The organism is Micromonospora trifolii, from assembly GCF_022229005.1.
Lineage (GTDB): Bacteria > Actinomycetota > Actinomycetes > Mycobacteriales > Micromonosporaceae > Micromonospora > Micromonospora trifolii.
On record NZ_JAKKFD010000005.1, the window covers coordinates 55,776 to 149,149 of the forward strand.

74 protein-coding genes and 2 riboswitches (1 of these 76 only partly in view) are annotated in these 93,374 nt (G+C 72.1%); of the genes, 37 read left to right on the top strand and 37 right to left on the bottom strand.

Going from position 1 to position 93,374, the window contains the following annotated elements; genetic code table 11:
- On the top strand, positions 1 to 137 hold the end of the coding sequence (locus tag NIE79_RS04740) for a flavodoxin family protein (RefSeq protein ID WP_238677380.1). 508 nt of this gene lie to the left of the window's left edge; the window shows 137 of its 645 coding nt (coding positions 509-645); the start codon falls outside the window, past its left edge; its stop codon occupies positions 135 to 137.
- A 62-nt stretch (positions 138 to 199) separates the two neighbouring features.
- Here the strand turns inward: NIE79_RS04740 and NIE79_RS04745 are convergent, their stop codons facing one another.
- Positions 200 to 691, bottom strand: coding sequence for a type II toxin-antitoxin system PemK/MazF family toxin (locus NIE79_RS04745; RefSeq protein WP_030336385.1), 492 nt, complete (start codon positions 689 to 691; stop codon positions 200 to 202).
- A gap of 50 nt (positions 692 to 741) precedes the next feature.
- Here NIE79_RS04745 and NIE79_RS04750 point away from each other — a divergent pair, with 50 nt between their 5' ends.
- From NIE79_RS04750 to NIE79_RS04770, 5 genes are read left to right on the top strand one after another with little or no spacing between them, the layout of a single operon-like run.
- The gene (locus NIE79_RS04750; RefSeq protein ID WP_238677381.1) at positions 742 to 1,257 is read left to right on the top strand and encodes an NUDIX hydrolase; all 516 of its coding nucleotides are present in this window, start codon (positions 742 to 744) and stop codon (positions 1,255 to 1,257) included.
- Positions 1,258 to 1,283: 26 nt separating this feature from the next.
- A complete protein-coding gene (locus NIE79_RS04755; RefSeq protein WP_238677382.1) occupies positions 1,284 to 2,528 on the top strand; it encodes a hypothetical protein in 1,245 nt (414 codons plus the stop codon).
- A gap of 57 nt (positions 2,529 to 2,585) precedes the next feature.
- A complete protein-coding gene (locus NIE79_RS04760) occupies positions 2,586 to 4,265 on the top strand; it encodes a hypothetical protein (protein WP_238677383.1) in 1,680 nt (559 codons plus the stop codon).
- On the top strand, positions 4,265 to 5,833 hold the full coding sequence (locus tag NIE79_RS04765; RefSeq protein WP_238677384.1) for a hypothetical protein: 1,569 nt from the start codon (positions 4,265 to 4,267) through the stop codon (positions 5,831 to 5,833). Before NIE79_RS04760 ends, NIE79_RS04765 begins: the two co-directional genes overlap by 1 nt.
- 47 nt (positions 5,834 to 5,880) lie before the next feature.
- Positions 5,881 to 8,628 carry a hypothetical protein gene (locus NIE79_RS04770; protein WP_238677385.1) on the top strand — a complete coding sequence of 916 codons (2,748 nt, stop codon included), beginning with the start codon at positions 5,881 to 5,883 and terminating at the stop codon, positions 8,626 to 8,628.
- Positions 8,629 to 8,657: 29 nt separating this feature from the next.
- Here NIE79_RS04770 and NIE79_RS04775 read toward each other — a convergent pair whose 3' ends face one another.
- The 14 genes from NIE79_RS04775 to NIE79_RS04840 form a co-directional block, all read right to left on the bottom strand.
- A complete protein-coding gene (locus NIE79_RS04775) occupies positions 8,658 to 14,168 on the bottom strand; it encodes a non-ribosomal peptide synthetase/MFS transporter (protein WP_238677386.1) in 5,511 nt (1,836 codons plus the stop codon).
- Entirely contained in the window at positions 14,165 to 17,281 is a 3,117-nt protein-coding gene (locus NIE79_RS04780) for a non-ribosomal peptide synthetase (RefSeq protein ID WP_238677387.1), read from the bottom strand. The genes NIE79_RS04775 and NIE79_RS04780 overlap by 4 nt, the downstream gene beginning before the upstream one ends.
- Positions 17,278 to 17,466, bottom strand: coding sequence for an MbtH family protein (locus tag NIE79_RS04785; protein ID WP_238677388.1), 189 nt, complete (start codon positions 17,464 to 17,466; stop codon positions 17,278 to 17,280). The genes NIE79_RS04780 and NIE79_RS04785 overlap by 4 nt, the downstream gene beginning before the upstream one ends.
- Positions 17,466 to 18,419 (bottom strand): TauD/TfdA family dioxygenase, encoded by a 954-nt coding sequence (locus tag NIE79_RS04790; RefSeq protein WP_238677389.1) that lies wholly within the window; start codon positions 18,417 to 18,419, stop codon positions 17,466 to 17,468. The genes NIE79_RS04785 and NIE79_RS04790 overlap by 1 nt, the downstream gene beginning before the upstream one ends.
- Before the next feature lie 25 nt (positions 18,420 to 18,444).
- Positions 18,445 to 23,943 (bottom strand): type I polyketide synthase, encoded by a 5,499-nt coding sequence (locus NIE79_RS04795; protein WP_238677390.1) that lies wholly within the window; start codon positions 23,941 to 23,943, stop codon positions 18,445 to 18,447.
- Positions 23,944 to 23,957: 14 nt separating this feature from the next.
- Positions 23,958 to 27,506, bottom strand: a complete 3,549-nt coding sequence (locus NIE79_RS04800; protein ID WP_238677391.1) for a non-ribosomal peptide synthetase — start codon at positions 27,504 to 27,506, stop codon at positions 23,958 to 23,960.
- Entirely contained in the window at positions 27,503 to 29,812 is a 2,310-nt protein-coding gene (locus tag NIE79_RS04805; protein ID WP_238677392.1) for a lantibiotic dehydratase, read from the bottom strand. The genes NIE79_RS04800 and NIE79_RS04805 overlap by 4 nt, the downstream gene beginning before the upstream one ends.
- Positions 29,809 to 32,907: a thioesterase domain-containing protein gene (locus tag NIE79_RS04810; protein ID WP_238677393.1), complete on the bottom strand. Its 3,099-nt coding sequence runs from the start codon at positions 32,905 to 32,907 to the stop codon at positions 29,809 to 29,811. The genes NIE79_RS04805 and NIE79_RS04810 overlap by 4 nt, the downstream gene beginning before the upstream one ends.
- Positions 32,904 to 36,446: a beta-ketoacyl synthase N-terminal-like domain-containing protein gene (locus tag NIE79_RS04815; protein WP_238677394.1), complete on the bottom strand. Its 3,543-nt coding sequence runs from the start codon at positions 36,444 to 36,446 to the stop codon at positions 32,904 to 32,906. Before NIE79_RS04815 ends, NIE79_RS04810 begins: the two co-directional genes overlap by 4 nt.
- 431 nt (positions 36,447 to 36,877) lie before the next feature.
- Positions 36,878 to 37,453: a DUF2267 domain-containing protein gene (locus NIE79_RS04820; RefSeq protein ID WP_238677395.1), complete on the bottom strand. Its 576-nt coding sequence runs from the start codon at positions 37,451 to 37,453 to the stop codon at positions 36,878 to 36,880.
- A gap of 40 nt (positions 37,454 to 37,493) precedes the next feature.
- Positions 37,494 to 37,892 (bottom strand): NUDIX hydrolase, encoded by a 399-nt coding sequence (locus NIE79_RS04825; RefSeq protein WP_238677396.1) that lies wholly within the window; start codon positions 37,890 to 37,892, stop codon positions 37,494 to 37,496.
- A gap of 51 nt (positions 37,893 to 37,943) precedes the next feature.
- Positions 37,944 to 39,365, bottom strand: a complete 1,422-nt coding sequence (locus NIE79_RS04830; protein ID WP_238677397.1) for an MGH1-like glycoside hydrolase domain-containing protein — start codon at positions 39,363 to 39,365, stop codon at positions 37,944 to 37,946.
- Entirely contained in the window at positions 39,362 to 40,183 is an 822-nt protein-coding gene (locus NIE79_RS04835) for a sugar phosphate isomerase/epimerase family protein (RefSeq protein ID WP_238677398.1), read from the bottom strand. Before NIE79_RS04835 ends, NIE79_RS04830 begins: the two co-directional genes overlap by 4 nt.
- Positions 40,180 to 41,220, bottom strand: a complete 1,041-nt coding sequence (locus NIE79_RS04840; RefSeq protein WP_238677399.1) for a zinc-dependent alcohol dehydrogenase — start codon at positions 41,218 to 41,220, stop codon at positions 40,180 to 40,182. Before NIE79_RS04840 ends, NIE79_RS04835 begins: the two co-directional genes overlap by 4 nt.
- A gap of 115 nt (positions 41,221 to 41,335) precedes the next feature.
- On the opposite strand from NIE79_RS04840, the gene NIE79_RS04845 reads away from it, so the two are divergent.
- Genes NIE79_RS04845 through NIE79_RS04860 form a run of 4 tightly spaced genes read left to right on the top strand, consistent with a single transcriptional unit; the run spans position 41,336 to position 45,209 of the window.
- Complete coding sequence (locus NIE79_RS04845) at positions 41,336 to 42,730, top strand: ABC transporter substrate-binding protein (protein WP_238677400.1); 1,395 nt, start codon at positions 41,336 to 41,338, stop codon at positions 42,728 to 42,730.
- On the top strand, positions 42,727 to 43,683 hold the full coding sequence (locus NIE79_RS04850) for a carbohydrate ABC transporter permease (RefSeq protein WP_112589715.1): 957 nt from the start codon (positions 42,727 to 42,729) through the stop codon (positions 43,681 to 43,683). The genes NIE79_RS04845 and NIE79_RS04850 overlap by 4 nt, the downstream gene beginning before the upstream one ends.
- A complete protein-coding gene (locus NIE79_RS04855) occupies positions 43,683 to 44,549 on the top strand; it encodes a carbohydrate ABC transporter permease (RefSeq protein ID WP_091406739.1) in 867 nt (288 codons plus the stop codon). Before NIE79_RS04850 ends, NIE79_RS04855 begins: the two co-directional genes overlap by 1 nt.
- Positions 44,550 to 44,603: 54 nt before the next feature.
- Positions 44,604 to 45,209: a class I SAM-dependent methyltransferase gene (locus tag NIE79_RS04860; RefSeq protein ID WP_238677401.1), complete on the top strand. Its 606-nt coding sequence runs from the start codon at positions 44,604 to 44,606 to the stop codon at positions 45,207 to 45,209.
- Positions 45,210 to 45,322: 113 nt separating this feature from the next.
- Here NIE79_RS04860 and eccB read toward each other — a convergent pair whose 3' ends face one another.
- Positions 45,323 to 46,708, bottom strand: a complete 1,386-nt coding sequence (eccB, locus tag NIE79_RS04865) for a type VII secretion protein EccB (RefSeq protein WP_238677402.1) — start codon at positions 46,706 to 46,708, stop codon at positions 45,323 to 45,325.
- A gap of 129 nt (positions 46,709 to 46,837) precedes the next feature.
- Between eccB and NIE79_RS04870 the strand changes: the two genes are divergently transcribed.
- The gene (locus tag NIE79_RS04870) at positions 46,838 to 47,557 is read left to right on the top strand and encodes a polyamine aminopropyltransferase (RefSeq protein WP_238677403.1); all 720 of its coding nucleotides are present in this window, start codon (positions 46,838 to 46,840) and stop codon (positions 47,555 to 47,557) included.
- A 97-nt stretch (positions 47,558 to 47,654) separates the two neighbouring features.
- Positions 47,655 to 47,831, top strand: coding sequence for a hypothetical protein (locus NIE79_RS04875; RefSeq protein ID WP_238677404.1), 177 nt, complete (start codon positions 47,655 to 47,657; stop codon positions 47,829 to 47,831).
- A gap of 16 nt (positions 47,832 to 47,847) precedes the next feature.
- Here the strand turns inward: NIE79_RS04875 and NIE79_RS04880 are convergent, their stop codons facing one another.
- Positions 47,848 to 49,650, bottom strand: coding sequence for an acyl-CoA dehydrogenase (locus NIE79_RS04880; protein ID WP_238677405.1), 1,803 nt, complete (start codon positions 49,648 to 49,650; stop codon positions 47,848 to 47,850).
- Between the two features lie 152 nt (positions 49,651 to 49,802).
- Here NIE79_RS04880 and NIE79_RS04885 point away from each other — a divergent pair, with 152 nt between their 5' ends.
- The 5 genes from NIE79_RS04885 to NIE79_RS04905 all read left to right on the top strand — a co-directional run bounded on the left by NIE79_RS04885 (position 49,803) and on the right by NIE79_RS04905 (position 53,283).
- Complete coding sequence (locus tag NIE79_RS04885; protein ID WP_238677406.1) at positions 49,803 to 50,225, top strand: MmcQ/YjbR family DNA-binding protein; 423 nt, start codon at positions 49,803 to 49,805, stop codon at positions 50,223 to 50,225.
- Positions 50,226 to 50,367: 142 nt separating this feature from the next.
- The gene (locus tag NIE79_RS04890) at positions 50,368 to 51,405 is read left to right on the top strand and encodes an SMP-30/gluconolactonase/LRE family protein (protein WP_238677407.1); all 1,038 of its coding nucleotides are present in this window, start codon (positions 50,368 to 50,370) and stop codon (positions 51,403 to 51,405) included.
- A 95-nt stretch (positions 51,406 to 51,500) separates the two neighbouring features.
- Positions 51,501 to 52,100 (top strand): DUF4291 domain-containing protein, encoded by a 600-nt coding sequence (locus NIE79_RS04895; protein WP_238677408.1) that lies wholly within the window; start codon positions 51,501 to 51,503, stop codon positions 52,098 to 52,100.
- Positions 52,101 to 52,167: 67 nt separating this feature from the next.
- Complete coding sequence (locus tag NIE79_RS04900) at positions 52,168 to 52,548, top strand: VOC family protein (protein WP_238677409.1); 381 nt, start codon at positions 52,168 to 52,170, stop codon at positions 52,546 to 52,548.
- A gap of 39 nt (positions 52,549 to 52,587) precedes the next feature.
- Positions 52,588 to 53,283 carry an alpha/beta fold hydrolase gene (locus NIE79_RS04905; RefSeq protein WP_238677410.1) on the top strand — a complete coding sequence of 232 codons (696 nt, stop codon included), beginning with the start codon at positions 52,588 to 52,590 and terminating at the stop codon, positions 53,281 to 53,283.
- Between the two features lie 50 nt (positions 53,284 to 53,333).
- On the opposite strand, the gene NIE79_RS04910 is transcribed toward NIE79_RS04905, so the two are convergent.
- The 3 genes from NIE79_RS04910 to NIE79_RS04920 all read right to left on the bottom strand — a co-directional run bounded on the left by NIE79_RS04910 (position 53,334) and on the right by NIE79_RS04920 (position 56,830).
- Entirely contained in the window at positions 53,334 to 54,602 is a 1,269-nt protein-coding gene (locus NIE79_RS04910; RefSeq protein WP_238677411.1) for an MFS transporter, read from the bottom strand.
- Positions 54,599 to 55,195, bottom strand: coding sequence for an ArsR/SmtB family transcription factor (locus tag NIE79_RS04915; protein ID WP_238677412.1), 597 nt, complete (start codon positions 55,193 to 55,195; stop codon positions 54,599 to 54,601). The genes NIE79_RS04910 and NIE79_RS04915 overlap by 4 nt, the downstream gene beginning before the upstream one ends.
- 63 nt (positions 55,196 to 55,258) lie before the next feature.
- Positions 55,259 to 56,830, bottom strand: a complete 1,572-nt coding sequence (locus tag NIE79_RS04920; protein WP_238677413.1) for an LLM class flavin-dependent oxidoreductase — start codon at positions 56,828 to 56,830, stop codon at positions 55,259 to 55,261.
- A 114-nt stretch (positions 56,831 to 56,944) separates the two neighbouring features.
- Between NIE79_RS04920 and NIE79_RS04925 the strand changes: the two genes are divergently transcribed.
- Entirely contained in the window at positions 56,945 to 57,538 is a 594-nt protein-coding gene (locus NIE79_RS04925; RefSeq protein ID WP_238677414.1) for a MarR family winged helix-turn-helix transcriptional regulator, read from the top strand.
- A gap of 94 nt (positions 57,539 to 57,632) precedes the next feature.
- On the opposite strand, the gene NIE79_RS04930 is transcribed toward NIE79_RS04925, so the two are convergent.
- On the bottom strand, positions 57,633 to 59,144 hold the full coding sequence (locus tag NIE79_RS04930) for a CehA/McbA family metallohydrolase domain-containing protein (RefSeq protein ID WP_238677415.1): 1,512 nt from the start codon (positions 59,142 to 59,144) through the stop codon (positions 57,633 to 57,635).
- A 233-nt stretch (positions 59,145 to 59,377) separates the two neighbouring features.
- The gene (locus tag NIE79_RS04935; RefSeq protein ID WP_238677416.1) at positions 59,378 to 60,040 is read right to left on the bottom strand and encodes a hypothetical protein; all 663 of its coding nucleotides are present in this window, start codon (positions 60,038 to 60,040) and stop codon (positions 59,378 to 59,380) included.
- A 420-nt stretch (positions 60,041 to 60,460) separates the two neighbouring features.
- On the opposite strand from NIE79_RS04935, the gene NIE79_RS04940 reads away from it, so the two are divergent.
- Entirely contained in the window at positions 60,461 to 61,423 is a 963-nt protein-coding gene (locus tag NIE79_RS04940; RefSeq protein ID WP_238677417.1) for a helix-turn-helix transcriptional regulator, read from the top strand.
- 56 nt (positions 61,424 to 61,479) lie between these two features.
- Entirely contained in the window at positions 61,480 to 62,106 is a 627-nt protein-coding gene (locus NIE79_RS04945; protein ID WP_238677418.1) for a DUF6624 domain-containing protein, read from the top strand.
- A 39-nt stretch (positions 62,107 to 62,145) separates the two neighbouring features.
- On the opposite strand, the gene NIE79_RS04950 is transcribed toward NIE79_RS04945, so the two are convergent.
- Positions 62,146 to 62,541 carry a winged helix-turn-helix transcriptional regulator gene (locus tag NIE79_RS04950; protein WP_196924914.1) on the bottom strand — a complete coding sequence of 132 codons (396 nt, stop codon included), beginning with the start codon at positions 62,539 to 62,541 and terminating at the stop codon, positions 62,146 to 62,148.
- A gap of 96 nt (positions 62,542 to 62,637) precedes the next feature.
- Here NIE79_RS04950 and NIE79_RS04955 point away from each other — a divergent pair, with 96 nt between their 5' ends.
- Positions 62,638 to 63,495 (top strand): SDR family oxidoreductase, encoded by an 858-nt coding sequence (locus NIE79_RS04955; protein WP_238677419.1) that lies wholly within the window; start codon positions 62,638 to 62,640, stop codon positions 63,493 to 63,495.
- Between the two features lie 157 nt (positions 63,496 to 63,652).
- Positions 63,653 to 64,117 (top strand): GNAT family N-acetyltransferase, encoded by a 465-nt coding sequence (locus NIE79_RS04960; protein ID WP_238677420.1) that lies wholly within the window; start codon positions 63,653 to 63,655, stop codon positions 64,115 to 64,117.
- Between the two features lie 47 nt (positions 64,118 to 64,164).
- Here NIE79_RS04960 and NIE79_RS04965 read toward each other — a convergent pair whose 3' ends face one another.
- Positions 64,165 to 64,854: a TetR/AcrR family transcriptional regulator gene (locus NIE79_RS04965; protein WP_238677421.1), complete on the bottom strand. Its 690-nt coding sequence runs from the start codon at positions 64,852 to 64,854 to the stop codon at positions 64,165 to 64,167.
- A 220-nt stretch (positions 64,855 to 65,074) separates the two neighbouring features.
- On the opposite strand from NIE79_RS04965, the gene NIE79_RS04970 reads away from it, so the two are divergent.
- From NIE79_RS04970 to NIE79_RS04985, 4 genes are all read left to right on the top strand, one after another.
- Positions 65,075 to 66,022 carry an ion transporter gene (locus NIE79_RS04970; protein ID WP_238677422.1) on the top strand — a complete coding sequence of 316 codons (948 nt, stop codon included), beginning with the start codon at positions 65,075 to 65,077 and terminating at the stop codon, positions 66,020 to 66,022.
- Between the two features lie 78 nt (positions 66,023 to 66,100).
- Complete coding sequence (locus NIE79_RS04975) at positions 66,101 to 67,270, top strand: acyl-CoA dehydrogenase family protein (protein WP_238677423.1); 1,170 nt, start codon at positions 66,101 to 66,103, stop codon at positions 67,268 to 67,270.
- Positions 67,270 to 68,115 carry a phosphate/phosphite/phosphonate ABC transporter substrate-binding protein gene (locus NIE79_RS04980; RefSeq protein WP_238677424.1) on the top strand — a complete coding sequence of 282 codons (846 nt, stop codon included), beginning with the start codon at positions 67,270 to 67,272 and terminating at the stop codon, positions 68,113 to 68,115. Before NIE79_RS04975 ends, NIE79_RS04980 begins: the two co-directional genes overlap by 1 nt.
- On the top strand, positions 68,112 to 69,323 hold the full coding sequence (locus NIE79_RS04985; RefSeq protein ID WP_238677425.1) for a ferritin-like domain-containing protein: 1,212 nt from the start codon (positions 68,112 to 68,114) through the stop codon (positions 69,321 to 69,323). The genes NIE79_RS04980 and NIE79_RS04985 overlap by 4 nt, the downstream gene beginning before the upstream one ends.
- 63 nt (positions 69,324 to 69,386) lie before the next feature.
- Here NIE79_RS04985 and NIE79_RS04990 read toward each other — a convergent pair whose 3' ends face one another.
- Both NIE79_RS04990 and NIE79_RS04995 read right to left on the bottom strand, forming a co-directional pair.
- Entirely contained in the window at positions 69,387 to 69,737 is a 351-nt protein-coding gene (locus tag NIE79_RS04990) for a DUF1330 domain-containing protein (RefSeq protein ID WP_238677426.1), read from the bottom strand.
- A 122-nt stretch (positions 69,738 to 69,859) separates the two neighbouring features.
- Positions 69,860 to 70,450, bottom strand: a complete 591-nt coding sequence (locus tag NIE79_RS04995; protein ID WP_238677427.1) for a TetR/AcrR family transcriptional regulator — start codon at positions 70,448 to 70,450, stop codon at positions 69,860 to 69,862.
- A gap of 116 nt (positions 70,451 to 70,566) precedes the next feature.
- Here NIE79_RS04995 and NIE79_RS05000 point away from each other — a divergent pair, with 116 nt between their 5' ends.
- Positions 70,567 to 70,920: a TraR/DksA family transcriptional regulator gene (locus NIE79_RS05000; protein ID WP_238677428.1), complete on the top strand. Its 354-nt coding sequence runs from the start codon at positions 70,567 to 70,569 to the stop codon at positions 70,918 to 70,920.
- Positions 70,921 to 70,966: 46 nt separating this feature from the next.
- Here the strand turns inward: NIE79_RS05000 and NIE79_RS05005 are convergent, their stop codons facing one another.
- Both NIE79_RS05005 and NIE79_RS05010 read right to left on the bottom strand, forming a co-directional pair.
- Positions 70,967 to 72,361 (bottom strand): FAD-dependent oxidoreductase, encoded by a 1,395-nt coding sequence (locus tag NIE79_RS05005; protein WP_238677429.1) that lies wholly within the window; start codon positions 72,359 to 72,361, stop codon positions 70,967 to 70,969.
- Positions 72,362 to 72,408: 47 nt separating this feature from the next.
- A complete protein-coding gene (locus NIE79_RS05010) occupies positions 72,409 to 72,906 on the bottom strand; it encodes a GNAT family N-acetyltransferase (protein ID WP_238677430.1) in 498 nt (165 codons plus the stop codon).
- A 95-nt stretch (positions 72,907 to 73,001) separates the two neighbouring features.
- Between NIE79_RS05010 and NIE79_RS05015 the strand changes: the two genes are divergently transcribed.
- Genes NIE79_RS05015 through NIE79_RS05025 form a run of 3 tightly spaced genes read left to right on the top strand, consistent with a single transcriptional unit; the run spans position 73,002 to position 74,902 of the window.
- Complete coding sequence (locus NIE79_RS05015; protein WP_238677431.1) at positions 73,002 to 73,355, top strand: ArsR/SmtB family transcription factor; 354 nt, start codon at positions 73,002 to 73,004, stop codon at positions 73,353 to 73,355.
- Positions 73,352 to 74,443 (top strand): ACR3 family arsenite efflux transporter, encoded by a 1,092-nt coding sequence (gene arsB / locus NIE79_RS05020; RefSeq protein WP_238677432.1) that lies wholly within the window; start codon positions 73,352 to 73,354, stop codon positions 74,441 to 74,443. The genes NIE79_RS05015 and arsB overlap by 4 nt, the downstream gene beginning before the upstream one ends.
- Positions 74,444 to 74,461: 18 nt before the next feature.
- Entirely contained in the window at positions 74,462 to 74,902 is a 441-nt protein-coding gene (locus NIE79_RS05025) for an arsenate reductase ArsC (RefSeq protein WP_238677433.1), read from the top strand.
- Here the strand turns inward: NIE79_RS05025 and eno are convergent.
- Positions 74,884 to 76,149 carry a phosphopyruvate hydratase gene (gene eno, locus NIE79_RS05030; protein ID WP_238677434.1) on the bottom strand — a complete coding sequence of 422 codons (1,266 nt, stop codon included), beginning with the start codon at positions 76,147 to 76,149 and terminating at the stop codon, positions 74,884 to 74,886. The genes NIE79_RS05025 and eno overlap by 19 nt on opposite strands.
- Positions 76,150 to 76,267: 118 nt before the next feature.
- On the opposite strand from eno, the gene NIE79_RS05035 reads away from it, so the two are divergent.
- Entirely contained in the window at positions 76,268 to 77,182 is a 915-nt protein-coding gene (locus NIE79_RS05035; RefSeq protein WP_238677435.1) for a MerR family transcriptional regulator, read from the top strand.
- A 163-nt stretch (positions 77,183 to 77,345) separates the two neighbouring features.
- Here the strand turns inward: NIE79_RS05035 and NIE79_RS05040 are convergent, their stop codons facing one another.
- On the bottom strand, positions 77,346 to 78,341 hold the full coding sequence (locus tag NIE79_RS05040) for a ribonucleotide-diphosphate reductase subunit beta (protein ID WP_238677449.1): 996 nt from the start codon (positions 78,339 to 78,341) through the stop codon (positions 77,346 to 77,348).
- 53 nt (positions 78,342 to 78,394) lie between these two features.
- Positions 78,395 to 80,713 carry a ribonucleoside-diphosphate reductase subunit alpha gene (locus NIE79_RS05045; protein WP_238677450.1) on the bottom strand — a complete coding sequence of 773 codons (2,319 nt, stop codon included), beginning with the start codon at positions 80,711 to 80,713 and terminating at the stop codon, positions 78,395 to 78,397.
- Between the two features lie 192 nt (positions 80,714 to 80,905).
- A riboswitch (cobalamin riboswitch) is annotated at positions 80,906 to 81,122 on the bottom strand.
- A 289-nt stretch (positions 81,123 to 81,411) separates the two neighbouring features.
- Here NIE79_RS05045 and NIE79_RS05050 point away from each other — a divergent pair.
- The gene (locus NIE79_RS05050) at positions 81,412 to 82,809 is read left to right on the top strand and encodes an enolase C-terminal domain-like protein (RefSeq protein WP_238677436.1); all 1,398 of its coding nucleotides are present in this window, start codon (positions 81,412 to 81,414) and stop codon (positions 82,807 to 82,809) included.
- 7 nt (positions 82,810 to 82,816) lie between these two features.
- Positions 82,817 to 83,539, top strand: coding sequence for a FadR/GntR family transcriptional regulator (locus NIE79_RS05055; protein WP_238677437.1), 723 nt, complete (start codon positions 82,817 to 82,819; stop codon positions 83,537 to 83,539).
- A 10-nt stretch (positions 83,540 to 83,549) separates the two neighbouring features.
- Here the strand turns inward: NIE79_RS05055 and NIE79_RS05060 are convergent, their stop codons facing one another.
- The 5 genes from NIE79_RS05060 to NIE79_RS05080 form a co-directional block, all read right to left on the bottom strand.
- Positions 83,550 to 84,569 carry an aldo/keto reductase gene (locus NIE79_RS05060; RefSeq protein WP_238677438.1) on the bottom strand — a complete coding sequence of 340 codons (1,020 nt, stop codon included), beginning with the start codon at positions 84,567 to 84,569 and terminating at the stop codon, positions 83,550 to 83,552.
- Positions 84,566 to 85,384, bottom strand: a complete 819-nt coding sequence (locus tag NIE79_RS05065) for an ATP-binding cassette domain-containing protein (RefSeq protein WP_238677439.1) — start codon at positions 85,382 to 85,384, stop codon at positions 84,566 to 84,568. Before NIE79_RS05065 ends, NIE79_RS05060 begins: the two co-directional genes overlap by 4 nt.
- Positions 85,384 to 86,436: an ABC transporter substrate-binding protein gene (locus NIE79_RS05070; RefSeq protein WP_238677440.1), complete on the bottom strand. Its 1,053-nt coding sequence runs from the start codon at positions 86,434 to 86,436 to the stop codon at positions 85,384 to 85,386. The genes NIE79_RS05065 and NIE79_RS05070 overlap by 1 nt, the downstream gene beginning before the upstream one ends.
- A gap of 40 nt (positions 86,437 to 86,476) precedes the next feature.
- On the bottom strand, positions 86,477 to 87,484 hold the full coding sequence (locus tag NIE79_RS05075) for an ABC transporter permease (protein WP_091406814.1): 1,008 nt from the start codon (positions 87,482 to 87,484) through the stop codon (positions 86,477 to 86,479).
- Between the two features lie 317 nt (positions 87,485 to 87,801).
- Entirely contained in the window at positions 87,802 to 88,680 is an 879-nt protein-coding gene (locus NIE79_RS05080; RefSeq protein ID WP_238677441.1) for an amidohydrolase family protein, read from the bottom strand.
- 317 nt (positions 88,681 to 88,997) lie between these two features.
- Positions 88,998 to 89,075: riboswitch (cobalamin riboswitch) on the top strand.
- Positions 89,076 to 89,133: 58 nt separating this feature from the next.
- On the opposite strand from NIE79_RS05080, the gene NIE79_RS05085 reads away from it, so the two are divergent.
- Genes NIE79_RS05085 through NIE79_RS05095 form a run of 3 tightly spaced genes read left to right on the top strand, consistent with a single transcriptional unit; the run spans position 89,134 to position 90,694 of the window.
- The gene (locus NIE79_RS05085; protein ID WP_238677442.1) at positions 89,134 to 89,337 is read left to right on the top strand and encodes a CbtB domain-containing protein; all 204 of its coding nucleotides are present in this window, start codon (positions 89,134 to 89,136) and stop codon (positions 89,335 to 89,337) included.
- Positions 89,328 to 90,101 (top strand): CbtA family protein, encoded by a 774-nt coding sequence (locus tag NIE79_RS05090; protein ID WP_238677443.1) that lies wholly within the window; start codon positions 89,328 to 89,330, stop codon positions 90,099 to 90,101. The genes NIE79_RS05085 and NIE79_RS05090 overlap by 10 nt, the downstream gene beginning before the upstream one ends.
- Positions 90,098 to 90,694 carry a histidine phosphatase family protein gene (locus tag NIE79_RS05095; protein ID WP_238677444.1) on the top strand — a complete coding sequence of 199 codons (597 nt, stop codon included), beginning with the start codon at positions 90,098 to 90,100 and terminating at the stop codon, positions 90,692 to 90,694. Before NIE79_RS05090 ends, NIE79_RS05095 begins: the two co-directional genes overlap by 4 nt.
- A 79-nt stretch (positions 90,695 to 90,773) precedes the next feature.
- On the opposite strand, the gene NIE79_RS05100 is transcribed toward NIE79_RS05095, so the two are convergent.
- The gene (locus NIE79_RS05100; protein ID WP_238677445.1) at positions 90,774 to 92,276 is read right to left on the bottom strand and encodes an MFS transporter; all 1,503 of its coding nucleotides are present in this window, start codon (positions 92,274 to 92,276) and stop codon (positions 90,774 to 90,776) included.
- A 179-nt stretch (positions 92,277 to 92,455) separates the two neighbouring features.
- Between NIE79_RS05100 and NIE79_RS05105 the strand changes: the two genes are divergently transcribed.
- Positions 92,456 to 93,088, top strand: a complete 633-nt coding sequence (locus NIE79_RS05105) for a TetR family transcriptional regulator (RefSeq protein WP_238677446.1) — start codon at positions 92,456 to 92,458, stop codon at positions 93,086 to 93,088.
- Positions 93,089 to 93,374 lie beyond the last annotated feature (286 nt).

Sequence of the window (93,374 nt, forward strand, 5' to 3'; positions counted from 1 at the left end):
GCCCCAAGCCCGACACCACCGGCCGCACCACGAAGGCCTTGGCGCTCAACTCCGCGCACCTCGCCCGACTCCTCGCCGACCAGCCGTACCCGCCGCCGGACGCGAAGGGCGCGGCGGTCGGCCCAAGCCGCGAATAGACCTCACCGCCGGGTGCGTCACTGCGCGGGCTGCCCCACTGCTGGGGCAACTCGCCGCGCGGTCAGCGCCAGCCGTAGCCGGCGCGCAACGCCTGCCCGACGCGGTCGAACCGGGGCCGATCCAACACGGCGCCCTCCCGGCGGATGCTGTCCTCGCGCATGGTGAGCACCCGGTCCAGCCGGACCCAGCTCGGCCGGTTGTCGCGGTCCCACTCACCCGGCCCGAGAGCGAACCAGTGCCGCTGCCCGTCCCGCTCGCTCTGGCTCGACAGCATCAGCCCGAACAGGGTCCGGCTGTGCCGCCCGACGACCAGCACCGGCCGGTCCTTGCCCTGGCGCGGGTCGTCCTCGTACGGCACCCACGTCCAGACGATCTCGCCCGGGTCGGCCTGACCGTCGCGCTCCGGAGCGTAGGTCAGCTCCCGACGCTGCAACGCGCTCACCTGACGGCGGCGGGCCACCTGCGCGGGCGCCGGCCCGGTACGCCGGGGCGACGGGATCACCGCACCGACCCGGGAGATACGTGCCGCGACATTCCTCAACAGACCAGCCACGGCGGGCAGCCTACCCGCCGCCGGAGCGGGCGGTACGACAGACTGGCCCGATGAACGAGCTGCCCCGTGACCTGCCGATCCTGGAGCGACGCGCGGTGCGGGTGGTGGTCACCGACGGCACCGACCGGGTGTTGCTGTTCCACACCCGCGACCCGGACCACGCCCGGCTGGGCACCTGGTGGGAGCTGCCGGGCGGTGGCATGGATCCCGGCGAGACCTATCGCGACACGGCGGTGCGGGAGCTGCGGGAGGAGACCGGCATCGTGATCACGGCCGACCAGGTCGGTGCGCCGAACTGGCGGCGGCGGGCGAGCTTCCTGCACCGCCAGTTACGGCACGTCCAGGACGAGGTCGTCGTCGCCGTACGGCTGGCCGGCCCCGGCCCGGACGTGGACGAGGCACACCGGCTCGACTACGAGCGGGAGGACTATTTCAGCTTCCGCTGGTGGCCGTTGCCGGCGGTGGTCGCCAGTCGGGAACGGTTCTACCCCGGGCAGCTCCCCCGGCTGATCACCCCGTTCCTCGCCGGCACCGAGATCGACGAGCCGTTCGAGCTGTGGTCGTGAGCCGGGAAGGCGGGCAGAGTGGGGGCATGAGGACCGATCTGCACGGGCCGCTCTCCGCGTACGCCGCGCGGCTGCACGCGACGGTCGGCGACGGACACCACGTCGCCTCCCCGCTCGGCGCCTGGCTGCTGCTCGCGGTCGCTGCCACGACCGCCGACAGCGATCCGGCCGCAGCGGACAGTGAAGCCGCGAAGCTTGCGCAGGCGCTGGGCACCGACCTGCCGAGCGCGGCCGAGATGGCCCGCACGCTGTTGAACGCGCCGCACCCGCTGGTCGGGTCCGCCACCGCGCTCTGGCACCGAACGGGGCAGGGCGACGACGGGCCGGCGGCGTGGCAGGCCGCGCTGCCCGGCACGACCGAGGTCGGCGCACTGCCCGACCAGGCCGGGTTGGACGCCTGGGCGCGCGAGCACACCCTCGGCCTGATCGAGACGTTTCCCCTGACGGACGAATTGAACGTGGAGTTCATCCTGGCCAGCGCGTTGGCCACCCGGGTGTCCTGGGCGACCCCGTTCGACGTCGCCGACGCACGCGCGCTCGGCGCCGACAGCCCGTGGGCCGGCCAACTGAGACGGGCACTGCGCAGCCCGAGCGAGGGCCACCGCTGCGCCATCGTGTCCACCGCGCGGGCCGGTGACGTGATCGTGCACGCCGCGCCCGCCCAGACGACCGACGGCGCGGGGCTGGTGGTCCTCTCGGTCGCCGCCGCACCGCAGGTGCCACCGGCTGAGGTGCTGGCCATTGCGTACGACCTGAGCGCCGGCGCGGCCGATAACGCGCCACCGGCGGGCAGTCGCTCGCTGTTCGACCTGCCGCTCGGTGAGACTCCGCTGTGGACGCTCACCGAGGAACGGGTACACACCTGGGCCCGCGCTGGCCGCGACGAGCGGCACACCGCCGTCCTCCCCTGCTGGTCCGCGCGGAACGACCATGACCTGACCGCCCCGGGGCTTGGCTTCGGGGCCGCGGTGGACGTGCTGGCGACGGCGATGATGCTGCGGGCGGACGAATTCGACGCACGGCAGACGGCGGTGGCCCGGTTCGACAGGTACGGCTTCGAGGCGGCCGCGGTGACCGGCATGGCCGGGATAACCAGCCTGCCGCCGGAGGGCGTCGCCCGCACCGCCGAGCTGCGCTTCGGCAACCCGTACGCAGTGGTGGCGGTCGCCACCGACACCCGGGCCGCGGGTGCCACCGGCCCCTGGCACGGGGTGCCGGTCTTCTCCGCCTGGGTCGCCGAGCCCGAGGACGTGCCCGACGCCGACGGATAGCCGACGGTGGGCTCATGGCCGACAGTGTTGAGCGTCGATCCCCGCTAGCCTCCGGCCATGGGAGAAGCCGCCAGCCTTGCGGCTGCCGATGCGGCGGTGCGGCATCTGAGCGGCCTGCTGTCGGACGTCTGGCTGACGGTCGACGCCCCGGATTTCGTCGGCGGGCGTTGGCGGGAACTGTGCCGCGGGTCGTCGGTCAGCCCGGTGTTCGTCTGCGTCGACGCCATGAGCAACGTGCTGCACGTGCAATACCTCGGTCCGGAGAACCTCTCCATCGTGTACCTGCCCGGCTGGTACTACGAGGTGGCGACGGCCGCCGCGCTGGGGCGGCCTCTCGACCCGTCCGCCGTGACCGTGCTGGACTTCGCGACCGCCCGTCCGCTCGCCTTCGACCTGGCCGTCGAGCACCGCGTCCGGGGCGGCGCGGAGACCGTCGCGCTGCCGTCGGGCCGCGGCACAGTCGAGTACGCGCCCCTCGCCTTCGGTTACGCGTTCGCACCCGCGCGCGGCTTCGGCATCACCCACGCCGCGCCGGGCACCGACCCGGCCACGGACCCGACGGCGATCTTCCACTGGAGTGCGATGGCGCTGCGGGTCGCCGCCGCACCCGGCGTCACGTTCGCACAGCGGCCGCTGCTGGGCGAGACCGCCCTGAACCTGGTCCGGGCGGCCTACCGACCGAACCAGGGCACCATCACCTGCGATCAGACGCTCGCCTTCGAGTTCGAACGGCATCGTTCGCCGAGGACGCTGCCGCCGCTCGGCGCACCGCTGCGGCCCGTACCGATGGCCGAGCCGGACCTCGTCGCGAACGCCGTGGCCCTGGTCGGCGCTCGCGACCAGCCGCGGCCCGTGGCGGTGCAGGAGACCTGCTCGGACGGCGTCGACCTGGTGCTGCTGAAGCCGGACCTGCGGCGACTGCCCCAGGGCACCCCGTGGGGATGGCAGCCGAACTGGCTGGTCGAGGCGGCGAAGGCCGTCGACGAGGCAGTATTCGCGATGCTGATGAGCCTGCTCGACACGTACGTGCAGTGGCTCGGCGGGTTGCCGGAGACCGCGCCCGTATCGATCCGAATCCGCGTCGACCCGGCGAGCGGTGAGGACCGCTTCGCCTATCGACTCGACTTCCTGGATCCCGACGGCGAGGTGTCGGCCGAGCCGCCGGACGAGACGACGACGTTCGCGCCGTGCTTCCGGCTGACCGTGGTACGCACCAAGAACGTGCACGTCATCCTGGACGTGCCCCTCGGTGCCGCCGGCGAATCCGACCTCGACGGCATCGTGCAGTATCGCGAGAAGGTCGTCGCGCACGTCGACGACGTGCCGCTGTTGATCGCGGACGGTGAGGTCGAGACCGACGGCCAACTGGAGGCACGGTCCGCGACGATCGAGGAGATCGTCCACATCGCCCTCGTGGTCGGCGAGTTCGTTCCGTTCCCCCCTCTTCAGGCGATGTACGACCTGCGCGACCTGGGCAGTGTGGCGTCGTACGTGCTGACCGGGAAGGGCCTCTACGGCGAGCCGATGAGCGGCGTCGAGGCCGCCATCACCCTCGGCGGCGTGCTCGTTCCCGAGGTCGCCGAACGCGCGTTCGGCTCACTGCTCGCCTCGGGTCGGCGGGTCACCACCCTCGGCGACGACCCGACGCGGCGACTGCGGGAGGCGGCGGAGGCCGCGGTGCCCGACGACGCAGCTCTGGCCACGTCACTGATCGAACGCGTCGAAGGGAGCCCCTGATGGCGCGTCCGCCGACCAACGCCGGCCTGTCCGCACCGGAGCGCTTCGCGCGGCTGGGCCAGCTCCAGCGGATGACCCCGCAGGCCCGCGCGCTCCTGCTGGGCGACGGCGTCCCAACCGTCTTCCTGCGTGACCCCGAGCAGCTCGTCGACCGCTCCGGCGTCTGCCTCCGGTCCGGCTTCCTCCAGCACGCCTTCGAGACGGCACGCCGGGACAACCCCGGCCTGACCGTGGGGGGTTTCCTGGCCAGCGGACAATACGGGTCGCAGGTGACCGCTGTCGTCGACGCGCTGCTCGGCGAGGCGTCCGCGACGCTGCTGCGGACGTCGGATCCCGCACGCTACGTCGATGCGCTCCGACGGATCTACGCCGACTTCCGGACGGTCTCGACGCCGTTCGACGGCGGCGTGTCCTACGGCTCCCACCGATACCACGACGGCTCGCACCTCGTGCTTCCCGACGGCCTGAACGTCACCCCGATGAACGCTCCGGTCGGCCCGGACCTGCACTACCCGGCCTACGGCGGCGTGGTGACCAGCCGCGGCCACCGGTCGATCGCCATGGTGCTGGCGTCGCGGGTCTGGGACCGGGAGATCCCGTTGACCGCCCGGGGCCCGGACCTGTTCCGGGAGCTGCAGGTCCGCAGCGTCAACGAGCTGCACGCCTGGGACTACGACCCCGACCTGCTGATGTCCGAGGTGCAGATCGCCCACATGATCTCCACCGGGGATGCTCCGATCTACCGCTTCTCGTTCGACAAAGGGCCCCCCAGCGCCCGGACCATGACGCAGGCCCGGTGGGAACTGGCGGCCCAGCTGGAGGACGAGCGGATCCTGACCGCCGACAACGCTGAACTCCAACGGTTGTGGGACCGGCACGGCCGCAGCGACGCCGCCCCGCGCGGGGACCCGACGGACCTCAACAGCCGTTACGGCCGCGATCCGTACTACCGGTTGTCCCGCAACAGGCTGTTCGAGACGGCGATGGGGCTCCCCTCGGCGCGAAACGTGGCGATCCGCCCCTACGAGTGGGAACACGCGCGACCCCAGCGGTTCATCCGGGAGATGCAGGCCTGGACACGCAGGTTGCGGAGGAATCTCAACGAAGACCTCTGGAGCAGCCGGCTGTCCATGCTGACCGGGGCGTCCGAACCTGGCAACCTGCAACTGCTCACCCCACCGGGGCACGCACTGGACGACATCTACGCCGCGCGGATGATGGGCGGTGTCACCCGGGTCGACCGCTGGGGCAACCGACTGGTTCCGACCGTCGCCGAGGAAGCCGCGTACGACTCCGCGGCGCGGGCGCAGGACCTCACATTGGGGGAGGCGGGCGCCACCCTGCAACCGTTTGCCCGCACCGACATCGAGCGGGCCAGCGAGTCGGTGATGGCGTTCGACCAGCGGACCCTGGCCGACCTCACGGCCGCGCTGCACGAGGCCGAATGGCAGCGGGCGCTGGCCTCGACCCCCGACGCGATCTACGCCTGGAATCGGCTCGTCGAACGGCTCAACCGGCAGGTCGACGCCTACGGCATGCCGACTGCCCTGCGCCTGCCATCACTCTGACCGGAGGCTCGACCATGCCAACGACGGCCCAAGGCACACTCCGTTTCGTGCAACTGTGTCGCGCGGGCGACCCCGCCGACGCCGAGGACGGCACCTGCACCCTCGGACCGACGATCATCACCGCGGTCCTGGACTTCCGCGGCGACTGCTCGCCACCGGTCCGCGACGCGCTGACCAGCCGCGACGTGGAGCAGGCCCAGGCGTTGTACGCCGCCCGACGCAAGGAGCAGGACGACCGCCTCGAAGATCTCGGGCGGCTGGCCCTGGACCTGCTCCGGCGTGCCGCCGTCGACTCGCACCTCACCGTCGGGAAGCTGCGTCTGATCATCGGCGTGTGGACGACCGAGCGACGGGTCAACCCGGAACAGCTCCCCGCCGCGATGGCCGCCCTCACCCGCTGGACCGTGGACATGGCAGCCCTCGGCCGGTTCCTGGGCCGACCGCGCGGTACCGCGTCGACCGTCCTTCCGCGCCTGCTGCGCGGCATCACGCTGATCCGTCTCGCCCTCACCAACGCCGAGGACACCTGCCTCGTACGCACGCTGATCGGGGGCCGCGAGCTGGAACTGCCGCCCGCGCCGAAGCCGGCCCCGCAGCTCGACACCGACGTCGCGGTGGCCCAGCACTTCAGCGACCTGGCCATCCACACAGCGCGTCTGCTCACTCGGGCACGCGCCACCGGGCGCCCCGATCCGACGCTCGCCGACGTCCAGGCGGCAGGCTTCCCCGACCTCGGCCCGGCCATCGAGGCGACGGCCCGCGCCGCTGGCGAACTCGGCGTGCCAGTCACCGCCAGGCTGCGTACCCTCGGCACGCTCTTCGACGGCGAACGTGAGGCCGCCCGCCGCCGCGTGGACCGGCGAGCCAACCCGCTGGAGTCGGGGCGGCTGGTCGAGAACAACCCCATCGACATCGGCGACGACATCGAACACATCCCGTCCCGCGTACCGGTGCTGAGCGCGCAGGCCCGGGTCGCCGGCCGCGGCGACCTCATGATCATTCGGACCACGCACCTGCGCTACGATCTCGGCGAGATCTCGCACGTCGAGAACGTGCTGGCCAGCGAGGTACGCGGCCGCACTCACGTGGTCGACACCAGCACCCAAAAATCGGTCACCACCTCGACCCAGTCGATCGCCGAGACCACCCAGGAGTTGGAGACCACCGAGCAGAACAGCCTCGACCGCGCGCTCACCACCGCGGCGACCCAGACCAGCTCGACGTCGCTGGGAGTCAGCGTCTCGGGCGGCTTCGGCCCGGTGCAGGCCGGCGTCGACATCAACGCCGACCGGTCCACGACCACCGCCAGCAGCATGAGCTCGGCCGTGTCGTACTCCAAGACCCTCACCGAGCGGGCCTCCGAACTGTTGCGCAGCGAGGTCTCCGAACGCCGCGCCATCACCAGCACGACCCGGGTGACCGAGACCAACGAGCACCGGTTCGACAACGCCGGCGGATCGGCGAACATCGCCGGCATCTACCGCTGGCTCACCAAGATCGACCAGGCGCAGGTCTACAACTACGGCGAGCGGCTGCTGCTCCAGTTCGTCGTGCCCGAGCCGGCTGCCGTGCTTGTCTACCTGGCGCAGCAGACCACCGACGAGGGCGCGGTCGCCAAGCCGGCCGGCTGGTTCCTCGACGTCGCCGACCTCAACGAGGAGAACTACGCCGACAAGGCCGCACGCTGGGACGTCGTCGGTGTCGAGCCCCCGCCCGAGGAGGTGGTGTCCGCCACGGTGACCTTTGCCGACCCACCGGCCCGGCCGTTCGACTACGCCCAGAACTCCACCGACAAGTCCCAGCCCGAGTGGGGTTACAGCTCGTACGTCGGCGACGTGCCGGTGCCGAGCGGCTACGCGGCGACCGAGGCGTACGTGACCACCACCTGGGGGCTGGAGGAGGGTGAGTACCCCGACGACGTGGGAAGCCCGCCCCAGGCCGTGCAGATCGCAATCGGGGAGTGCCGCGTCACCGCCAACGACACCACCAACGGCGAGCAGACCGTCGAGCTGGCGCACGTACTCCCCGGGCCGTTGCCCGTCGGGATCAGCGCCGACCAGCGCGGCGGCCTCACGGTCGTGGTGCGGGTGCGCTGCGAACGTACCGATGCCGCCTACGAGGCGTGGCGGCTGCGCGCGTACGAGATGATCCGCGCGAGCTACCTGGCGCAACTGTCGGCGTACGACAACGACCAGCGCCTCCGGCTGGCCCGAGCGGTCTACCGGTCCGAGCAGGCCCCCGAGACGAACCGGCGCGTCGAACAGCTCGAACTGAAACGAGCCTGCCAGTCCGTGCTCTTCGGCCACGAGTTCGACCAGTTCGGTGGCCTGACGTTCCCGGCCGACGACGCCCCCCGCATCAACCGCCTGGAGACCACCGCGGAGGCCGACCAGATCCAGTTCGGCGAGGACCTCTTCGAGTGGGAGAACATGGTGTACCTGTTCTACCCGTATCAGTGGGCTGGCCGGGAACGGTGGGCGACGTTACGGACCCAGACCAGCTCGGACCCCGTGCACGAGGCGTTCCTCCAGGCCGGGGCCGCCCGGGTGACGGTGCCGGTCCGCGCCGGCTACGAGCACGTCGTCGGTACGTATCTGGAAACCTCGCAGATCCCGACGCTCACCCCACGGCCCTGGCGGGAAGGCACGAACCCGTACCCGCCGATCGAGGACCTGATCGGCGACGCCCTGGACCGCCCGGGCGAGGAGATCGCCGTCGACGAACCGTGGGAGGTCGCGACGCCGACGGCGCTCATCTACCTACAGACGGGGGCCGAGCTGAACCCGGAGCTGTGACATCTCGCCGCCCCCGTGAGAAGTTCCACTCAGACCCCCGCCGGCACCTGCTCCTCCTCGCGCTGCGCGGCGCGGGCCGCGAGCCGGCGTTCCCGCTCCTGGGCACCGATCAGGTCGTCGGGCAGCGAGTCCGGCACCTCCAGGTCGAAGCGGCGCAGCAGCCGGATCGAGAAGCCGCCCAGAGTGATCAGGATCAGCGCCGCACCGAAGCAGACGTACGCGAAGCCGATGCCCCGACCCGTGCCGGTGCCGATCACCGCGCCCACCGACCCGGCGAGCACCCCGTCTGGGGCGAGCATCGGCTCGAACAGGCCGGTGGCCGCCGGAGCGAGCAACGCAAAACCGATCGGCAGTGTCGACCAGGAGATGGTCTGGTTGAGGCTGAACACGCGGCCGTGGAAGCGCTGCGGCACCTTGACCTGGACGATGGTGGCGTAGATGGACTGCGCGGTGGTCATCGACATGGCCAACCAGAAGGCCCCGACGCTGATCATCACGACCGACGCGTCCAGGCCGACGAGGACGCAGCCGAGCGCGGTGCCGAGGTTACCGATCAGCACGCCGACCATGCGCCGGTGGCGGGGGCCGCCCCACAGCGCCATGAGGACGCCACCGGCAACCGCGCCGAGCGCCTCGGCGAGGGCCACCTGGGCCACCTGCGTGGCGCTGCCGAAGGAGAGCACCAGCGGGGTGACGAGCACCAGGGCCGGGGCCAGGAAGATGTTGCCCAACGCGAAGTATCCCAGCATCAGACGGAAGCCGCGGTGTCGCCACGAGTAGCGCAGGCCGTTGGCGATCGCCACGAGCAGCCGCTCCTTGGGCCGCCAGCCGAGCAGGTCGGGAAAGCGGACCACGGCCAGGGTGACCACCGCGACCAGGTAGCTGGCCACGTCCACAAGCAGGATGCCCTTGAGGCCGATGGTGGCGAGCAGGCCCGCGGCGAAGACCGGCATCAGCAGCAGGGCGAAGCCGTTGGAGAGTTGGCTGATGCCCATCGCGTGCCCCAGGTAGCGTTTGGGCACCAGTTGCGGCACCGCCGACTGGAACGCGATGCGCTGGAACGACGCGGCCACCTGACTCAGCGCCACCAGAGCGTAGATGTGCCAGAGCGCGAGGTTGCCGGTCCAGAGCAGCGCGGCGAGCACCAGCTGGATCGTGCCGGCGCTGCAACTGGCGATCATCATGATCTTTCGCCGGCTGACCCGGTCGGTGATCGCCCCGGCGACCGGCAGCATCAGCACCCCGCAGATCAGCGCCAGCGCCCAGAGCAGACCCAGGTTGGCTACCGAGCCGGTACGGCTGAACAGCCAGATCGGCAGGGCGAACGCGGTCAGGGCCGAGCCCGTGGTGGAGACCAACTGCCCGACGGTCACCGCCACGAACCGGGCCATGCTCGGTCGGACCATCGGCTGCGCCGGGGTGGTGACGGCGTCGACGCCCCGGACGTCGGCCACCACCCACGCGGCGTCCTCACCGCGGGCCCGCGTCGTCAACGCGGACACGTCACCGTCGACCAGCGCCGGATGCACCTGGGTGACGATCTCGGCCAACTCCTGCGCCCGATACTTGAGGAAGAAGTGCCCCGCTTGATCCAGCACCACCAGCCCCAGCCGGTCGCTGAGGAACTGCCACTCGGCGTAGCGCTCGGTGTGGTAGTCCGTGACCGGGTCCTCCGAGCCGACCACCGAGATGATCGGGGCGCGCAGCTTCACCGCATGCCGGTCCAGCAGGTCGGTGAAGTACTCCTCCGAGGCCCGGGAGTCGGCCCGCATGTTGCTGATGATCCGATCGGCCTGCTCCGGGTCCAGTTCGTTGGTGTCGACCCCCATCGACTTGAGCCAGCTCGCGTAGTGCCGGTTGCTGCGCAACTTCTCGAGCCGGGTACGCACCGCCGCGAACAGGCCCTTCGGCCGGGCGAACGGGAACATCGCACCGATGTAGAGGGCCGTCAGTTCCCTGCCTGCGGCCTCGACCTTGCGGGCCACCTCGGCGACGATCGCACTGCCTACCCCGCAGTGCCCGTACAGCGCGAGGGGGCCCTCGACGCGTTCCAGGATCTCCTCGGCGACCCGGGTGGTCAGCTCGTCGAACGGCAGCGCGGCCTCGGTGAGCCCCACATCGTGCCCGGGGATGGCCAGGGACCAGAGCGCGTGCCCGGCCGGCAACGCGTCCGCGAGCGGCTGGTAGACGATCGCGCTGCCGCCGCCGTACGGCACGCAGACATACGTGATCACCCGCTGCGCCGCCGGGATCGGTTTCGTCAGCTCGTAGAGCAGCCGACGAGGGCCGTCGCCGGCGCCGTCACCGGACATGAAGGCGGCCAGGTCGCGGATGGTCCGCTGCTGGAACAGGTCCATCACGCCGACCGGTCGGCCGCCGTGCTCGGCCTTGCGGATGCGGGCCACCACCTGCGTGGCGAGCATCGAGTGCCCGCCCAGGTCGAAGAAGTCGTCGTCGATGCCGAGGGTGTCCACGCCGAGGATGTCGGACCAGATCCCGGCGAGCATCCGCTCGGTGTCGTCGCGCGGCTCGACGAGCGCCACCGACTCGGCGCGGGTGACCACCGGCGCGGGCAACGCCCGACGGTCCAGCTTGCCGTTCGGGGTCAGCGGGAACACGTCCAGGGTGACGAACGCCGCCGGCACCATGTACTCGGGGAGGGTCTCCTTCAGCGCCACCTTCAACGCGTCGTGCTCGGCCGCGCCGACCACGTACCCGGTGAGGCGCTTGTCGCCGGGGGTGTCCTCACGGACCAGCACGACGGCCTCGGTCACGCCGGGCTGGGCGCGCAACGCGCTCTCGATCTCGCCCAGCTCGATACGCAGGCCGCGAAGCTTGACCTGGTGGTCGATCCGCCCGAGGAACTCGAGCACCCCGCCGGGCTGGCCGCCGGGCGCGACCCGCCAGCGGGCCAGGTCACCGGAGCGGTACAGCCGGGCGCCCGGCTCGGCGGCGAACGGGTCCGGCACGAACCGCTCGGCGGTCAGCGCCGCTCGGCGGTGGTACCCACGGGCCAGCCCGACCCCGCCGATGTGCAGCTCACCGGCGACGCCGACCGGGCACGGGTTGCCCCGGGCGTCCAGCACGTGCAGGCGCAGGTTGCTGATCGGCGCGCCGATCGGCACGCTGGTCAGCCCGGCCAGCAGCGCCGGGTCGCACGCCCACGCGGTGACGTCGATCGCCGCCTCCGTCGGGCCGTACAGGTTGTGCAGGCCGCAGCCGGGCAGTCGGGCGGTGAAGTCCCGGGCCGCGGCGAGCGGCAACTCCTCGCCGCTGCAGATCACCCGGCGCAGCGCGGTGGCCGCCTCGACGCCGTCCTCGGCGAGGAAGACCGTCAACATCGACGGTACGAAGTGGGCGGTGGTGACCCGCTCGGCGACCAGCAGGTCACGCAGGTAACCGGCGTCCTTGTGACCGCCCGGCTCGGCCAGCACCAGCCGGGCGCCCTCACGCAGCGGCCAGAAGAACTCCCACACCGACACGTCGAAGCTGGCCGGGGTCTTCTGCAACACCGCGTCGTCGGCACCGAGCCGGTAGGTGCGCTGCATCCAGTCGAGGCGGTTGACAATGCCCCGATGGGTGTTCGGCACGCCCTTGGGCCGGCCCGTGGAGCCGGATGTGTAGATGACGTACGCCAGGTTGGCCGGGCCGCTCATGGGAGTCGGGTCACTCGCCGGCTGGTCGGCCCAGGCCGACTCGTCGTCCAGGACGAACACGCTGGCGTCGGTCGGGGGCAACACGTCACGCAGATGCCCCTGCACCAGCACCACCGGCGCGGCGGCGTCGCTGACCATGAACGCCAGCCGGTCCGGCGGGTACTCCGGGTCGAGCGGCAGGTAGGCGCCGCCGGCCTTGAGCACTCCAAGCAGGCCCACCACCAGCTCCACCGAGCGTTCCGCGCACACCCCGACCAGGGTCTCCGGGCCCACCCCGGCGGCGCGCAGCCGGTGCGCCACCCGATTCGCCGCCGTATTCAGCTCGGCGTACGTCGTCGATCGGCCGGCGAACCGCAACGCGACCGCATCCGGTGTACGAGCGGCGCGCTCCTCGATCGGGGCGTGCAGGGTCTGCTGCCGGGGGAAGTCGCCGGCGGTGTCGTTCCACAGGGCCAGCAGCTCCCGCTCGGCCGGCGCGAGCAGATCCAGTGCGGAGACCGGCAGGTCCGGCGCGGCGACCACCGCGCGCAGCAGGGTGGTCAGCCGGTGCGCCATCCGCTCGACGGTGTCCCTGGTGAACAGATCGGTGTTGAAGACCAGCTTGCCCCAGAGGCCGTCACCGGTCTCGACCGCGTGCAGCTCGAAGTCGAAGCGGGTGGCGCGCAACTCCATCGGTTGCCACTCGAAGCTGACCCCGGCGTCGTCGGCGACCCCGGCGAACCGGCCCATCTCGTAGTTCTGCAACACGAACATCGCCTGGAACACCGGTGAGCGGCTGACGTCACGCGGCAGACCCAGCTCGTGCACGACCCGGGCGAACGGCACCTCGCCGTGCTCCAGCCCGTCCAGCACCGCCCTGCGGGTCCGCTGGAGCAGCTCGGCGAAGCTCGGGTCGCCGGCCAACTCGGCACGCATCGGCAGCATGTTGATGAACATGCCGACCAGGTTCTCCAGCTCCGGAGCGGACCGGCCGGCCACCGAAGCGCCCACCGCGAAGTCGTCCTGCCCGGTGTGCCGGGCCAGGAACACCTGGTATGCGGCGAGCAGCGTCATGAACAGGGTCCCGCCGTAGGAGCGCGTCAGCGCGGCCAGCCCTTCGGTGGTGACCCGATCAACTGTGAACTCGACGAAGTCCCCCCGGTAGGTCTGGGTGGGCGGACGGGGCAGGTCCAACGGCAGTTCCAGCGGGGTGATGCCGGCGAGCCTGTCCTTCCACCAGTCCAGGTGCCGGCGGGTGCCCGGGGCGGCCAGCTCCCGTGCCTCCCAGACGGCGAAGTCGCCGTACTGCACCGGCAGGCTCGGCAGCTCCCGGTCACGGTAGCTGCTGATCAGGTCACGCAGCAGCACGTCCACCGACCAGCCGTCACCGACGATGTGGTGCTGGCCGAGCAGCAGCACGTGCTCCCTCGCCGTCAACCGGATCAGCAGGGCGCGCAACAGTGGCCCGTTGGCCAGGTCGAACGGCTCGGCGGCGGTCCGGTCGATCACCTCCTGCGCGGCGGCTTCGTCAGCGGCGTCGACCACTGTCAGCGACACCTCGACCACGTCGTCGAGCACCACAGTGGGCCGACCATCGGGGTCGGCCGGGAACCGCGTGCGCAGCGATTCGTGCCGGCGGGTCAGGTCGGCCAGCGCACGGCGCAGCGCCGCGACATCGAGCGGTCCGCGCACCCGCAGCGGCACCGCGATGTGGTACGCCGCCTCGCCGGGCGCGAGCTGGTCCATGAACCAGACCCGCTCCTGGGCGTACGACAGCGGCACCTCGGCGTCCGGCGGGCGGGGGGTGATCCGCGCGGTGGGCGCGCCGCCCGACCGGCGGCGCAGCCGTTGGGCGATCAGCGCCTGCCGGGCGGGATCGCGGGCTGTGTCCTTCACGTCCGTCATGAGGGGGTGTCCTTCTCCGCCACGAGCAGCGCCGCGACCTCGGTTTCGGAGAGCTCGTCGAGCTCGGCGGCGATCTGCTGTTCGATCTGGGCCGCCAGGTCGGCCACCACCGGGCTGCTGAACAGCGCCCGCATCGGCAATTCCACGTCCACCTCGGCGCGGATGCGGGCCATCGCCCGCATGCCGCGTAGCGAGTTGCCGCCGAGAGCGAAGAAGTCGTCGAGGACGCCGACCTTCTCCACCTGGAGGACGTCGGCGTAGACCTCGGCGACCAGGGCCTCGGCGTCGGTACGCGGAGCGAGGAACCCATCGGTGGCAGCGACCGCCGGGGCCGGCAGCGCGGCGCTGTCCAGCTTGCCGTTCGGCGTCAGCGGCAGCGCGTCCAGCACGACGAATGCAGTCGGCACCATGTGCGCGGGCAGCTCGAGGGCCAGGTCGGCGGCGAGCGCCGCCGTGTCGACCGGGCCGACCAGGTAGCCGACCAGCGTCGACTCACCACCGTCGGCGCGGACCACGACCGTTGCCGCGTCCACGTCCGGGCGGGCGCGCAGCACCGACTCGATCTCGCCCAGCTCGATCCGCATCCCCCGGACCTTGACCTGGTTGTCGCGGCGGCCCAGGTACTCCAGCGTCCCGTCGGCTCGCCAGCGGGCCAGGTCACCGGTGCGGTACATCCGCTCCCCCGGCGGCCCGTACGGACAGGGCAGGAACCGCTCGGCGGTGAGGGCCGGTCGGCGCAGGTAGCCCCGGGCCAGTTGCGCCCCGGCGACATACAGCTCGCCGACCACACCGGGCGGCACCGGATTCAACGCCGCGTCGAGCAGGTGGACCCGGGTGGTCCAGGTGGCCTGACCGATCGGCACCGGCCCGGCGGGCACCGACTGGCCGGGCGCGATCCGGGCGGCGACGCAGCCGACGGTCGCCTCGGTCGGGCCGTATTCGTTGATGACGGCGACCTGCGGGTGCGCCGCCCGCCAGCCGGCCAACTGGTCACCGGTCAGCGCCTCCCCGCCGATCACCAGGTCGGTGGTGGGCGACAGCGCGTCGTCGAGCAGCGGCAGGTGGCTGGGGGTGACCTTGAGGAACGTGGGCGGCCCGCCGGCCCGAGCGGCGGGCGTGTCGATGCCCGCCAGCCGGACCGTGCCGCCGACGGTGAGCGGGCCGAGCAGCCCGGTCACTGTCAGGTCGAACGTGACGGGCGAGTGCAGCAGGGCCGTGCCGGCCAGCCCCGGGTAGGTGTCCCGGGCCCAGGCCAGGTACGCGGCAACCGCGCGGTGCTCCACCAGCACGCCCTTGGGCCGGCCGGTGGAGCCGGAGGTGTAGAGGACGTACGCCGGGTGCTCCGGGCGCAGCGGCGACCGGCGGTCGTCATCGAGCAGGTCGGTGTCGTCGAGGTCGGCGGCGGTCGTGGAGTCGAGCACCAGCGCGTCGGCCGGGGCCAGCGCGGCCGTCTGCGGGGTGGCCAGCACCAGCGTCGGCTCCGCGTCGGTGAGCAGATAGCCGATCCGGTTCGCCGGGTGGTCGGTGTCCACGGGCAGGTACGCCGCACCGGCCTTGAGCACCGCGAGGATCGCCACCAGCAGCTCCACCGATCGGGGCAGCAGCAACGCGACCCGGGTCTCCGGGCCGGCACCCCGCTCGACCAGCAACCGGGCCAAACGGTTGGCTCGGGCGGACATCTCGGCGTAGCTCAACTCCACCCCGTCGCAGAGCAGCGCGGCCGCCGCCGGGGTGGCGGCGGCCTGCCGCTGCACCTCGGCGACCACAGTGGTCGGCACCACCTCGCCACCGGTGCCGGCCCACGTGCGCAGCAGGTCGCGCTCGGCGTCGTCGAGCAACGGCAGCGCGGACAGCCTGGTGGCCGGGTCGGCGACGACGGCGGTGAGCAACCGCAGGTAGCGGGCGACGACCGTCTCGGCGGTGGCCCGGTCGAACAGGTCGGTGCGGTAGACCAGGCGGCTGGTGCCGCGCGTGATGTCGAACGCCAGGTCGTCCTTGGTGGTGCCCAGCGCCACCACGTCCAGGCCGGAGTCCGGGATGAAGTTCAGGGCGGTCTGGAACACCGGCTGCACCGACGGGTCGCGGTGCGCGGCGACCGCTTCGACGATCCGCTGGAACGGCGTCTGCCCATGTTCCATCGCGTCCACCAGACCGGCCCGGACCCGGCCGACCAGCTCGGTGCCGCTCGGGTCGCCGCTCAGGTCGCAGGACACCGCGACCGGGTTGACGAACATCCCGATCAACGGGGCCAGCTCGGCGGCGTCCCGGCCGGCGGTGGAGACACCGACCACCACCTGCGGGTCGCCCGAGATTCGGGACAGCAGAGCGGCGAAGGTGGCCAACAGCACCATGTACGGAGTCGCAGACGTGCCAGCGGCGAGCTGCCCGACGCGGTCCAGCAGCCCGTCGGGAAGGTCGAAGCGCACCTCGTCGCCGGCGAAGCCGAGCTGGGCGGGGCGCGGCCGGTCCAGCGGCAGGCCGGTCACCGTCGGCGCACCGGCCAGGCTGCCGCGCCAGAAGGCGAGCTGCCGGTCCAGCTCGTCGTCGGTGAGCTGGTCGCGCTGCCAGACGGCGAAGTCGGCGTACTGGATGGGCAGCTCGGGTACGTCGGCCGGCGCGCCGGTCAGCGCGGCCCGCGTGAACGCGGCCAGTTCGGCGTCGAAGAGCACCGCGGAGTGACTGTCGAAGACCGCGTGGTGCACCACGAACTGCAACCCGAGCCGGTCGGCGGCGAAGCGGACCAGCCGGGCCCGCCACAGTGGCGGGGCGTCCAGCGGGATCGGCGTCCGCGCCAGCTCGGCCAGCGTGTCGGTGGCGCGGGCCTGCTGCTCGTCGGCGGGCAGGTCGGTCAGGTCCAGCTCCGGCAGCTCCACCGGCTCGACGGCCCGGACGACCTGCGTCAGCACCCCGTCGGCCATCCGCAGGTGGGTGCGCAGTGCCTCGTGTCGGGCGACCACCTGCGTGAGCGCCTCGGCGACCTGGGTCGCGGTGACGCCCGCCGGAAACCCGAACGGCGCGGAGATGTTGAAGACCGGCGAACCGGGGTCGAGCTGGTTGGCCGTCCACACCCGCTCCTGGGCGAAGGAGGCCGGGAAGGTCCACTCCTGGGTCATGACGCCGACTCCCGCACCGAACGGGGGCGCATGTCGGTCCACACGGTGTCGATGTGCGCCAGGCACTCCTCGCGGGTGCCGGCGAACCCCATGTCGTACCAGCCCGCCGGTAGGTCCCGTCCGGCCGGCCAGATGGAGTACTGCTCCTCGTCGTTGCGCACGACCAGGAATCGGGGCTCGGCCATCACAGTGCTCCATCGGTGTCGGGGGTGTGCGGTTCGGCCATCGCGACGGCGATCTTGCGGGGGCCGGTGAACGGCTCCCGGCCGTGCGCGGCGGTCATGTTGTCGACCACCAGCACGTCGTCGCGCTGGTAGTCGAAGCGGACGCTGGCGGCCCGGTAGGCGGCGCGCAGGTGGTCCATGACATCGCCGGGGATCTCGCCGCCGTCGCCGTAGTAGGTGTTCGACGGCAGCCCGTCCGCGCCGAACATGGCCAGCAGCCCCTCCTGGAGGTCCTTGGCCAGGCTGCTCACGTGGAAGAAGGTGGCATGGTTGAACCAGCGGGGGATGTCTGAGCCGGGCCGCTGGTGCACGACGTCGCGGACCGCACGGGTACGCAGCCCGTCGCGGCCCACCCACTCCAGCGTGATCCGGTTCGCCGCCGCGTACGCCTCGACCTCGGCGCGGTCGTCGGTGCCGAACACGTGCTGCCAGCTCGCGCCGAAATCTCCGTGGAAGTTGCGCACCAGCATCCAGCGGCGGCGGATGAACTCCTCGCGTACCGCAGGGTCGATTTCCCGGTAGACCCGGCGGATGTCGGCCAGCGGAGTGGCGCCCAGTGTCTGCGGCGCGGTGATGCAGTAGAAGAACAGCGTCAACGGCCAGCGCGCCTGGTACGAGTTCTCGTTGTGCAGGAAGATCTCCTCGTCCGGCGGGTAGTCGGTCGAGGTGTACACCCGGCCCTTGATGGCGTGTCGTGGTGAGGACCGCTCGGTGTAGGTCAGCGGCTCACCGGCCAGCGCCCGGACCGCCCGGTCGAAACCGTCCACCCCGCCCACGTCGAAGCCGCGGAACAACAACCCGCCCTGCTCGGCCACTGTGGCCCGCAGCTCGGCGCGGCGCTCGGTGATCAGCTCGGTCAGTGTCCGGCCGTCGGATTCGACGACCACGGGCAGCGTGGCGATCGTGTCGCTCATTGTTCTCTCCACTCCTGGTTTCTCGTCACGCGCGGGGCAGTCGCGGAATGGCGGGGATCGGTGCCGGGGTGGCCGGCTCGTCGGTGTCGGCCGCGGCGACGCGCAGTTCCTCGATCCGGGCTGCCAGCCCGGCCACGGTGGGGGTCTCGAAGAGGCTGCGCATCGGCAGACGCACCCCGGTCGCCTTGCGCATCGCCGCGATCAGCTGGACCGCGACCAGGGAGTTGCCGCCCAGGGCGAAGAAGTCGTCGTCGACGCCCACCTCGGGCACCCCGAGCCGGTCCTGCCAGACCCGGGCGATGGCCAGCTCCAACTCGGTGCCCGGCGCGGCGGCGCCGGCCGACGCCCCGGTCGCGGCCGGCCCGGTGGCCGCCTCGTCGCCGGCCAGGTTGCCGGAGGTGACCCGGCCGGCACGGTGCCGAATGTCCTCGACCGTCCGGGTGGCGATCACCACCTGGGCGCCGAGACCGGCGGTGAGGCTACGGCGGAACGCCTCCGCGCCGTCCACCGGCCGGATGTCCTCGGTGGACGGGGCCGGCACCGCCCCGGCGTCGTCGCCGGCAGGTCCGCTCAGGCCACCGGTGACGGCGCCCTGGTCCACCCTGCGCAGCACGAAGTCGCTGATCTCGACCAGCTCCCGGCCGTCCGGGTCGCGCAGCGACAGGTCCGCGGCGACGACCTCGTCGGTGCCGCCGGTGCGGTGCCGCAACCGGCTGGTGAACCGGGCCGGCAGCGGACCGCGCACCACGATCCGGCCGTAGGACAGCGGCAGGTAGGTGCCACTGCCCTGGCCCCGGCCGAACGCGGTCGCCACGTCCAGCAGTGCCGGGTGCAGGCCCCAGACGGGCAGGTCGTCGGCCGCCGAGGCGGGCGCCTCGACGACGGCCAACTCCTCGCCGTCGGCCAGGTGGTGCTCCCGCAGCGCGGCCCAGCGCGGCCCGAACGTCAGCATGCTGGTCCGGCCCCGCCCGAACGACGCGTCGTCGTCCACCCGGCGACCCACGACCGTGGCCGGCTGCGGTGCCGGTGCCGGCTCGTCGGTCCAGCCCGCGCCGCCCCGCACGTGGGTCCGCAGCCGGCCGCCTGCGAGGCTTTGCACCGCGAACTCGGTGCCGCCGTCGTCGGTGCCGGTCAGCTCCACCCGGTACTGGGCAACGGTGCCGTCGGGCACCGCGAACGGCTCGAGGAAGACCACGTCGCGCAGTTCCACCGCCGCGGCCGGACCGGGCGCGGGCAGCGCGGCGGCCACCGCGGCCCGGACCGACTCCAGGTGGGCGGTGCCCGGCACCACCGGCACACCTCCGATCCGGTGCTCGTCGAGCAGCCAGTGGGTGGCCGCGGAGACCAGCCCGTGCAGCACGGTGCCGTCCGGCCCGGTGACCTTCGTGGTGAGCACCGGGTGGTCGACCGCCGCGGTGACGGTGTCCCGGCCCGCCGCCCGGAAGCCGGCCGGCACGGCGGTCTCCACGGCCATGCCGACCTCGGCCCAGCCGCCCCAGTTCTGCGACAGCACCGGTGCCCGCCAGCCTGCGCCCGAGCGCGCGTGCGCGTCGAGGAACGCGTTCGCGGCGCAGTAGTCGACCTGTCCGAAGCCGCCGACCACGGCGGTGATCGACGAGCACAGCACCACGAAGTCCAGTGGCAGGTCACCGAAGACCTGGGCGAGGGCGAGCGTGCCGGCGAGCTTCGGGGCGAGCACCCGCTCGGCCTCGGCCCGCTCCTTCACCTCGGCCATTCCGCCGCCGGGCAGGCCGGCCGCGTGCACGATGCCGTCGATGCCGCCGTACGCGGCCTGCGCGGCGTCGCGGACCCGGCGCAGGTCGGCCGGGTCGGTGACGTCGGCGGCGAGCACCAGCACCTCGGCGCCCGCGGCCTCCATCCGACGGATCGCCGCGATGGCCCGCCCGGCCCGGTCGTCGCCGTGCACCGCGAGGTGGTCGTCCCACCGCTCACGCTCCGGCAGCCCGGAGCGGGCCAGCAGCACCAGCCTGGCCCGGGCCCGGGTGGCGAAGTCCTCGGCCAGGGTGATGCCGATGCCGCCGAGGCCGCCGGTGATCACGTACCGGCCACCGTCACGCAGGGCTCCCGCCTCCGCCTCGGAGTCCACAGTCACCTGCTCGAAGCCGGGCAGCCAGCGACGCCGCCCCCGCAGCGCCACCTCGGCCCGCTCCGGGTCCCGGAGGCGGCGCAGCTCGGCGACCACGGCGGCGACGTCGTCCTCGGCCGGGTCCCCGTCGACCAGCCGCACGGCCAGCCCGGGCAGCTCGGCCGGCAGCACCCGGACCAGCCCGGCCAGTGTGGCGTGCTCCGGGCGACGCAGGTCGTCGCCGCGGACGTCGCCGACCCCGGCGGTCACCAGATCCAGGGCGAGGCCGTCGTTCTCGCTGGTCAGGCCGGCGCCAGCGAGTGCCTGCACCAGGTGCAGGGCGCTGAAGAAGCCCCGCTCCTGCGCGGCCCAGACCGCCGCGATGTCGGTGCCGGCCGGCGGGCCGTCCAGCGTGAACGCGTGCACCAACCGGGCCGGCATCGCGTCGGCGGTGAGCGCCGCGACCAGGTCGTCGTAGTCGGCGCGCACCCCAGGGCGCAGGTGGTAGCCGGTGTCGGTCCCGGCGAAGGAGTCGCCGGGGCGTACCACGATCGGGTCGGCGCCGGCGGCCCGCAGGCCGGCGACCAGCGCGTCACCGCGCGGGCCGGCGGTCAGCACCAGGCAGCGGCCCAGCGGCTCGGCCGCCGGCAGCGGCGCGGCCTGCTGCCAGACCGGCACCGCGAACCACTGCGGCAGCGGTCGCGGCCCCACCTCGACCGGGGCGGACACGACCGGCTGCTCCGGATCCGGGTCGATCCAGAAGCGGCGGCGCTCGAAGGGGTACGTGGGCAGCGGCACCCGCCGGGCCGCCGGGTCGTCGTCGAAGCGCACGGGCACGGCGGCGGACCAGAGCGCGCCAGCGGCGCCGAGCAGGGTGGCCAGGTCGCCGGTGCCGTCGCCCGGCCCGGGCAGGCTGCTCAGCGGGGCGAGCGGGCGCAGCTCCGGTGCGGCCCTGGCCACCTGCATCCGGGCCAGGCTGGCCAACTGCCGGCCGGGGCCGCACTCGAGCAGCTGCCAGGTGCCCGCCGCGAGCAGGGTGGCGACGCAGTCACCGAACCGGACCGGCTGCCGCAGGTGCGCCGTCCAGTACGCCGGGTCGGTGGCCTGCTCGGCGGTGATCCAGGTGCCGGTGACGTTGGACAGGAACGGCAGCGTCGGCGGGCGCAGCGTGACCGTGCCCATCAGCGCCGTGAACTCGGCCAGGATCGGGTCCATCATCGGCGAGTGGAAGGCGTGCGAGGTGCGCAGCATCTTGCTCTTGCCGTCCAGCGTCGCGGCGAACGCCTCGACCGCCGCTGTCGGGCCGGCCACCACGCAGGTGCCCGGGCCGTTGACGGTGGCGACCGCCAGCCCCGCGGGCAGTTGCGCCGCGACCACCGACTCGTCCAGCGCCACCGCCAGCATCGACCCGGTCGGCACCGACTGCATGAGCCGGCCCCGGCCGGCGACCACCCGCAGCGCGTCGGGCAGGCTCAGCACGCCGGCGATGGTGGCGGCGACGTACTCGCCGATGGAGTGGCCGATCATCGCGGCCGGCCGCACCCCGGCGGCCTGCCAGAGGACGGCCAGGGCGTACTCGACGGTGAACAGGGCCGGCTGGGTGTAGCGGGTCTCGACGAGGCGCTCCCCCGCCGCCGGGTCGCGGCCGAGGATCAGGTCACGCAGGTCCAGGCCGAGTTCGGGGCGAAGCAGCTCGGCGCACTCGTCGACGGCGGCCGCGAAGCTGGGCTGCTCGGCGTAGAGCTGCGCGCCCATGCCGGCGTACTGGGCTCCCTGACCGCTGAACAGGAAAGCTACCTGTGCCGGGGCTGGACTGTCGGTCAATGGTTGCGGTGCGCGGGGGCCGCGCTTGGGAGAGCGCAGGGCAGCGACCGCGGCGGCCAGGTCGGTGGCGACCACGGCGCGGCGGTGCGCGTACTGCCTGCGGCCGACGCGCAGGGTGTGCGCGATGTCGCCGAGGTACTCCGGCCCGGCGTCGGCCGCGCCGTCCAGGTGATCGGCGAGGCGCCGCACCGCCGCGTCCAGGGCGGTGGGGGTGGCCGCGGAGACCTGGAGCAGGTGCGCCGGGCGCACCCGCCGGTCGTCCCGGTACGCCGCCGGCGCCTCCTCCAGCACCACGTGCGCGTTGGTGCCGCCGATGCCGAACGAGCTGACCCCCGCCCGGCGCGGCCCGCCGTCGGCGTCCCACTTGGTCAGCGTGTTCGTCACGAAGAACGGGGTGTCGGCGAACTCGACCGCCGGGTTCGGCGTCTCGAAGTTGATCGTCGGTGGAAGCAGACCGTGCTCCATGGCCAGCACCGTCTTGATCACGCCGACGATGCCCGACGGCTGGCTGAGGTGCCCGATGTTCGACTTCACCGAGCCGATGCCGCACCAGCCCCGCTCGTCGGTGTCCTTCGTGTAGACCGCGGAGAGCGCGGCCACCTCGATCGGGTCGCCCATCGCCGTGCCGGTGCCGTGTGCCTCGACGTAGGTGATGGTGCGCGGGTCGACGTCGGCCATCGCCACGGCCTGGGCGACCACCGCCATCTGCCCGTCGACGCTCGGCGCGGTGAAGCCGACCTTGCCGGCGCCATCGTTGTTGATCGCGTTGCCGAGCACCACGGCGCGTACGGTGTCGCCGTCGGCGATGGCGTCGGAGAGCCGCTTGAGCAGGGTCACCCCGACTCCGCTGCCCCACACCGTGCCGTTCGCGTCGGCGTCGAACGGGCGGCACCGGCCGTCAGGCGAGGTGAAGCCCTCCATCCCCAGGTAGCCGACGTGCGGCAGCTCGATGTTCGCCGCGCCGGCCAGGGCCATGTCGCACTCGCCGTTGCGCAGCGCCTCGCAGGCCAGGTGGAAGGCGACCAACGAGGTCGAGCAGGCGGTGTGCACGGTCATGCTGGGCCCACGCAGGTCCAGCCGGTACGACACGTTGGTGGCCACGTAGTTCGGCGAGTTGCCGGTGGCGATGGACACCGCGGTGTGCGGGTTGCCGCCGGCCCGCTCGTTACGCAGCACGTTGCGCTGCAGGTACGTGTTGCCGCCGGTGCCCGCGTACACGCCGATCGCGCCGTCGTAGCGCGACGGGTCGTAGCCGGCGTCCTCCAGCGCGGTGTGGCAGGTCTCCAGGAACAGCCGGTGCTGTGGGTCGGTCAGCTCGGCCTCCCGGCGGGTCATCCCGAACAACCCGGCGTCGAACTCGTCGTACCCGGCGACCAGCGGGACGCGATTGACCCAGCCCGGATCGTCGACCTCGTTGACTGTCGCGCCCCGGGCCAACTGCTCCTCGCGGGTGAGCTCGGTGGCCGACTCGACCCCGTCGACCAGGTTGCGCCAGAACTCGCGCACGTCGGCGGCGCCGGGTAGGCGCGCGGCGAGGCCGACGATCGCGATCGGTTCGATGCCCTCGTCCGCCAGGTCGGTGGCGTCGTCGGGCCGTGTGGTCGGGTTGTTCATCAGGCTGTCCTTCGTCACGCGGTGCCGCCAGGGCGGCGGGGAGGGATACGGCGGGTACGGCCACGGCGGGCGGCGGCCCGCATCGCGGCCCGGGCCAGCTCCGGCCGGTCGGCGGCGCCGTCCAGGCTGGCGGCGAGGGCCCGGACGGTGGGGTGGCGGAACAGGTCGAGCATCCGGATCGAGCGGCCGGTGGCGGCGGTCAGCCGGGCGTGCACGGCGGCGAGCGCCAGCGAGTGGCCGCCGATGTCGAAGAAGTTGTCGGTGACGCCGACCCGGTCCCGCTCGAGGACCTCCCGCCAGATGCCGGCGATCAGCTCCTCGGTCTCGGTGAGCCCGTCCGGTCCGGCGGGCAGCAGACCGGGCGGCGGGCCGGCGGCCTCCGCACCGGCGACCGTCATGGCGCCGAGCTGCGGCACCCGCACTGTGGGCCGGGGCAGGTCGACGGCCACCGCCCGGGCCGGCGCGTGCGGCGTGGCGGCCAGCGCGTCCACCAGGCCCGCCAGGTCGGCGAGCAGGTCCTCGATCCGGGTGGCGTCGAACAGGTCGGGGTTGTAGACCACCTCGACCCCGGCACGGCCGTCGCGCTCCACCACGTACACGGTGATGTCGAACGGCGAGCCGGGCTTCGGCACGGCCACCGGCTCGGTGCTCAGCCCGCTCAGGTCGAGCCGGGGCGGGGCGAAGTTGAGCACGTTGAAGAGCACCTGCACCAGCGGCGCCCGGGCGGTGTCCCGGCCGACGCCCAGTGCCTCGACGATGCGTTCCAGTGGCGCGCCGGGGTGCGCCGTGGCGTCGTGCAGCTCGCCGGCGCACCGGTCGACCAGCTCGGCGAAGCTCGCGCCGGCGGTCCGTACCCGGACCGGCACTGTGTCGATGAACAAGCCGACCACGTCGTCGAAGGCGGCCAGCCGCCGGTCGGCGACGATCGCCCCGAGCACGTGGTCGTCGCCGCCGGTGAGCCGGGCGATCAGCTCACCGAAGGCGGCGAGCAGCACCGCGGCGACCGTGGTGCCGCGCCGCTCGGCCAGCTCCCGCACAGCGTGGTCGGCCGTCGCCGACAACCGGATGGACGCCTCCGCGCCCGCGTAGGTCTGCACCGCCGGCCGGGGCCGGTCGCGGGGCAGCTCCAGGACGGTCGGCGCGCCACTCAGGTGCCCGGCCCACCAGGCCAGATCGGCCTCGCCCCGACGCCGGTCCCGCGCGTCCCGCCACACCGCGTAGTCGGCGTAGCGGGCGCGCAGCTCCGGCAGCGCGGGCGGCTGGCCGGCCACCGCCCGGCCGTACCCGGTGGCCACGTCGTCGTAGCAGACCCGCTCGGACCAGCCGTCGAAGACCGCGTGGTGCCACGTGACCGCCAGCACGTGCTCGTCCGGCCCGAGCCGGTAGACGGTCACCTGCCAGGGCGGCCCGGTGGCCAGGTCGAACGGGTGCGCGGCGCCGGCGGCGAGCATCCGGGCCAGCTCCGCCTCCCGGTCCGCGCTGTCGGTCAGGTCGACCACCGGCACCGCCACGTCGGTGGGCTCCGCGCAGACCGCGTACGGCACGCCGCCGGTCTGCGGGATGCGCCACCGCAGCACGTCGTGCCGGACGGCCACGGCCCGCAGCGCGGCGCCGAGCGCGGCCGTGTCCAGCGGCCCGCGTAACCGGTGCGCCACCGCGATGTTGTACGGCGCGCTGGACGGCGCGAGCTGGTCGACGAACCAGAGCCGGCGCTGCGGCGGGGAGAGCGTCGGCGGGTTGCCGGTGCTCAACTCGTCGCCGGCGCTCGGCGCGACGGCGACCTGCTCGACCAACCGGCCGAAGCCGCGCAGCGCGAACACCTCCCGCGTGTCCACCTGCCGGCCCAGCTCGTCGCGCAGGGCCGCCACCAGCCGCATCGCCGCGATGGAGTTGCCACCGGCGGCGAGGAAGTCGGTGTCCGGGCCCGGCGGCGTGCCCAGCAGCCGGGTCCAGATCCCGGCCACCGCCGCCGCGACCGGGTCGTCGGTCAGGGCGGCGGGCACCACCGCGTCGGCGGGCGTGCCGCCCGGCTCGGCCGGTGGGGTGGTGAGGGCGGTGGCGGCCAGCGCCCGCAACGCCGGCCGGTCCAGTTTGCCGCTGGTCGGGCTCACCGGCAGCGCGGCGCGGCGCAGCACCCGGGCCGGCAGCATCGCGGCGGTCAGCCGACTGCCGGCGTACGCGCGCAGCCGCGCGTCGTCGGGCGCGTCCGTCGGGGTGAGGAACGCGACCAGCTCGGTGCCGGCCGGCCCGGCCACCGCCTCAACGGCCACCGAAGCGACGCCGGGCAGGTCGGCCAGCACCGCCTCGACCTCACCCAGCTCGATCCGCTGCCCCCGGATCTTGACCTGCCGGTCGGCCCGGCCGAGGTAGATGATCCGCCCGTCCAGGTCGTGGCGGACCAGGTCACCGGTGCGGTACAGGCGCTCACCGGGCAGACCGGAGAACGGGTCCGGGACGAAACGCTCGGCGGTCAGCGCGGGCCGGCCCAGGTATCCGTCGGCCAGCCCGGGCCCGCCGATCAGCAGCTCACCGGTCTCCCCCACCGGCACCGGGTCCAGCGCGGCGTCCACCACGTAGGCGCGGTGGTTGGGCAGCGGCCGGCCGATCGGCACCGGGTCGGCCTCGGTGGCGCTCAACGGGCCGCTGACCGCCAGCACCGTGGTCTCCGTCGGCCCGTACCCGTTGAGGAAGCGCCGGCCGGGCGCCCAGCGCGCGGCCAGCGCGGCCGGGACGGCCTCGCCACCGCACAGCACCGTGCGCCAGTCGGGCACCTCCTCCGGGTCGAGCATGGCCAGCACGGTGGGCGTGATGAAGCCCCAGTTCACCTCGTGCGCAACGATGAACCGGGCCAGGCGCACCGGGTCGGCGCGGTCCTCGGCGCCGAGCAGCTGCACCGTGCCGCCGAGCAGCAGCGGAACGAACAGGTCCATGGTCGCCGCGTCGAAGCCCAGTGAGGCGATGCCCAGGCTGCGCACGCCCGCGTCCGCGCCGCTGAGCGCGACCACGCCGCTGACGAACTCGACCACGTTGCGGTGGGTGGTGAGCACACCCTTGGGTCGGCCGGTAGAGCCGGAGGTGAACAGCACGTACGCCGGATCGCCGGGGCGGGCCGGGCACGGCGTGAGGGGAGCCGGACCGGGCAGGCCGATCGCCTCGACGCCGGGCGCGGCGCCGAACTCGGCCTCCGCGGCGTCGCCCACCACCAGCGACAGGCCCGCGTCGGCGGCGATCCCGCGCAACCGCCGACGCGGGCCGCCCGGCTCCAGCGGCACGTAACAACCACCGGCCAGCAGCACACCGAGCACGGTGGCCACCAAGTCGGGTCGACGGGTGCCGCACACACCCACCCGGGTCTGCCGACCGACCCCCCGGGCACGCAGCGTGGCGGCCACCCCGGCGGCCCGGGACAGCAGCTCGGCATAGCTGAGCCGGGTGTCCCACTGGCGCACGGCCACCGCGTCCGGGGTGCGGGCGGCCTGCGCCACGACCAGCTCGGCGAGCGTCGCGTCCGGCCAGGGCAGCGACTCGCCCCGCACGGCGCTGACGGACAGGATGTCGGTCACCCGTTCCCCCCGGGGTAGCTGCTCGGATCGGTGACCTGCAGGCGGAGCTCGTTGACGTACCTGCGGCCCTGGGCGTCGGTCACCCAGCTGTCGTCGGGCGTCGGCAGCAACTCGGTGACCACGATCGCGACGTCCGGCCCGGTACGGGCGGCGGCGTCGACCATCGCGCACAGCGACTGGGCGTAGAGCGGACCGGTCAGGTCCACATAGCAGGGCTTGACCTCGGTGCCGAGCTTCACGAACACCCGCTCCGGCAGGCCGAGCCGGGCCCGCCACCGGCGCACCGCGAGGAAGCGGCCGGCCTCCCCCTTCACCCCGGCCAGATCGCTGTCTGCCACAGTGGTCCGCCACGTCCGCCGGGCAACCACCAGGCGGTCGATGGTGATCCGGGGCGTGTGCGGCGCCGGGTCGAGCAACTTGAAGCTGTCCAACAGCAACGACCCGAGCAGGTTGGCGAAGACCTCCACCAGCGGCCAGCGGCTGCCGTCGGGCAGCACCGCCTCCAGCCGGTCACCCGCCGGCACCACCCGCACCTCGGTGGCGGGGACCAACCGGTCGATCTCGCCGCCGCGGGCGGTGTCGATGCCGAGCTGCCGGTCGGCCGCGCTGTTCAGCCCGTACGTGGTGCGAGTGGTCACTCTCGGGAAGCCCTCGGGGTAGAGCACCCGGACCCGGGCCGGGCCGAGGTCTTCGTCCAGCCCGGCGCGCAGCGCCACCGGGTCCGGGTGGAACGGCACGAAGACCGCGCTGTCGAAGGGCACGTGAGCCGGGTGCAGCTCGCCCAGCACCAGCAGGAACTCACCCCGGTTCAACGCGTCCAGGTCGACGGCGCTGATCTGCACGTCCGGGCTGTGGATCCGGCCGGACGGCCAACCCGGCGCGGTCGCCGGGAACACCCGGTGGGCCCGCTCGGTCAGCTCCGCGGCGCTGAGCCGCAGCTCCGACTGCCCCGGCGGCAGCGCGGCCAGGTCGAACAACTCCGCCCATCGGGCGGTGAAGCCTGCTCCGGCGGCAGCCAGTGGCCCCTCCGGGGCGAGCAGCAGCCCCTGGGCCAGGGACCAGACGTCGGCCAGCCGCACCGGGCCGTCGGCGCGCAACTCCTCGTACAGCTCGCCGAGGAGCCGTTCGCAGGCGGCGCCGATCTCCGCGGTCAGCCACCGCGCGGCCTGGAGCAGCACGGCCAGCGGCGCGGCGAGGGCATCGAGCACCCCCGCACCGACGGTCACGCTGAGATCCCGGGCGGTCTCCTCGTACACCACCGTCCGGCCGACGTACATCTGACCGGCCTGCCGGGTGGCGGGCCGACCGGTGACCTCGGTGAACTCCGCGTTCAGCGCCTCCAGCGCGGCGCCCAACCGGTCCGGGTCGCCAGCCGCCGCGGCGACGTCGTCGCGGCGCGCACAGAGCCGGTCGAAGCCGTCGATCACCTCGGCGCGCAGGTCGGCCGCGCCGATCGCATCCAGCCGCTCCCGCAGCACCTGCTCGGCCCGGGGGCTGATCGGCAGACCGGCGTCCCAGGTCAGCAGGCCACGCTCGACCAGTCGGTCGAGCAGCAGGTACGCGTCGGCGGCGGAGCGCATGCCGGAGTCGCCGTCGGCAAGGATCCCCTCGACCAGCCGCAGTGCCGGCGTACGCCCGTCGCACCCGGCCAGCAGCCGGGCCTCCAGCGTGGACACCTCCACCGGGGGGTGCAGCGGCCGGTGCAGCCGCCGGCCCTCCACCGTCAGGTGCGGCGCCAGCGCTGGCGCCCACCAGCGACGCACGTCCAGGTCGTCGGCGAGCCGATCGGCGTACGCGATCAACGCCCACGCCTCGAAGCGCACCAGCCGGCCCGAGAGCAGCCCCGGCCCCGGGCGCAGCCGGGTCGACTCCTCAGCGGGGTCGAGGATGCCCCAGCAGACCGGGCCGAAGAAGCCGATCGTCTCGGCCTTGCCGCAGTAGCGCTGCCAGTAGCGCAGCAGGCTCAACTCGCGCCGGCGCCGCCAGTGGTTGCGCACCGACGGGTCGGTACGCAGCAACCCGTCCAGGGCTGTCAACATGGCCGGGTTCTGCCAGGTGACCGCCTCGCGCAGCAGCGGATCGGCGGCGATCTCGCCGGCGGTCACCGAGGCCCCGGCCAGGGCCTCGGCGAACGCCTTGTCGAACAGGTCGGCGGTGAGATCGCCGGCCAGCAGCGCGTCCGCGGCGGCGGCGGCCTCCGGGGCGGCGAAGGCGGCCAGGCCGTCGGCCGGGAAGCCGGCGGTACGCAGCACCACGTCGCGCCAGACCGACCAGCCCGTCGTGCCGAGGGGCAACAAGTGCTTCATCGAATCAGCTCCGGCTCGTCGGTGTCCACGATGTGCAGTCGTAGTTCGCTGAAGTAGCGCCGGCCCGCCGCGTCGGGCACCCAGGCGTCCTGCGGGGTGGGCAGCATCTCGCTGACCACCAGCGTCGTGGCGTCGCCGCCGTCCAGGCCGGCCGCCCGCACCATTGCGCAGAACATCGCGGCGAAGGCGGGACTGCTCAGATCGACGAAGCAGGGCTTGGTCTCGGTGCCGAGCTTGACGTACACCTGCTCCGGCAGGCCCAACCGGCGCCGCCAGTCCCGCACGGCCAGGAAGCGGGCCCGCTCCGCGGTCACCGCGCCCAGGCCGCACGCGCCGACAGTGGTCCGCCAGGTCTGCCGGGCCACGACCAGCCGGTCGAGGGTGATCCGCGGGGTGTACGGCGCGGCGGCGACCAGTTTGAAGCCGTCGACCGCGTGTGTGCTGAGCAGCCCGGCGCAGACCTCGGTCAGCGACCAACGCTGTCCGTCGGCGGCGGCGACCACCAGCCGACCCGCCTCGTCGTGCACGGTCAGCGCCACTGTGGGCAGCACCCGGTCCGGGTCGGCGTCGGGCGCCGGCGCGAAGGCCAACTGCCGGTCGGTCGGGCCGATCAGCGCCTCCGCGACCCGGCTCGTGCGCCGCGGCCAGTCGGTGGGGAAGAGCAGCCGGATCCGGTGCGGACCGAGGTCGGCGGCCAGCGCGTCGCGCAGCCGCTCCACGTCCGGGTGCGACGGGGTGAACGCCTGACAGTCGAACGACGGCCAGGCGGCGTGCAGCTCGCCGAGCACCACTGTGTAGTCGCCCCGGGCCAGCGCGGCCGCGTCGGCCGCGCAGATCTGCAGGTCCGGGCTGTGCAGCCGGGCGTTGGACCAGTCCGTCCGCACGGCCGGGAATGCCTCGTCGACCCGGGCGGCCAGGTTCGCCACGTCGAGACGCACCTCGGTGGTGCCGGGAGGCTGCTGATCCAGCTCGAACAGCTCCGCCCAGCGGGCGGCGAACTGGGCGGCGACCGCGTCCACCGGGCGCTCCCCGGTGCCCCAGAACAGCCCCTGGACCAGGAACCACAGGTCGGACAGGGCGACCGGGGCGTCGCCGGCCTCGGTGCGCAGCTCCTCGTACAGCTCCCGGAACACCGCCCCGTACGCGTCCTCGAGCACGACGGCCAGCCAGCGGGCGGCCCGCAGCAGCACGGCCAGCGGCGCGGCGACGGAGTCCAGCAGCGGCGCTCCGAAGACCACGTCCAGGTCCCGGCTGGTGTCCTCGTAGCAGAGGGTCCGGCCGGCGTACATCTGTCCGGCCCGGCGTTGTGCGGCCTGCCCGGTCAGGTCGGTGAACGTCGCGTCGAGCGCGTCGAGCGCCACCCGCAGTCGGTCCGGGTCTCCGGCCACCGCGACCACCGCGTCCCGGGCGGCGCAGAGCCGGTCGAAGCCAGCCTGGGCGGCGGCCCGGGCCGGGGCGTCGCCGACGGCGGCGATCCGCTGCCGCAGCACCTCCTCGGCGGCCGGACTGACGGGCAGTGCGGCGTCCCAGGTGACCAGCTCGCGCTGCACCAGCCGGTCCAGCAGCGCGTACCCGTCCTCCGGTCGGCGCAGCCCGATGCTCGGGTCGGTCACCAGGTCGCGTGCGGTGCGGTGGCCGTCGGCGGCGGTGAGCAGGGCCGCCTCCACCGGGGACAGCGGGACGGGGGGCCGGCCCGGCCGACGCACCTCCCGGCCGACGAGGCACAGGTGCGGGGCGAGTCGGGGCGGCCACCAACGGCGCACCCCCGGGTCCTGACCGATCCGCTCGGCGTACGCGGTCAGCGCCCAGGACTCGAACCACACCCAGCGGCTGCGGGTCAGCGCGGCGCCGGGGCGCACCCGCGCCGCCACCGGCAGCTCGGGGTCGATGGTGACCCAGCAGCTCGGGCCGAAGAAGCCGACAGTCTCGTTCTTGCCGCAGTACCGCTGCCAGTACTTGAGCAGGGCGCGTTCCCGTTCCCGGCGTCGCACGTTGCGGGCGGCATCGGGGCCGCCCCGGGCCAGGCCGTCGAGGGCGACCAGCGCACTCCGATTCTGCCAGGTGACCGCCTCGCGCAGCAGCGGGTCGGCGGCCAGCTCGCTCAGCCCCCGGCCGGTGGCGGTGATCGCCGCGGCGAACTCCTTGTCGAACAGGTCGGCACCGGTGCCGCTGGCGAGCAGTTCGTCGGCCGCGGCGGCGGCCTGCGGGGCGGCGAGCATGGTCAGGCCCTCGGCGGGGAAGCCGGTGCTGCGCAGGAGGGCGTCGCGCCACACCGACCAGCCGGTCTCGCCCAGCGGCACCCGGTGCCCGTCCGCCGCGGCGCGCGCCGGCCCGCCCGTCGTCGGGGAGCGAGCGGTCTCCCGGTCGAGCGCGGCGCGCAGGTCGGCGCGGATCGCCGCGGCCAGCCCGGGCAGCGCGTCGTGCAGGAAGAAGTGCCCGCCGTCGAGCTCGTGCAGGGTGAAGCCGGCGCAGGTGTGCTCCCGCCAGGCGTCGCTCTGCTCCCGGCTGACCGCCCCGTCGTGACGCCCGCTGAACACCACGATCGGCACCGGCAGCGGCTCCTCGGGTCCGTACCGGTAGCCGTCCACCCGCTCGAAGTCGGCGCGCAGCAGCGGGAGCAGCAGCTCGACCAGCTCGGGGTGCCCCAGCACCTCGCCGGGCAACCCGCCGCCGACCCGCAGCCGGCGCAGCAGCTCCTCGTCGTCCACCTGCGACAGCCCGTCGAAGACGCTGGGCGCGTCGATGTGCGGGGCGCGGGCGCCACCCACGTAGAGCCGCAGCGGCAGCGGACACCCGCGTCGGCGCAGCTCGCGGATCACCTCGAAGCCGAGCCGGCCGCCCATCGAGTGGCCGTAGATCGCGTACGGACCGTCGGCCCGCTCGGCGATGGCGGTGGCCACGTCGGCCACCCGAAAGCGGGGGGCCTCACTGATCCGGTTCTCCCGGCCGGGTAGCTGCACGGGCAGCACCTCGACGTCCGGGGCGAAACGGCCCGGGAAGTGGCGGAACGCGCTGGCGCCGGCGCCGGCGTAGGGCAGGCAGAACAGTTGCACCGGCGCCGGATCGCGGCTGCCAGCGGAGAGGAACCAGGTCACCGCTCGCCTTTCTGAGGGGGGTCGATCCAGTACCGCCGCCGCTGGAAGGGGTAGGTGGGCAGCGAGGTGCGTCGGATGGCGTCGGCCGGATGCAGGGCCGTCCAGTCCAGGTGTTGGCCGGCCACCCAACTGGCGGCCAGCTCGCGGAGCGCGCCGGCCGGGCCGGCGACCCGGGCGTCGGTGCTCAGCAGCTCGTCCAGCGCGGTGACCGCGCCGGCCGCGTCGGTGGCGACCACGGCGGCCCGGCAGCCGAACTCGCGCCGGCCCAGCGCCAGCGTCGCGGCGACCTCGGCGAGGGCAGGCGCGGAGCCGGCCAGGTGCCGCCGCAGCCGGGTCAACGCCGCCCGAAGGGCCACCGGGGTACGCGCCGAGACCGGCAGCACCTGCGCCCCGGTCGGCCCCGCGTCGCGCGGTTCCGCCGGGGGCGGCTGTTCCACCACGACGTGCGCGTTGGTGCCGCCCAGCCCGAACGAGCTGACCCCGGCGACCCGACGCGGCGCGTTCGGCCACTCCCGTACCTTCGTCGGCACGTAGAACGGGCCGTTGGCCAGGTCGATCTCCGGGTGCGGCCGGGTGAAGTGCAGGTTCGGCGGGATGACGCCGTGCTGCACGGCGAGCACCGCCTTGATCAGACCGGCGATGCCGGCCGCGGCGTCGAGGTGGCCGATGTTGGTCTTCACCGAGCCGAGCGCGCAGGTCTCGGCGGGCGCGGTGCCCTCGTACACCTCGTGCAGCGCGGCCACCTCGATCGCGTCGCCGAGCGGGGTGCCGCTGCCGTGCGCCTCGATGAAGCGGACCTCGCCCGGGGTGACCTCGGCGGCGGCGAGCGCGCCGGCCACCGCGGCGGCCTGCCCGGCCGGGCCGGGGACGGCGAAGCCGGCCCGGTCGGCGCCGTCGTTGGTGACCGCCCAGCCGGGCAGGATCGCGAGGACCCGGTCACCGTCGGCCTGCGCGTCGGCGAGGCGGCGCAGCGCCACCACTCCGGCTCCGGAGCCGAAGCCCGCGCCCTGGGCGGCCTCGTCGAAGGCCCTGCAGCGGCCGTCCGGTGAGGCCAGACCACCAGGGATGTGCCGGTGTCGGGGCCACATCACGCTCACTCCGCCGGCCAGGGCGATGTCGCACTGGTAGTCGGCGAGGCTCTGCGCGGCGAGACATACGGCGACCAGCGAGCTGGAGCAGGCGCTCTGCACCGCTACCGCCGGCCCGGTCAGCCCCAGCCGGTAAGCGACCTGCCCGGGAAGGTGGTCGGCGAGCTGCCGACCGACCAGCCGGGCCTCCCAGTCGTCCGGGTCGACGTCGCCGACCACTGCCGGGTTGTCCATGAGGTGGAACAGGAAGTAGCGGTTGACGGAGGTGGCGGCGTACACGCCGACCGGGCCGGGGAACCGGGCCGGGTCGTGACCGGCATCTTCCAGCGCCTCCCACGCGGTCTCCAGGAACAGTCGGTGCTGAGGGTCGGTGCGGGCGGCTTCCTGGTCGCCGAAGGCGAAGAACTCGGCGTCGAAGTCGGCGATCCCGTCGAGCCGGCCGGTGGCCTTGACGTGCCGGGGGTCGGCGCGAAGTCCGGGGCCGACCCCCAGCGCCGCCAACTCCTCGTCACTGTGGTCGTGGATGGCGTCCACGCCGGCGCACAGGTTCCACCAGAACGTGGCAGCGTCCGCCGCGCCGGGGAATCGGCCGGCGAGACCGATCACGGCGATCTCGTCGCCGGTGTACTCGCGTACGCCGACGGTTGCGGCGGACGGGCCAGCGGGCATGGGGGGCACGGCGGCCAAGGCCACGACGGCCGGTGCGGGTCCGACGGCCGGTGCCGGCGCGACGGCCGGTGCGGGTCCGACGGCCGGTGCCGGTGGGTCGACCAGCCGAGCCTGGGCGGCGACCGTCGGATGCTCGAAGAGCCGGAGCAGCGGCGGCCGGACGCCGAACCGCTCGGCCAGCCGCTGCTGCACCTGACCGAGCAGCAGGGACTGACCGCCGATGTCGAAGAAGCTGTCGGATCGGCCGACGGCCTCCCGCCCGAGCACGGCGCACCAGATGTCGTGCACGATCCGCTCGGTCGGGGTAGCCGGCTGGTCCCCCACCGACCCGGCTCGGGCGGGGTCGGGAAGGGCCCGCTCGTCGACCTTCCCGCTGACGGTCAGCGGGAACTCGGCGACCGGCACGACGGCGCGGGGCAACGCGTACTCGGGCAGGTGCCGGGCCAGGGTGGCCCGGAGCGCGGCCGGGTCCACCGGCGGCCCGGCCGACCGGACGTAGGCCAGCACATCACCGTCGCGGGCGATGGCGCGCACCTCCGCGACGTCCGGCGCGGCGGCGAGCACCGCCTCGATCTCGGTCAGCTCGACCCGGAACCCCCGCACCTTGACCTGCCGGTCGAGCCGGCCGAGGCAGCGCAGATCGCCGGTGGGCAGCAGCTCACCCAGGTCACCGGTGCGGTACGTCCGCACGCCGTCGGGATCGCGGCCGAAGGTGTCGCTGGCCTGACCGAGGTAGCCCGGCGCGAGGTGTTGGCTGCGGACCACGATCTCGCCGTCCGGTGCCAGTCGCAGCGCGTACCCGGGTAGGGCCGTCCCGATCGGCAGCGGGCCCGTGGCCGCCGGGTCGACGTCGGCAAGCGGCAGCGCGTATCGGGCCGCGAAGGTCATCTCGGTGGCCCCGTAGCCGTTGACCAGGACGCAGCCCCTGGCGAAGCGACCTCGGGACCGGGCGGCGTCGGCGTAGGTGGCCTGCTCGCCGCCGAGCAGCACCACCCGGACCCGGTCGAGCCGTTCGACGCCCGGGGTGTCCAGCAGGTACCGGTAGACGGTCGGGGTGGAGTGGTAGACGGTGACATCGTGGCGGGCCAGGTGCTCGACGGCGTACGCCAGGCCGTGCCGTCGCAGGTCGACCGGGACGACGGCGGCACCGGTGAGCAGCGCCGGGTACAGGTCGGGGATGGACGCGTCGAAGCTGAACGAGGCGAGCAGGCTGAGCCGGTCGCCCGGCCGCAGGTCGAGGGTGGCGATCTGGTTGTTCACCACGTGCGTCAGGTTGCGGTGGCTCTGCCCGACGGCCTTGGGGCGCCCGGTGGACCCGGAGGTGAACAGCACGTACGCGAGCGCGTCCGGGTCCACCTGCACCGGTCGCAGCGGCGCGGGTCGCACGTCGATGGCCGGGACGATCCGCAGGCCCGGCCGGTCGGCGGCGAGCCGTCGGGCCAACTCGGTGTGCTCGCCCCCGCAGAGCAGGGCGGTGACGTCTGCGCCGTCGAGCAGTTGGCGCAGCCGTTGCTCGGGCAAACCGGGGTCGAGCGGCACGTAGCTGGCGCCGGTGGCGAGCGTGCCGAGGATGGCGGCGATGGTGGCGGCCCCGTGTGCGGTCAGCAGGCCCATCCGGTCGCCGGGCTGGACGCCCGCTGCGGTCAGCAGGTCGACGTGCCCGCCGGCCAGGCCGGCGAGGGTGGTGTAGTCGAGCGGGCCGGTGTCGCCGAGCACGGCAGGCTGGTCGGAACGGGTGGCGGCGACGTCGACGAAGCGGTGGACCAGTGTCGAGGTCTTCATCTCAGAACGCGTGCGGGTGTCTACAACGGACAGACGCGCGGCGATAGATGACAGTGATCATGATCCCCCCCCAGGACTTCACAATGGAAGGAGCATAGAGTTCGATGGCCGCCGAGAAAGATCATTGATTAGAGTCGAACCAAAGGGTCGACTCGAGGCTCGGACGAGGGACGTCGAACATCGTCCGATCGTCCCCCTGGCCCGGCGGCGGATTTTCCCCTAAAGCAACTTAATCCGACGAATTTTTCGGCATGACGATCCTTGCGCGGTGGAATTTCGCGACAGCCACAGCGAGGTCGGGTAATCGACAGCCGGCTGGTCTTGCCGACGGACACACGATCTGGCGGTATCCAGCTTTCCGGTTGCCGCGATGTCGGCGTTCTTGAGTGGCTCTGGCCGCAGCGGCCGGGTACGACGGAGTACCTGCCGGCTCAGGGCAGGTACGGGTCCGGCGAAACGGGAGGATCGGACGCGGCACCGTCGCGCGGCAGTCGCGCCACCATGTCGCGGAACTCCCGTACTGTCATCGCCTCCCGCAACGTGGCGAAGACGGCGCCGGTTCCGGCCCGGGCGGTGGCCGCATCCACCCCGGCGCGCTGTCCCACCCGGCGGAGGAACTCCGCCGGGCCGGCGTCCGCCGGCGGTGGAACCGCACCACCCACCTCCAGGCCCACGCCGGTGTTCAGCCCGCCCACGCCAGGCTCCGGTCCACCGCTCAGAAGCGGATCCGCGCCGAGATCCGGACCACCAGCCCCGCCCGGATCCGGGGGTGAGCCTCCGGCCGGATCCGGACCAACGGCACCGGCCGGATCCGGGGCCGGGCCGGTGAGGTAGCCCCCGATCGAGTTCGGAAGGTGCCCGGCGAGGTCGTCGGGCGGGCCGCCGGTCACCCGCTCGGCCATCGTCTGGAGCACGGCGCGGGCGAGGGCGGCGGCCTCCTCGGCCGGCAGGCCGGACCGCCGGGACACCGCGTCGATGAAGTACGGGAACCCGTCGCCGTCGGTCACGCTCGGGCGGTTACCCCTGGCCGGCCGCGACAAACTGAAGCTAGGCCAGCAGACCCTCGGCCAGCAGGTGGTCGAAGATGATCTGGTCGACCGGCGAGGTGCGGTGCCGGTCGGTGTACCCGAGCCAGGCCATCTCGGCGATCTCGCTGGCCGGCCGGAGCTGTCCCCGATAGCCGGCCCGGTAGCAGGTCATCCGCACGGTGATGCCGGCCGTGTGGCCGTGCGCCTGAGCGGAGAAGGTGCCCAGGCGCACGGCGCCGGGCACGTCGACCTCGACGCTCAACTCCTCGTCGATCTCCCGACGCAGGGTCTCCAGGTCGGTCTCGCCCGGCTCGCGCTTTCCGCCCGGCAGGTACCAGACGTCCTTGCCCACCGACCGGGTGCTCAGCACCCGACCATCCTCGACGAGGATCCAGGCCACCTTGTCGATCTCGCGCACGATGCTCCCTCCAGCCGCCGGGATCGGGGACGCTACCACCCCGCGCCGCGCTCAGTCGGCGAGCAGGTCGAGCAGCAGCGCGGCGGTCCAGCTGAACGCCGGTGAGCCCAGCCCGGCGCCGGTGTCCGGGTGGAAGTACTCGTGGCAGCCGGCCCCGGCGACCAGACCGATCATCGAGCGGCGCAGCCCGGCGGCCAGCTCCGGGTGCCCGTGCCCGAGCAGCCCACGCCCAACCAGCCAGCCGATGTTGAGCCAGCTCGGCCCCCGCCAGTAACGCAGCGCCTCGAAGTCGGGTGCGGTGCGGTCGTAGGTCGGTAGCGGCCGGTCCATCCGCCGGGCCACCCCGAAGCGCGCCGAGCGGGCCTCGACGACAAGTGCGTCGGCCTGCCGGGTCGGCAGGTCGGGCAGGATCAGCGGGGTCAGCCCGAGCACCGTACGGGCGCTCACCAGACGGTCGGTGCGCAGGTCACGAGGCTGGAACGTGCCGGTCTCCGGGTCGTACAGCCGACGGAGGAGGGCTTCGGTGACGCGGGCCGCACGGGCCCGGTGCGGCCCGGGGTCGCCGCCGACCAGCGCGGCGATCTCGGCGAGGGCGTGTTCGGCGGCCCCGAACGCCGCGTTGAACAGCGGGCACTCCACCAGGAACGGGTGACCGGCGGCCAGGTCGCGGTCGGCGTAGCCGTGCTCGCGGTACGCGGCGACGATCGCCAGGTAGCGCGCGTAGTCCAGGTCCGTGGGGCGGTGTGCGGCGTCGGCGTGCGTGGTGTCGTGCCGACGGTACGCGCGCATGACGGCCGCCTCGGCCGGCACCGCGGCCATCGGCTCGTCCCACGCCGGGCTGTTGTCCAACCCGGACTCCCACGGGTGCACGATGCAGACCAGCCCGTCACCGGCCACGTCCCGTCGGTCGGCCAGGTAACGCTGTTGGGCGACAAGCGCGGGATAGAGCCGACGCAGCGCGGCCAGGCCGGTGGGGTCGGGCGCCCGCCGGTACGCCAGCAACGCGGCGAGCGCGTGCACCGGCGGCTGGACCAGACCGGAGGTGGCCACCCCCGGTGCTCCCGGTACGTCGGCGGAGCCCCACATCTCCGGTCCCGGGAAGTACGCGCCGACCCGCAGCGCCCTGTTGAACACGATGTGCGGCACCCGTCCGTCGGCCCACTGCGCCCGGAACAGGCTGGTCAGCTCCCGCCAGGCACGGTCGGGGCGAGCGTGGGCCAACCCGATCGCGATGAACGCCGAGTCCCAGCTCCACTGGTGCGGGTAGAGCGTGCGCGAGGGGACCGTGTGGTCGTGCTCCCAGTTGGCGTCGAGCGTGTCGACCGCCAGTCGACGCAGCCGGGTCGCGTCGGCCGGGCCACCCGTGCCGGCGGCGTCGGCGCGCGTCGCTCCGACGTCGGCGGGTACGCCGACGCTTGTCGGCTCGGCATCGGCGGGCACGCCGACGCTGGTCAGCCTCCCGTCGGCGGTCACGCGGCGGCCCGCCGGGGCAGCGCGTGTCGCAGCACAGTGGCCGCCTGTTGAAGGGCCCGGACCGGGTCGCCGCGGAGCCGGCACTCCAGGGCCAGCCAACCCCGGTAGTCCAGCTCCAGCAGGGTACGGACCAGCGCCGGCCAGTCCAGGTGCCCGGCGCCGGGCTGGTACCGGTTGGAGTCGCTGACCTGCACGTGCCCGAGGTACGGCGCGGCGGCGCGCAGCGCGCGGTGCACGTCGTCCTCCTCGATGTTCATGTGGAAGGTGTCGGCAACCACCCGGACCGACGGCAGCCCGAGCGTGGCGCAGAGCGCGACCGCCTCGTCGAGGCGGTTGACCATGTGGTCCTCGTACCTGTTGAGGGGTTCCAGGAAGAGGGTGACCCCCTCGGCCTGGGCGTGGTGGCCCAACTCGCCGAGGGCGTCGAGGAGCACCTGCCGGTCGCCGTCCGGCGGGCGGGGCGGCTCGAACGGCGGCAGTCGCCGGGAGAACATCCCCCAGGCGGCCGGGGTCATCACGCCGACGCCGCCCAGCTCGGCGATCACCGAGAGCTGGGAGCGCAGGTTGCGGACGGCGTCGGCGGACCGGGCGGGGTCGAAGTCGCCGATGAAGTGGTCCATCTCGACGCAGACGGTGGGCATCACCACCCCGGCGGCGCGGGCCCGGCGCAACTCGGGCAGCCGGCGGACGAACGCCAGGTCGCCGCCGCCGCGTAGCTCGATGCCCTGGTAGCCGAGGGCGGCCGCGAGGGCGTACTTCTGGATCAGGTTGGTGCCCGGCAGGAGCTGTTCCTGACAGGCCAGCGCGATGGTGGTCATGAGAACCTCAGCACGACTTGGAGGACGTCACCGGCGCCGCGGTCGAGCAGCGCGAGGGCGTCGGCGACCGCGCTGGCGTCGACGATGTGGCTGACCAGCGGCAGCGGGTCGACGCTGCGGTCGGCCACCAGGTCCATGAAGGTCTGCGCGACCCGGTCTCCGGTCCACCGGCCGGCCATGCTCGGCGCGGGGGTGGGCCCGGAGACCTGGGCGGCCACCAACTGGATGCGGTTGTGGTGGAACTCCTCGCCGAGGCCGAGCGCGTCGGCCTGGCCCTGGTAGAAGCCTGCGGCCACGACCCGGCCGGCGTGGGCGGTGGAGCGGATCGCCTCGTGCAGCGCCGGGTACGCGCCGGACAACTCCAGGCAGACGTCGGCCCCCCGACCGCCGGTGGCCTGGCGCAGCACGGCGGCGGCGGAGGTGTCAGTGGCGTCCACTGTGCATCGCGCGCCGTATCGGGCGGCGTGCGCCAGCCGGCCGGGCACCGTGTCGACGGCCACCACCCGAGCCCCGGAGAGCACCGCGAGCCGGGTGGCGAGCAGCCCGATGACGCCCTGGCCGAAGACACCGACCCAGTCGCCGAGGTGCAGGTCACCGGCGAGCACGGCGGTCAGCGCGATGGCCCCGGGGCGGGCGAAGACCGCGGCGAGCGGATCCAACCCGGTGGGGAGCGCACGGACCGCGTCGGCGGCGAGCACGGCCTCGGCGCGGTGCCCCCAGATGCCCCAGACGAGCTGCCCCGGATGCCGGTCGGTGACCTCCGGCGCGACCTCGATGACCTCCCCGACCTCTTCGTAGCCGAAGCCGATCAACGGGTAGGGCACCGGCGTCTGTCGGGGGACGAACATCCGGGCGGCGTCGTCCCAGTCCTTGCTGAGCCGGGGATTGCTGCCCCGGTAGAGGGTCAGCTCGGTGCCGGCGGAGATGCCCGAGTAGCAGGTGCGGACTCGGACCTGGCCGGGGCCGAGCGGATCCGGCGGGCAGGGCTCGAGGCTGATGCGTCGAGGCCCGGCGAGAGAGACCACCCAGTTGCCCATGTGTCACATCCCGGTAGCACTGGGCTCCAGGATAGCAAAAAATCGCGATATGTCTTGCCATTGATCAATCGAAGGTGTTGGATCCTTCTTGTACCCTTCGAGAGGAGTGCCATCGATGTCTGCACCTCCGAGGCGGATACTCGCCACCACCCTGATCCTGGCACTGACCACGTCCACCCTGCTGGCCTGCGGCGACGACGAACCCGACAGCAACAGCAAGAAGATCACCGTCTGGAGCCTGGAGGACGTGGCCGACCGGGTCACCGCCACCAAGGCGATCATCGCCGACTTCACCGCCAAGACGGGGATCCAGGTCGATCTCGTTACCGTCAACGAGGACCAGTTCCCCTCCCTGATCGCCGCCAACGCCGCCGCCGGTGACCTCCCCGACGTGGTCGGGTCCGTCTCCCTCGCCGGCATCCGCACGCTCGCCGGCAACGAGCTGCTACACGCTTCGGCGAACGCGGAGGTCGTCGACAAGCTGGGCAGGCAGACGTTCTCCCCCCGAGCGCTGGAGCTCACCTCCGACGACGGCAAACAGCTCTCCGTGCCCAGCGACGGGTGGGGGCAGCTGCTCGTCTACCGCAAGGACCTGTTCGCCGCGGCCGGCCTACCCGCCCCCGACACGTACGAGCGGATCACCGCCGCCGCGGCCCGACTGAACACCGGCGGCGTCGCCGGTATCACCGCGGCGACAGCCCCCAGCGACGTGTTCACCCAGCAGACCTTCGAGCACCTGGCGCTGGCCAACGGCTGTCAGCTCACCGACGACTCGGGCAAGGTGACACTGGATTCGCCCCAGTGCGTCGAGGCGTTCCGCTTCTACGGCGACCTGATCCGCAGCAGCTCGGTGAAGGGCGCGCAGGACGTGGACACCACCCGGGCCACCTACTTCGCGGGCAAGGCGGCCATGGTGATCTGGTCACCGTTCATCCTCGACGAGTTGGCCGGGTTGCGTAACGACGCGAAGCCGACCTGCCCCCAGTGCCAGGCCGACCCGGCGTTCCTCGCGAAGAACAGCGGGTTCGTGACCGCGATCAAGGGTCCGAACGGCACCGAGCCGGCCCAGTACGGCGAGATCAGCTCGTGGGCGGTGCTCGACGGCGCGGCGGCCGACCCGGCCAAGTCCTTCGTGGAGTACATGCTCGGTGACGGCTACCCGCGCTGGTTCGGCATGTCCCCCGAGGGCCGCTTCCCGGTGCGCAAGGGCACCACGGCCGAGCCCGACGCGTACCTGACGGCCTGGAACACCAGCCAGGCGGGCGTGGACGCGAAGAAGCCCCTCACCGACGTGTACGGCGAAGAGGTGCTGGCCACGCTGCGCCGCAGCCCGGACACCTTCGGGCGCTGGGGCCTCACCCAGGGGCAGGGCAAACTCGTCGGCGCCATGCTCGGCGAGTTGCCGGTGCCCAAGGTGCTGGGCGACCTCGTCTCCGGCAAGTCCGACGCGGCGGCCACCGCCGGCCGCGCCACGAAGGACGTGGACGCCATCAAGGCGGGCGTCAATTGACCACGACCGCGCCCGGCCCCGGCCGCTCCCCCACCAGGGAGCGGCCGGCGCCGCCCCGGCGCCGACCGTTGACCCTGCGCCGCCGCGAATCCCGGGCCGGGCTCGCGCTGGTCGCACCGACCCTGCTCGTCACCATCGCGGTCATCGGCATCCCGATCGTGTGGACGGTGGTGCTCGCCTTCCAGCGGGTCCGGCTGGCCACGCTGCGCAAGACCGGCCTGTTCGGCGAGTTCACGATGGACAACATCGACCGCGTGCTGCACACCCCCGGCTTCGCCGAGACGCTCTGGGTCACGCTGATCTACAGCATCGGTGGCACCGTCGGGTCGATAGTGCTCGGCCTGGTGGCCGCCCTGGTCGTCCGCCGGCCGTTCCGGGGTCGCACCCTGGTCCGGGCGTCCATGCTGCTGCCGTACGTGGCGCCGGTGGTCGCTGTGACGTTCGTCTGGCAGGTGATGCTCGACCCACAGCTCGGCATCGTCAACGCGTGGGGTCAACGCCTACTGGGCTGGGACGCCCCGGTGCCGTTCCTCACCCAGGAGTCGACAGCGCTGGCCACGGTGATCGTCTTCGAGGCGTGGCGGTACTTCCCGTTCGCGTTCCTGTTCCTACTGGCCCGGCTCCAGGCGGTGCCCGGTGAGTTGGAGGAGGCCGCCCGGGTCGACGGCGCCACCCCCACCCAGCGGTTCCGGCACATCCTGCTGCCGCAACTGCTGCCGGTGATCGCCCTGCTGGGTGTGCTGCGCTTCATCATGACGTTCAACAAGTTCGACGACGTCTACCTGCTCACCGGCGGTGCGGCCGGCACCGAGGTGGTGAGCGTGCGGGTCTACGAGTTCCTCACCGCCCGTACCGACATCGGGGCCGCCGCCGCGCAGGCGGTCGTGCTTGCCGTGGTGCTCATCGTTTTCGTGCTGATCTATCTGCGCTTCTTCGGACGGAGGGTGAGCTGATGGACCGGGACGTCGTCGAGACGGTGAGCCTGCGGTGGCTGCGCCGCCTGGTGATCGCCGTCTTCCTGGTGATCACGGTGTTCCCCTTCTACTACATGCTGGTGCTCTCGGTGCGCCCCATCGAGCGGCTGCTGCTCGACCCCGGCGCGCTGGTGGTCGGCTTCGGTGAGCTGACAGTGGCCACGTACGCCGAGGTGCTCAAGGCGACCGACGACGGCGGCCAGGGCTTCCTCACCTTCATCCGCAACAGTGGGCTGGTCGCCGTCGCGGCGACGGTGCTCACCCTCCTGGTCGCGATCCCCGGCGCGTACGCGGTGGCCCGGCTGCGGTTCTTCGGCCGGCGGCAGGTCGACTTCCTGTTCCTGGCGGTCTACCTGTTTCCGTCGATCGTCATCGCGATCCCGCTGTTCGTGGTCTTCACCCGGGCCGGGTTGCGCGGCTCGCTGTTCGGTCTGGTGCTGGTCTACATCTCGCAGACGTTGCCGGTGTCGGTCTACATGCTGAAGAACTACTTCGAGACCATCCCGGTCAGTCTGGAGGAGTCCGCCGCCATCGACGGCGCCGGTCGGCTCGGCATCATCCGCCGTGTGAGCCTGCCCCTGGCGATGCCGTCGATCATGGCGGTCGCGCTCTACGACTTCATGATCGCCTGGAACGAGTTCCTCTTCGCCCTGCTGTTCCTGGTCGACAAACCCAACCGGTGGACGGTGTCACTCGGGTTGTCCCTGCTCGCCGACGGGGTGGAGGTCCCCAAGACGGTGCTGATGGCCGGGTCGGTAGTGCTCACCCTGCCCATCGTGATCCTCTTCTTCGCCAGCGAACGGCTGCTCACCGAGGGGCTGACCAGCGGCGCGGAGAAGGGATGATCGTCTCGTCCGGGTCGCCCGCCCGGCCGCCACCGGCCCGGATACGGTGGCCTCATGGCCAACCCGACCCGCTGGGCGACCGACACCGACCCCGAGCACTCACAGTGGTATATCGACCGGTTCCGCAAGCTCGTGGCCGAGGGCGCGGACCTGGCCGGCGAGGCCCGTCTGGTGGACGCCCTCGTCGCGCCCGGCTCCCGCATTCTCGACGCCGGTAGCGGCACCGGCCGCGTCGGTGCCGCACTGGCCGAGCGGGGGCACACGGTGGTCGGCGTGGACGCCGATCCCGCGCTGGTGGAGGCGGCCCGCGCCGACTATCCCGGCCCGACGTGGCTGGTCGCCGACCTCGCCGAGCTGGATCTACCGGCGCTGGGTGAGGCGGAGCCGTTCGACGCGGCGGTGCTGGCCGGCAACGTGCTCGCCTTCGTCGCCGTCGGCACCGAACCGGCTGTGCTGCGCCGGGTGGCCGCGCACCTGCGACCCGATGGCGTGCTGACTGTGGGCTTCGGCACCGAGCGCGGCTACCCGCTGACCGCGTTCGACGCCGACGCGGTGGCCGCCGGGCTGCGCGTGGAGCAGCGCTTCGCCACCTGGGACCTGCGCCCGTGGCGCGACGACGCCCCGTTCGCGGTCACCGTCCTGCGCCGCCCGGCCGACTGACCACCGTCCGCGCACGGTGCCTCCCGGTGATCAAGAGATTTCCGTCAGGCTCGCGCCAGGTTCTGACGCAAACCTCTTGATCACCGCCGCCCCGTCGACGGGGTGGGTCGCCCTCAGTCTGGGGCGGCGACGGCGCGGGCGGCGGCCGGGTCGAGGGTGGCGCCGGCGGGCACCAGGCTGACCAGCCCGGCCGGTAGCCGCACCGGCCGCACATCGCGGTAGCCGAGCATCGGGAGCACCTCCCGGTCGGCCAGCACGTACCGTCGACCCAGGTCGGTGACCACGGAGACGGCGCCGCCGGTCGCGCCGGGCGCCGCGGCGGCCTCGACCACCGCGCCGCGGCCCGGTTCCACCACCACGTGGTCGGCCAGCACCGCGCCGCCGGTCGGCGCGGTGCGGGGCACGGCCGTCAGGTCCCGCAGCGGTACGCCCCAGCGCACCTCACCAACCCCGCCGTCGTCGCCGATGCGGGTGCAGAGCGCCCCGCCGTCGCCGGCCGCGAGCCGGGGCGGGGTCGGTGGCGGAGCATTCGGGCCGGTCGGGGCGAGATCAGGCACCGTGGGCAGCGCCGCGAACCGACCCAACGTCATCGGCACCGGCTCGACCTGCCCGGTGCGGGCCAGCAACAACCCCGCCTGCAACTCGGTGATGCCGGCCAGGCCGGCGTCGAGCGCCACCGCGTACTGCCGGCCACCACCGGAGTTGCTCACCAGGTAGACCGTGCCGATCGCGGCACCCGGCACGCGGGTGGCGGGCCGGCCCAGCGCTGGCAGATCGAGCGGGGCGAGGTCGGTGCCGGCGGGAAGCGAGTTGAGCAGTGCCGGCGCCACCGGAACCGCCTGGGCCCTGGTGGTGGCGAGCGCCGCCAGCACCCGGCTGGGATCACGGACGAGGTAGCGCCGCTGGTGCCAGACCAGGTGCAGCCCACCGTCGGGGTGGCGCAGCAGCAGCGCGTCGTCACCCAGCGGCCGACCGCCGTCGGGCTCGGTGCCGATCAGCAACGCCGAGCGGGGCGCCTCGACGCCCGCGCCGGCCGGAACCGTCGAGCAGACCGTCCACGCCGAGGCGGCCAGCCGGCCCGGGGCGGGCAGCGAGTCGGGTGCGTCGGCGATGCCCAGCGGCAGCCCGCGCGGGACCCCGTCGATCGTGCGTCGGGACACCAGGACGGTCTTCGACCGGTCCGCCCCGACGATGAGCAGGGCCGAGGCGTAGTTGAGCACCGGGTGCAGCTTCTGCTCGCGATAGACGAACCGGGCGCCGGACTCCTTCTCCACGATCACCGCGCCCGGATCGCGCCACCCCTTGCCGCCGCCGGCGAACAGGCCGTAGAGGGCGAAACCACCGAGCCCGATCGCCGCGACCAGGACGCTCGCCAGGCCGGCGCCGGCCAGCCTCCGAAACGGCGACTGCGCGGGGTCGGTCTCCCGCATGACCAGGGCGGCGACTGCCCGCTGGACGCTGAACTGGTAGGAGTGCAGCTGGTCCTGCCGCGACGGCATGAGTTCCCTCCGGTGGATCGGCCGGGCACAGGATATGCGCTGCGTCGATCTCCTGCGGACCCTGCGTGGCCGCCCGTCGCGGGGCAACCGCTACCATCCGTGGACGAATCCGGCGGCGAGAGGGCACCCGTGGGCGCGCGTTTCGAAGAGCTGGCCTGGCGGGAGACCCCGATCGGCGCGATCAGCCTGCGCCGACGCCGGGACCCGGCGCTCCAGGTCGAGGTGTACGAGGTCAAGCTCGACGACGAGTACCTGATGTCAAGCCTCTTCCCGGTCGCGGAGATCGAGCTGGCCCGGCTGGGTCTCGCCGAGGTGGCCGGTGACTCGCTCGACGTGGTGGTGGGCGGTCTCGGGCTGGGCTACACCGCCTGCGCGGCGCTGGGCGACCCCCGGGTGCGCTCGCTGTTCGTGGTGGAGGCGATCGAGGACGTGATCGACTGGCACCGACGAGGGCTGCTGCCGTTCGCGGCGGGGCTCGCCGAGGACCCCCGGACCCGCTTCGTGCAGGCCGACTTCTTCGCGGCGGTGGCCGGTGACACCGGCTTCGACACCGAGGTGCCCGGTCGGCGGTTCGACGCGGTGCTACTCGACGTCGACCACTCCCCGCGCAACGTCCTGCACCCGAGCCACGCGGCGTTCTACCCGCCGGCCGGGTTGCGCCGCCTGGCCGCCCTGCTGCGCCCCGAGGGTGTCTTCGCGCTCTGGTCGGACGACCCGCCGGACGTCGAGTTCACCGCGGCGCTCACCGAGGTGTTCGCGAGCGTCCGCGCGCATGTCGTGCCGTTCGCCAACCCGCTGACCGGTGGGGAGTCGGCCAACACCGTCTACGTAGCGCGTACCGGACCCTGATCGACTCGGGTAGGCCACTCGCGCATGGTGTCGGCCGGACGGGGAACGAGAAGCCGGGGCCGGCCGCACCAGGCGCGGCCGGTTACGGGAGGTCGACATGCGTGCACTGCTCTGGGTCGTCGGCGTGGTCGCCGGTGTGCTGATCCTGCTCGGGTTGATCCTCGAGGCGGTCCGCTGGCTGATCATCATCGGTGTGATCGCGCTGGTGATCGTGATCGTCTGGGGCGTCGTCAAGGGGCGGCAGGCCGTGAGCCACCAGTCCCGCCGACGCTGACCGGCGACGAGGCCGCTCAGAACCAGTCCGGGTTCATGTCGAGAGTGCTCCGGTCCCGACTCTCCAGCAGGTCGAACTGCGGCCCGGTCCGGGGCAGCTCGACCGCGAAGAAGTAGCGGGCGGCCTGCCGCTTGCCGGCGTGGAACCCGTCGCCGGACCCCTCCGGCGGCAGCACCAGCACCTGCTCCAACCACATCCACGCGATCACCACGTGCCCGACGGCCTCCAGGTAGGCGCTGGCGTTGGCGAGCGCGAGCACCGGGTCACCGTCGGCCCACAGTCGACGGGTGACAGCGATGATCCGGTCCACCGCGGCGGCCAGCCGATCCGCCAGCTCGGTTGCCTCTCCCCCGGCCTTGCGGGCCCGCTCGACAGTGTCGCCGATCGTCGTGGTCAGCAGGGCGAGACCAGCGCCGCCCTGCATGGTCATCTTGCGCCCCAGCAGATCCAGCGCCTGGATGCCGTGGGTGCCCTCGTGGATCGGGTTGAGCCGGTTGTCCCGGTAGTGCTGCTCCACGTCGTGGTCGCGGGTGTAGCCGGCCCCCCCGAGCACCTGGATCGCCAGGTCGTTGGCGGTGAGACACCACTGCGACGGCCAACTCTTGGTGATCGGGGTGAGCACGTCCAGCAGCAGGTGCGCGCGCTCACGGTCGGCCTCGGCCGGAGCGGTCTTCTGCTCGTCGAGCAGACGCGCGCAGTAGAGCACCAGCGCCAGCGCCCCCTCCACGTAGCTCTTCTGCGCCAACAGCATCCGTCGTACGTCGGGGTGGTCGATGATCGGCACCTGCGCGGCGGCCGGGTCCTTCGCGCCGACCGGCCGGCCCTGCGGCCTCTCCTTCGCGTACGCCAGGCTCTTGAGATAGCCGGTGTAACCCAGCGCGGTGGCGCCCGCCCCAACCCCGATCCGGGCCTCGTTCATCATGTGGAACATCTGCGCCAGACCCTGATGCGGCGGGCCGACCAGGTGGCCGACAGCTCCGGCGCGGCCGGCCGGCGTGTGCGCGCCGTCGCCGAAGCTGAGCAGGGTGTTTGTGGTGCCCCGGAACCCCATCTTGTGGTTGAGCCCGGCCAACACCACGTCGTTGCGCTCGCCGAGCGACCCGTCCGAGCCGACCAGCACCTTGGGCACGATGAACAGCGAGATGCCCTTGACCCCGGCGGGCGCACCGGGGATGCGCGCCAGCACCAGGTGGACGATGTTCTCGGACAGCTCGTGGTCACCACCGGAGATCCACATCTTGGTGCCGAACAGCCGGTACGTGCCGTCCGCCTGCGGCTCGGCGCGGGTGGTGATGTCGGCCAGTGAGCTGCCGGCGTGCGGCTCGGACAGGCACATGGTGCCGAAGAACCGGCCGTCCAGCATGGGCCGGACATAGGTGTCCACCTGCTCGGGGCTGCCGTGGGCCAGCAGCAGGTTCGCGTTGCCCAGGGTGAGGAACGGGTACGCCGAGGTGGCCACGTTGGCGGCCTGGAACCAGGTGAAGCAGGCCGCCGCGACGGCGTGCGGCAGTTGCAGGCCACCGACAGTGGCATCCAGGCCGGCAGTGAGCAGGCCCGTCTCGGCGAAGCTGTCCAACGCCGCACGGACCTGCGGGATCAACTGCACCCGCTGCCCGTCGAAGGTGGGCTCGGCCAGGTCGGCGGCGCGGTTGTGCGGGGCGAACTGCTCGGTGGCCACCCGCTCGGCGAGATCCAGGGCGTCGTCGAAGGTCTCCCGGGAGTGCTCGGCGTAGCGGGGGCGCTCGACGAGTTCGGACACCCGCAGCCACTCGTGCAGCAGGAAGTCGAGGTCACGGCGGGAGAGCAGGGTGGACGGCACGGCACTCCTCAGCGGGCACGGGGGCGGGTCGGGCCGGACGACGGCCCACTGTCGCCCCGCCCATCCTGGCGGATCGACGGGGCGCGCACCACCGGCCCGGGTGGGGTTCGACGAGCGGAACTTGTCACACCGACCGGCTAGCGTCGTTGCCCGTGACCGCACCCGGAGATGTCCCGCCCGAGGTCCTCGACCGGCTGCGGCCGATCTGTCTCGGGCTGCCGGAGACGTACGAGGAGCCCGCCTGGGTGGGCACCCGCTGGCGGATCCGCAAGCGGACCATCGCCCACGTGCTCACCGTCGACCCCGATCGCCAACCGGTGCACGCACGGGCTGCCGCACTCGACCAGCCCGCCTGCCTGCTGACCTTCCGATCGCCACTCGACGAGATCGCCGGTCTCCTCGCCTCGGGGCACCCCTTCTACAAACCGGACTGGAGTCCGACCGTGATGGGCATGGTCCTGGACGGCGACACCGACTGGGAGGAGGTGGGTGAGTTGCTCACCGAGAGCTACTGCGTCATGGCCCCGAAGCGGCTCGCCGCCCAGGTCGGTCCCCCGGCACCGCCGAGCGGCTGAGCGCCGGGGGCACCCTGCCGCCGGCGGTGTCCTGCGACCGGCGGTTTCGGTCGCCCTGCTCCGGGGATACCGCGCCGGTTGGCCGTAGCCGTCGTCACCGGCTGAGTGCCGAGGCGCCGCCGGGCGGGTGAGGAGCAGGTCGATGTCGTCGCTGCCCACCGAGGAGGATCACCGGTTGACGCCGGTGCTCCAGGAAGACCGGGTGTGCACGGGGGTGACCACGGTGCGCGGGCGGGTGTTCCTGAGCTACCCGTCGGCGGATCGACCCGGCGTGCAGGTGGTCGAGGCGCTGCCGGACGGCCGTCGTGTCCCGTACCCCGATGCCGCGTGGAACCGCGCCGACCAGCCGCCGAGCGGGGCGTTCGTGCACGTCAACGGGTTGCGCGCCGGCCCGGACGATCGCTTGTGGATCGTCGACTCCGGCGCACCAGGGATCGGCGGCGCACAGGTGCCGGGCGGCGCTCGGCTGATAGTTGTCGACCCGGGCGGCGACCGCGTGGAGCGGGTCTACCACCTCGACGAGGCGGTGCACCCGGGCAGCTACGTCGATGACGTCCGTTTCAACGGCCGGGTGGCGTACCTCAGCGACGCCGGGGCGGCCGGCCTCATCGTGCTCGACCTCGACTCGGGTCGGCCGAGACGGGTGCTGGACGCACATCCGAGCACGGTGGGTGGCCCGGTGCTCGCCGACGGCCGCGTACTGCGTGACCCGGACGGCGCCGAGGTGCACCTGCACGTGGACCAGTTGGAGGTGGCGCCGGACGGTCGCTGGCTCTACTACCAGCCGGCCTCCGGCGGGATGTCCCGGATCGCCACCCGCTGGTTGGACGACCCGTCGGTGTCCGCCGACGAACTGGCCCGGAGGGTCGAACGCTGGTGTGACACACCCAGCACCGGCGGCACGGCCATCGACGCCACCGGCACCATCTACCTCAGCGATCTGGAGCGGCGGCGCATCCTCGTCCTCGCACCCGACCGCAGCATGCGGACGCTCGTCGCCGACCCCCGACTGGCCTGGGTGGACGCGATGTGGCTCGACGCCGATGCCCGGCTCTGGATGCCTGCGGCCCAGTTGCACCTGACCGGCGGGCTCAACGGCGGACGCTCGGCCGTCGACTACCCGGTCCGGATCTACCGGATACCGGTCGAGGCCGGGCCACCCGCACGGGACCACGCCTGAATGCCCGGTCCGCCAGCCGCCGGTTCGCACGGGTTCCCCGACCCCGGAATGAAATCCGGTGGAGACGGTGCGGTTCGACGGGTGAAGATCACGGTGTGTCCGTTCCCGCGCGTCAGATCCGTGCCCATTACTCGGAAGACACGATCACCGTGTACCAGGCGTACCCACCGGAGATCGCGCTGCCAGCGGTGACCGCCGGCCGCTTCGTGGCTCCGTTCAAGCGTGACCGGATGACCTGGATCAAGCCGTCGTTCCTGTGGATGATGTACCGCTGCGGATGGGCCACCAAGCCCGGGCAGGAGCGCGTGCTGTCCATCGACATCACGCGGGAGGGCTTCGAGTGGGCGCTGGCGCGAGCCTGTCTGAGTCACTACGACCAGAGCCTGCACGGTGACCGGGCGACGTGGTCGCGGCAACTCAAGGCCAGCCCGGTACGGGTGCAGTGGGATCCGGAACGGACACTGCACCTGAGCGCGTTGCCCTACCGGTCGTTGCAGGTCGGACTGTCCGGCGAAGCCGTCGCCCGGTACATCGACGACTGGACGGTCGGCGTCACGGACATCACCTCGACTGTCCACCGCGTACGGGAACTGGTGCGGGTCCATGACGTGCGGGCGGCCACGGACCACCTGCCGGCCGAACGAAGCTATCCGCTGCCGAGGCAGATCGCGGCCCACCTCGACGCCACCGGGTGAGCTCGCGCGGTCGACGGCCCTTGGGAGCATCGAGCAACACATCGACTTTCTCGATATTCTGGTCGGCATGCACCGAAGCCGCGTGTACGCGCTGCTGATCGACGCTCCCGAGGCGGAGGCCGGCCGGGCGGCGGAGTTCTGGTCGGCGGCGCTCGGCGTCAGCACCCGGTCCGTTCCGGACGAGCCGCAGTTCGTCGGCCTGCACAAGGCGCTGCCGGGGCTGGTCACCGCGGTCCAGGCGGTCGACGACACGCCGCGCTTCCACCTCGACATCGAGACCGACGACGTGCCAGCCGAGACCGGACGGTTGATGGCTCTGGGTGCCACCGAGGTGTCGCAGTGGTTGGAGTGCCGGATCCTGCGGGCGCCTGGTGGCCATCTGCTCTGTGTGCTCCCGGTGGCGAGTCCGCCGGAGGTGTTCGCGGCCGAGGCCCGCACCTGGTCGTGACCCACAGACCTGTCGCAGGTCGGCGTTAGGCTCCCGGTCATGGCTGATTTCGTCTTGGTGGCGGGTGCGTGGCTGGGGTCGTGGGCGTGGGACGAGGTGGTGCCGCCCCTACGGGCGGCCGGCCACAGCACGCACCCGCTGACCCTCTCCGGCCTCGCCGACCGGCGGGATGTGCCCGCCGGTCAGCAGACCCACGTGCAGGACATCGTCGACGAGATCGAGCGCGGCGACCTGCACGACGTGGTGCTGGTCGGGCACAGCTACTCGGGCATTCCGGTGGGTCAGGCCGCTGAACGCATCGGTGACCGGTTGGCCCGGGTGGTCTTCGTGGACTCGGAGGTGCCGGTCGACGGTGGGTCGTTCGCCTCCGGCTGGTGGCAGGGCCAGGCGGCCTTCGAGGCGCAGATCGCCGACAACAACGGTTACTGGGCGGTGCTCGGCGCGGCCGACTTCGACGGTCAGGGTCTGACCGATGAGCAGGTCGCGCGGCTGGTCGACGGTTCCACTCCGCACCCGGGTGCCACGCTGACCGAGCCGGCGGTGCTGGGCCGCCCACTGGGTGAGTTGCCGACGACGTACGTCAAGTGCCTGCTCGACGGGCCTGAGCCCAACGACACTGTGGCGAAACTGCTGACCAGTGACCGCTGGCGACTGGTCACGATGGCCACTGGTCACTGGCCGATGTTCTCCCAGCCCGCCGAGCTGGCCCGGGTTCTGTTGGCGGAGGCCGGCTGACCCGCGCTGGCCGGGGTGGCAGACCCAGGCCGGGCGCGCCCCCGCAGCCGTCAGGTCGCGTCGAGGGTCTGGATGTGGCGCACCGGCGACGCGAGCAACCACAGCACGGCGAGCACGCCACCCAGGCCGGCGATGGCCAGGGTGGGCCGCAGCCCGATGGTGGTGCCCAACGCGCCGCCGACCAGCGCGCCGAGTGGTCGGATGCCGTAGTTGACGGCGCTGTAGGCACCGGCCCGGCGTCCCAGCGCGTCGGCGGGTGTCACGGCGATGAGGAGGGCGTTGAGGTTCACGTCCATCAGCATCACCCCGACGCTGGAGACCAGCTCGATGGCCGCCAGCATGGCCACCTTCGTCCAGGTGGGTCCGGACACGAGCGCGGTCAGCGCCAGCGGCGCGGGGAAGAGCACCGCGCCGATCATGGCGGCGCGGCCCAGACCGATGGCGCGGGAGACTCGCGGTGCGAGCGCCGCGCCGATGAATCCGCCGATCGCGCCGAAGCCGAGGGCGATGCCGATCGCACCGGCCGACAGGTCGAGTTCGCGGCTGGCGTAGAGCACCAGCAGCGCGCTGGCGATGAAGGTGAAGAAGTTGACGGTGCTGGTGCAGCCGAGGGCGGCCCGCAGCACCGGATGCCGCAGTACCAGCACGAGCCCTTCGCGGACCAGGCCGAGAGTGGACGTCCGACGCGGCGGTGGCGGGGGCTCGGTCACCGGGATGCGGCTGAGCAGCAGCGCGGAGCCGAGGAAGGAGACCGCGTCGACGACGATCGCGACCGGCGCGCTGAGCGCCTGGACCAGCCCACCGCCGACGGCCGGGCCGGCGATGAAGGAGAGCGACCTGCTCATGCTCATCTTGCTGTTCGCGTCCACGTATGCCGATCGCGGCACCAGGCCGACGAAGAACGCCTGACGCGCCATGGCGAAGAGCACCGCGCCGAAGCCGGTGAGCAGCGCCACCAGGTAGAGGTGGGTGAGGGTGATCGCGTCGAACAGGTAGGCCACCGGCAGGCTGAGCAGCACCGCGGCGCGGATCAGGTCCGCGATGATCAGCAGTCGCCGCTTGTGGGTGCGCTGGTCCACCCAGGCGCCCAGGAACAGGCCCAGCAGGTTGGGCAGCCAGATCAGCGCGGTGAGGACGCTGACCTGCACGGGCGTGGCGGTGAGCAGGGTGACGGCGATCAGCGGTAGGGCCAGTTCGCTGATCCGATCGCCGAAGTGGGAGATCGTCTCGCTGATCCAGAAGGTGCGGAACCTACGGTCACGGTGCAGGGCCGGCGGGGGCCCGGCGTTGGTTTCGGTGGGGGCGTCGGTGGCGGTCATGACGCGGCCTGGTCGTCGTCGCCGGGCTCGGGCAGCAGGTAGCGCAGCATCCGGATGATCCGCGCGTCGGCCGGGGCCGACTCCTCCTTGCGCCGCACGTACGGGGCGATCAGCTCTTCAATGGACTCCTCCAGTTGCCGCAGCTCGTCGGCGGTGGCCACGAACCGGGTGTCGGCAATGCCGGCCAGCGCGCGCCACTCGTCGTCCAGTCGGGGTTCCTCGTGCAGCAGCCACTGCTGGGGTGCGTCGGCGTTGCGGGCGAACATCTCCGCGCGGAGCTGTTGGACGGCGGACTGCCCCTCGGTGCCCTCGGGCGCTGTGAAACGGAAGCCTCGGGCGACGGCCTGCCACCAGCGTTCCCGCTTGCTGGTGGCGCCGTCCCAGTCATGGACCAGGCCGAACGTCGCGAGGTGCCGCAGGTGCCAGCTGACCACCGACGGTGTGGCCCCGACGTGCGGTGAGAGCCCGGTGGCCGTGGCCGGGCCGTGCCGCTGGAGGTGCTCCAGGATCGCCAGCCGGACCGGGTGGGCCAGTGCCCGCAGCGCCTGCGGCTCGGTGATCTCGAAATCTCCGTACGGATTCTTGAGAGACATGTTTCGAGAGTAGTCTCTCAAATCGAATCGGGGCAACCCCGAGCCGCCGCCACGGCGCGTCGATCAGGCGATGCCCAACCGCGCCAACGGCTCGACCAGCTCCCGCTCCTCGTAGCTGAGGTGCGACAGGAGAGCGTCGGTCAGCAGGTCCACAGCGGCCCGCAGCTCGGCGATGCCGTCCGGAGAGCCGACGTACGCGACCAGGGCCCGATCGACACCCTCCAGCACGTCATGGATGACGTGATGTTCCTGTTCCAGCCGGTCGACCACCGGGCCGAGCCGGGCGTCCCGTGCCCGCAACCGGGGGAAGAGCGACTGGTCCTCGATCGTGTGGTGGGTGGTGACGATGCGGCAGTACGACTCGCAGTAGACGCCGAGGGTCCACCGGTTCTGCCGCATGGTCATCGTGTTGATGTGGGACCGGGCCGCACCGGCGTCGATCTCGCCGGCCGCCACCTGATCGATCAGGTCGTGGATCTGGGCCAGCTCGGCGCGCAGGCCGTCGTGGATCTGCACGAGGTGCGCGCCGGTGGCCTGCTCCTGCGGGGTGTAGGTGCGCTCCGGGTCGGGCGCGGGCCCGATCGGCCGGGTCGACTCGTCCCACACCTGCTGCTCGCTTCGCCGTACGCCGTCGTCCGGGGTCGGCACCACTGCGAACGCGCCGCCGGTCGCGGTGGCGCGGCTCGCCCGGACCGGCGGCGCGACGACCGGCTCCGGCTCCGGCTCACGATCCGGAGCCGTGCCCCGGTCACGTTCGGCGGCGACCAGCTCGCGGACGGCGGGGGCCACCTCGCCGGCAAAGCGGCGCAGGTCGTCGGGGTCGTCGCTGCCCAGGATGAAGGTGCCCACGCCCTCCTCCAGTGCCAGCTCGGCCAGTTCCTCGGCCCACTGCTCGGCGGGCCCGTTCAGCGGGCCGCGCCCGACGGTCGAGAACTCTCCGGCGATGTTGAGCAGCCGACGCACGTCCTGCGGCGACCGGCCGGCCTGCTGCGCGGCGTCGTCGATGATCGCGTTGCCCTTGGCCAGATCACCGGGCTGGAGGTAGCCCAGCGTGGGCAGCCAACCGTCGGCCCGACGACCGGTGAGCTGGAGCATCCGGGGCTTGTACGCGCCCAGCCAGATCGGCACCGCGTGGGCCGGAGCGGGGCCACGCTTGGCGCCCACCACCCGGTAGAACTCGCCGTCGACACGTACCCCGCCGCGCGTCTCGACGTCCCAGAGCTGACGGACGACCTCGATGGCCTCCTCCAGCGCTCGTACGCCCTGGCCGGGGGTCAGCCGCCGGCCGCCCATCGCCTCGATGGCATCCCAGAACGCCCCGGCCCCGAGGCCGAGGTTGATCCGGCCGCCGCTGAGCAGGTCCAGGCTCGCCACGCTGCGGGCGAGCACCGCCGGCGGGCGCAGTGGCAGGTTCGTCACGTTCGCGGCCAGGTGCACCCGGCTGGTGCGGGCCGCCACGAAGCTCAGCAGCGTCCAGGTGTCGAGGAACGCCGGCTGGTACGGGTGATCCTGGAAGGTGACCAGGTCCAACCCGACCTGCTCGGCCAGGACGGCGACGCCGACCGCACGGTCCGGATTGTCAGCGCTGGGCGTGACGAAGGAGCCGAAGACCAGCTCGTGGCCGTAGTCGCTCATCTGCGAGCCTCCCGATTTCCCCGACGCCTCAGGCGATGCGTCGTGACCTTAACCTTATGCCACGCAGAACATATTCTGCCAACAAGGTCTGCGTCACTGCGGTATTGTCGGGGGATGACGGGTGCCTCTCACCGGCCGGACCGGCCCGATCCGCTCGACGACGACCTGGGCTGGATGCTCGGCATCGTCTTCCGCGGCTACGTCCGGGCGGCCGAGCACGCGCTCGCCGACTTCCCCGGTGGCCCCCGCGGCTACCAACTGCTCACCGCTGCCAGCAACGGGCCGGCCCGCAACCAGGGCGCGATCGCCGAGGAGATCGGCATCGACCGCACCGTCCTCACGTACCTGATCGATGACCTGGAGCGGCCCGGGTTCGTGGCCCGACGCGCGGACCCGACCGACCGGCGCAACCGGCTGGTCGAGGTCACCGACGCCGGCCGTGCCGCCTGGGAACAGCGGCGGTTGGCACTGCGGCAGGTCGAGTCGCATCTGCTGGGGGCGCTCACGCCGGCCGAGTCGGCGACGCTGCGGTCACTGCTCCAGAAGGTCGCCTGCTCGGCCCAGGCGGTGGACCCGTTGCGCGACCTCTGCGAGGTGGTGACACAGGTGCAGGCCGACCCGGCACCCGCTGCCCGCCGGACCGGCGCGGCGACAGCGCGGAGCGGGCGAACCCCCACCCCCCGAGCCCGCCGCAGCAGGCCCGACTGACCTGCGGACACAGCGGGGCGGGCCCGCCCCGCACCACCCGACGTTGTTTGTCGAGCGGTGCCGGACAGGCCCGCGATGTCGCTACCGCACTCGGTCAGCGGACGTGCACGAAGACCGGGTTCGAGTAGAACCACAGGTCGTCCCACGGGCTCTCCAGCCCGTCGGCGAGCGGCTCGGCCTCGTCGGTGCTGGTGCCGCGCACCCGCGCGTAGGTGTCCGCCTCGACATTGCGCAGGGTGTGCCGAATGACGTAGCTGTCGCCCTGCCGACGCCAGTCCCGTGGGCCGAACCGGGCCGCCACGGTGGTGGTGGGGTTGGTGTCGGCGTCCAGGCTGGCGCTCGGGCCGGTGATCTGGCCGACGATCAGGTCGACCCGACGGACCTCGGGCCGGTCGCCGTTCGCGTTCGCCCCACCCAGCGGGCGGAACGTGATCTCGATCTCGACATCGGTACGGCTACGACGGCTCACCGTGATCGTCTCGCCCACCTCGGCGGTCCTGCCCTGCGACGTGGCGGTGACGTCGAGACTGCGGATCAGATCACCGGTGGTGACCCAGATCCGGCCGTTGCGCAGGCCGTCCATGATGTCGCCGTAGTCCTGGCGGGCGTGCACGTACGTCTTGCTGTACTCGCCCGGCCAGAAGTCGGAGCCACCGCGGGTCCAGTGCACGTGCGAGTCCGAGGTCGCGGTGATCCACCAGCGCCGGCCCTCGCCGAGCAGTGAGTCCCACAGGCCGCCGACACGGGCGGTCATCTGGTCGAAGCCGCCGTAGGTGGGGTGGTTGCCGTAGCCGCCCCGCTTGCCACCGTTGAGCGGACCGGCCTGGTGACCGGGGGCGCCCTCGAAACCGATGTAGACGTCCGGCGCGGCGTTGTTGCCGTTGCGGAACTCGCGCGGGGTGTCCTGGCCGTAGACGCCGAGACCGGGCGCCGAACGGGACGCGTGGTGGGCGATCACCAGCGGCTTGTGCGGCATGCCCCGGGCGACCTTGAGGAACTCCACCATCTTGGCCTCGGTGTCGCGGGCCGGGTCGGTGGGGAACGCGTCGTACTTGGCGAACCGGCTCTCCAGCTCGAAGAGCTGCTTCGCCTCGTCCTCGTGCCGCGGGATCATCAACGTGTGGTGGTCCAGCGAGGGCGCGTCGAACTCCATGCCCCAGAACTGGAGCACCTCGGGGACCAGCTTGCGGGACCGCAGCAGGTCGGGGTACGCCTGCTCGATGTTCACCTTCGAGTGGGTCGGTCCACCGTGGTCGGTGCACATCGCCCAGGTCAGGCCGAAGTTTTTCGCCATGATGGCGTTGGTGACGATTGGGTAGACCGCGTCCGCGCCCTTGTGGAAGACGATCGGGGACTTGGCGGTGTCGAACTCGCCGCTGTACTCGGAGTGGATGTGGTGGTCGCCCGCACGCCACGCCCGGCTCTTGGAGCTACCCCGGTCGGTCTTGTCGTCGTCACCCGGCCGGCGGTCCTCGTCGGCCCACGCCGCGCCGGCGCCGACCAGTGGGCTGGCCGCGGCCAGCGTCGCGCCGACGCCCGCGTACTTGACCAGCTTGCGCCGGGACAGCTGCGCGTGCTCGGCCTCTTCGGGATGCTTGTCTCTCACGTGAGAGCCTCTCCTCGATCAAGCGAATGCTCTTTCGATCAAGGAGCCTCGGAGAAGGCGGTGAACACCCGCCGTACGCAGCGGGTGCGCACGATGAACACCCTGCCCCGACCTGCCGGAAGCGCCGGACGTGGCAGCAGTGGGTCATCAAATGATCGCGCAGTGTCCAGTCGGGACCGGCCTCGGCCGAGCCGGGTCAGGCGTTCGCCGACGGTGCGTCGCCGACGGCCCGGTCAGATCCGGGCGCGCGGCAGCCAGCCCAGGAATCGGAGCCGGACCCGGGGCAACGGCAGCGTGGGCAGGTCCTGGGCGGCGGCGACGAGGCACGAGCCGAGATAGACCGCGAGGGAGGCGCGCGCTCCACCGAACTCGGCGAGCAGCTGGCTCTGCTTGGTGGCGCAGGGCCACTCGCGGCCGCATCCGGTGCAGGTCCAGCTCGGCGGGTTGGGGAGGTGCTCCGGCAGCTTGGCGCGGCGGTACCGACCGACGACGCTGTTGTCCGAGCGCACGTCGCGTCGCCGTGCCGCCGGGCCTTCGTTGCGGCGGGCTACCGGACGGGCACCGGGCAGGTAGCGCCCGACGGTGCCGAAGAGCACGCCGACGCGAATCAGGGCGTCCGGTCCGACGTGCTGGGTCAGCAACGCTGTCATCAGGTAGTGCCCCAGCAGGTCGAAGGCGTCGCGGTGCAGACCCAGGTCGCGGCAGAGGTCGACGAAGTCCGGCGTGGTCAGTGGCACCCGGTCGTCGAGTGCGCGGCGCAGCACCTCACGTAACCCACGCCCGAGCCTCTCCAGCGCGTCCCCCTCGCCCAGGCCCAGGCTGTCCTCGTCCGCCACCCGGGCCAGTGCCTCGGCGACGGCCAACCGAACGACGCGGTCAGGATCGGTACTGTCCAACGCTTCCCCCTCCGTGGGTCGGCCTCCCGGCAGTGACCCGGTCATCCTCCGACGAATCATGAACAAGATTTCGCTGTCGTCCACGAGGGTGGCTAGGACAACAGACGTAGAACCATTCGGCGCGCTAGCCGGAAAACGAAGTCGAGCTGCCGACACAGCACAGTGATTAGCGGGACGGACGTCAGCGATTGTCGTATGGTGACATTCCCGTCTACAGATATTGCGCCTCAGGTTCGATGAATGGTCGGACCAGATCCGACACGCTCCACCGGTCGCTGCCGTCCCGCTCGCGACGTTCCATCCCACCGCACCGCCGGCCAACGATGTGCCGGGTCACCGCCGAGCACCCCGGCACGTCCCGAACCTGCCGTCGGCACCGTTTCAGCACCCGGCGGCACCTCCACCGGACGGAGACAGCGGATGACGTCATCGCCAGTGCAGACCCACCAGTTCGACAGCCGTGACCCGGCGGTCATCCAGGAATTCCTGTCCGCCACGTACGACCCGAAACTGCGCATTCAGAGCAGGAACGGCTACCGGCTCACCCACCATCGCGTCGACACCGGCCTCTTCGCCATCGCGACCACCCGCCAGACCGGGCACCTCGAAATCGATGCGAGCACCCTCGGCGGCCTGGTCATCGGTCGCAGCCGCACCGCGCAGGTCGATCGCTCCTGCAACGGGTCGGCCCACCGGTTCGGCCCTGGCGAAGCCTTCCTCGTCACCAGGCCCCAGGAGCCGTGCGCCGTCCACTGGCATCCCGGCGAGGTGGAACTCTGCGTATTGGACCTGTCGGTGCTGACGCAGGTGGCCACCACCGCGCCGGCCCGCCGGCCCGGTCGGATCGAGTTCACCGAGCTGGGTGCCGCCAGCACTGTCCTCGCCAGGCAGTGGCGCAACACCACAAGCTTCGTCCGCGACGTCGTGTTGAACAGCCCGGCCGCCGGGGCACAATCGCTGGTGATCGGCAACGCCGCCCGGATGCTGGCCGCCGCGGCGCTCGCGGTCTTCCCGAACACCGCGTTCACCGAACCGACCGCCGCGGATCGGAACGACGCCACCACCGCCACGCTGCGCCGGGCGATCGCGTTTCTGGAGGAGCACGCCGACCGGGACATCAGCGCGGCCGACATCGCCGGCGCCGCCGGCGTCTCCCTCCGGGCGGTGCAACTCGCCTTCCGCCGTCATCTCGGCACCACCCCGATGGCCTACCTGCGTCGGGTCCGGCTCGTCCGGGCACACCACGACCTGGTACGCGCCGACCCGCGTCAGGAGACGGTCTCGGCGATCGCCAGTCGGTGGGGGTTCGCCAGCCACAGCAGGTTCACCGCGCGATACCACGCCAGCTTCGGCGTGCCACCGCGCGAGACACTGAACACCTGAGACAGGCCGCGGTCCGCGCCTTGTGGGGATGACCACGACCCGACCACAATCGGCGAGTGAAGCTCCCGTCGCCGCTCACGGTGCCGCTGGTGGCACTGCTGACCCTCGCCGCCTGCGGCACCTCGTCCAGGCCGGCCGACGACCCACCGAGCAACGCGCCGCCGGCAGCGTCGAGCACCCCCTCCCCCGCCTCGTTCGACAGGGTGCTGCACGACGAGTTGATCGCGATGCTGGCGCGTGACCAGGCCGACCGCGAGGGCACGCCACAGAGTGAGTCCGACCAGGCCCGCACCGAACGGTTGAAGGAGATCCTCCGTAGCCACGGTTGGCCGACCTTCGCCCTCGTGGGCGAGGACGGCGGCAACGCCGCCTGGGCGATCGCCCAGCACTCCGACCAGGATCCGACCTTTCAACAGTTGGCACTGGACCTGCTACGGGCGGCGGTGGCCGCCCGCCAGGCATCGCCTGGCAACCTGGCCTACCTGGAGGACCGGGTCGCGGTGGGCAGGGGCGAGCCCCAGGGGTACGGCACACAGATTCGCTGCGGACCGGACGGCCCCGTCCCGACGACTCCGATCACTGACGAGCAGGGTCTCGAGCGGCGCCGGGCCGAGGCCGGCCTGCCGACGCTGGCCAGCTATCTGGCCGAGATGACCACGATCTGCGCGCAGGACGCCAACTAGTGCGGCGTCGACCGAACGTTCGGCGGGACGGGCCGCGAGTCAGCCCCGGTCGCGCTCGCGGCTGTCGCGGGCGGTCTGCAACTCGGGCACCGAGGCCTCCAGCAGATCGGCGAGGCCACGCAGTTGCTCGGCGACCCGGGCACCGAGCGGGGTCAGTGAGTATTCGACGCGCGGTGGGATCGCGGTGAGCACCTCGCGGGTGAGCATTCCGTCGCGTTCGAGGGTCTGCAGGGTCTGGGAGAGCATCCGCTCGCTGACCCCGTCGATGCGGCGACGCAGCGCGTTGAACCGGTAGCGGCCCTCACCGAGCGCCAACAGGGCCAGCGAGGCCCACTTCGAGGTGACGTCCTCGAAGGCCGCACGGGAGGTGCACCCCCGGGCGAAGACATCGCTGACGAATTCCTGGGTAGGCCCCGCCGGGTCCTGGGCCGGCATGTCGCTCACCTCACCAGCCTATCCCACGCCACACCTTGGTTAGTGCTGTAGATTAGTAAGTGCTTACTGATCTGCCCCTACCCTCCGGAGGTTCCCATGCCCACCTATGCCGTCACCGGCGCCACCGGCCGGCTGGGCCGCCTGGTGATCGAGCAGTTGCTCGACAGCGGCGTACCCGCCACCGAGATCGCCGCCATCGTCCGCAGCCCGGAGAAGGCCGCCGCCCTGGCCGCGCGCGGGGTCGAGATCCGCAAGGCCAGCTACGACGACCCGTCGACGCTGCCCGGCGCCGTGGCCGGCGTACGCCGCCTGCTGCTCATCTCCGGCGACACTCCCGGTCAGCGCGTCGCGCAGCACACAGCGGTCATCGACGCCGCCAAGCTCGCCGGGGTGGAGCGTCTCGTCTACACCAGCATCCTCAAGGCCGACACCACCGCGAACCCGCTCGCGCCGGAGCACAAGGCCACCGAGGAGGTCCTCGCCGCGTCCGGTCTGAGCTACACAGTGCTGCGCAACAGCTGGTACACCGAGAACTACACCGACCAGCTGCCGCAGTACCTGGGGTCCGGCACCATCCTCGGCGCCACCGGCGGCAGCAAGATCTCCGCCGCTACCCGCGCCGACTACGCGGGGGCGGCCGTGGCCGCGCTGACCCGCGAGGAGGACGGCAACGCCGTCTACGAACTGGGCGGGACCCCGTTCACCTTCGACGAGCTGGCCGAGGCCGTGACCGAGGTGACCGGCACCACAGTCGTCCACCAGGACATGTCCGCCGCCGAGCTGGCCTCGGCCCTGGAGAACGTCGGCCTGGACGCGGGCACCGCCGGTTTCGTCGCCGCGCTCGACCACTCGATCGCCAACGGCGAGCTGGCGACCGACAGCGACGACCTCAGCCGGTTGCTCGGCCGGCCGAGCACCCCGCTGCGCGACGCCATCCGGGCCGCGCGGGCCTGATCGCCGAAGCGGGCGGCGGGGGCCTACGGTCGCCGTCGCCCGTCACGGAGTCAAGCTGCGCACGTATCCTCGACGGCATGGTGAGGCAGCCCTCCCGGCCCGTCGGGCCGCCACGGCAGGCCGTGCGCTCCGACCTGGACACTCCGGTGTCGACCCGGTGAGCGGTGGCGACTTCGTCGTCCGCGCCGCCGTAGCGCAGGACGACCCCGAGCTGGTCTTCGACGTGCTGTGGCACCTCGCTCCCGACGACGCACGGCCGGACACCGCCCGGCTCGCCACCGCCTGGCGCGACCTGCACGCCCAAGCCGGCCGCCGCCTCCTGCTGGCCGCCGCCGGGGACACGTTCGTGGGCACCCTGGACACCCTCGTCGCCCCCAACCTCACCCACGGCGCGCGACCGTACATGGTGGTGGAGAACGTGGTGGTCGCACCCGGATGGCGCCGTCGTGGGGTCGCCCGGGCCCTCATGCTGGCGGCGGTGAACGAGGCGACGGCGGCCGGCTGTTACAAGATCCAACTGGTGTCGAACGCCGCGCGTACCGACGCCCACCGGTTCTACGCGTCCATCGGGTTCACGCAGTCCGCTCTCGGTTACCGCCGGTACCTCACCGCCGCGGCGTGACGTCGGGCGGAGCGCTCCCGCGTCCCGGCCGAGGCCAGGCGAGGCGGTCAGCCCGCCTCGGTCGACCCCGCGAGCAGCAGGCCGGTCAGCAGACTTCGCAGGGTCCGCTCGACGAGGTCCGCCCGGGGCGCCGGCCCCGGGGGCTGGCTGAACGCCGCGACCAGGTGCGGGTACGCCGTGAGGTCCACCCCGGCGAAGCTGAACGCCCCGGCGGCGGACTCGCGGCGGGCGAAGAGGCTCACCACGCCGGTCATCATCGCGATGGCCTCGAACTTGGCGGCGACGGGGCAGCGCACGGGTTCCAGGATCCGGATGCAGTTGTCGAACCAGGCCAGGCTCTGTGGGCCGATGCCGGTGGGCCGGTGGATCACGTCGAGCAGCCAGGGGTGGGCGCCGAACAGCGCCAACTGCCGGCGTCCCAGCAGCACCATCGTCTCCAACCAGTCGTCCTCCACCTGCGGGTACGGGCGCAGCTCCCCCACGGCCCGGTCGGTCATCAGGTCCAGCAGGTCCTCGCGGGATGACAGGTAGCGGTAGAGGGATCCGGCGCCGGTGCCGAGCGCGGCGGCCACGGCGCGCATCGACACCGCGGCCAGCCCTTCGGCGTCGGCCAGGGTGATGGCGGCCGCGACGATGGCATCGCGGCTGTGCGCCGGAGCGGGGCCGCGGCTGCCGCGTTCGGGCCTGCTCCAGATCGGCGGCCGGTCGGGGCCGCCGCTCGCGGCTGTGTCACTCACTGATCTACTGTAAACTGCAAACGTCGTTCGCGATTTGTGTCGTCGCCGGGAGGATCGCGCCGACGCGCAGCGAAAGAGTCACCCTGCACGGATGCCGCGGTCGCCCAGCGTCGTTGATCTTGGATAGGCTGGTGGGCATGCCCGCACACCATCCGCACCGCCACGACGACGGCCGGAGGTGGGCCCCGGCCCCGGCGCGCCTCATCGAGTCGGCCGACTGGTGAGTGACGCGCCCGTGCCCGCCCAGCGGGGTGGTCCGTCCACACCACCGCGGCACCGCTCGGGTTGGACCGACCGTTGCGACCAGCTCGCCCGGTCGCGACCCTTCGAGATCGCCATCGTCGTGGTCATCCTCGCCAACGGCATCGTTCTCGGCCTGGAGACGTACGACGACCTGAGCCCGGCGGGCACCGCGCTGCACGGGCTGGAGCTGTTCTTCCGGGCCGTCTTCGTCGTCGAGATCGCCGTCCGGCTGGCCGCCTACGGCAGACGCCCACAGGACTTCTTCCGGCACGGCTGGAACGTCTTCGACTTCGTGGTGATCGCGGCGATCTTCATACCGGGCCTGCACGGCGACCCGGCGCTGCTGCGGGTCGTACGGGTCGCCCGCATGGTGCGCCTGGTGCGGTTCTCGCCGGGTCTGCGGACCATCGTCTCCGCGCTGTGGCGCAGCCTGCCGGGCGTCACCGGGTTCCTCGCCCTGGCCGTGGTGACGCTGTACGTGTACGGGATGGCCGGCTGGCTCATCTTCGGCAACAGGTATCCGGAGGAGTACGGCGACATCGGCCGGTCGCTGCTGACGTTGTTCGTGCTGTTGTCGCTGGAGACGCTGCCGGACCTCATCGAGCAGGGCATGGCGATCTCACCATGGACACTGCTCTACTACGTCAGCTACGTGGTCATCACCGTCAACCTGCTGCTCAACATCCTCATCGCGGTCATCGTGAACTCCATGGAGGAGGCCCGCCGGTTGGAGATGACCGAGCGACTGGCCCCCGGGTACGACGAGGACGGCGACGGCGTACCGGACGAGGTGGACCGGATCGCGCTCACCCAACGGCTGGACGACCTGCGGGCGGTCATCACCGAGTTGGAGCGCGAGTTGCGCATCGACCGGGACGACGGGCACGGCCGATCGCACCGGGACACTGCCCGCGTCAGACGGTAATCCGACGCTCGCGCTACGTCTTCGGGTTCGGATAGTGTCGACGGCGGTCCCGTCGGCCTGCTTGAAGGGGTACCGAGCATGACGACCAGTGTCGACAATGCCCAGACCGCCACCGACCCCACGGACACGCTCGGCACGGTGATCGACGACGTGATCCGCCCGCAGGCACCGATCGTCGACCGGGACGGGGCCTTCCCCCGTGCGGGTGTCGACGCTCTCGCCGCAGCCGGCCTGCTCGGCCTGGCCTCCTCGACCGAGGTCGGCGGCGCGGGCCACGGCATGCGGGCCGTCGCCGAGGTGATCGAGCGGCTGGCCGCCGAGTGCGGGTCCACAGCGATGGTGGTGCTCATGCACTACGCGGCGACAGCCGTCATCGAGGCGCACGGCCCGCGCGACGACCGCGCGGCCATCGCCGCCGGCGATCACCTCACCACGTTGGCGTTCTCCGAGTACGGCTCGCGCAGCCACTTCTGGTCGCCGACCGGCACCGCGACAGCCGCCGACGAGGACACCGTCCGCCTCGACGCCCGTAAGAGCTGGGTCACCTCGGCCGGCGAGGCCAACAGCTACGTCTGGTCGAGCCTTCCGCTGACCCGCGACGCCGGCCCGATGACGCTGTGGCTGGTGCCGGCCGACAGCGCCGGTCTGAGCGTGACCGGCGACTTCGACGGGCTGGGCCTGCGGGGCAACGGCTCTCGGCCGATGACCGCCGACGGGCTGCGGGTTCCGTCGGCGGCGAGGATGGCGGCCGACGGGGCCGGGCTCGACACCGCGCTCGGCGCCGTCCTGCCCTGGTTCCTGGTGCTCAACGCCGCTTTCTGCCTCGGTCTCGCCGACAGCGCGGTGGCCGAGGCCGGCCGACATCTCACCAGGACCACGCTCACGCACACCGGCGCCGCACTGCGCGACGCGCCCGTCACCCGACGCGACCTCGCCCGGCTGATGATCGGCACCCACGCGCTGCGCGCCTTCCTGGGCGACACGCTCACCGCTCTGGAGACCGGCCGTGACGATGCGATGCTGCGGGTGCTCCAGGTCAAAGCGCTCGCCGGCGAGACCGTCGCCGACGTGACCGATGGCGCGATGCAGCTCTGCGGCGGCAGCGCCTTCCGCAAGGAGTTGGGCCTCGAGCGCCGTTTCCGGGACGCCCGCGCGGCCCGGGTGATGGCGCCGACCACCGACGCGCTGCTCGATTTCGTCGGTCGGGTCGCCACCGGGCTGCCGCTGCTCGACGAGGCCAACCGCTGATGCTCGCGCCAACCGTTCTGATGGGCGCGGTCGCGTACGACCCGAAGGTGGTGACCATCTGGGAGGGCTTCCGCACCTGGCTGCGCGGGCGGGGCCTGGACTTCGACTTCGTCCTCTACTCGCACTACGAGCGACAGGTCGAGGACCTCGTCGCCGGGCGGATCGACGCGGCCTGGAACTCTCCCCTGGCCTGGCTGCGGGCCGAGCGACTGGCTGCCGCCCACGGCACGTCCGTCCGCGCGCTCACCATGCGCGACACCGACCAGGACCTCACCTCGGTCGTGGTGGTCCGCGCGGACTCACCGGTGGGTCAGCTCGCCGGCCTCGCCGGACGGGTGGTCGCCGTCGGGGCCCTCGACAGTCCACAGGCGACGCTGATCCCGCTGGGTCACCTCGCGGCGGCCGGGGTCACCGTCGACGTACGCCGCTTCGACGTGGGCGTCGGCCTGCACGGCGACCACATCGGTGGCGAGCGCGACGCAGCCCGCGCCCTGGTGGCCGGGGAGGTCGACGCCGCCTGCATGATCGACGCCAACCATCTGGCGTTCGTTCAGGAGGGCACGTTACCGCCGGAGGGCACCCGGATCGTGGCGCAGACCGCACGCTACGACCACTGCAACATGACGGTCCGCGCGCCGGAGTCCGACGGGGTCCGGCTCTTCGGCACGCTGCTGCTCGGCATGTCGTACGCCGATCCGCAGGTGCGCCCGCTGCTCGACCTGGAGGGGCTGACGGCCTGGCGGGAGGGCCGCACCACGGGCTATGACGCCCTCGCCGACGCTGTCGACGCCAGCGGTTTCTACTCCCCCGACGGGCGGGTGACGGCCACGGACTACCGGCCGTGAGCGCGGCACCGGTCGCCGAGGTCGACCTGGGTGAGCTGGGTTTCGGCCGGGGCGCGCACCTGCTGGTGCAGCGGGCCCTGGCCGGGTTGCCGCGCGGCGGCCGGTTGGCGGTCTCCGGGCGCGACCCGGCGCTGCGCGTACACCTGCCCGCCTGGTGTCGTGGCCGGGGTCATCGGGTCGAATGGCCGGATCGGGGCGAGGCGGGCGATCTGGTGGCGGTGGTGGTCCGGGGGTCGGCGGATGACGACCGTTGGTTCGGCGCGGAGCGGGCCGGGGCGGCACTGCCGTCGGCGCTCAGCAGCCGTCCACCGGCGCGGTGGGGCCTCGGCGCCCGGGGCGCGCTGCTCGAAGCCGGCGGTCCGGAGGCCCGGTTCGACCTCGACGACCGCGACCTGGTCTGGGCCGACATCGCCCCAAACCTGTACGCGCAGGCCGCCGCCCGACAGTGGGACCCGCAGACCGCGGTGCCGTGGGACGACCCGTTCGCGCTGCCGGCCGACGTCGAGGCCGCTGTGGTGCAGGTGATGACCTACCTGGTCGAGAACGAGCAGGCCGCCCTCGTGGTGCCGGCCCGGTTCGTGGGACGCATCCATCCGCACTTTCGGGAGGTGGTGCAGCTTCTCGCCGTGCAGATGGCCGACGAGGCGCGGCACATGGAGGTCTTCAGCCGGCGGGCGCTGCTGCGGGGCGCCGAGATGGGAACGTCATCCGCCGGCGGTCGGCAGTCGCTGTTCACGCTCGTCGCGGAGTCGGACTTCGCGTTGGCGTCGTTCCTGCTCTCCGTGCTCGGCGAGGGCAGCTTCGTCGATCTGCTCTCGTTCCTGCACGAGAACGCCCCGGACCCGGTGACGCGCCGGATCTGCTGGCTCGCCATGCAGGACGAGCGCCGACACGTGGTGTTCGGCATGGCGCACCTGGAGCATCAGGCGCAGCTGGATCCGCTGCTGCGGGACCGGCTGCGGGCGGCGATCCACCGCCGCCACGACGCGCTGGTCGACACCGCGGGGCTCAACGCGGACGTCTTCGACGCGCTGGTGGTGCTCGCGGCGGGTGGTTGGCATCCGGACGACGTGTCCGGCGGCTTCGACCGCGTGCAGGCTCTGCAACACGCGATGGATCAGGGCCGTCAGCGCCGCCTCGTCCGCCTGGGCTTCCGGGCCGACGAGGCGGCGGAGCTCTCCGCTCTGCACACCCGCAACTTCATGTAGCCGATCCCCGCGCACGGCACGGCGTGCGCGGGGATCGCGGTACGGCAGGTCAGCGGGTGCTGGTCACTGGCCGAGCAGGGTCCGGATCTGACGCGCGTAGCCGGCCACCGTGAAGTCCGGGCCGACGGAGTCCACCAGGACCAGGTCGTTGATGGTGTGATCGACGCGTAGCGACAGGATCGCCTGGTACTCGGGCGAGTTGTACCAGGCCTTGGCGGTTTCCGCGTCCGGGAACTCGATCAGCACGACCGAACCGGGCCAACTGCCCTCAAGGACCTGCACGTCGGCGTCCAGAACGAGCCACTTGGCGCCGTACGCCTCGGTGGTGGCCTGCACCTGCTCGAGGTATCGCAGGGACTCCTCGGTCGGCACTCCGCCGGGAATACGCAGATGGTTGATCAGGTAGGTGCTCATGTCTCACTCCTCAGTGCGGGTGCTGCTTCCCGGTCGAAGGCGTACGACCGGTCGTCTTGGATTGGATAAACGTCGCGCCGGGTGGGACGACGCGGCCTGTCACCGCTGGGATCGGACGCGGGTCAGGTGAGGATCCGGGCCGTGGTGATCGTGAAGAATTCGTGGAGGGCGGCCGGGTCACCGGATGCCTTCGCCCGCGCTGCCGCGCCCTCGTAGCTGGAGACGACGAAGCCGGCGAGATCACTGGCGGGTTCGTCGCCGTGCAGTTCACCGGCAGCCCGCGCTTGCTCGATCGCCCTGGCGAGCGCGGCGACCCAGCGGCCGAAGCCGGCGTCGACGGCGTTTCGCAGAACATCGCTGTGCGCCGGGATCTCGGTGGCGAAGTTGCCGAGAAGGCACCCACGATCACCCATGGTGTCGCTGAGGCCGGTGATGTATCTCAGGTGAGCGGTGATCCGCTCAAGCGGCGTGGCACCCTGCTTCTCGTCGAGCATCTCCAGCCCCATCGCTGCGGAGTATCTCGCCACCGAGTCGAGGGCGAGGTCTTCCTTGCTGGCGAAGTGGTTGTAGAAGGTGCCCTTGGGCGCCCCGGCTGCGGCGACGATGTCCTGGACACTCGTGCCGTTGTAGCCCCGCAGGTGGAACAGGTCCAACGCCGCGTCGGACAACCGTTGCCGGGTCCCGGCGGAGGCCGGTGACTTCGATCGTGGCATCTTGTGGCACTCCTCTCGCCCGGGTTCCGGCTGACTGACAAACACCACAATATGACCGGTCGTCTCGAAATGCCAGTGATGTGACCGCTGTCATCCCCCAGTACTGTGGAACGGCCATGAACAGGGATTCCAGCGCAATCCGCGACGAGTTGCTGCGGCTACGTGAGCAGACCGAGGCTCAGGCCACCGCCTTGGACGGCGACCTGCGGAGCCTCTTCGAGGCGTCCCGCTCGTCCAATGCCGATGACGAACACGACCCGGAGGGCAGCACTATCGCCTTCGAACGTGCGCAGCTCACCGCCGTCCTGGACGCCACGCGCCGACGCCTGGCCGAGCTGGACGTCGCGCTGAAACGGGTCGACGACGGCAGCTACGGCGTGTGCGAACGGTGCTCCCGTCCGATTCCCGCCGAGCGGCTCGTCGCCCGCCCGTCAGCACGTACGTGTGTGGCCTGTGCCAGCCGGCGGTGACGGCGCCCGTCGACCACGAGGGCGGCGGGCACCGTCGTACCGGTGATCAGCTGGCGCAACAACCCCGCGCGGGCGCGGCGTCGAGGGCGACGAGGCTGATTGGCGCGGACCGCAGCCCTCCGGAGACGCCGGTGGACAGTCCACGCCCCGTCGGTTGCGGTCCGCAGCAGTCGTCGCCGCTCGCCGAGACGGCGGAGTCACTGCTGCACACACCGGTGGCGGGCAGGTCGAGCTGGACGTCACGGGCGGCGGCCCAGTCACCGGCCAGCGCGGCGACCACGGAGCGGACCTGCTCGTAGCCGGTGGCCATGAGAAACGTCGGCGCCCGGCCGTAGGACTTCATACCGACGGCGTAGTAGCCCTGCTCCGGGTGGGCGAGCACGTCCACGCCGTGCGGCGGCACGGTGCCGCAGGAGTGCTCGTTGGGGTCGATCAGCGGGGCCAGGGCACGGGTGGCGCCCAGTACCGGGTCGAGGTCCAGCCGCAGCTCGGCGGCGATGCTGTGGTCGGGGCGGAATCCCGTGGCCGCGACCACACGGTCGACGGTGATCGACTCGGCGCTGCCGTGGCCGTGCCGCAGGACCACACTCACCCGGCCGTCCGTCGGGGTGAGCGCCCGCACGGAGAAGCCGGTGAGCAGCCGGATCCGTCCGGCGTCGACGTGCGCGCGCAGCCGAGCGCCGAGCGCGCCCCGCGCCGGGAGGGCGTCGGCGTCCCCGCCGCCGTAGGTACGCGTCGGCGCGGCGGCCCGGATGGCCCAGGTCACCTCGGTGCCGGGCTCGACGGCGGCCAGGTCCGCCAGGGACAGCAGGGTGTTCGCGGCGGAGTGACCGGCGCCGACCACCAGTGTGTGCCGGCCGACGAACCGGCCCCGGTCGGCGCCGAGGACGTCCGGCAGCGCGTGCTCCAGGTACGCCGCCGCGTCGGCCTCCCCTCGCGCACGCAGACCGGACGCGCCGAGGACGTTCGGCGTGCCCCAGGTGCCGGAGGCGTCGATGACGGCGCGGGCGAGCAGTTCGTCGCCGTCGGCGAGGTGGAGCAGGAACGGTGCCGTGTCGCGCCCGGCGGTACGCAGCCGGTCGAGGCCGAGCCGGCTGATCGCCTCGACGCGTGCCCCGTACCGCAGGTGTGGCTTCAGTTGTGGCAGCTGCGCGAGGGGCCGGAGGTAGTCGTCGACCAGCTCCGCGCCGGTGGGCAGTGCCTGTGGGTCGGGGGCGACCCAACCGGCCTCGTCGAGGAGCCGACGGGCGGCCGGGTCGATGTTGTAACGCCACGGCGAGAAGACCCGCACGTGCCCCCACTGGCGTACCGCGGCACCGGGGGTGTCGCCGGCTTCGCGGACGGTGAAGGGCAGCCCGCGTTCGTGCAGGTGCGCGGCGGCGGCGAGACCGGTCGGGCCGGCGCCGATGACGACGGTGGGAAGGTCGTCCAGAGCATTCATCAGTGGGCTCCTCGGTGTGGTGGCCCGTTCCTGGGGGCCGCGGCTGGTCAGGTGATGGCGGGGCTGCGACGTTCCAGCAGGACGACGTCGCGCCAGCGGCCGTGGTGGCGACCGACCCGCTCGCGTACGCCGATGACCCGGAAGCCGGCCCGCTGGTGGAGGGTGAGGCTGGCGGTGTTCTCCGGGAAGACTCCGGACTGGATGGTCCAGATGCCGGCGGCCTCGGTGGAGACGATCAGCGCGGCCAGCAGCAGCCGGGCGATGCCCCGGCCCTGGGCGGCCGGGTCCACGTAGACGGAGTGTTCGACCACTCCGGCATAGACCGCGCGGGCCGAGGTCGGCGAGACGGCGATCCAGCCGAGAACCGCTCCGTCGGTGTCGACGGCCACGAAGCGGTGCGCGCTCAGACGTGCGGCGTCGAACGCCGCCCAGGTCGGGGCGGTGATCTCGAAGCTGGCATTGCCGGCGTGCAGACCGGCCTGGTAGATCGCCAGGACCCGGTCGGCGTCGGCGGGGGTCATGGGGCGCACTGTGATGTCGGCCATCAGCGGGTTGCCTCCCGGAAGAGATCAGGGGACTGTCTCGACGTCCATCGAATCAGACGGTTGCACACTGATTAGAGAGATGTCAACCTAGAAGAATGTCGAATCAAGCAGGTCCGGCCATGGACGTGCCGTGCTGCCTCCCGCTGGCTGAGCGACGCGTACCGGCCGAGGCCGCCGCGGTGCTCGCGCCCGCGTTCAAGGCCCTCGGCGACCCGGTGCGGCTGCAACTGCTGTCGATGATCGCGTCCGCCGAGAGCGGAGAGATCTGCGTCTGCGACCTGACCCCCGCGTTCGACCTGACCGGTCCGACCATCTCGCACCACCTCAGGACGCTGCGCGAGGCGGGGCTGGTCGACGCCGAGCGTCGGGGCACCTGGGTCTACTACCGTGCACGGCCGGGCATCCTGCGCCAGCTCGCCGCACTGCTCACCGTGGCGCCGGCGACATGACGGCGACCGTCCAGAGCGACCCGGCCGAGAGCGCCGTCGGCGGCCGCCTGTCCCGACTCGACCAGTTCCTTCCCGTCTGGATCGGGCTGGCGATGGTCGCCGGCCTGCTCCTGGGTCGGCTGATCCCCGGGCTGAACAGCGTCCTGGACGCGGTGCAGATCGGCGGGATCTCGCTACCGATCGCGGTCGGTCTGCTGGTCATGATGTACCCGGTGTTGGCGAAGGTCCGCTACGACCGGCTCGACACCGTCACCGGCGACCGCCGGCTCCTGATCTCCTCGCTGGTCCTCAACTGGCTCGTCGGCCCCGCCGTGATGTTCGCCCTGGCCTGGATCTTCCTGGCCGACCAACCCGCCTACCGCACCGGCCTGATCATCGTCGGCCTGGCCCGCTGCATCGCCATGGTCATCATCTGGAACGACCTCGCCTGCGGCGATCGGGAGGCCGCCGCCGTCCTGGTCGCGCTCAACTCCGTCTTCCAGGTCGTCGCCTTCGGCCTGCTCGGCTGGTTCTACCTCTCCGTGCTCCCGCAGTGGCTGGGGCTGCCCGGCGCCGAGCTGACGATTTCGGCCTGGGACATCGCCGCCAATGTGCTCATCTTCCTCGGCATCCCGCTGCTCGCCGGCTACCTGACCCGCCGTCTCGGCGAGCGCGCCAAGGGCCGTACCTGGTACGAAGCCCGCTTCCTGCCCCGCATCGGCCCGGCCGCCCTCTACGGGCTGCTGTTCACGATCGTGATCCTGTTCGCCCTGCAAGGCGACGCCATCACCAGCCGACCCCTGGACGTCGTCCGCATCGCCCTGCCACTGCTCGTGTACTTCGCCCTCATGTGGGCCGGTTCCTACGCCCTCGGCCGGGCCATCGGCCTCGGCTACCAACGCACCACCACGCTGGCGTTCACCGCCGCCGGCAACAACTTCGAACTCGCCATCGCCGTCGCGATCGGCACCTTCGGCGTCACCTCCGGCCAAGCCCTCGCCGGAGTCGTCGGCCCGTTGATCGAGGTGCCCGTCCTGGTCGGGCTCGTCTACGTCTCCCTGTGGGCGCGCCGCCGCTTCTTCACTCCCCCGCAATCCGCGACCGCGTAACCGGAAGGCAACCCCGACATGAGCGACAGACCCAGCGTCCTGTTCGTCTGCGTCCACAACGCCGGCCGCTCCCAGATGGCCGCCGGCTGGCTACGCCACCTCGCCGGCGACACCGTCGAGGTCCGCTCCGCCGGCTCCGCGCCCGCCGAGACGATCAACCCCGCCGCCGTGCAGGCCATGCGCGAGGTCGGCATCGACATCACCGACCAGACCCCCAAACTTCTGGAGTACGCGACAGCGGAGTCGTCCGACGTCATCGTGACGATGGGCTGCGGCGACACCTGCCCGGTCTTCCCCGGCAAGCGCTACGAGGACTGGAACCTCGACGACCCGGCCGGCAAGGGCGTCGACGCCGTCCGCCCGATCCGTGACGAGATCCGGGGCCGGGTGGAGAAGCTCCTCACCGCGCTGAACCTCGCCACCCGACCGGAACACAGCCCTCAGCGGCCTCCGGCGTAGCTGCCACGCTCGCCCAACTCCTCCTCGATGCGGATGAGCTGGTTGTACTTGGCCGTGCGGTCGGAGCGCGACAGCGATCCGGTCTTGATCTGACCGCAGCCGACGGCCACGGCCAGATCGGCGATGGTGGTGTCCTCGGTCTCCCCGGATCGGTGCGACATCACCACCCGGTACCCCGCCTTGTGCGCGGCGTCCACCGTCGCCAGCGTCTCGGTGAGGGTGCCGATCTGGTTGACCTTGACCAGGATCGCGTTGGCGTAGCCGCCGTCGATCCCGTCGCGCAGCCGGTCGACGTCGGTGCAGAAGACGTCGTCACCGACCAGCTGCACGCGCTCCCCCGCCACCGCCGTGAGCCGCTTCCAGCCGGCGATGTCGTCCTCGGCCATCGGATCCTCGATCGAGCTGATCGGGTACCGGGAGACCAGGTCGAGCAGGTAGTCGATGTGCTCGTCGACGGTGCGCTGGCGTCCCTCGCCGACGTAGTCGTAGACGCCCGCGTGGAAGAACTCCGAGCTGGCCGGGTCGAGGCAGATCAGCATGTCGACGCCGGGCTGGTAACCGGTGTCCTCGATGGCGCGCAGCACGAAGCGCAGTGCCTCGTCGGCGTCCGTGACGTTCGGCGCGAAGCCGCCCTCGTCTCCGACGTTGGTGTTGTGCCCGGCGGCGGCCAGGGACGCCTTGAGGGTGTGGAAGACCTCCGTGCCCATCCGGACCGCCTCGGCGAACGTCTGCGCCCCCACCGGGGCGATCATGAACTCCTGGAAGTCGAGCGGATTGTCGGCGTGCGCGCCACCGTTGATGATGTTCATCATCGGCACCGGTAGCAGGCGGGCGCCGACGCCACCGACGTAGCGGTACAGCGGCTGCCGGTGCGCTAGGGCCGCCGCCTTCGCCGTCGCCAGCGACACCGCCAGGATTGCGTTGGCGCCCAGTCGACCCTTGTCCTTGGAACCGTCGAGAGCGATCATCGTCTCGTCGATCAGGGCCTGGTCCTCCGCGTCGAGCCCGAGCACCGCGTCGGCGATCTCGCCGTTGACCGCGGCGACGGCCCTGCTGACGCCCTTGCCGTGAAAACGCGCCCGGTCCCCGTCGCGCAGCTCGACCGCCTCGTTCGCCCCCGTGGACGCGCCGGATGGCACGGCCGCCCGGCCGGTCGACCCGTCGGCGAGGACCACGTCGGCCTCCACCGTCGGGTTGCCCCTGCTGTCGAGGATCTGCCGAGCCCACACCCGACTGATTGCCGTCATCACACACTCCCTGTTCAAGCTGCCTTTTCGCAGCCAGACTGGCAGGAATCGGCGCCCCTGACACCGCGACGATGGACACGTTGACCCGTACCCCGGGGTGCGGGTTTAGGGTCGCGGGATGCGGGTGGGTGAGTTGGCACGACGGACCGGAACCACGGTCCGGGCACTGCGGTACTACGAGTCGGCCGGGCTGGTCGTACCCCGGCGGCTGAGCAACGGCTACCGGGAGTACGACCCCATCGCCGTGCGGCTGGTGGCGCAGATCCGCGAGCTGATGGCGCTCGGCCTCACCGTGGAGGAGACCCGCCCGTTCGTCGAGTCGATCGCCGATGGTTCCGACGACACCGACGTGTGCGCGGCGGCGGTGGCCACGTACCGCAGCACCATCACCAACCTGCAGGAACGGATCGGCAAGTTGACCGCCCAGCGCGACGCGCTGGACGCGCGCCTGGACGCCGCCGCGACCCAGGTCGTACCCGGAAGTCCCGCCGAAGGCGCCGACCCCACCGCGCTGGTCGGCGTCAGATTGCCACCGCTGTCCTTCTACGGCACCGACGGCCGCCCCGTCGATCTCGGCGCGCTCGGCACCGGTCGCAGCGTCATCTTCGTCTACCCACTGACCGGACGACCGGGCGTCGACCTGCCCAACGGGCTGTTGGAGATCCACGGCGCCCGGGGCAGCACCGAGCAGGCCGCCTGGTTCCGCGACCACCACGCGGAGATCCGCGCGGCCGGTGCCGCCCGGGTGTACGGCCTGTCCGCGCAGTCGACCGGGTACCAGCGGGAACTCGCGCACCGGCTGCGGCTGCCCTACCCGCTGATCCCCGACCCGAGGCTGACCCTCGCCGACGCGCTGCGTCTGCCGACCCGCACCGCGGGCGACATGACGCTCTACGAGCGGCTGACCCTGATCGTCGCCGACGGCGAGGTCGAACACGTCTTCCACCCGATCCCGGACCCGGCATCGCACCCCCTGCACGTGATGCGGTGGCTCACCAAGCGACGCCAGGCCCCCGGATCGGTCGCCGCCTAGAAGTCGTCGTCGAACGCGACGGTGCGCAACCCCGCAGCGCCTCCCTTCCCCGCGATCTTGCACTTCCTGTCGCGACATAAAAGAGCATTGCGCGCATATCGGCGACCGAAGCTGCAAGATCGGCGTGGACGGGGCGTTGCAACGCGTGGGCCGCGGTCGCTGCCTAGAAGTCGTCGTCGAAGGCGACGGTGCCGGTCACCCCGACCTGGTACGCCGACACCCGCCGCTCGAAGAAGTTGGACAGCTCCTGCACGTCCTGCAACTCCATGAAGCCGAACGGGTTGCTCGACCCGTAGTGCGGCGCGATGCCGAGCTGGGCGAGGCGGCGGTCCGCGACGTGCTGGAGGTACTCCCGCATGTCGGCCAACGTCAGACCGGGCACACCGTGGCCCACCAGGTCCTCGGCGAACTGCACCTCACACTCGACGGCCTCGGTGAGCATCCGGCGAACCTGGTCGGCGAGGTCGTCGTCGAACAGGTCCGGCTCCTCGGCGCGGACGGTGTCGACGACGTCGAACGCGAACGCCATGTGCATGGACTCGTCGCGGAACACCCAGTTGGTGCCCGAGGCGAGGCCGTGCAGCAGGCCACGGGAACGCAGGAAGTAGACGTACGCGAACGCGCCGTAGAAGAACAAGCCTTCGATGCAGGCGGCGAAGCAGATCAGGTTGAGCAGGAACGTCCGTCGGTCCTCGCGGGACCGAAGCTCCCGCAGGTCGTTCAGCGAGTCGATCCACCGGAAGCAGAACTCGGCCTTACGTCGGATCGAGGGGATGTTCTCGATGGCCGCGAAGGCCTCGAAGCGCTCCGCCTCGTCGGGCACGTACGTGTCGAGCAGGTTCAGGTAGAACTGGACGTGCACCGCCTCCTCGAACAGCTGGCGGGACAGGTACAGACGGCCCTCCGGGCTGTTGACGTGCTGGTAGAGGTTGAGCACCAGGTTGTTGGCGACGATCGTGTCACCGGTGGCGAAGAACGCCACCAGGCGGCTGACCAGGTGCCGTTCGGCCGGCGACAGCTTGTCCAGGTCGGCGAGGTCGGCGTGCAGGTCGACCTCCTCGACAGTCCAGGTGTTGCGGATCGCGTCGCGGAACCTGTCGAAGAAGTGCGGGTAGCGCATCGGGCGGAGAGTCAGGTCCATCCCGGGGTCGAGCAGCATGTGCGTGGTCCTCGTGTCGGTGGTGCCGGCGTCGGTGATGGTTTCGGCGGGGGTCACTGGCAGGCCTCGCACGACTCGGGGTTCTCCAGCGAGCAGGCCAGCGCCTCCGCGTCGACGACGACGGGTGCGACAGCGCTGACGGTGGCCTGCTGGATCCGCGTGGCGGGGCGCGAGCGCAGGTAGTAGGTGGTCTTCAGGCCGGCCTTCCAGGCGTACAGGTACATCGAGGAGAGCTTGCCGATGGTCGGCGCGGCCAGGAACAGGTTCAGCGACTGGGACTGGTCGATGAACGGGGCGCGGGCGGCGGCCAGGTCGATCAGCGCCCGCTGCGGCAGCTCCCACGCGGTGCGGAACAGCTCCCGTACGCCGGCCGGCAGCTCGGCGATGTCCTGCACCGACCCCTCCGCGCGCTTGATCGCCGAACGGATCCGCTCGGTCCACAGACCGCGGGCCTTCAGCTCGCGTACCAGAGCGGTGTTGACCTGGAGGAACTCCCCCGACAGGGTCTCGCGCTTGAACAGGTTGGACACCTGCGGCTCGATGCACTCGTAACACCCGGCGATCGAGGCGATTGTCGCCGTCGGCGCGACCGCCACCAGCAGCGAGTTGCGCAGCCCGTACGCCTCGACCCGCTCGCGCAGCGCGTCCCACCGCGCGGTCTGCGTACCCTCGACACCCCACAGGTCGGGCTGGAGCTGGCCCCGCGCGGCCCGGGTCTGCGGGTACGCCGGGTGCGCGCCGAAGTCGCGCGCCAGCTCGGCGGAGGTCTCCAGCGCGGTCAGGTACAGCTCCTCGCTGATCCGGGTGGACAGCTCCCGGGCGGCCGGCGAGTCGAACGGAAGCCGCAGCGCGAAGAAGGCGTCCTGCAGGCCCATCAGCCCGAGCCCCACCGGTCGCCAGCGCGGGTTGCTCGCCGCCGCCTGCGCGGTCGGGTAGTAGTTGATGTCGATGACCCGGTCGAGGAACGTCACAGCGGTCCGCACCGTGGCGCGCAGTCGCTCCCAGTCGATGCCGCCAGCGGTCAGGTGGGCGGCGAGGTTCACCGAGCCGAGGTTGCACACGGCGGTCTCGGCGTCGCTGGACACTTCGACGATCTCGGTGCAGAGGTTGGACAGGTGCACCACGTTGCCCGGCTCGGCGGTCTGGTTGCAGAGCCGGTTGGCGGCGTCCTTGAAGGTCATCCAACCGTTGCCGGTCTGGGCGAGAGTCCGCATCATCTTCCCGTACAGCTCCCGCGCCGGGACCTGCCGCACGTAGCGCCCCTGCGCCTCGGCCTCCCGGTACGCGGCGTCGAACCGCTCCCCCCACAGGTCGGGCAGCTCGGGCACCTCGTGCGGGTCGAACAGCGACCACAGCTCGTCGGCCTCGACCCGGCGCATGAACTCGTCCGGGATCCAGTTGGCCAGGTTGAGGTTGTGGGTGCGCCGGGCGTCCTCGCCGGTGTTGTCCCGCAGTTGCAGGAACTCCTCGATGTCCGGGTGCCACGGCTCCAGGTAGACGCAGGCCGCGCCCTTGCGCCGGCCACCCTGGTTCACCGCGGCGACGCTCGCGTCCAGCGTGCGCAGCCACGGCACGATCCCGTTGGACTGCCCGTTCGTGCCCCGGATCAGCGCGCCCCGGGAACGGACCCGGGAGTACGCGATGCCGATGCCACCGGCGAACTTGGACAGGTTGGCGACCTGGGCGTACCGCTGGTAGATCGAGTCCAGCTCGTCGAGCGGGGAGTCGACCAGATAGCAGGACGACATCTGGGTGTGCCGGGTACCGGAGTTGAACAAGGTCGGTGAGCTGGGCAGGTAGGCCAGGCTGGACATCAGCCGGTAGAAGTCGACCGCCTCGTCGGCCGTCCGGGACAGGCCGCAGGCCACCCGCAGCAGCCAGTACTGCGGGGTCTCCAACACCAGGCGGCTGGTGGGGTGGCGCAGCAGGTAGCGGTCGTACACCGTGCGCAGGCCGAAGTACTCGAACCGGCGATCGCCGTCCGGGTCGATGGCGTGGTCCAGCGTCGCGGCGTGTGCGGCGACGAACGCGGCGGTGTCGTCACCGATCAGGCCCTCGGCGTGGCCGACGCGGATGGCCGCGCTGAACGAGGTGATGCCCTGTCGACGCACCTCCTTGTCGACGTAGCCGGCCAGCAGCCGCGCGGCGAGGCGCGAGTACTGCGGCTCCTCGCCGATCATCTCGGCGGCGGTCTGGATGGACAGCCGGTCCAGTTCGGCAGTGGTCGCGCCGTCGTAGAGGCCGCTGATGGTGCGGGTGGCCACCCGCATCGGGTCGACGTCGGTCAGGTCGTCGGCCCACCGCTCGACCGCCCGGACGATCTTGTTCACGTCCACGGGTTCGGTGCCGCCGTCGCGCTTGCGGACCTGCATCGGCGCCCGCCGCACTGTCGCGTCGCCGCTGGCCGGGACTACCTCGGTGACTGTCACCACTCGCTCCTCGGAGTTCGAGACCTGGTGGCCCGGACGCGAGGAGACAGACACCGACGGACGCCACGCCAGCCCGGCGTGGGTCAGGTGGCGTCAGCCGTCCCACGCGGCCTCGGACCGCCGCCCACCCGGGTGCGGGTACGCGGCGCGCTGGCAGGTCTTCGGACTCGCGGGCACGACCGGGCTCGCCGGTCTCCTACTGGCCGTCGCTTCCCAGGCCGATTGGTGGCCCAGTGCTGATGACGGCTGTCGTTCCCACTCACCGCTGCGGGACAGTCCCGGATTTCCACCGGGTTCCCTGTTGCCTCGACCGCTCCGGGTGAGCGGCCGAACCAGCTGCGCTCGACACCATATATAGGGACGCAGCCGTTGTCACACCCCACATGTCGGTCTCGGGCGTGTCGGCGCCGGCTCGGTGACCACCGTCACCAACCCGGCCGAGCACGTCACGCCAACCCGTCGCGGGCCACTGCTACCCACACCCGCCGACGGGCACTATGGACGGCGACGCGGATCAACGCGCCCTGCCAAACATCATATGTCTGCGGGCCCGCAGTGATCGACATCGTTGACGCGCCGAGACGGCCCTCCGTATACTCCCAGTGATCATCTGATCTTTAGCCTAACGGGGCGAGGAGCGCATGCCGCAGATCACTGCCGTCACCGTCGAAGACGTCCGCTTCCCCACCTCCCTGACCGCCGACGGGTCAGACGCCATGAACAAGGACGGCGACTACTCGGCGGCCTACGTCATCCTGCACACCGACGGCGTCGACGGCGCTGGCGCGCCACTCGCGGGGCACGGCCTGACCTTCACCATCGGTCGCGGCAACGACATCGTCGCGGCGGCGGCAGTCCACCAGGCACAGCTCCTGGTGGGCCTGGACGTGGCGACGATGGCAGCGGACATGGGCGCGGTCTACCGCCTCCTCACCTCCGACTCGCAACTGCGCTGGCTCGGTCCGGAGAAGGGTGTCGTCCACCTGTCCCTCGCCGCCGTGTTGAACGCGTCATGGGACCTGGTCGCCCGGGTCGCCGACAAGCCACTGTGGCGGCTGCTCGTCGACATGTCCCCCGAGCAACTCGTCGACATCGCGGACCTGCGCTACCTGTCCGACGCGCTGACCCGCGACGAGGCACTGGCCATCCTGCGGGCCAAGGAAAGCACGAAGGCCACCCGACTCGCCGAACTCGACCGGACCGGCTACCCCGCCTACACCACCTCGGCGGGCTGGCTCGGCTACGGCGACGACAAGCTGCGCCGACTGTGCCAGGAGGCGGTGGACACCGGCTACGGCTACGTCAAGCTCAAGGTGGGCGCCAACCTCGACGACGACATCCGCCGATGCGCGATCGCACGGGAGATCCTCGGGCCCGATCGCAACCTGATGATCGACGCCAACCAGGTGTGGGACGTCGGCCAGGCCATCGACTGGGTCACCGCCCTCGCCCAGTTCACACCACTGTGGATCGAGGAACCGACCAGCCCCGACGACATCCTGGGCCACGCGGCCGTCCGCCGCGCCGTCGCTCCGATCGGCGTCGCCACCGGCGAACACTGCCACAACCGGGTGATGTTCAAGCAACTGTTCCAGGCCGAGGCCATCGACTTCTGCCAGCTCGACACCGGCAGGCTGGCCAGCATCAACGAGATCGTCGCCGTACTGCTGCTCGCCGCCAAGTTCGACGTCCCGGTGTGCCCGCACGCCGGCGGTGTCGGGCTGTGCGAGATGGTCCAACACGTGTCGGTGCTCGACTACGTCGCGATCTCAGGGGACCTCACCAACCGGGTCACCGAGTTCGTCGACCACCTGCACGAGCACTTCACCGATCCGTGCATCATCCGGGACACCGGTTCCGGCAGCGGATACGTCCTGCCCAGCCAGCCCGGCTACTCCACCCGGATGCGTCAGGAGTCGGTGGCGCTCTACCGGTTTCCCGACGGCCACTACTGGGGCGCGACAGACCCGACTACCGTGTCATCTCCGGAGGCGGCGTACGTGATCGCGGGTGGGAAGGCCACCCCCGCCGGCCGTTAGGGGGATCATGTCTCGCACTGACGAAGTGGTCAACGGCATCAAGCGGATGATCCTCGAAGGGCAGTTCCGGCCCGGGGACCGGCTGCCCATCGAGAAGGACCTCGCCGAGCAGCTCGGCGTCTCGCGGGGGTCCCTGCGCGAGGGGATGTCGGCGCTGTCCATCCTCGGCATCGTCAACATTCGCCAGGGCGACGGCACCTACGTCACCAACCTCGACGCGCCACAACTGCTGGCCCCGATGGGTTTCGTGGTGGACTTCCAGGGCCAGGGCGACCCCCGGCACATCCACACCGTTCGCCGTCTGCTGGAGTGCGAGGCCGCCTGCCTGGCGGCGACCAGGATCACCGACGAGGCCCTGGCCCAGGCGGGTGACCTGCTCGACGAGGCGGCCCGGCTGGTCGGCCAGTCATCGCCGGACCACGAGCGGATCATGGAGATCGACATAGCCTTCCACCGGATCATCGCGGTGCACGCCGAGAATCCGGTGCTCGTCGGCCTGATCGAAGCCTTCGCCGGGCGCACCATTCGCGGCCGGCTCTGGCGGAGCCTGCACGAGGAGGGCGCGGACCTGCGCACCCACGACGAACACGTGGCGATCCTGAAGGCCCTCGTGGCGCGCGACCCGGAGCGGGCCCGCACCCGGATGGCCAACCACCTGATCGGTGTGGAGGAGTCGTTGCAGGGGTTACCCGACGACGCCGACGCGAGCATCGAGGCGGCCCGGTCGTGACCGCCGGCCCTCATGGCTGCACGTCGAGCAGCCCCTCGTCGTACAGCGCCGTCCAGAGCTGATCCGGGACGTCGACGTCGGATCGGCGCAGGGTCTCGGTCGCCTGGGTCTCGTCCCGCATGCCGACGACCGTCGAGACCACGGCCGGGTGGCGGCGGACGAACGCCAACGCCGCCTGGGGCAGCGTGACGCCGTACATCTGACAGACCCGCGCTATCCGGCGGGCCTGGTCGATCACCTCTGCCGGTGCCTGCTGGTAGTCGTAGACGGCGTCGGTCGGTGGCATGTCCCGGGCCAGCAGCCCGGAGTTGTAGACCCCGGCGATCACCACACCGACGTGGCGGGCCTGCGCGACGGGCAGCAGGTCGGTCAACGCGCCCTGCTCCAGCAGGGTGTACCGGCCGGCGCACATCACCACGTCCACGTCGGTCTCCGCCACGAAGCGGGCTAGCATCGCGGACTGGTTCATCCCCGCCCCGACGGCGCCGATCACGCCCTGTTCCCGCAGCTCCACCAACGCTGGGATCGCCTCGTGCGCGGCCTGCTCCCAGTGCTCGTCCGGGTCGTGCAGATACACCACGTCGATCCGGTCCAGGCCGGTGCGCCGGAGGCTCGCCTCCAGCGAGCGGCGCACGCCGTCGCGGCTGAAGTCCCAGACCCGGCGATGGTCGGCGGGAACGTCGAACCCCTCCGGGTCCCGCTGGTGTGCCGTCTCCGGTGACGGCACGAGCAGCCGGCCGACCTTCGTCGACACCGCGTATTCGCCGCGCGGGCGGGAGCGCAGGGCCGCGCCCAGGCGCCGTTCGGACAGGCCCAGACCGTAGTGCGGTGCCGTGTCGAAGTATCGGATGCCGCCTGCCCACGCGGTGTCCACGGCGGCGGCGAACTGCTCGTCCGACGTCGCCCGGTACAGATTGCCGCCCTGCGAGGCGCCGAACCCCAGTGGGCTCAGCGGCAGCGGCGACCCGACGCCGTTCGAGGTCACCCGACGAGCGGGATCCTGCGCGCCCCGCTGGACGGCAGCCGTCACCGCTCGTCCCGTTCCACGTTGGTGCTGCCGGTCATCGCCGCGACCAGGTCGTCGGTGGTGACCTCGTCGGCGCGGAGTTGGGCCGCGCGCCGGCCGAGGCGCAGCACCTCGACCCGGTCGGCGATCTCGAGCACCTGTGGCATGTTGTGGCTCACCAGCACCACCGACATGCCGGCGTCACGGGCACGCCGGACGACGTCGAGCACCCGCCCGGTCTGGACCACGCCCAGGGCCGCGGTGGGCTCGTCGAGGATGACCACGTTGGTCGCCCAGATGATGGCGCGGGCCACCGCCACGCACTGCCGCTGCCCACCGGAGAGCATCGCGATCGGGGTGGTGACCCGGGGGATCCGTACGCCGAGTTCGTCGAGGGCGGCGGCGGCGCCCTGGCGCATGGCGCGCTTGTCCAACAGGCCGAGCCGACCGAGTGGTCCGGAGCGGAGGATCTCCCGGCCGAGATAGAGGTTGGCGGCCACGCTGAGGTCGTCGGCGACGGCGAGGTCCTGGTAGACGGTCTCCACCCCGGCCCGTCGGGCATCGACCGGAGTGGAGAACTGGACCGGGCGGCCGCCGACCCGGATCTCGCCCTCGTCCGGCGGATGCACACCGGACAGGGTCTTGATCAGGGTGCTCTTGCCGGCGCCGTTGTCACCGATCAGCGCGACGACCTCACCCCGGCGGACTGTGAAGTCCGCGCCTCGCAGCGCCTCGACGTGCCCGAACCGCTTGACGATGCCGCGAGCCTCGAGGACCGGCGGTTCCGTGTCGGTGGGTTGCCGATCGCTGTCGGCGGTGGCCGTTGGGATGCCGCCCATCACTGCACCGGCGGGTTGGCGCAGCTGGGCTCGAGCACCGCCTTGATCTCCGCCGAGTCGATGTTCTCCTTGGTGACGAACGTGACGCCGGTGTCGGCCGATGCCAGCGGCGCCTTGTCCCGGAGGTGCTTGACCATCTTGTCGACGCCGAAGTAGCCCATCTTGAACGGGTTCTGCACGACCAGCGCCGAGATCTGGCCGTTGCGCACCCCGGCGATCTCGTCCGGGGCCGCGTCCCAGCCGATGATGACCACCTTGCCGGACTTGCCGGCCGCCTGGATGGCCTGGGCGGCCCCGAGCACGCTCGGCTCGTTGGCCGCGAAGACGCCGGCGAGCTTGGGGTTGGCGGTGAGGATGTTCTCGGTGACCCGTCGGGCCTCGTTGACGTCACTGCGGCTGGGCTGCTGGCCGACCAGCTTCAGGTTGGGGTACTGGGCGAGGCCGGCCTTGAAGCCGTCGACCCGCTCGGTGTTGGTCTGCGATCCGGGCTGGAACTCGACGAGCGCCACCTCGTGGTTGCCGGGGCCGAGTTCGGTGGCGAGCAGTTTCGCCGCCTCGGTCGCCGACGCACGGTTGTCGGTGGCGAAGAGGGGCACATTCGACGGCTGCGGGCTGGTGCCGGAGTCGATCATGGCGACCGGGATGTTGGCGCTGAGTGCCTTGTCGGTGGCCGGTGCCAGCGCGCTGGAGTCCGTCGCCGCGTAGACGATGCCGTCGACCTTCTTGGTGACGAAGTTCTGGATCAGGTTGACCTGGCCCTCGACGTCGGTCTCGGTGGTCACCCCGTCCCACTGGACGGTGACGTCCCCCGCCCGTTGCGCGGCGCACTCGGCGCCCGCCTTGACCGTGTTCCAGTAGTCGGCCCCGACCGCCTTGGGTACGACGGCGAGCTTCAACGGGCCGCTCGCGTCCTTGGTCGCGCCGTCGCCGCCGTCACGGACCTCGACGCCTCCGCAGGCGCTGAGCAGAGCGGTCGCCGCGGCCGCGGCCAGGATCGCCTGCGCGCGCAGGAGTCGTCCTCGCGTCGGCCGGCTGGTGGTGGTGTGTGCCATGGTGTGTGTCCTTCCTCGTTCGGACTCTCGGAATGGCATGTCAACCCCGTGATTCGAGCCGCCGGCGGCGGTACTGGTCGAAGTAGACGGCGGCCCAGATGATCACGCCGACGATCACCTGCTGGTAGTGGATGCTGATGTCGAGCAGGACGGCGCCGTTGCGGACCAGGGCGATGAGGAACGCGCCGATGATGGTCCCGACGATCCGGCCCTGCCCGCCGAACAGGCTGGCGCCGCCGATGACAGCGGCGGCGATGACGTCGAGCTCCAGCGAGATTCCGTAGTTGGGCTGGCCGGAGTTGACCCGGGACGCGGCGATCATGCCGCCCAGCCCGACCAGCACGCCGGCCAGCACGTACACACCGGTCAGGTGCCGCCCGACCCGGATGCCGGAGCGGCGGGCCGCCTCCAGATTGGAGCCCATCGCGTAGGTGTACTGGCCGAAGCGGGTCTGGGAGAGCAGGAAGGCGACCCCGACGGCGACCAGGACGGTGATCACCACGGCGAACGGAATGCCGAGGATCTGCCCGTTGCCGAGCAGTTGGAAGGATCGGGGCAGGCCGTAGACGCCGACCGCTCCGGTGATGATGAAGACGAGGCCGCGGCCCACGGACATCGTCCCGAGGGTCGCGATGAACGGCGGTATCCGGGCCACCGTCACCAGCAGCCCGTTCAACAGCCCGGCCAGCGCGCCGACGCCGATCGCGACCGCCGTCGCCGCCCAGAGCGAGAAGCCGAGGTCGCGCACGACCATCGCGCCCAGCACGCCGGCGAGCGCGGCGACCGACCCCACGGACAGGTCGATGCCCTTCGTGATGATGACCATCGTCTGGGCCGTGGCGATGATGGCGATCACCGCCGTCTGGGCCCCGATGTTGAAGAGGTTGTCCGCTGTCAGGAAGTACGGACTCGCGAAGGTCAGGGCGATGAACAGGACGACCAACGCGGTCGCGGCGGTGAACTCGGAGACGGCGTGGGAGATCCGTTCCCGGAACCAGTCGCTGAGTTCGCCGCGCTGCGTGCCGGCGGTTGCCTCGGCGCTACTCATCGTCGGACCTGACCTCCCCAAGCGCGGCGCCGGCGCCCGACGGGGACCCGTCGACGAGCCGAACGCCTGTGAGCGACCGACCCGCTCGGATGGCAGTGCCGGCTGGCGCCGCACACCCGATGGAGATAGGTCGGATGTTTCCCACGATCAGGCGTTACCTTGCCACGCATTCACGTATGTTGCCAAGGTCTTGCCGGCATGTTTTGCCATCGTTACCTGCACCACCGAAGGCATACGTCAGACCACATCGGCATCGGCTGCCGTCGCTAGCATGTTATCGATAACCTGCTATGTCCCCAGTACGGAAGCCGTTGCGCTCAGGAAGGGGCCAGCCGGTAGACCCGGCCGGCTGTCCGGCGCCAGATCGCCGACCGCTCGTCGTCGGACAGCGGTTCCAGCAGGTCACCGAGGACGGTGACCCAGCGGGTGTACGAGGTGGCGAGCAGGCACACCGGCCAGTCCGAGCCGAACATCAGCCGATCCGGCCCGAACACGTCCAGGGCGTGCTCGACCGCGGGCCGCAAGTCGGCCGTCGTCCAGGACCCGCCATCCACTTCGGTCACCAGGCCGGAGAGCTTCGCCGTCGTGTTGGGCTCGGCCGCGAGCGCCCGCAGGTCGCGCCGCCAGTCACCGAGATCGGCGCGCCCGAGCGGCGGCTTGCCGAGGTGGTTCAGGACGAACCGCACCTGGGGCAGGTCGCGGACGAGCCGGGTGGCCGCCGGCAGTTGACGATGGCGCACCAGGAGGTCGAAGGCGAGGCCGGCGACGCCGACAGTGGCGATGCCCCGCCGCACGTCGGGGCGGTCGAGATAGGTCGGGTCGGGTTCGGACTGCACCAGGTGGCGTATCCCGACCAACCGTTCCCCACCGCGCGCCCTGCGTAGTCGGGCGAGGCGGCGGTCGACATCGGCGGCGGTGAGGTCGACCCAGCCGACGACCCCGGCGATGAGGGGGTCGTCGGCCGCGATGCCGAGCAACTCGGGCGTCTCCGACCGAACGGCGACGGACTGCACGACAACGGTCTGGGTGACCCCGGCGGCCCGGGTCGCCGGGGCGAGCTCGACCGGCGTGAAGTCGCCGTCGATCGCGGCCATGGTGTGCGGATCGATCCAGGGCTGCGGGTGCCGCGCCCGGACCCAGAGGTGATGATGCGCGTCCACGATGCCCGGTCGTCGCGCGACCTCGCCGGTCGTCACCGGACCCGCCCTGGCGCCTTCTCGCCCACCCCACACCCCGCCCAGCCGCTGATCGAACCCCCCGGGTCGACCCGGAGCCACAGAGTCGATCTGGCAGGTTGACCATGTTAGCGGTAACAGACTGTTGTTGAGTGCCGGAACGCGCGCCACGAAAGGCTTGCGGCAGTGTCGCCTTTTGGTCTGACGAATCCGCTGGCACCTGCCGCTGGTCCGCCTCATTGACGTACCGGTGTCGGTACGCGTTCGGGGCGCGCAGCCCGGGTTGACCGCCTGAGGCGGCACCGATACCGTCGACCCACTATCTGCGGCGACGCGAGGGAAGCCGGTGTGAATCCGGCGCGGTCGCGCCACTGTGAGCGGTTCCCCACCACAACGGGGGCCGCGAGCCAGGACGCTCGGTCGTCCGCAGCCTTGCGATGGGGACGCGTCATCCCTGGGGAGGTTCGTGTATTCATGTCTAGCTCCGCTTCCAGCCAGCCGGTGGTGCACCCCGCTGGCAGTGCCCGTCTGCTGTGGACGGCCCTGGCGACCGTTGCCGCGCTCACCCTGCTGGCGTACCTCGTCGCCTTCGACCAGGGGGCGGTGTCGCGCAGCGGGATGTACCTGCACGAGCTGATGCACGACGGCAGGCACCTGCTGGGCGTCCCGTGCCACTGAACACCACCACCACTCCCCCGTTCGTCGCCGTCCTCGTTCGCGGGCTGCTGGCCGGCCTGATCGCCGGCCTGCTCGCCGGGGCGTTCGCGTACGTCGCCGGCGAACCACACGTCGAGGCAGCCATCGCCATCGAGGAGGCGGCGTCGCACGCCGATCCCGCCACCGCTGGTGCGCACGATCACGAGGACGCCCTGGTCAGCCGCACGGGTCAGCGCGGCGGCCTATTCCTGGCCACCGGCCTGTTCGGGGCCGCGATGGGTGGGCTGCTGGCCACGGCGTACGTCCTGCTGTCCCGGCGGCGGCGCGGCGACGACGACGGGCGGTCGGGTCTGCTGCTGGCCGGCGCGGCGTTGCTCGGCGCGGTGATCGTGCCCTTCCTCAAGTACCCGGCGAACCCGCCGGCGGTCGGCGACCCGGCCACCATCAACCAACGGACCGTCACCTACCTGTTGATGGTGGTGCTCGGGCTGGTGGCCGTGTGGGCCGGCTCGCTGGGTTACCGGTCGGTCGGTGCCCAGGCGCCGACGTGGTTGCGCGCCGCCGCGGCCGTGGGCGGGTTCCTGCTGGTCACGGCAGTGTCGTACGTGGTGATGCCGTCCTTCCAGGAGGTTCCGGCGGACTTCCCGGCGACCCTGCTGTGGAGTTTCCGACTGGCCTCGCTCGGCACCCAGGTCGTGCTCTGGACCGGCATCGGCCTGCTGTTCGCGGCCCTGATGCACCACGAGCGGCGTCGCCGGGCCGGCACCGCACTGCCGAGCACGTGACCGGCACCAGCCTCCAGCTGGTCGCCCACGGTCACACCGCCGCTCTGCGCCGGGCCCACTTCGGCGGCGCCGACGACGGCCTGGACGAGGGTGGCCTGCGTGCCGCGCTCGCCCAGGCCCAGGCGGGCGCAGACCGACACGGGCCCCTCGGCGTGAACGCCACCTGCCTGTCCAGCCCCGCATCGGCCGCCCGCCAGACCGCCGACGCCTTCGGCCTGCTGCCGACGATCGAGACGGCGTTGGCCGACTGCGACTACGGGGACTGGTCCGGGCGGTCGCTTGCGGAGATCGCTGACACGCAGCCGCAGGCGCTGCACGACTGGCTGTCCGCACCGGCTTCCGCGCCGCACGGCGGGGAGTCCGTCACGGCCGTGCGGGATCGGGTCGGCAGCTGGCTGGACGAGCAGCACCGGGCCGGCGGGCGCGTCATCGCTGTCACCCACCTACTGGTGATCCGGGTCGCTGTGGTGCACGCCCTCGGCCTTCCGATGGCAACGTACCGGCAGGTGGACGTGGAACCCCTGGCCGTCGTCCGGCTGACGAGCCAGGGCGCGCGCTGGCAGCTTCGACTGGGCGGGTCGCGAGCAGCCTGAGGTCGCACCGAACGGCGCGGGCCGCGCCCACCAGCAGTGGACACGGCCCGCGCTCGTTCGACGACGGTCAGCCGCCTGCTCAGTGGTGCCGGTGGGGCAGGTGCAGCTCGACCGGCTCGGGCGGAAGGTCGTCGACACCGGCGGCGACGGCCTGCTCGTGACGGCGACGCGCCGAGGGCAGGGCGAGTGCCGCGACGACCGCCAGGACCGCGACGCCAGCGCACACCCAGAAGCCGGCGGTGAACGCCGTGTCGGTGGGAAGCCCCGCAGGGGTGCTGTTCGACGTGATGACGGCCGCCACGACCGCCGCGCCGATGCTGCTGCCGATGGTGCGGGCGATGGTGTTGACGCCGCTCGCCTCACCGGTCTGCCCGGCCGGGACGCTCTCGATGATGGCGTTGGACATCGCCGCGAACGCCAGGCCGATGCCGGCGCCGGTGAGCACCCCGGAGAGCAGCACCTGCCAGGTCGCGCCGTGCGCGAGCGCCGGCAGCGCGAAGGCGACGACGACAGCGACAGTGCCGAGGAACATCGGAACCTTGGGACCGAAGCGCCGGTCCAGCAGGCCCGCGAGCGGACCGAAGACCACCATCATCAGGACGGTGGGCAGCAGGAACAGGCCCGCCTGGGACACCGTCTTGCCGAACCCGTACCCGGTCGCGGCGGGAAGTTGCAGCAGGGTCGGTACCAGCACGAACGTCCCGAACATCGCGAACCCGAGGATCAGGGCGACGAGGTCGGTGGCCCAGACACCACGGATCCGCATCAGGCGCATGTCGATGAGCGGCTCGCGTACCCGTAGCTCGACCCGCACGAACACCACCATCGCGACCGCACCGAGCAGGAACAGGCCAATGGTCTTCGGCTCGGTCCAGCCCCAGCCCTGCCCCTTGCTCACGGCCAGCAGCAACGAGACCAGCGACACCGACAGGATGCCCGCGCCGAGCATGTCCAGCCGCCCGGGCGTGCGGACCCGCGACTCGGGCATCCCGAAGATGGCCCCGAGCAGCGCGACGACGACGAGGACCAGCGGCAGCCAGAACAGCCAGTGCCACGACAGGTGCTCCACGATCGGGCCCGCGGCCACGATGCCCACACCGGCGCCGACACCGAAGATCGCCGACAGCAGGCCGACGGTGACACCGACCTTCTCCCGGGGCAGTTGGTCGCGGACGATGCCGATCGACAGCGGCAGGATCGCGCCGGCGGCCCCCTGGAGCGCCCGCGCGACGATCAGCACTGTCAGGTTGGGAGCCAGGGCAGCGAGCAGGGTGCCCGCGGCGAGGGCCGCGAGGACGCCGATGAGGACCCGACGCTTGCCGACCATGTCACCGAGACGTCCGAGAATGGGCGTCAGCACCGAGGCGGCCAACAGGTACGCCGTGAGCACCCAGCTGATGTCCCCGGTCGAGACGCCCAGGTCCCTTCCGATGGTGGACAGCGCGGGCGCCACCAGCGACTGGAGCACCGCGAACGCCAGGCCACCGAGTGACAGGTACAGCACCAGAAGGGTGCTGTTGGCGCGCGGGGCGGCGCCGGACGCGGAGCCGAGGTCTGTCGGCTCCTCGATGGTGTGGGTCATGAAATCCCCGAACTAGATGTAAACGTTTGCTGACTTAGCCAGTATGCGCAGCCGGAGGGCCATGTCAACAGTCGTTTACGTCACCCTCGCATCGCACCGGACCTTGCAGTCGGCAGAAAGTCAACATATGTTTACTTGTCAGCCCCGAGGCCGAGCCAGAGCGACAGAGAGGACGCGTCGTGACAGCAGAACCGCCTGTCCCCGCGACCGGTGACACCGCCGGCGAACCGGCCCAGCGTCGCCGTCGGGACGCGGCCGAGACCCGGCAACTCCTGCTCGACGCCGCCCGCCAGCGCTTCGCCCGGGACGGCTACGCCGCCACCACCGTCCGCGACATCGCCGACGACGCGGGCGTCAACGTGGCGCTCATCAGCCGCTACTTCACGTCGAAGGAGGGCCTGTTCGAGGCGTGCCTGCGAGCAGCGGGCGACGAACTGCGCCGAACGACAGGTCAGACGCCCGCCGACCGGGTGCCCGAGGCCATCGCCCGGCACATCGCCGACCTCGGCGCGGCGGGTCTGTCGAGCCAACTCTCACTGCTGTTGCGGTCCTCCGGTGACGCGGGGGCCGACGAGATCCGGCGCGGCGTCCTGGTCCGTTCCAGCGAACAACTGGCGGCGGCTCGCGGGTGGCGTCCCGGCGAACCGGGCAGCGAACAACTCCTGCTCCGCGCCCAGATGGCCCTCGCCGCCGGCATCGGGGTCGCGGTGCTGCGATCGTCGATCCAGCTGCAACCGCTGAGTTCCGCCACCGAACAGGACCTGGTCGGTCCGCTGCGTGACCTGGTCGACGCGCTGCTCCCACCGCACTGAGGCCGTTGCGGCGTGGGGCGGGCCGTGATCACGGCCCGCCCCACGCGGCTGTACCTGTCCCGGCTCGGTGCTAGCCGGTGACGGTGAACGGTCGGGACACCTTCGTCGCCGGCGGGGGGCCGGGGAGAGTGACGCAGGGGGCGCCCGCCCTAGCGCGGCACGGAACGGTGACGCGCGCCCCGGTGATGCGTCGGTCACCGGGCGCGGGGGCGGCGGAAGCCGGCACCCCCGGCCCGGAGGCGCGCGGGAGCGCCTCGGTGGGGGGGGAACCGGAAACGGGAGCTGG

What these genes read in the sequence shown, in the direction of transcription:
- NIE79_RS04750 (WP_238677381.1), top strand. Translation starts at nt 742, where the DNA reads ATGAACGAGCTGCCCCGTGACCTGCCGATCCTGGAGCGACGCGCGGTG.
- NIE79_RS04755 (WP_238677382.1), top strand. Translation starts at nt 1,284, where the DNA reads ATGAGGACCGATCTGCACGGGCCGCTCTCCGCGTACGCCGCGCGGCTG.
- NIE79_RS04760 (WP_238677383.1), top strand. Translation starts at nt 2,586, where the DNA reads ATGGGAGAAGCCGCCAGCCTTGCGGCTGCCGATGCGGCGGTGCGGCAT.
- NIE79_RS04765 (WP_238677384.1), top strand. Translation starts at nt 4,265, where the DNA reads ATGGCGCGTCCGCCGACCAACGCCGGCCTGTCCGCACCGGAGCGCTTC.
- NIE79_RS04775 (WP_238677386.1), bottom strand. Translation starts at nt 14,168, where the DNA reads ATGACGGACGTGAAGGACACAGCCCGCGATCCCGCCCGGCAGGCGCTG.
- NIE79_RS04780 (WP_238677387.1), bottom strand. Translation starts at nt 17,281, where the DNA reads ATGACCCAGGAGTGGACCTTCCCGGCCTCCTTCGCCCAGGAGCGGGTG.
- NIE79_RS04785 (WP_238677388.1), bottom strand. Translation starts at nt 17,466, where the DNA reads ATGGCCGAGCCCCGATTCCTGGTCGTGCGCAACGACGAGGAGCAGTAC.
- NIE79_RS04790 (WP_238677389.1), bottom strand. Translation starts at nt 18,419, where the DNA reads ATGAGCGACACGATCGCCACGCTGCCCGTGGTCGTCGAATCCGACGGC.
- NIE79_RS04795 (WP_238677390.1), bottom strand. Translation starts at nt 23,943, where the DNA reads ATGAACAACCCGACCACACGGCCCGACGACGCCACCGACCTGGCGGAC.
- NIE79_RS04805 (WP_238677392.1), bottom strand. Translation starts at nt 29,812, where the DNA reads ATGAAGCACTTGTTGCCCCTCGGCACGACGGGCTGGTCGGTCTGGCGC.
- NIE79_RS04815 (WP_238677394.1), bottom strand. Translation starts at nt 36,446, where the DNA reads ATGAAGACCTCGACACTGGTCCACCGCTTCGTCGACGTCGCCGCCACC.
- NIE79_RS04835 (WP_238677398.1), bottom strand. Translation starts at nt 40,183, where the DNA reads ATGACCACCATCGCGCTGGCCTGTCAGGAACAGCTCCTGCCGGGCACC.
- NIE79_RS04840 (WP_238677399.1), bottom strand. Translation starts at nt 41,220, where the DNA reads ATGGGCAACTGGGTGGTCTCTCTCGCCGGGCCTCGACGCATCAGCCTC.
- NIE79_RS04845 (WP_238677400.1), top strand. Translation starts at nt 41,336, where the DNA reads ATGTCTGCACCTCCGAGGCGGATACTCGCCACCACCCTGATCCTGGCA.
- NIE79_RS04855 (WP_091406739.1), top strand. Translation starts at nt 43,683, where the DNA reads ATGGACCGGGACGTCGTCGAGACGGTGAGCCTGCGGTGGCTGCGCCGC.
- NIE79_RS04860 (WP_238677401.1), top strand. Translation starts at nt 44,604, where the DNA reads ATGGCCAACCCGACCCGCTGGGCGACCGACACCGACCCCGAGCACTCA.
- eccB (WP_238677402.1), bottom strand. Translation starts at nt 46,708, where the DNA reads ATGCCGTCGCGGCAGGACCAGCTGCACTCCTACCAGTTCAGCGTCCAG.
- NIE79_RS04875 (WP_238677404.1), top strand. Translation starts at nt 47,655, where the DNA reads ATGCGTGCACTGCTCTGGGTCGTCGGCGTGGTCGCCGGTGTGCTGATC.
- NIE79_RS04890 (WP_238677407.1), top strand. Translation starts at nt 50,368, where the DNA reads ATGTCGTCGCTGCCCACCGAGGAGGATCACCGGTTGACGCCGGTGCTC.
- NIE79_RS04900 (WP_238677409.1), top strand. Translation starts at nt 52,168, where the DNA reads ATGCACCGAAGCCGCGTGTACGCGCTGCTGATCGACGCTCCCGAGGCG.
- NIE79_RS04905 (WP_238677410.1), top strand. Translation starts at nt 52,588, where the DNA reads ATGGCTGATTTCGTCTTGGTGGCGGGTGCGTGGCTGGGGTCGTGGGCG.
- NIE79_RS04910 (WP_238677411.1), bottom strand. Translation starts at nt 54,602, where the DNA reads ATGACCGCCACCGACGCCCCCACCGAAACCAACGCCGGGCCCCCGCCG.
- NIE79_RS04915 (WP_238677412.1), bottom strand. Translation starts at nt 55,195, where the DNA reads ATGTCTCTCAAGAATCCGTACGGAGATTTCGAGATCACCGAGCCGCAG.
- NIE79_RS04920 (WP_238677413.1), bottom strand. Translation starts at nt 56,830, where the DNA reads ATGAGCGACTACGGCCACGAGCTGGTCTTCGGCTCCTTCGTCACGCCC.
- NIE79_RS04925 (WP_238677414.1), top strand. Translation starts at nt 56,945, where the DNA reads ATGACGGGTGCCTCTCACCGGCCGGACCGGCCCGATCCGCTCGACGAC.
- NIE79_RS04940 (WP_238677417.1), top strand. Translation starts at nt 60,461, where the DNA reads ATGACGTCATCGCCAGTGCAGACCCACCAGTTCGACAGCCGTGACCCG.
- NIE79_RS04950 (WP_196924914.1), bottom strand. Translation starts at nt 62,541, where the DNA reads ATGCCGGCCCAGGACCCGGCGGGGCCTACCCAGGAATTCGTCAGCGAT.
- NIE79_RS04955 (WP_238677419.1), top strand. Translation starts at nt 62,638, where the DNA reads ATGCCCACCTATGCCGTCACCGGCGCCACCGGCCGGCTGGGCCGCCTG.
- NIE79_RS04975 (WP_238677423.1), top strand. Translation starts at nt 66,101, where the DNA reads ATGACGACCAGTGTCGACAATGCCCAGACCGCCACCGACCCCACGGAC.
- NIE79_RS04980 (WP_238677424.1), top strand. Translation starts at nt 67,270, where the DNA reads ATGCTCGCGCCAACCGTTCTGATGGGCGCGGTCGCGTACGACCCGAAG.
- NIE79_RS04990 (WP_238677426.1), bottom strand. Translation starts at nt 69,737, where the DNA reads ATGAGCACCTACCTGATCAACCATCTGCGTATTCCCGGCGGAGTGCCG.
- NIE79_RS04995 (WP_238677427.1), bottom strand. Translation starts at nt 70,450, where the DNA reads ATGCCACGATCGAAGTCACCGGCCTCCGCCGGGACCCGGCAACGGTTG.
- NIE79_RS05000 (WP_238677428.1), top strand. Translation starts at nt 70,567, where the DNA reads ATGAACAGGGATTCCAGCGCAATCCGCGACGAGTTGCTGCGGCTACGT.
- NIE79_RS05005 (WP_238677429.1), bottom strand. Translation starts at nt 72,361, where the DNA reads ATGAATGCTCTGGACGACCTTCCCACCGTCGTCATCGGCGCCGGCCCG.
- NIE79_RS05010 (WP_238677430.1), bottom strand. Translation starts at nt 72,906, where the DNA reads ATGGCCGACATCACAGTGCGCCCCATGACCCCCGCCGACGCCGACCGG.
- NIE79_RS05015 (WP_238677431.1), top strand. Translation starts at nt 73,002, where the DNA reads ATGTCGAATCAAGCAGGTCCGGCCATGGACGTGCCGTGCTGCCTCCCG.
- arsB (WP_238677432.1), top strand. Translation starts at nt 73,352, where the DNA reads ATGACGGCGACCGTCCAGAGCGACCCGGCCGAGAGCGCCGTCGGCGGC.
- NIE79_RS05025 (WP_238677433.1), top strand. Translation starts at nt 74,462, where the DNA reads ATGAGCGACAGACCCAGCGTCCTGTTCGTCTGCGTCCACAACGCCGGC.
- eno (WP_238677434.1), bottom strand. Translation starts at nt 76,149, where the DNA reads ATGACGGCAATCAGTCGGGTGTGGGCTCGGCAGATCCTCGACAGCAGG.
- NIE79_RS05035 (WP_238677435.1), top strand. Translation starts at nt 76,268, where the DNA reads ATGCGGGTGGGTGAGTTGGCACGACGGACCGGAACCACGGTCCGGGCA.
- NIE79_RS05040 (WP_238677449.1), bottom strand. Translation starts at nt 78,341, where the DNA reads ATGCTGCTCGACCCCGGGATGGACCTGACTCTCCGCCCGATGCGCTAC.
- NIE79_RS05045 (WP_238677450.1), bottom strand. Translation starts at nt 80,713, where the DNA reads ATGCAGGTCCGCAAGCGCGACGGCGGCACCGAACCCGTGGACGTGAAC.
- NIE79_RS05050 (WP_238677436.1), top strand. Translation starts at nt 81,412, where the DNA reads ATGCCGCAGATCACTGCCGTCACCGTCGAAGACGTCCGCTTCCCCACC.
- NIE79_RS05055 (WP_238677437.1), top strand. Translation starts at nt 82,817, where the DNA reads ATGTCTCGCACTGACGAAGTGGTCAACGGCATCAAGCGGATGATCCTC.
- NIE79_RS05065 (WP_238677439.1), bottom strand. Translation starts at nt 85,384, where the DNA reads ATGGGCGGCATCCCAACGGCCACCGCCGACAGCGATCGGCAACCCACC.
- NIE79_RS05070 (WP_238677440.1), bottom strand. Translation starts at nt 86,436, where the DNA reads ATGGCACACACCACCACCAGCCGGCCGACGCGAGGACGACTCCTGCGC.
- NIE79_RS05075 (WP_091406814.1), bottom strand. Translation starts at nt 87,484, where the DNA reads ATGAGTAGCGCCGAGGCAACCGCCGGCACGCAGCGCGGCGAACTCAGC.
- NIE79_RS05085 (WP_238677442.1), top strand. Translation starts at nt 89,134, where the DNA reads ATGTCTAGCTCCGCTTCCAGCCAGCCGGTGGTGCACCCCGCTGGCAGT.
- NIE79_RS05100 (WP_238677445.1), bottom strand. Translation starts at nt 92,276, where the DNA reads ATGACCCACACCATCGAGGAGCCGACAGACCTCGGCTCCGCGTCCGGC.